A 111,828-nucleotide genomic window follows, 5' to 3' on the forward strand; every position below is an offset into this window, starting at 1 on the left:
TGCTGAAGTACAAAATACTTCCACCGACATTCTAGGTATAGACCTTGGAATCAAAGACACAATCACATTGAGCGATGGCAAGAAATATAAAATGCCAGACCTTTCAAAATACGAGAGACAGATCAAAAGACTTCACAGACGATTATCCAGGAAACAGAGAGGTTCAAAGAACTGGGAAAAAGCACGTTTGTGTCTTGCAAAGCTGTACGAGAAAATAGTCAACATAAAAAACGACTGGCTTCACAAGATCACACACGATCTTGTCAGCGAAAGCCAAGCTGGAAAGATCGTGGTGGAAGATCTCAACATCAAAGGTATGGTTCAAAACCACAGACTTGCCAGGCACATCCACATGCAGTCGTGGAGGAGATTCTTAGAACTTCTCGAGTACAAGGCAAAGCGCTGTGGAATCGAAGTGATAAAAGCGAACAGATACTATCCCTCAAGTCAGATGTGCAGTGAATGCGGATACATAAACAAAGAAGTCAAAGACCTGAGCGTTAGAGAATGGACGTGTCCTGTATGTGGAGCGCATCACGATAGAGACGTGAACGCTGCGAAGAATTTGGTCAGGTACGGCTTGATGCTTTCAATAGGGCGGGAACCGTCCGAATTTACGCCTGTGGACAGTGCTCTGGCGGCGGAACCCGAAAGGGGTCTACGAGCTATCACGGGTTGAAGCGGGAAGCCATGACTTCTATAAGTCATGGTAGTTCACTGGGGAGGTGGATTTCTTGGATTTCGAGAAGGTGTTTTCGTTCTACAGTAAAGCCACGAAAAAAGGATTCTCACCGTTCTTCGTCCCAACGCTCGAAAAGGCAGAAGAGCCGGCGGGGAATTTTTTCCTCGACAGAAAGGGCAATCTTTTCTCCATCAGAGAAGATTTCACAAAAACCGTCCTCAACCATCGTAAAAGATATTCCCCCGATTCTCAAATCAAGGTCTGGTACGCCGATTTCGTTTACAGATACTCGGGAAGCGATTTGGTGGCGGAGTATCAACTTGGACTCGAAAAGGTTCCAAGGAACTCCTTGGACGATTCGCTGGAAGTTCTTGAGATCATCGTCGAAAGTGCATCGGAATTTTTTGAAGGTCCGGTGATAGTGGAAATAGGACACACCGGTGTTTACGAGGATCTACTGAAAGAAATTCCGAAGGACCTCCACGAGAAGGTTCTGAATCTCATCGACACGAAAAACCTCGCGGAAATCGAGTTTCTCTCTCACATGAAGAAAATTGATCTTTCCAGGGTAGAGAAGATTATCGAAGACAGCATATACCGGAGATCACCGGAACATTTGAAGACGATGGATCTCCCGCTTTCAGTGAGGGAAGATCTGCTTTCGGCATCTTCCTTCCTTCAGGAGAAGTTCCCCACCGTTTCCGTTGAGATCGATCTCACCCTTGCGAGAACGATCGAAGAGTACTGTGGCCTGATATTCACCATCTACGACACATCTTCTTCCAGACTCGTAGCTGCCGGCGGAGAGTACACAGTGAACGGAGAAAAAGGTGTGGGTGGATCCATCTTTCTGGAGGGAAAAACATGCTGAAACTGGCAATCCCCAAAGGAAGGTTAGAAGAGAAGGTGATGACCTACCTGAAAAAAACGGGAGTTATTTTCGAAAGGGAGTCTTCTATTCTTCGGGAAGGGAAGGATATCGTCTGTTTCATGGTGAGACCGTTCGATGTACCAACGTATCTCGTTCACGGAGTGGCAGACATTGGATTCTGTGGAACCGATGTACTCCTCGAAAAAGAAACTAGTCTCATTCAGCCCTTCTTCATTCCCACAAACATTAGCAGAATGGTTCTTGCCGGTCCGAAGGGAAGGGGAATACCAGAGGGTGAAAAGAGAATCGCCACGAAGTTTCCGAACGTAACTCAGAGATACTGCGAATCCAAAGGATGGCACTGTCGCATAATACCACTGAAGGGTTCTGTCGAACTCGCTCCAATAGCCGGACTCTCAGATCTCATCGTGGACATCACCGAAACGGGAAGAACACTGAAAGAGAACAACCTGGAGATTCTCGATGAAATATTCGTCATAAGAACCCATGTTGTGGTGAATCCGGTGAGTTACAGAACGAAAAGAGAAGAGGTGGTTTCCTTCCTTGAAAAGCTCCAGGAGGTGATCGAACATGATTCTAATGAACAATCCCGGGGATAAAGAAGTGCTCAGACTATTGAAACAAAGGATGGAATCTGTATCGCAGGTGGAAGAGACCGTAAAAGAAATCATCAGGAGAGTGAAAGAAGAAGGAGACAGAGCCCTCGAGGAATTCCTCAAAAGGTTCGAGAAGCACCCGGTGGGCATCGAGAACCTTCGTGTCACAGAGAAGGAAATATCGGAAGCCCAAGTAGAGGAAGAATTCGTTGAAACGATAAAAATCGTGATAGAAGACCTGAAGGAATTCCATCGAAGACAGGAGGAAAGATCTTTCTTTTTCACGACGAAGGGTGGAAGCTTCCTTGGAGAGATGGTTGTTCCTCTCGAGAGTGTGGGAATCTACGTTCCTGGGGGAAAGGTTCCGTACTTTTCCACGCTCCTCATGTGCGCGGTTCCCGCTATCGTTGCTGGTGTGGAAAGGATCGCTGTCACAACACCACCGAATGAAAACGGAGGCATCTCTCCATACATCCTGAAAACCTGCGAAATCCTCGGTCTGAAGGAGATCTACCGGATGGGAGGGGCTCACGCGGTAGCCGCCCTCACATACGGCACGGAAACAGTGAAACCCGTTGACAAGATCGTGGGACCCGGTGGAGTCTTCGTCACGCTCGCAAAGAAACACGTTTACGGAGACGTTGGAATCGATTCCATAGCGGGTCCCAGCGAGATTGCGATCGTGACAGACGGCAGTGCCGACCTGGATCTCATAGCCGCGGATTTCCTCTCCCAGGCAGAGCACGACGAGAACGCGATGAGTGTGGTGATAACCACTTCGAAAGAAGTCTTCGAAAAATTACCTCAGGTCATTGAAAGACACCTGGAAGCTCTTCCAGAAGAGAGAAGAAAAACGGCCAGGATTTCAACGGAAAATTTCGGTACCATCATCTTGACGGACAGTCTGAAAAGGGCCTTTGAGATCTCCAACCTCATCGCCCCCGAACATCTGGAGGTCCTCGTGGAAAATCCGTTTGAGTCACTGGGACACATAAAGAACGCGGGATCTGTCTTTCTCGGAAAGTACACCTGTGAGTCTGTGGGAGACTACGGTGCGGGACCGAACCACGTTCTTCCCACCTTCAGATCCGCGAGGTTCTCCTCAGGACTCAGGGTTTCCGATTTCACGAAGAAGATATTCATCACACACCTCTCCGAAGAAGATTTCAGAAAAAAGGGCGAGCTTTACTCGAAGATGGCGCGCTGGGAAGGTTTTGAAGCCCACGCTCGGGCGATAGACGTCAGGAGGGAAAAGCTGTGAATCCTCTCGATTTGATTGCAAAGAGGGCGTATCCGTACGAAACCGAAAAGAGAGACAAAACCTACCTTGCGCTGAATGAAAATCCGTTTCCCTTTCCAGAGGACCTCGTGGATGAAGTGTTTCGACGATTGAACAGCGACGCCCTGAGGATCTACTACGACTCCCCCGATGAAGAATTAATAGAAAAGATACTCTCATACCTCGACACCGATTTTCTTTCGAAAAACAACGTCTCTGTGGGAAACGGAGCGGATGAGATCATCTACGTGATGATGCTCATGTTCGACCGTTCCGTTTTCTTTCCCCCGACCTACAGCTGCTACAGGATCTTTGCGAAGGCAGTTGGAGCGAAATTCCTGGAAGTGCCGCTCACGAAAGATCTGAGGATACCTGAGGTGAACGTGGGAGAAGGAGACGTTGTTTTCATTCCGAACCCGAACAATCCAACGGGCCATGTTTTCGAAAGAGAGGAAATAGAAAGAATCCTGAAAACGGGTGCCTTCGTCGCGCTGGACGAAGCCTACTACGAATTCCACGGAGAAAGTTATGTGGATCTTCTGAAAAAATACGAGAACCTCGCCGTGATCAGGACTTTCTCGAAAGCGTTTTCCCTGGCAGCGCAACGTGTCGGATACGTTGTGGCCTCGGAGAAGTTCATTGACGCTTACAACAGGGTGAGACTTCCTTTCAACGTGAGCTACGTTTCCCAGATGTTCGCGAAGGTAGCTCTCGATCACAGAGAGATCTTTGAGGAGAGAACGAAGTTCATCGTGGAAGAACGCGAGAGAATGAAGAGTATCCTCAGAAAAATGGGATACCGAATCACCGATTCCAGAGGAAACTTCGTGTTCATATTCATGGAAAAGGAAGAAAAAGAAAGACTTCTCGAACACCTCCGGGCAAAGAACATTGCTGTTCGTAGTTTCAGGGAAGGTGTTAGAATCACAATCGGAAAGCGCGAGGAGAACGATATGATCCTGAAAGAACTGGAGGTGTTCAAATGACGGTAGAAAGACTGGAAAACGGCGTGATCGTTCAGAGAAACACCAACGAGATCGAGATCTCTATAACACTCGACACGGTACACGGAAAACTCGAAGGGAGTACTGGTGTGAACTTCTTCGATCACCTTCTGAACACCTTCTGTCATTACTCCGGCCTGGGTCTCAGGGTGAGTACCTGCGAAAGCAAAGACGGTATCCTCCACCACCTGATAGAGGACTTTGGAATCTCACTGGGTCTCGCATTCAGGGAGCTCTTCGACTACACGAAAGTGAGAAGATTCGGGGAAGCCACCGTTCCCATGAACGAGGCGCTGGTGGGATGCTACGTGGATCTTTCCGGAAGACCCTTCTTCCAGAAGAACTTCGAGTTCTCCGTTGAAAAGATAGAAGACATGCCCGTCGAAGGATTCGAGGAGTTCATGTGCGGATTCGTAAACCATGCAAGGATCACGGTCCACTTCTTCAAATTCTTTGGAAAGAACGACCATCACATTTCTGAATCTGCCATGAAATCTTTTGGACTCGCGATCGCCCGGGCTCTGGAGGGGTCGGAAAAAAAGACCACTAAGGGTGTGATAGATTGAGGATCGGAATAATCTCTGTTGGTCCGGGAAACATAATGAACCTGTACCGTGGAGTGAAGAGGGCATCAGAAAATTTTGAGGATGTTTCGATAGAACTCGTGGAGTCACCTCAAGACGATCTGTACGATCTTCTGTTCATCCCGGGTGTAGGACACTTCGGCGAAGGAATGAGACGACTCAGAGAGAACGGTCTTGTTGAGTTCATAAAAAAACACGTCGAAGATGGAAAATACGTGGTCGGAGTCTGCCTTGGAATGCAGCTCCTTTTTGAAGAGAGCGAAGAGGCACCCGGCGTAAAGGGTCTTTCTCTCATAGAAGGAAACGTCGTGAAACTGAAGAGTAGAAGACTTCCACACATGGGCTGGAACGAGGTGATCTTCAAAGACACGTTTCCGAACGGGTATTACTACTTCGTCCACACCTACAGAGCCGTGTGCAAAGAGGAACACGTTCTGGGAACAACGGAATACGACGGTGAGATCTTTCCATCCGCGGTGAGGAAGGGGAGAATTCTGGGTTTTCAGTTCCATCCCGAAAAGAGTTCAAAAATCGGAAGAAAACTGCTTGAGAAGGTGATCGAATGCTCGTTGTCCCGGCGATAGATCTCTTCAGAGGAAAGGTAGCGAGAATGGTGAAAGGAAAAAAGGAGAACACCATATTCTACGAAAAAGATCCCGCAGAGCTGGTGAAAAAACTCATCGAAGAGGGATTCACACTGATCCACGTTGTGGATCTTTCGAAGGCGATAGAAAACAGCGTTGAGAACTTTCCTGTCCTCGAAAGACTTTCCGAATTTGCCGAACACATACAGATCGGAGGCGGGATCAGATCATTCGATTACGCAGAAAGACTCCGCAAGCTGGGATACAGAAGACAGATTGTGAGTTCAAAAGTTCTGGAAGATCCTTCTTTTCTGAAATTTCTGAAAGAAATCGACGTGGAGCCCGTGTTCAGTCTGGACACCCGAGGTGGGAAAGTCGCGTTCAAAGGATGGCTGGCGGAAGAGGAAATCGATCCGATATCTCTTCTGAAGAGACTGAAGGAATACGGTCTTGAAGAGATCGTACACACGGAGATCGAAAAAGATGGCACTCTTCAGGAGCACGATTTTTCTCTCACCAGGAAGATAGCGATCGAAGCTGAAGTGAACGTATTCGCAGCAGGGGGAATCTCTTCGGAGAACTCTTTGAAAACAGCGCAGAGGGTTCACAGAGAAACGAACGGGCTTCTCAAAGGTGTGATCGTGGGAAGGGCATTTCTGGAGGGAATTCTCACAGTTGAGGTGATGAAGAGATATGCTCGCTAAGAGAATAATCGCATGTCTCGACGTGAAAGACGGCCGTGTGGTGAAGGGAACGAACTTCGAAAATCTCAGGGACAGCGGTGATCCGGTCGAGTTGGGGAAGTTCTATTCCGAAATTGGAATAGACGAACTCGTTTTTCTGGATATCACCGCATCTGTTGAGAAGAGGAAAACCATGCTGGAACTGGTCGAAAAGGTGGCCGAGCAGATCGACATTCCGTTCACCGTTGGAGGAGGCATCCACGACTTCGAAACGGCCTCCGAACTCATTCTCCGGGGTGCGGACAAGGTGAGCATAAACACGGCGGCTGTGGAGGATCCTTCCCTGATCACGAAGATCGCCCGAACTTTCGGAAGCCAGGCCGTCGTCGTGGCGATAGATGCAAAAAGGGTGGATGGAGAGTTCGTGGTCTTCACCTACTCCGGAAAGAAGAACACGGGCATACTTCTGAGAGACTGGGTGGTTGAAGTAGAAAGGAGAGGGGCAGGAGAGATTCTACTCACCAGTATCGACAGAGACGGCACGAAAGCAGGTTACGACACGGAGATGATAAGGTTTGTGAGACCACTGACTACGCTTCCCATCATCGCTTCTGGTGGTGCGGGAAAAATGGAACATTTCCTTGAAGCGTTTCTGGCGGGTGCCGACGCTGCCCTTGCGGCTTCTGTTTTTCATTTCAGAGAGATCGATGTGAGAGAATTGAAAGAATATCTCAAAAAACACGGAGTGAACGTGAGACTGGAGGGGTTGCGATGACGCTCTATCCAGTGGTGGTTCAGGAGAAAACAACGGGTGAAGTGTTGATGTTGGCCTACGCGAACGAGGAGGCTTTGGAGCTCACCAAGAAAACGGGATACGCGCATTTCTTTTCGAGGGAGAGGCAGAAAATCTGGAAAAAGGGAGAGACCTCTGGAAACACGATGAGAGTGGTTGAAATAAGAAGAGACTGCGATGACGATGCTTACCTGTACATCGTCGATTTTCCAGAAGACAAGGTGGCGTGTCACACGGGAAACAGATCCTGTTTTTTCAAGGTGGAACACAGATTTGAAGAAACGGGCTCTCCCACCTTCTGGCTGGATCTCTACAGACTCGTTAAAAAAAGAAAAGAAGAGATGCCGGAAGGTTCCTACACGTCGAAGCTCTTCAGGGAAGGCAAGGGAAAAATTGCCAAAAAGTTCGGTGAAGAAGCGGTAGAGGTGATCACAGGGTATCTCCAGAATGACAAAGAAAACCTCGTCTGGGAAATAGCGGACATGATCTACCACCTCACCGTCCTCATGGTCGACGCTGGTGTCACTATCCAGGATGTCATGAAGGAGCTCGAAAAGAGAAGAAAGTGATCAGCCAAATTCCTCCGGTGGATCTGAAAGCCCGAATTCGTGGAGAATCGCCTTCACTATGCGCTCTGAAGCCCTGCCATCCCCGAATGGATTCACGGCTTTCGCCATTTTTTCGTATTCTTCTCTGTCCAAAAGAAGCTTTTTTGCGAGTTCGAATATTCTTTCTTCCTCCACTCCTCCCAAAACGGCAACACCCGCTTCGATCGCTTCGGGCCTTTCAGTTTCCCTTCTCAGAACGATCACCGGCTTTCCGAGGGCCGGTGCCTCTTCCTGTATTCCTCCAGAGTCCGTCATGATGAGATAGCTTCTTGCCATCAGATTGTGCATGTCTATCACATTCACGGGGTCGATCAAGAAGACTCTCTCCATGTTTTCGAGCATCGGGAAGACGATCTCTCTCACGGCGGGGTTCATGTGAACCGGGTAAATCACCCTCACATCTTCGAATTCTTCAACGATCCTTCTCACTGCTTTACAGATGTTTTCAAGGGGCTTTCCGATGTTCTCTCTTCTATGGGAAGTGAGAAGGATGTACCTTCCGTCGGAAAAATCCATATTCCTCAAAACCGGATTCTCAAAAACGTGGTTCTCCTTCACGGTGTACCTGAGGGCGTCTATCACCGTGTTTCCAGTCACGTAGATCTTTCCCATGACGTTTTCCCTAAGAAGGTTCTCTCTGTTCCTCTTTGTAGGTGCGAAATGCAGTGTAGAAAGAACACCCGTTAGTCTTCTGTTGATCTCCTCTGGGAAAGGGGAGTACCTGTCATTTGTTCTCAAGCCTGCTTCAACGTGGCCAACCGGGATCCTGTGATAGAAGGCCGCGAGTGCTCCTGCGAACGTAGTCGTTGTGTCTCCCTGAACCAGTACGATATCCGGTTTTAACTCTTCAATCAAATCGTAGAGACCCGACAGTGCGTTCACAGTTATATCGGCAAGACTCTGCCGCTCTTTCATTATGTTCAGGTCAAAATCCAGTTTTATATCGAAAACTTCCAGCACCTGGTCCAGCATCTGTCTGTGCTGAGCGGTGACACAGACCAAACTTTCCACGTTTCGTTCTTCTTCGAGTTTTTTCACGAGAGGTGCCATCTTTATTGCTTCGGGTCTTGTTCCGAAGACGCTGAGAACTCTGATCACGTCCTCCACCTCCTGTTAAAATTGTACACGAGGAGGTGAAGTAATGAAAGCTCTGATTCTCGCAGGAGGATCTGGAGAAAGATTCTGGCCCCTTTCCACTCCTGAGACTCCAAAACAGTTTTTGAAACTCTTTGGAAACAAGAGTCTCATAAGGTGGACCTTCGAACGTGTTATGGAGGAAATGGACCCAAAAGACGTGATCGTTGTAACTCACAAAGACTACGTTGAGAGAACGAAAAGAGAACTTCCAGAGATCCCTGATGAGAACATCATCGCAGAGCCAACGAAGAAAAACACCGCTCCAGCCTGTTTCATAGGAACAAAGCTGGCGGATGACGATGAGCCGGTGCTTGTTCTACCCGCGGACCACAGAATACCGGACACAAAAAAATTCTGGAAAACGGTGAAGAAATCACTCGATGCCCTGGATAAGTACGGCGGTCTTTTCACTTTCGGCATCGTTCCAACAAGGCCGGAAACCGGCTACGGCTACATAGAGATCGGAGAAGAACTGGAAGAAGGAGTTCACAAAGTTGCTCAGTTCAGGGAAAAGCCGGACTTTGAAACGGCTAAAAGATTCGTCGAAAGTGGAAGATTCCTCTGGAACAGCGGAATGTTCCTGTGGAAAGCGAAAGAATTCATCGAAGAAGCGAAGGTGTGTGAACCATCCATATACGAAAACCTGAAGGATGTCGATCCAAGAAATTTCGAAGAGCTCAAAAAAGCCTACGAAAAAGTACCTTCGATCAGCGTGGACTACGCTGTCATGGAGAGATCGGAAAAGGTGCGGGTTGTGAAGGCGGATTTCGAGTGGTCTGACGTGGGAAACTGGTCTTCCGTGAGAGAAATAGAGGGATACACAGAAGAATCGGACGAAGTGATACTCATCGACAGTGAACGCATCTTCGTGAAAACCCACAACAAACCCATAGCGGTTGTTGGGCTATCTGATCTGATCGTGGTCGACACACCGAACGGGATTCTGATCTGCAAAGAAGAGTATGCTCAAAAAGTGAGAGAGGTGGTCAAGAAGCTCTTTCGTACTTCCTGAGGAAAAGAAAGACAAAAAGAGAAACGATCATGGGAACCAAACCGAGAATCCTGTATGAATCGATAAGACCAAGATTTTCTGCGAGCACACCACCTACCGATGAGCCTATGAACGGCCCTATTCCCATAGCGACCCAGAAATACTTTTGTGCTCTGATCCTTGCGGGACCAAACGTTCGAATGAGAAACATCATGGAGTAATAGATCACTATGTAAGTCCATCCCTGCAAGAGCTGAACCATCAGCAGAGTAGCTGGAGAACTTGTCAGAGTTACCAGCAGGTTTCTGAGACCCACAACGAACACACCCGAAGCGAGCATGAAACCCACACCGAGTCTTTTCACTGTCTCATCGGCCCACAGGAGGAACGGCGTCTCTGTGATGGCCATGAGAGAAAGGGCTATACTCGCAAGAGACACGTCGTAGTTTCTTTCCTTCATCAAAACGGGTAGAAAGACAAAATTGAAATTGTTTGCCGCTATACCAAAGATCACTACAGGGAGAAGGAGCCAGAAGAAAGTGGGAAGAGGTTTTTTGCTTTTTCTTTTTTCTTCCTCACCGAGGTCTACTTCTTTCATCGGCTTCAGTATCCAAAAGGTCAAAAGCATCAAGGCAGTGAAAACGTAAAATATCGTGACGAAACCCAGTCTGATGAGTCCGCTCATCAAAAGCGCTGTGAAAGAGAACCCAAAGGTTCCAAACAACCTGATCCTGCCGTAGTTCATTTTCATCTGGTGTGTGATGTCCACGATAACGGACTCAGCAAGAGGAGTCACCGCAGAGAAGAAGAAAGCGAACACTGACATGAATATGAGTTTCAGGTAGAACTCCTCGAACAGAAACAGCCCCCAGAAGAGGATTCCAGCGAACAGAATCACTTTTTTCAGCCAGTTCACTCTTCCTATGGTAGAGGCGATTTCGAAATTTAGATGGTTCGCGTAGAGTGATGTGATCGGCAGGATAGACATCAGAATGCCTATCTGAGATTTCGAGAGTTCTTCGTTTGCCAGAAACTGACTCAACAGTGAATAAACGGCCATCGTGCCGTAGACAAAGAATTCTATCGACATGAGTCTGTACCGCACAAAGTTCCCTCCTTTGCATAGAAGGAATTGTAACATATTGATTCGCTTCCTGAACTTTTCAGTTCTGTGAGAATTAATTGAAATGATTCGTCAGCTGTGATAGAATAAATTTGGACTAAAAAAGTAGAAAATGGAGGTGAACCGATGCAGCACCTGAAAATCAAAATCTACACAACCCCCACCTGTCCGTACTGTAGAAAAGCAAAGGAATACTTCAGATCGCTGGGGCTCGAGTTCAAAGAAGTCGATGTAACAAAAAACCCAAGAGAAGCCGAGCTCATGGTGAAGAAGACAGGACAAATGGGAGTTCCCGTGATCGAGATCGGCAACAAGATAGTCATCGGATTCGACAAAGCAAAAATCGACAGAATCCTCGGAATATCGTGAAAAGCGGGGGATTCCCCCGCTTTATTTTGTCATACCTCTCTTCAAAATCCTGAGCATGACCTTCACTTCTTCAACGAGTACGTTCATGTCTTTTTTCAATAGTTCAGGCTTACCCTGATAGGTCCTCAGATAGACTTCTTCGAATCCGGAAAAGAACCACATCAGAAATTTCAATGCGATTTCCTCCGTTACATCTTCTGCGAGATCTAAGTCTTTCAACTTTTCCCTTACGAAGTCGAAAAAGACCCTCTGTGATTTTTCGAGGTCGAGAAGTATTCTTTTCCTGAGATCTTCACCCACACTCACAAGTGTTATCAGAAAATCCGCTTCTTCGGGATGAGAAGCAGAGTACTCCAGTTTCTTTTCTATCCATCGTTCCATGAAATCGAAGATGTCTCTATTTCTGTTCTCCCTGAGAAAATTCTTGAATTCCCTCTGCAGTTTCTCTACAACATACCTGTATGCCTGGTAGTACAGTTCTTCTTTGTTCTTGAAATAGTGAAAGATCAATCCCTTGGCTACTCCGGCCTTCTCCGCTATTTCGTCTGTTGTGGCTCGATCGTAACCTTTTTTTCCAAAAACCTCGATCGCCGCTTTCAATATCGCATCTTTCTTCGACAACACGATCCCTCCATTACACAAGAATGTCTTTCTTTGAAAACAGAACGATCGAACTGATCAGAAGAGCTATGTTCACAAGTACAAAGAAAAGACCGGAGAACGTCGGAAAACCGTGCCTTATGACAGTGGAGGGATCTGCGTAGGAAAACGGAGTGAAATACTTCAAAAACTCCGCTTTGTCCGTGATCTTCGATATCATGTTCAAAATGTACAGAACGAACACAGTACCGAGCCCAAGAGAGAGTGCTCCGTCTGATTTTGTGGTACCCACAAAGAAAGATATGTTCATCGATGTGAAGTGGAGACAAACCTGACTAAAAGCGAAGGCAACAAACTTTTCCACTTCAACCGGGCTTGAACTGTAGATATTTGCGAACACGAACAGACTGCTGAACAAGAGCGCATCGAACACGAGGACGTGTGTCAAAGATGAAAAAAACTTCGAGATCACAACTTCAAGCCTCGAAACAGGTTTCGACAAGAGAAACTCAACGGTCTTTTCGTTTTCTTCTCTCGAAATACTCCTCACACCTACCAAAGAAGCGAAAACTCCTCCAACGAGTGTTACGTAGATACTGGACACCATGGCGAGGTAGTTCATGATGTTGGAAAAGTCCATGTCTTCTAACCCAAAGAGTTTCACAAACGCTTTTGGCATTACCTTCATCCACTTTGTTATGAACTCTGTCTCCTTTACCATACTCGGATAGAACGCGGCGTACATGAGCTGAAGGAGAATGAGAACGACCGTCCAAGCGATCGTGCTCTTTATGTACCTCTTCATATCCCATTTGAATATGTTCATTTTTCTCCCTCCCGATAGTAGGACATGAATATCTCTTCAAGAGAAGGTTCCTCCACCCAGAAATCGGACAGTTTCAAGCTACGAAGAATTTCAATGAGTCTTTCAACACTTCCTGAGAAGAGGAACTCTGCTGTGCCGTTTTCAAACTTCAGTCGATTCACTTCAGCCAGATCTTTCAGCTTTTCCAGATTTTCTCCTTTGACCCGGACCACCTTGTACCTTTCCCCTTTGAGATTCTCCACCTTTTCTACCCTGATGATTCTTCCATCCTTTATCATCGCCACACGATCACACAGCTTTTCCACCTCGCTCAGTATGTGAGAAGAGAAAAACACGGTCGTTCCTTTTTCTTTCTCTTTTTTCAGAATTTCAAAGAAGGTGTTTTGAACGATAGGATCGAGTCCATTCGTGGGCTCATCCAGGATAAGAAGTTTTGGCCTGTGCATCAAAGACTGAACGATAGCCACTTTCTTTTTGTTTCCCATGGAGAGTTCCTTGATACGTTTTTTCATGTCGAGCGAGAAAACACCACAGAGCTCCTTCACATGATCCCAGTCTACCCTTTCGTAGAAACTGGCAGAGTACCTGAGAAATTCCTCCACCGTCACTTCCGGATAAAAGCTCACCTCTCCTGGAATGTAACCGATGTTCTTTCTTATTTCTTTTCCTTCTCTCAGAACGTCTCTTCCGAAAACCTCTGCCAGACCAGAATCCGGAAAGATCAAACCAAGAAGAAGCCTTATGGTGGTTGTCTTCCCGGCACCGTTCGGTCCGATGAAGCCGAATATCTCTCCTTCTTCAACTGAGAAAGTTACACCTTCTACTCCTCTGGACTTTCCGTAGTATTTAGTGAGATCTCTCACTTCGATCACCGACACGTTTACACCTCCTTGATTGACTGGTCAGTCAAATTCTAACAAAATAAAATCAGACATGTCAACATGCCTTTGTGGGATGAGATAAATCTCCTGAATTGAAAGCATTCATCATCGAAGAAACTCTAAAATTTTACTCTCGATCTTTTCTCTTTTCAGTTTTGCTATTCTCTCGAGTGAAAACTCATCCTCAAGCCAGCAAACGAATTTGTACCCGAGACAGTAACCCAGGAGCTGCTTCTCAAAAAGTTCATACCACGAACCAAAGAATGGATTCAAAGGTTCTTTTTCTTCTATTCTTCTCAAAAATTCCCGTTTGAGTAAATCTTCGTTCTCTTCACACCAATCGAACCATGCTGACATGTAACCACGAGCCCTGATCCATTCAGGAACGGGATATTTCGAAGAAAAGAGTAAGTCTGGCACCTGGGCAAAACACGAGACAAGAACGAAAGACATCATCAACACCACAATTTTTTTCATACTACCTCTCACCCCGATGGACGTTGTATGTGCGGGTGATCAACCTCCCAACGACCAGAATCAGAAGAGCAATCACCACTCCAAACAGAGCACCGTTCATGTCTATGAACACATCGTACAGCGAAGATCCTCTGTTGTGAAAAACCTGGTTGTACTCATCGAGAACGGCTATCAATGTAGGTAAAGACACTCCCAACAAAATAGAAAACACATACTTTCTAAGATAAGTATAACTAAACGTGAAAGAAAGAATGCCCATTATAAAATAAAGTCCAAAATGGGCAGATTTTCTGACAAGATCTTCCCCCGTTGGTTTTTTGTCAGGGAACCACCATTTTTCGAGTAGAGATCTCAGATTTTTGTACCAATTTGTCCGTGTGAAATCAAGAACACTATCTATCTTTTTGAGAAACTTATAAACGCTCCCGGACTGCCTTCCAGAAACATCAGGGGGCTGCGATGAAAAGTAAAAGACAAGACCGATCCATATCAATATCAGGATTAGAATCAAAAAAGATCTTTTCATCCTATCACCTCAACAGGAATTCTACCATCGTTTCGTACTTCCTATAACTAAATGTTAAAATATTGTTGCACCCAAAAACTCATCAGGGGGTGCTCCTATGAATTTTCCACGATGTAAAACTGTGGAGAAGTCGCTCCCGATCTTCCTCAAGGGTGAAAACGAAGGTGTTTTATTCATCCACGGTTACACGGGATCACCCCACGATTTCGAGTACATGGCAAAAGAGGTGAACAGAGTGGGTTTCACCGTTTCCGTTCCGAGACTTCCAGGACACGGAACCTGTGGTGAAGATTTTCTGATGACAACCGCTCGAGACTGGCTGAGACGCGTCTTCGATGCATATTACGATTTAAAAGCCATATGCGATAGAGTCCATGTGGTTGGACTTTCCATGGGTGGTGTGATCGCCCTGATACTCGCATCTCAGATGAATCCTCCAAAACTGGTCACACTTGCCGCGGCAACACATGTTTTCGACAAAAGGATAGTCCTCACGCCTCTTTTGAAGCTCTTTTCGAAGAAGATGCCCCGCAAAAGCACAGAAAAGTACGAAGATCCGGGCATCGAATACCTGAGAAAAGAGTACTGGTCTTACAACTGGCCCAAGCAGGCAGCGGAGCTCTACAAACTCATGAGACTGGCAAGAAAGAGTGTTTCGAAGATCACATCGGACACTCTCGTCGTTGCGGCAAAGAACGACAACATGGTTCCCATGAAGGCAACCGAGTTCATATACAACAACATCAGATCAGAAAACAAGAAGCTTCTTGTTTTTGAAAAATCCGGTCACGTTCTGAGCAACGACGTGGAGAAGGAAGATGTCACTAAGGCGGTCATAGAATGGCTGAAGGGGGAATGAAGATGGCAGTGATATTCATTCTGATTCTCATGGTCCTCCTGAACGCGGATCAGATGGTGATGTCTCCGAACATAGGAGCGATAGAACAGGAGTTCAACATCACTGATGCTCAGATAGGTCTCGTTGCGTCGTCTTTCACGGTGATAGGGGCTCTTGTGAGCCTTGTGTGGGGGTACCTTGCCGACAGATACAGCAGGAAGAACCTTCTCATCTACTCCATTCTCGTTGGTGAGATTCCCTGTCTCATGAGTGCGTTTTCTCACTCCTACGGAGAACTCTTTTTCTGGAGAGCCCTCACCGGAATAGGTGTGGGAGCGTCCTTTCCCATTGTTTACTCGATGATAGGAGACATGTTCGACGAGGTAAAGAGAGGAAAGGTCGTGGCTCTTATATCTTCTGCGATCTCCATAGGAAGCGTTCTTGGGATGATCGTTGGGGGTTTTTTGGGACCGAAATACGGTTGGAGAGTTCCCTTCATCGTGGTTTCTGTTCCAAACATCGCCCTTGCGATTTTATCCATCTTCGTTCTGAAAGAACCGAAAAGAGGTGCCTTTGAAAAAGGCATCGGTGAACTCGTTCAATCCGGGTACGAGTATCCGAAAGCGCCGAAACTCTCTGATTACGCAAAACTTGTGAAGGTGAAAACGAATCTTCTTTTGTTCTTTCAGGGTATAGCAGGGACTATTCCCTGGGGTGCCATTCCTTACTTTCTTGTGGAATTCTTCAGAAGAGAAAGAGGTCTTTCGGTGGAGACGGCTACCCTTGTTTTCCTCGTGTTCGGTCTTGGAAACATCGCTGGAATCATCCTCGGAGGACTGTGGGGAGCGAGCATCTACGCGAAATCCAGGCCATTTCTACCGCTGTTTTGCTCGATCACAACCGCTCTTGGAACTTTCTTCACCGTTATGACCCTGGACTACGTGGGAAGTCTTCTCGTTCTCATGTTACTTGGTTTCGTCGCTTCTTTCACCGCGAGTCTCACGGGTCCGAACGTGAAGTTCATGCTTCTGAACGTCAACGAACCACAGGAAAGAGGAAGGATATTCTCCATATTCAACCTCACCGATTCGCTCGGAACGGGATTTGGAAAATTCGCGGGAGGAGTGATGTCCGTTGCCCTCGGATCTCTCGGAGCTGCCTTGAAAGTCTCCGCTTATTTCTGGCTTATCTGTGCGGTGCTGCTCTTTGTTCTGGTTTTTTACTTCACAAGGGACGTGGAAAGACTTCAGAAAAGCATGATGAAGCTGGCCAAAGATATTTCTTCTTGAACTCCCAGAGAGTGGAGGTACAGCATGGATCTGAAGGTTCTCCTTTCGGGTTTCTCCTACTCCACGATATTCGGACTTTCTTTTCTTTTCACGAAGAACGCTCTCGATCATGTGACTCCCCTGACTTTTCTTTCTTTCAGATTCAGCGTTGCTTTTCTCACTTACCTTCTTCTTTTGATAACCGGCGTTGTGAAGCTTGGAAAGAAACCCTACTGGAAGCTCTGGAAACTCGTCCTGTTCCAGCCTGTGCTTTACTTTCTTTTCGAAACGTACGGCCTTCAGAGGGTGAACTCCTCGGAAGCGGGTATGATCATTGCCCTCATCCCGGTCGTTGTCAACCTTCTTGCTCCTTTCATACTCAAAGAGAAGGGAGATCTTCTTCACTACTTTCTTGTGGGAATGGGTTTTCTTGGAGTTTCGTTGATAGTTGGTTTCAACATCACGCCTGGGAACATCATTGGGAAAGCCTTCTTACTCTTAGCTGTTCTCTCCGGAGCGATGTACAGTGTGCTTTCGAGAAAGTTTTCAAAAGAGTTCACACCTGCTGAAATCACTTTCTTCATGATGATGACCGGAGCAGTTTTCTTCACACTTTTGAGTCTTTCAACAGGAGATTTCAGACCGGTGTTCAACGTCCATGTGGTAATCGGTACCCTGTATCTCGGTGTTCTTTCTTCCACCGTCGCGTTTTTCCTTCTCAACTACGCCATAGGGAAAATGTCTCCCATCTTCACCACCCTCTTTTCCAACTTCACAACGGTGATTTCTGTGATAGCTGGGGTTGTTTTCAGAAACGAAACGGTGGAAATTCAACAGATTGCAGGGATGGGATTGATAATCGTTTCTATAATCGCAATGGCGGTTCGTAAGGAGTAAATATAGTCTTGTAATAGAATACTTGCGAAGGAGGTGAATTGATGAGGAAAACTTACGAGGTAATACGCGCAATTCTTCGGAAGACAGGACCTATACTGAAGACAAAACTATTGAAATTACTTTTCCTTGTTGATTATTATGCGATCAAAAAAATTGGGAAACAAATAACCGATTTAGATTACAAGAAATATTTTTATGGTCCATATGATAAGAATTTTGAGCTTGTATTGAATAAAATGTATGTAGAAGGTCTTATCCACACGGAGGAACATATTATAGAACCTGGTCCCTTTGAAACAGGAAAAATTAACCTTTCAAATGAAGAAAAAGAAATATTAGATGAGGTACTGCAAAAGTATGGGGAGATGACTCTAAATGAAGTCTTAGAAGAAATTTACAAATTAGATGAAATAAAAAAATATTCCCTCCACTCAAGAATAGGAAGTGAAAAATTTGAGAAAAATAGAAATAGGCCCTTGGTTATGTGATACTCCTGCCAATGACAATCTTTCCGACGTCTTCACGAAATTTGAAAACGCTTCTAATCGACATTTAAGGGAGATCTTGAAACTATTTTTCATCTACATGTTTTTCTCTAGACTGAACAAATTGTATATTGTCTCTCTCGAGCGAGAACCCGATAGCTATGAATTGTGTGTTGCTCATCCCGATTTACTATTGTTCCCAACACTTAGAAAAGGTATAGTTGTCCCCGTTGAAGAAAAAGATATGTTCGAAGTTGAAGACTTGAATTTCCAGATGTGTAAGTTGATATCTTCTTTGAATCTCCTGAAAGTACACCAGGTTCAGAAAAATTTGGAGAAATTATCACGAAGAGTTCTGAAGATACCCAGTGGGAATCTTTATCTCCTCCCCAATCCCCTAAAGAGGGTGGGATTCTTCATGCGGTGTGCTCAGCTTACGAGCCTTAACCACTCCAGGCCGGTCAAAAGCCATACTCCTACCTTGCAATAGACGCGATTTAAAGTGCAAAGCAGTTGTCTGAGATTTAAAAACTGATTCACTTAGAGTTTCCAGAATAGAGAGTCAGAAGGAAACATTGGAAATGGAAAATAGATGATGGCACAGTAGTCGTACACCTGAATCCGCCAAGGAGGGTTTCTCTTGATCCCTGCGATTGTTCTGATAGTAGTTTTTGCTCTCATCAGTGTAAGAAAGTTTGGTAAAGTAAAAATTCAAATGTGGCAGATAATGCTTCTTGGGGCACTTTGTGTCGTATTAACAGGACAAATTTCTATCTCCAGTGCTTTGAAGTCGATAAACCTTGAAGTTATGTTGTTTTTGTTCAGCATGTTCATTATAGGGACCGCTCTTGAAGAAAGTGGATACCTGCATCATCTTTCTTACATCATCTTTAGAAGAACTCGCAACAAAACAGAACTGATCTTTTCAATCGTTTTTGTGTTCGGTATTTTGTCAGCGTTTCTTATGAACGATACTACGGCAATCATTGGTACTCCCGTTGTTCTTCACCTTGCGAGAAGAAACAACATAAAACCGTCGATTCTTTTGATCACTCTTGCTTTTTCCGTGACTGTTGGAAGTGTTATGAGCCCTCTCGGTAATCCACAGAATTTCATTATAGCCACGGCGGGAGTTATAAAGAATCCTTTCTTGGACTTCTTTAGATATCTCGCCTTACCAACTGTTCTTAATCTCCTGGTAGTGTTCTTCATGGTGAGAATTTTCTACAGGAAACATTTCGTAAATGAAACGATTAACCATATCAAAGATTCAATTGAAGATGTTGAACTCGCAAAAATTTCCAAGATTTCGATTGTTCTTCTTTTTTCCCTGATCATTCTCAAAATCATTCTTGCTTTTTTGAAGTCTTCTTTGAACATTGAACTGGTTCATATCACACTTCTCTCTGCCTTACCCATTCTTATTTTCAGCAAGAAGAGAAATGAAATCATCAAAAAGATCGATTGGCATACTCTTATCTTTTTTGCTTCTATGTTTGTTCTGATGCAAAGTGTCTGGGAAACTGGAATTTTCCAATCTATCTTCGAACGCCTGAATTTTGATGTTCTTTCCGTATCTGCGATCTTACTGGTGAGTGTTATCATGAGCCAATTCATCTCAAATGTACCCATGGTTACACTCTATCTTCCAATACTTCTTGAAGCTGGTGCTGGTGTAAAAGAACTCGTTACACTTGCTGCTGGTAGCACAGTGGCCGGAAATTTGTTCATACTTGGTGCTGCCAGCAACGTCATAATCATACAGAGCGCCGAAAAAAGAACGGGAGACACAATCACTTTCTGGGAATTCACAAAAATTGGCCTTCCACTAACGGTAGTAAATATTCTCATCTACTGGTTTTTTTTAAAAAACACTCCCTGAAAAAATCCGTTCCCGCTTAAAACTCCCCCCTTTCGAATGAAGCCAAGTTACATTCCACGAGCACAAAATGTTTCTGTATTATGGACAAAAATGATACAATAGGTAACGATATGGTTTATATCGCATATTCCTATTCGAGGGGGGAAATACATGTCGGAAAAAAGCCTCTATGAAATGGCAGTTGAACAGTTCAACCGTGCCGCATCGCTCATGGATCTGGAACCGGACCTTGCAGAGGTTCTGAGGAGGCCAAAGCGAGTTTTGATCGTTGAATTTCCAGTGAGAATGGATGACGGCCACGTCGAAGTCTTCACCGGATATCGCGTGCAACACAACGTCGCAAGGGGCCCAGCCAAAGGTGGCATCAGGTACCACCCGGATGTCACCCTCGATGAGGTGAAAGCCCTCGCATTCTGGATGACATGGAAGACGGCTGTGATGAATCTGCCCTTCGGTGGTGGGAAGGGAGGAGTCAAAGTAGATCCGAAAAAACTTTCAAGAAGCGAACTTGAAAGACTATCAAGAAGGTACTTTTCAGAGATTCAGGTGATAATAGGACCGTACAACGACATACCCGCACCGGATGTGAACACAAATGCAGATGTGATGGCGTGGTACATGGATACGTACAGTATGAACGTAGGTCACACCGTTCTGGGAATTGTCACGGGAAAACCTGTGGAACTGGGAGGATCCAAGGGACGTGAAGAAGCTACAGGACGTGGCGTTAAAGTGTGCGCAGGACTTGCAATGGACGTTCTTGGAATAGATCCCAGGAAGGCAACTGTTGCTGTTCAGGGATTTGGAAACGTTGGTCAGTTCGCCGCCCTTCTGATTTCTCAGGAACTCGGATCAAAGGTAGTTGCAGTGAGTGACAGTAAAGGAGGTATCTACAATCCCGAAGGATTCGACGTGGAAGAACTGATCAGATACAAAAAAGAACACGGAACGATCGTCACATATCCAAAGGGTGAAAGAATAACCAACGAAGAACTTTTAGAACTGGATGTTGATGTTCTCGTCCCTGCTGCTCTGGAAGGTGCTATCCATGCTGGAAACGCGGAAAGAATAAAGGCAAAAGCTGTGGTGGAAGGAGCAAACGGTCCCACAACACCTGAAGCTGATGAGATTCTGTCGAAAAGGGGTGTTCTTGTGGTACCAGACATACTCGCCAACGCTGGGGGAGTCACGGTTTCTTACTTCGAATGGGTTCAGGACCTTCAGGAGTTCTTTTGGGATCTTGACCAGATAAGAAGTGCTCTGGAAAAGATGATGAAAGGAGCATTTGAAGATGTTATGAAGGTAAAAAAGAAATACAACGTCGACATGCGAACTGCTGCTTACATTCTCGCGATCGATCGTGTTGCGTACGCCACAAAGAAGAGAGGTATCTATCCGTGAAAAAAGCCCCACCGGTCGGTGGGGCTTCGTATTTATCAAACTTCAACCCATGGATACTCTTTTCTTGCAAGCTCATCCACCGCCTGAAGGAGTGCCACTCCCGCTTCTGTCAGTGCGTTTTCTGCTATGAATTTGGATATCCTGGCGAGGTTGACAGTCTCATCGAAGGTTTCCGGATCAACACCGAGTTCTCTTTCTACAGCTTTCCAGCTCTCCGGGTTTATCCTGATCCTCTTCTCCCTCATATGAAGTCCACCGTGTGTTCTTATAGCCTGAAGAAGCCTGATCACAAGGGGTGTCACCGGTGCTTCCACGTCGTCGGAAACAGCAGAGAGAGCTCTCTTCATGAGTTGACCTGCTTCTGTGAGCGTGACAACGTTTGTGGGCAAAATCTCCACCAGATTCTTCGCTTCGAGACTGTCGAGTGCAATTCTTTCCTCCTCTGAAAGATTCATATCTTCGATAAAGACACCCGCTTTGTACGGAACCTTTCTGAGAACCTTCATTTCCACGTTCGTTATGAGTGGCCTTCTCTCAACTTCGACAGAAAGCCTCGCGTAGAGGCGACCAGAAGAAGTGGGAGCTGCATCGCTGACGAGACCTTCTTTTCTTGCCTGTTCGTACCACTCCACGTTTGGAGCTGCGAACTCTTTCTTTGTCATGGTGATTGATTTCACACCGACAGCTGTGATACTCCTGAGGTTCTTTCTCTGATCTTCGAGCACTTCTTCACCATAGCTGGTCAACTCGTACACAAGTGTTCTCCTTGCTCCGTGTCTGTGTTCTCTCGACTTCAAAAGGCCGAAACCTTCAAGATTGTAGAGTGCGAGTTTCACGGTGAGGTCCTTTCTCTTCCATTCCCAGTCTACTGCCTTTTCTATCTGCTTTGGTTCTGGGAAGACATCCTCTTCCTTTTCATGCCTCTTCCAGAGCTTGACGATCACTTCCAGGAGTCTTGCTTCGTCCTCCGAGATCTGGAAAGCGGGAGTTATGAGGTAAGGACCCTTTTTGTATATCTTCCACGCGAGGTAGAGATGCTCCGCCATTGGGTGAAGTTCTCCCGTCCAGTCGATGAGGCCCCTTTCAAGAAGTACGTTCCTTTCAAAGTCACTCAACCGGTTACCTTCGTAAGCCTTCGCAACGGTGTCCAGAACGAGTTCGTCGAGGATCAGTTCATCCGTCACAACAAGACCCTTTCTGAGCGCCGCTCTGATTTGCTGTCCGAGTCCTGTGAGAGCGTAAATGTCGGACTTCGGAACAGAGAAGGCTATCATCCTCATCGCTTCGAGCTGGAGAAGTTCATCTCCCTCTACTGGAAGCGTACTGGACTCCCCCGGGCCCTCCACCATCTTTCTCAGGTACTTCGCAACTTTCGAATTTACGATCAGTCTGGGATGTGAAGCGTGGTAAACCTCATCGAGAGTGTAAGCGTGAGGTGTGAGGTTTCCTTCCTTCGCAAAGCCTCTCTCTTCAAGCGCTTTAGCGACTTCTCCTCTTACCCTCGACTGAGCCAGCTTGGAGTATCTGATCATGGAAATGACTTCGGAACCGATCCACCTGAACGAGTCGTCCCATTCCTCAGGATTCTTCAAGACACCTTCTCTTATCATGTCCGTGAGGAGTTCTCCAAGGATGTTACCAGAAAAGGTCAGATCGTACATCTCAACACCGACGGGTTTGACCAGGCCAGCAAGTTCAAGGTGCCACAGCGTTTCTCTGTCGAAGTCCTCCCATTCCTTTACGCTGAACTCTTCTCCCTTCTCGTAGAGCTTCTTCAGCACGATCGCATGCCTTTTTGTTACAATCATTAATGCCACCTCCTTTTCTATGTGTCTTCTCGCATTAATATTTTACCACTCAGTTTCTTATGAAAAGTGAAATAGAAGGTAATCCATTCGGACTGGTACTTATTCCCACGTAGAAACTACCGGAGGAAATATCGTTCATGTTCAAAAATCCGCCAACTGTGATATAGAACTTGAGCCCTTCCATGTACACCTCTTGGAAAAGGTGATCATAGATAACGTGCTCCTCTTCTCCATTGGAAAATCTCAGTCGAGCGATTCCCAACGTGTTCCCCGTGTTTCTGAGAAGAATAAAACCATCGAAAAGCTCTGCACTGTTTTTGAAAAGCGTCTGGGCAAAAGACACGTCGTAGGAGAAATCCTCCGAGTTTAAAAGCTGAAACTTGATGTTTGCGGAGAAACTTCCGTCTTTTCCAAGCGCTGAAGTCAGGCCAGCGAAACAGAACAAACTGTTCAGATCGAAAAGGTGTGAGAGGTCGTCATTGAGAAGATTCAGGGACACCTTCAAAGAGGAAGGCATATCCAGCAGATACGTTCTGAGATCGACACCCACTCCAATGTTGTTAGCGGCTCCTGCTTCACTGTTCAGAGATGTTTGGGTCGAACTGAAGTTCATTTCAAAGGTAACGTCGAGTCGTGTGTTTGCGGAAACAGGAAAATCACCTAAAACCCCCGTCAAACCGAAACTGTAATCCCCAGAAGAGGAGTATTCACCGTACGCTGTGAAATTGTCCCTGGAAGCCACAAAGCCGGTGTATTGATTGAAATTTCCCTTCAAATCAACAGACGGCATCAAAAACAGGAAGGTGTTGTTTTCCACGTTCGAGAACATGAGGAAAAGAGAGAAAGCGTTGTCAAAATACACTGGAAACCACATCGCAGGCTGGAAAAACTTTCTCAGTCTGAAGCCGAACTCGTTTCCAGTGGAAAACTTTTTGCCTTCTATCACAAAAGGTTCACTCTTTTTCACTTCGACCACCACAGGTTCCATACTCAGATCTTTTCTGTAAACACCCGTTCCCCCTGTCTGGCCGTATGGGATGTAACTTATGTAGTAAATTTCACTTCCCTGGATCACAAAATCTTCCACGAGGCTCTTCGATGAAAGTCTGTGGAGTTCTTTCTTCTCAAGATCGTAGTAGCAGGGAACGGTGTGTTCTCCTTCCACCTGAACGAATATTATTCCATCTTTCCAGAACTTCACGTACGGTCCTTTCATTGTTTCGTTTTTCAGTTCAAGGATGACTTCTCCGTTTGTTTTCAGAACGATAATGTCGTTTTTCTCTGTGAAGAGCGCCACAAAACGATCTGATACGTCCATGTACCTTATGAATTCGTCGAGCGTGGTGTGAAACTCCGATCCTTCTATTGTTGCTTTTCCTGTCTTCGTATCGTAAAAGGCAAGGTAAACCTTTCCGTTTTCCACATCGAAAGCGCTTATGTTCCCCTTTGAAATCTGTCTTCCACCCTTCACATCCCACAGGACATTTTCGTAACGGTTGAAAGATTTTTCTTTGGTGAGCACGTAGATCTTCTCTCCATCGATCTTCACGTCCAGAACGTTTCTCACGGGAATCTTCTGAACTTCTTTCCCATCCAGGTCAAGGATCTTCAAAATCTGTTTTTTCATCCCCGTGTACGAAGTGGAGGGCCCGTACTCTTCCGAAAGGACAACCAGATGGTCCCCGTACAAATCGATCTTGTGAAGCCAGGTGTTTTTTGCGCTGTATACAAGATCTCCCTGAGGGTACTCGTGTTTTGTGAGAGAATAGATCCAGTCCGTGTAGATCTCTTCGCGCGTTTTTCCAAAGACCTTCTCGTATGGGTCCTTGAAACCCTCAAAGGCAAAAGTACTGAACGTTTTGGAAGTTTCCCTGAAAAACTCCTTCACTTTCTCAAGGCCGTACGTCTCCACAAGGTAGCTGTAAAACCCGGCTGTGAAGTTGTAGTACAGAAGCCCGTCTCTGTAGTCGTCATCGGGTGCTACTTTTATGTAACCAGGAGATGGAAAGTTGGGAAGTGAGTAGTAGAACAGACCATTCGAGAAAAAAGGATTGTTTAGTCTTCCAGATGAGATCGAGAAAGAGCTCTCGTTGAAAACGGTAACACCCTCCACCAGGTCGCTGAAGAGTTGGGGATAAAGAGGAATTCCCGTGAGTTTTGTTACCGTCTTTCCTATTTCGTCCTGATAGGTGAGATGGCACATGTGGGAGAATTCGTGAATGAGAACGTAAGCGTACCAGTCCTCGAGAGAAAGGCGAAAGGAAAGCCAGCTTTCAGGGGGCCACAGGTAGACCACAATCGTTTTATGAAAGAAAGGCATCGTGTAGCCATTCGAGATGGTGCCCCTGTCTTTGAGGACAATAGTTATCCGTCCCGGGTCGTTTCCAACGAGCTCTATCACCTTCGGCCTGATCGCCTCGAAGATGTTTCCAACAAGAACGGCGTTTTCAAAGTATCCTTCTGGATAAACAACATCCGCGTGCTCGAAGTGGAGAACACCGGAGAAGAGTTCTGCAACAAGTAAAAGAACGACGGCAAAAAACAACCTCTTGATCAATGTATCACCCCTTCCTTTCGTTTAACCACTTTCTCAACGTCTCGGCTTTCTCTACCCTGCCCAGTTTCAAATATGCCTGATATTCATACTCCAGGGATAAAACCGGTATTTTCATTCCATGTGTTTCTACAAACCTTTTGTATTTGTTCAAATCTACGGGATCTTCCCAGGTTCCATCTTCGAGCCGTTTTCGAATATCTCCCATAATTTCAACTTTTATTCCATCGATAATTAATTCACCGAAATGAGAACAGATTTTTTCCGTGGAAGAAAACCTGACCTTTTTGCTTACGAACTCAGAGAAAATGCGTTCGATTTCATAAGCTCCTTCTTCATCAGTTTGAATGTCGATATCGTGAACTTCAACAGGAACTCCCTGCAGCGCAAAACTGAGACTACCTGTAACTACCCAGTTCACTTTCTCATTTTTCAGTCGGTCGTATATTTTACGAAGAACGCGAAGATATTCGGGCCTTATCATCTTCTCATCTCCCCAGACAGCTTTTCATCTAAATCATACTTTTCACCATTATGTTATCACTCCAGAAAGTCAAAAAGAGAAACTTTTGTAACTTCCGCCCCCGAAAGCAACTTCCGACCCCGGAAGTGATATAATAAAGATGGAGGTGATCGACTTGCTCTTCTCCCTCACTCCCAAGACGAAAAAGGAAGATCTCTTCGACAGAGAAAAAGAACTGAAAGACCTCGAAAAACTGCTCCAAACCTACCCGATCGTTGTGATCACCGGTCTGAGACGGGTTGGAAAGTCCTCCCTCGTGAAAGTCTTTCTGAACGAAAGCGATCTCTTACACATAACCGTGGACGGAAGAAGACTCTACGAAACATCGGGAGGTAACATCTCATCCCATCATCTCACAAGATTTCTCGGAGAAGAGCTGTCCAGAATATCGAAATCTCAGAAACTTATGAACGTTCTCAAGAGGGTCCGTGGGATCACGGTGAGTGGAACATCGATAGAACTCAATCCAAAGGAGTTCAGTCTCTCTGATCTTCTCGAAAAGCTGAACGAAACGGCAAAGAGGCGAAAGAAAAAGATGGTCATCTTCTTCGATGAGGCGCAGTATCTAAGATACTACGGCTCTCGCGGCGGAAGCGATCTTCTGGCACTCCTTGCCTACTCCTACGACAACTTCGAAAACGTACGCTTCATCATCAGCGGTTCAGAAGTCGGCGTTCTCCACGATTTTTTGAAACTCGAAGACTACAGCTCACCCCTCCACGGCCGTGGAATAGGTTTTCTCACGGTGAGACCGTTCACCTTCGATCAATCCGTGGACTTCCTCATGGAAGGCTTTCGAGAGGTGGGAGAGAAGGTCAACTTCGACGTGGAAGAAATCGTGAGAGAAATAGACGGCATAGTGGGGTATCTCGTCCTGTTTGGAGTGAAGTACCTCGAAAAGAAGAACAAAGATGAAGCGCTGAAAGAGGTGTTCCATGCCGTGAAGGCCCTTTTTGAAAAGGAAATGGAAGAGCTCAGAAAAAGGAGCGAAAGGTATCCGTTCATATTGAGACAGATCTCAAGAGGTATAAACACCTGGTCTGCTCTGAAAAACATCTTTCGCGCAAAAGGCGACTTCATCGGTGACTCCCGATTGTACTCTCTCCTCGAAACTCTGGAAAAGATGTCCTTCATAGAAAAAACACAGAACGGATACAGAATAGTTGATCCGGTTTTTGAGAAGATTTTGAGCGAATGAAACGGAGAGATTCGCTACTTTCCTTCCGTGGTTTTCCGGTACTCTTCTTCTGTAACAGGTCCAAACCACTCTGCAGGACCGAGATGAACCTGTGTACTGATACCTATATGTACGAGTTCTTCATTGGGGGCCGCGCCATGCCAGTGAACCACGTTCGGTGGTATCTCCACCACATCACCTTTTTTCAAAACTCTTGCGGGTTTTCCTCTTTCCTGGTAAAAGCCTCTTCCCTGGGTCACGATCAGGATCTGCCCTCCTGGATGGCTGTGCTAGTGTGTTCTCGCTCCTGGCTCGAACACCACGTTGTATACCTGTGTGTTGAATACTCCGTTTTCGTCAGTAACCAGCATCTTCACCCAGACGTTCCCAGTGAAGAAGTCGCTCGAGCCTTTAGAACCCTTTTCAAAGATATCATCCACCATGGTTGTACCTCCTCTTAGTGGTTTTTCATGTTTTTCACCCAGAATTCTATTGCTTTGTCAATCCATCCTTCCGCAATGGTACCTTCTCCAAGCCCAAAACCATGTGAAAGCCCAGGAAAAACAATTATTTCTGCATCAGTTCCATTTGCCTTAATCCTTTTGATCCTGTCCATCATAACCCTGTAAGGTACGATTGGATCGCTTGTTCCTACAACTGCGAATGTTGGTGGTTCTTTCCCAGTAACATCTGTCAAAGCAGTATATTGCATTATTACAGCTGCCGGACGTGGATATCTCTTTTCTCCAAAACTCTCAGTACCATGGCTTCCGACCCACGCTACAACACGGGCTCCAGCAGAGCCTCCCCACAATGAATAATCCTGCATGTCTATTCCAAGTTCATCGGCGTTCTCATATAGAAACGCAATTGCTCTTGCAAGATCTTCACAAGCAGCTTGAGGATCTGGACGATAAATTAAAGCAAAAGCGTTGTATCCTCTTTTGCTGAGTTCAAGAGCATGTGGAAAACTGTCTTGCATTGCTCCGACATATACGAATCCTCCACCCGCAACAATAATAGCTGTCTTTGCACCTTCATTACCACGAAAGAAAAACAACCCTGTGTCTTTTTTGCTTGGATCCTTTAATTTTTCTTCATCGGAGTAGATATCATAGAAAATAGTTTCCCCTGCATCAGCCCGTTTTTTAAGATAATTAACAATTTCTACCGTTTTACTTGGGTTGATATTGCTATACCACATGAGAGAAAGTTCTCCAAGAGTATCTCCACTGTAGTAATTTTTGTTTGTTGGAAAAAGAAGTCTACCAAAATCCTTAAAAGCTGGATATTTAATTACCTCTTCAATTTTTGTATTTACAGTAAAATCCTCTTGAGATTGGCTCTTCTGCAAATTCGTCTCAGCCTCCGACAAACCTTTTTTGATATTATTTTGAACACCCCAAAATGCTTTCAACCCGTTGTAGATATACTCCATTGCAGCCTTCATATCATGAGAATACCCCTCCTTAACACGAAACGCAAAATTACCGTCATGTCTTTCATCGATATTGATAAAATAAGGGGACATTTCCATAAGCTCTACTCTGGCTTTATCGTAGCTGTACGCAAAGTCATTTGTTCCTGTAATAATGAAGACAAAATAATCATTCAGATCATGTCTACGAGCTGTGGCAAAGATCTCCTCATCATCCAGAGTGGTACCGCAGCTCATCGGCAGGAAATAGCGGAAGTAATCGAGGGCGTATTGGAATGTTCGCCAGGTTGCAACCGCACCCATGGAAAACCCTCCGAATCCACGATGGTCACGGGAAGCGATTAGGTACTCTCTTGACGTGCTTGCAGCATAGGTGCTGTAGGTCCCTTCCACCGCAGGGATCAAATCGTTCACCAATTCATTATGGTAGTTCCTTGTCAACTGCATTGCCAGGGAAAAGCTGGTAGAATCCAGTCCATTTTCATTCGTGTTGTTATAAGTCGGACATACTATGATCAGTGGCCTGATCTCTCCTGCAGCAATTGCATTATCAATGATATTCTTAAGCGGAGAGGGTCTATCTGGAGTGCCGAGCATGGTGGTTTCATCTCCCCAACCACCGTGCATCAGATAAAAGACATCGTATTTTCGGTTTTTATCATAGCCATAAGGAAGATATACGATTGCACGTTTTTTAATGATCTTTGATTTTTCAGAATAGGAGAAAGATTCATAAGTGTCATAATATAATTCCACCAATGTTCCTGGTTGAGATGATGGTCTGAAATATTCGTTTGGAATCTCTTTCAATTCCTGAGGAATCTTTATGTTTATTACTTCTGATGCCACATTATCACTTCCAAAGCCCAGAGTCCACACAAGAAGGGTCAGCACAATCATCGAAATATTTCTCATTTTTATCATCCCAGAAAACTATATTTTCCGTGAACAAATCCATTTGACGATCTCGGGATCCCTGTGGGAGAAGAACGCACTCTGCCCTTCATCGAGCGTTGCGATCTTTTCCATGTCTTCCTGCGTGAGTTCAAAATCGAAGATACTGATGTTTTCTATCATTCTCTCTCTTCTCACAGTTTTGGGAATGGCAACGATTCCTTTCTGGGTGAGCCATCTCAGAATGACCTGCGCAACCGTTTTGCCGTACTTTTCCGCGATCGATCTGAGCACTTCGTTCTGGAAAATGTTTTTTCTTCCCTCAGCGAAAGGACCCCAGGCTTCAGGCTGGATGTTGTAATTTCTCATGAATTCGATCTCCTCTTGCCTCTGATAAAACGGATGAATCTCGATCTGGTTCACCGCTGGGATCACCTCATGATGAACGATCAAGTCCATCAGTCGATCAGGATGGAAATTGCTCACACCTATGGCTCTTACCAAACCATCTCTGTACAGCTCTTCCATAGCCCTCCAGGCACAGTGTATATCTCCAAAGGGTTGGTGAATGAGATAAAGATCGATGTACTCAAGCTGAAGCTTCTTCAGAGACTTTTCAAAAGCCCTCTTTGCAGACTCATAACCTGCGTCCTGTATCCAGAGCTTGGTGGTGATGAAGAGTTCTTCCCTCGAGGTGAGTCCTTCTTCGATAGCCCGTTTGATGGCCATTCCCACAGCTTCCTCGTTCATGTAGGCTGCTGCAGTATCGATGAGTCTGTAACCCACCTTGATGGCCTCATAGACACATTCTTCAGTCTTTTCTGGTGGTATCTGGAAAACTCCGTATCCCAGAATAGGCATTTCTACACCGTTGTTCAAAGTGACTTTTGGAACCTGCATGGTAACACCTCCCATCGATGAATTCATGCTTCTGAAGTTCTCGTACCAACCTTTCCCGCTACCGTGAAAAAGATCGAAGAAGGTACAAAAATAACGGACACCAACAGCACAGAATGTTTCATAGATACGTCATCTTTTCCATATCCTCAGGATATCTTCCACCTTTTATTTCTATTCTTGAGAGAGCATCGTTTATTTCCTGGAGCTCTTCCGGTGTGAGTTCAACAAAAGCCCCTCCGATGTTTTCCAGAAGGTGTCTCAGTTTTGTTGTGCCGGGTATGGGAACGATCCAGGGTTTCTGTGCAAGAAGCCATGCGAGAGCTATCTGTGATGGTGTCGCACCCTTCCGCTCAGCGATCTTTTTGAGGAGTTCTACGAGTGCAAGATTTTCCTTCAAATTCTCTTTCTGAAAGCGTGGAATCCTGCTTCGAATATCTTCCTCATCGAACCTGGAGTTTTCGTTTATCGTTCCTGTAAAGAATCCTTTCCCCAGAGGACTGTAAGCCACAAAGCCTATTCCCAGTTCTTCACAGGTGGGAAGTATTTCCTCTTCAGGTTTTCTCCACCACATGGAGTACTCGTACTGCACCACATCAACAGGACAGACTTTATGAGCTCTCCTTATCGTTTCGGCGGAAGCTTCGCAAAGTCCAAAATGCTTCACCTTACCCTCTTCTATGAGTTCCTTTACAGTCCCAGCTACTTCTTCTATTGGAACGTTCGGATCCACCCTGTGCTGGTAAAGAATGTCTATGGCTTCCACCCTGAGCCTTCTTAGAGAACCTTCCACTGCTTTCTTAATGTGTTCCGGCCTACTGTTCAGACCTTTCCAGCCTGGCCTTCCATTTTCGTACAGCTCGAAACCAAACTTCGTTGCTATCACGACCTCACCTTTGAACGGCTCGAGTGCTTCGCCTACGAGTTCCTCGTTTGTGTAAGGACCGTAAACTTCCGCAGTATCGAAGAAGTTGATACCAAGCTCCACGGCTGTTCTGATGAGTTTGATCATCTCTTTTCTGTCTGGAAGATTCTTCTGGCCGAAGCTCATTCTCATACAGCCGAGTCCTACGGCAGAAACCTCAGGTCCTCTCTCTCCAAGTTTTCTCTTCGGAATGCCCATGTTTTCCCCTCCTTTCGCTCTAAAACATACCGCTATCTGCTCCGGAAACGTTAGAAAGATATTCTCGAATATTTGCCTGATTTTCCATCAAAGGGTAAAATCTTAACAGAAAGGAGATGAAAAAAATCATGGATGAATTCGATCACACTCGGAGAAAGCTGATTGAAAGGATTTTACATCTCACAGAAAAACAACCCGTGGTGAGACCACTTCCGGGTCTGACTGTGGGCAGGAGGGAGTCTCCTACAGAACCTTCCACTTACATTCTTCCGCCATCGATATGCATCGCAGTTCAGGGTGCAAAGCGCGTTCTCATTGGAGAAGAGTACTACATTTATGACGTGGAGAATTTTCTTCTCAACTCTTTCGACATTCCCGTGATTGCCCAGGTGATAGAAGCTTCTAAGGAAAAACCTTATATCGGAATAACCTGGGAGATAGACATGGAGATCCTCATGGAGATCGTTGTTGAGCAAAAGCTCAATACAAGACCCACCGCGTCATCCCGCGGTACATCGCTGGGGAAGGTCACTTACCAGCTCTTAGACGCTTTCAAAAGGATGCTGGATCTCCTCGATGAACCGGAACACATTTCCGCACTCCTTCCCGTGATAAAAAAAGAGATCATCTACAGGCTCCTTGTGAGCGAACAGGGATCAAAACTCATCCAGATTGCGCTCTCTGGAAAGAACGATGTGATAGCAGCATTGAATATTGAATTATCTGAAAGAACACTTCAGCGAACCCGTGAACATGAAAAAGCTTGCCGAGACCGTCGGAATGAGCGTGTCGACTTTTTATCAGAATTTCAAGATTCTCACCGGCATCACTCCTCTTCAGTACCAGAAAAAGCTTCGATTGTGCGAGGCAAGGAAGCTTCTCATGGCAGGAAACGATGTCACAACCGCAGCCTACCAGGTGGGATACGAGAGCCTCTCTCAGTTCAGCAGAGAGTACAAAAGATTCTTCGGTGTTTCTCCTTCACAGGATGCAAAGAATCTGAGGGAAGAACCTCACACGAGGATCCTTTATTGATTGCAGATGATGGTGCTTCTGTGCTATAATATGCTCGGAGTCGGTAATTAGGTGAGAATAATTAAAAAGGGGAGATTCCTATGGAAAGAGAAAAAGTGGAACTTTTTAAGGAAGTGCTGAAAAAACTCCACGAAGGTGAGAACGTGGAATCTTTGAAAAAACAATTCGGAGAACTGCTCTCGCAGATTCCACCGTTCGAGATACCCGTCATCGAGCAGGAATTGATAAAAAGCGGTGAGATAGACGTAAGAGACATCATCAAGATGTGCGATCTTCATGTTGAGTTCTTCAGGGGAGCCGTGTCAGAAGCCGGCAGAGAAATAGAAAAGCTCCCGAATGGACACCCGCTAAGGACGCTCTACGAGGAGAACAAACAGATACTAAAAGATGCGGAAGCTTTGAGTTTGCTTGCTTCCAGCACGTTCTCTCTTCCAAAAGACGATCCTCGCAGGAAACAGTTCTACGAAAAACTCGTGCAGCACGTCTCAGGGCTTCACAGAATAGGTCTCACCCATTACACGAGGGAAGAGATGCTGATATTCCCATACATCGAGAGAAGAGGTATCACAGCCGTTCCAACAGTCCTCTGGTCCAAACACGACGAGATCAGATTGAAGATAAGACTCCTTCTCAATCTTTTGAAGAAAGAAGAATCTGATGAACGGCTGAAAGAAGAAGCCCTGGAACTTTCAAGGATGCTCTCAGACATGGTCTTCAGAGAAAACAACATACTCTATCCGACACTGAAGGTTCTTTTCTCTGAAGGTGAGTGGAAAGCGATAAAGCTGCTGGAGAAAGACATAGGATACTACAAGATTGAAGTGACAGACGAGTGGGAAACTTCAGCGGAGCCTGTTCTTCCACACCAGATGGATCCAACCGTTTCCCCTGAAACTTACGAGAAACTTCCCGATGAGATCAAAAGGGTTGCCGGAATGCTCACTCCAGACACCGAATACTCGTTGGTTCGAGACAACGATATGGAAATAGAAAGTGGTTATCTGTCTTTGGAAGAACTGAACGCTATTTTCAAAACGTTGCCGTTCGATATAACCTTTGTGGATAAACACGGAAGAGTACGTTTCTTCTCTGGAGGTCACAGGATCTTCCACAGAGCTCCCACCGTTCTTGGAAGACCGGTCCAGTTCTGTCATCCCCCAAGGAGCGTTCATATCGTGAACAAAATTCTCAAGGCTTTCAAAGAGGGAAGAAAAGAACCTGCGGAGTTCTGGATCAACATGGGTGACAGAAAGATCCACATACGATACTTCCCGGTCCTGGACAAAGAGGGAAACTATTTGGGAACACTGGAAGTGGTGCAGGACATCACAAGGATAAAAGAACTCGAAGGAGAAAAAAGGCTCCTCGACTGGAAAGACTGAAAAAGCGCAGGTTCTCCTGCGCTTTTTTCAATCACTCGTTTTGTAACCCATAGGTCTTCTCTTTGTTGCCCAATTTAAACGATGAAATTTATGTTTTCTGATAGTATATAAGTGATAAATTATATAAGAAGGTGATTATATGAAGCTTCATGAGTTGTTCCATATCCTTTCAAACGAAACCAGGCTGAAGATTTTAACTCTTCTTCTGGAGGAAGAGATGTGCGTTTGTCAGATACTGGCAAATATAGGAACAACTCAGCCGAACATTTCACAGCATCTCCATGTTCTCAGAAACCACGGCATTGTCAAATCTCGCAGAGAAGATTCCTTCGTTTACTATTCGATCGATGAAAGATTCATCGAAGAATATCCGTTCCTTTTCACTATTCTCGAACGTGCGAGAAAGGAATATGATGTTAAGACCGTTAACTCCTGTTCTTTACCAAATCTATCAAATAAGGAGTGAGAAATTTGGCGACCTTCATCCTGATCGCACTGATCTTTGTGGCTTTCTATTTCGTTCCGTTCGGGCATCCAATTGTTGATCAGAGTATCCTGAACGGGTTCTATTTGCTCCACGAATACGCACGTGAACATGTTCTCCTGTGTCTTGTTCCCGCGTTCTTCATCGCGGGAACGATATCGGTGATGCTCAAAAAGGACGCCGTTTTGAAACTCCTTGGCCCAAACGCTAGAAGGATCATTTCTTATCCTGTTGCTGCGATTTCCGGTGGTATTTTGGCCGTCTGTTCCTGCACCATTCTTCCGCTCTTTGGAGGGATCTACAGAAAAGGTGCGGGTATAGGCCCTGCAACCACTTTCTTGTTTGCTGGGCCTGCCATAAACATCGCAGCGATATTTCTGACAGCACGAGTTCTCGGATGGGATTTGGGACTTGCCCGTCTCATCGCAACGATAACAGCGGCTGTCCTCATAGGTTTGATCATGGAAATGATCTATCAGGAAAGGGGAGAAGGTGGACTCGCGTTCACCTCCGATGACGATCAGTACGGTGTAAGAGGAATAATATTCTTCTTGATACAGCTTGGATTTCTGGTAACGAGTTCTCTTGGTATCAACCAGACCTTCAAATATTCCCTAATGACAGTACTTGGGCTTTCTGCACTCTTCATGGCTTTGTTTGGTTTCAAAAGGGACACCGTTCAAAACTGGCTGTACGAAACCTGGGATTTTGCAAAGAAGATACTGCCGTATCTCTTCATCGGTGTGTTTTTCGCGGGTGTTTTGACCAGGCTTTTGCCACAGCAGGTGGTAACGGCGCTTCTTGGAAGCAACGGCTTTTTATCCAATCTCGTAGCGTCCGTCATAGGTGCTCTCATGTACTTTGCCACTCTTACGGAGGTTCCAATAGTTCAAGCTCTGCGAGAACTTGGAATGGCAAAGGGACCGACTCTTGCGCTTCTCATGGCCGGTAATTCCCTCAGCCTTCCGAGCATGATCGTTATCACAAAACTCCTTGGAAGGAAAAAGGCCTTCACCTACTTTGGTCTTGTGGTCATCTTTTCGACTCTGTTTGGACTGATATACGGAGCGATTTAAAAGGAGGGATAGTATGGCAAAGAAAGTGGAGATACTTGGGAAAGGGTGTCCGAGGTGCAAACAGACAGAAAAAATCGTGAGAATGGCAATCGAAGAACTGGGAATCGATGCGGTCGTTGAAAAGGTTCAGGACATAGACGAGATCATCTCAAGAGGTGTCGTGGCAACTCCTGCGGTAGCGGTGGACGGAAAAGTTGTCATCTCTGGCAGAATTCCATCTTTGGATGAAGTCAAAAAGGTACTTCAGCAGGCTTAAAACAGAACTCTGTTTAAGATAAAGCCGCCTTCTCAGGCGGCTTTGTTTGTATCATCCCCTCCTCTTTGAAGAGTTTTTTCATGCTCTTTTTCGCTTCCCATACGGCGTAATCCCTGACGTCTTTTGAGATGGGTCTGTTCCACACAAAACTGAGAACTGCGGCATCGTCTGCTAATCCTATAACAGGATAATGAACACTATCGTTGTTATTACTCTCCACGGAGTTTTGTACTCTCCACTGTACCAATCTTTCAAAAGATTCGACAGAATTTTCGTCCATTTTTAGCCAAAATCGAGTTTGACCTTACTTTCTTCTCCAGTTTTTCTGAATTTTTCAAGGCCTTTCTACATACTCTTCACTTATTTCATCAATTAATTTCTGAGTCTTTTGTTTCATGTACATATCTCCCCCCACAGTTCAACGAAATTCGGAAAGAAAATCGTATCAGTCATATAATTTGACACCAACCGGTGTACTTGTGAAAAACTCAGGGGGAGTTATAGATTTGACAAGTTTTCAAGTGCTAAAATTCTAACAGATCGTGAGATATCCTCGAACTCGAAAAGTCAGGAATAAAGGCTTTGACCAGTTCAGGAATGAAGAATCTATCACTCTCAGGGGATTGGGGGAAAAATCGTGAACAATCTTTTGTTTAAGAAAGTAGATTACAGTGTGGGTGGACTGCTGGAGAGCATCGATAGCGGTGAAATAGGCCTTCCTGATATTCAACGGCCCTTTGTCTGGGATACAACCCGTGTGCGTGATCTGTTTGATTCTATGTACCGTGGTTATCCCATAGGAACTCTTCTTTTCTGGGAAAATGGTTTTCCAGGTGAACACCGTACTATTGGGATAGGTACCAAGCAAAAAGTGCCTCGCCTGCTCGTTGTGGATGGTCAACAGCGACTCACTGCCCTTTACTCCGTGATGAAGGGAGTTCCCATCGTAGATAAGAACTTTCAACAGCGGCGCTTGAGAATAGCCTTTAATCCGATGGAGGAAAAATTCGAGGTCACCAATACATCCATTGAGCGCGATCCTACCTGGATATCTGATATCAGCATCCTGTGGCAGAAAGGTTTCGCGCCGTACGATTTCATCTCCAGTTTCATGAAGAGATTGGAAGAACGGCGTGGTCTAACCGAAGAGGAACGACAGCGAATTCCTCAATCCATTCAAAAGCTGGTCAACCTCGTCAATTATCCGATGACCGCTCTGGAAATTTCCGCCAGCGCCACAGAAGAACAGGTTTCTGAGATATTTGTTCGTATAAACAGCAGAGGTCGTACACTCAATCAGGCCGATTTCATCTTGACGTTGATGTCAGTTTTCTGGGATGAAGGGCGCAAACAACTGGAAGAGTTCTGCCGGCAGGCCAAGCATCCTCCTTCGGATAATCGTCCTTCACCTTACAACCCATACTTCAAACCCCAGCCGGATCAACTATTGAGAATCGATGTGGTACTGGCTTTTCGTCGTGCCCGGCTGGAACACGTGTATTCCATTCTACGGGGCAAGGACCTTCAAACTGGTGAATTCTCACCGGAACGTCGCGATGCCCAGTTCGCTCTCCTGAAAAAGCACAGGATGATGTCCTCAGCTTACAAAACTGGCACGACTTTTTGAAAGTGATAAAGCGTGCCGGATATATCCATCCCAGTCTTATTACCTCTGAAATGGCGCTGGTTTACACTTACTCCCTCTGGCTCATTGGCAAGCAAGACTTTGGCCTGGACCAGCACACTCTCCGCAATCTGATGGCACGATGGTTCTTCATGAGTTCGCTCACCAGTCGCTACTCCTCTTCTCCTGAAACTCGTATGGAACAGGATCTCGCATTGATACGAAACTGTTCCAGTTCAGAAGAGTTCATTCGGACACTGGAACAGGAAATATCGGCGGTCCTGACAAATGATTACTGGACTGTCACGCTCCCTAACGAACTGGCCACAGCTTCCGCTCGCAATCCGGGACAATACGCTTTCTTTGCAGCTCTCTGTTTGCTCGACGCTCCGGTACTCTACTCTTCTATGAAGGTTCGTGACCTTCTCGATCCCACATCACAATCGCACAAATCAGCGCTGGAAAGGCACCATCTCTTTCCGCGCAAACACCTTGAAAAACTGGGCATCAAAGATAAACACGACATAAACCAGGTTGCCAATTTCGCTCTGGTAGAATGGCACGACAACGTTGATATAGGAGATCGCCCTCCTTCAGACTACGCACCTGAATACGAACGTCGTTTCCCACCCGACAAACTCAAAGAAATGTACTGGTACCATGCACTGCCCGAAGGCTGGTACAACATGGATTACTGGACATTTTTGGAGGAACGCCGACGTCGAATGGCAGAAATCATTCGAAAAGGGTTTGAGAGTTTGAAGTGAAAAAGTCAGTCTAATTGGAAGAAATCACCTCCTGCGGTATATTTTCTGTCCGAGTGAAATGACGTATCGTTGTTTTGTTTTTATTGTCGATCCAAATATTTCGGTGATATCAATGTCTTTATTCTCGTGAACCAGGTATATTCTTCTTTTTTCATCATCGAACGGGCTGAAGATCTTTAAAATTACGGGCTTTTTACCTCCAAGGTTGGAAACTATGTAGATCCAGTATCTATCCCGATTGTCATTTGCGAATCTGTGCTCAGCCGCGGTCAACTCAGCGGACAGCCACAAGGGTTTGTGTCCCTTGACTTCTATGTACTTCTCACCTTCTGGTTCAGAGACTTTTATATCGTAGTGTTCCTTCAAAGAAACATCCTCTACCTTCCAGTCAGAGCTTTCCCCATACTTTTCAATTAGACGCTTCTTTTCTATGTTCATAACAATTTCCATGGCTTTTCTTTCACTTTCAAGAATATCTTCGAGTGGAACGAAACCTCTTTCCATCCATCTTTCATAGTCGTTCGATGGAAGATCAAAGCTGTCTGGAGGAAGGCCGAGGATTTCAAGAATGGAAGGATGAAATAGTTTAAAAATGGAAAATTCCCTGTCGGATACACCCTCAACTCTCAAAATCTCAGATGACTTCGTGTCCAGATTTATGAACAGTGAGCCTGTTTTCATAAAAGATTCATTCAGTTCAGTGTCATAATCTGTGTGTTTATTCATGATGCTTTGTAAATCTTTGGCACTCCGATCTATCAATTTCGCGGTTTGAATATCCATCTTCTCTTTTGGATTTGCCCATTCAATAACGAACCATTCTTTTGAAAACACATCTGCCAGCTTTTCCAAAAGAGAAGTACCACGGTAGAGCTGAGGTGAAACGTTTCCACCGATTTCAATTAGTACAGGATACTCGTATATCTTTCTTCCTCGATCGATGACTTCCACCTGGAAAAGTCTGTATTCTTTTGACTCATTTTTAACGGCTATTTTTAAACACTTCTCGTTCAGAAGTGGTTCATGTATTCTATCTGTCAGAATTTTAAAAAGGTATGAACCTATACTATTGATAAAACTATTTTCAAAAACTGATATGTACTTTTTAAGTTTCTCGAAAACGATCTCCGATTCCATATCGTCAGGTAAAAGAACACTGTTCAGTTCTTCTTGAATTTCATTACAGGTGTTCAAAGGAACGACTTCTTCGATCTTCGTTCTGAGAGATTTCAAAGTGCTGATTATACGTTTTGTCTGTTCATCTAAATTCCTCCTTTTGATGGCAGAGAGCATCAGTTCGAACTCGGACACAGGAGAATCCGAAGTTTCCTCGTCCTGAACGTTCTCCAGCCGATACTCGAAATTTCCACTGAGCGTTCTCGTTCCAAAAACTGGCTTACCAACGTTCGGCCCAGTTCCAACAGCATCAGTTATGTTCAGGATCTTCTGATAAAGGCTTTCCAGTATCTGAAGATCTGCCTCGTGGTTGAGAAGAAGGGTGTAAGCGATCGTTTCTTTTGTCTGATTCAGTCTCCAGATTCTTCCCACCCTCTGTTCGAGCTTTATCGGACTCCAAGGGATTTCGTAATTGATCAGGATGTTTGCCACCTGCAGGTTCAATCCCTCGGATGCCACATCGGTTGAGATCAGTAGTTTTCCATCGTTTGCAAATTTCTCCACCTGTTTTTCTATTTCTTCGCTTTTCATTCCGCCATGAAGTACAGATATATCCTTTTCCTCAGAAAGGTGAATACCTTCTTGTTCGAGGAGTGTTGGAAGATTGTTCCTAAGGTATTCCAGTGTGTCCTTGAATTCTGTAAATACGATCACCTTTTCGTTTTTCTTCAGGTGATATGCGAGAACTTCGGCAAGAGTTTTCAACTTGCTGTCGTTTTTTCCGATGGTCTTTCCAATCTTCAGGATCTTTTCTAACGCGTTAATCTGTCCTTTATCAAGAGGGTATCTTTTGGCCACGCTGTTTATTATGCTACTGATCAGATCGTCTATTTCTGAATTTTCTTCCAGTTCCATCTCATCGTACCCGAGGCCGAATATCTGCTTGATCTGATCTTCCAGCACGTCTTCACCTGAAGCCCCGGAATACTGATTTTTGATGATGTTGTTTATAGTTTTCAAAGCGGATTCGTAACTCGAAGCCGCTCTTTTTCTCAAAAGTACAGCAAGAAGAGCAACAGGAGAGTTCATATGAACATCCTTGACCATTTCAAAGAGCACTTCATCCAGTTCCTCAAAGAAACGTTTTTCTTCTTCGGTAATATCAACTATCACAGCGTTGAAATCGCACTTTTTGAAGATCTCTCTCTTCTCCAGATCGTTGACAACCTTTTTTGTTCGACGAAAAACCAGAACCCCGTGAGTTCTTCTGTAGAACTTCTCGCTGTCCAGAGCGTTCCAATCGGCTGTCAGTGTTGGATCAAGGAGTCTGAGCCTTTCTATATAGTCTTTCGGATTACCTCTGTGCGGTGTTGCGGAGAGAAATACGATGTTGAGGTCCTCTTTTGATTTTTCGATCAGACTCTTCAAAAAGTTGTATCTCTGTGTGTTGTAAGTTACATTATGAACCTCGTCAACGATTAGAAGATCCCAATCTATCGCCGAGAACTTTTCTGAATGGTTTTGACTCTTTGCCAGATCGATTGACACCACAAAATACTCGGCAGCATTATTAAAAGTAGCCTTTCTGAGAAGTTTTCTTTCCACTTCGCTTCCATTCGTTATGACAACCGGTTTTCCTCCCAATCTTCTTATCTCCTGTTTCCACTGCTCTCTGAGGATCTTGGGAACGAGGATCAGAATCTTTTTTGCTTCACCTTGAAGCTCTAAATATCTCGCTATTGCAAGAGCCTGGATGGTTTTTCCGAGGCCTATCTCATCGGCTATTAGAATTCTCACAGGCCTTGAAAGCATGGCATGACAGAGCGTCTGAAACTGATGCTTGAAAGCTTCTATTCTCCTTCTGTTCGAGGGAGAAGTCAGCGAGGAATAAAAGAGAGCGGGATTGCTCAGTGTAACTTTTCTGAGTATGACCTCAGGTAACCTTTCCAAGCCTTTCTACCTCCAGGATACGCCTTGCAAGATAATTCAGCACTCTCCGATTCTTGGCTTTCCAGAAAGTGTATTTTATCTTCGAGCCCCAGAACCGTAGAGTTAAAGGTTCCATTGAAAGAACGAGATCCTCGAGATACCCCCACTCCACAGGATTCTTCAAAACAGACATCAAAACACCGTAGATCATCAATCTCAAGTACGCGTAGTCATCCGAGACCTTCAGTACAAGCTTTCTGGATCGATCATTTTCCATCTGAAAAAGGCTGATCTGTTCATCGTGTATCGCTCCTACTTTTTTCGCAAAGTTCAAAAACTCTGGCAAAAACACCTTCGCACGTGCCTCTGCTTTCCCGGGTATCTGCTCTTCTTTACCGTTTTTTCCAGCGATAAAAACCGGAACGAACTCCGCCAGCTTCTGAGTTCTCTTCACAGGAAGAGTGGACTTTTTGACGTACTTCAAAGATATGCGGTATTCGATCGCACTGTTCATTTCTGATCTCCTTTCTTTAGAATGAATGATACTTTTCCATTCAGAGGTTTCAGTTTCTCAAAGATAAGGTCATTGATCATCTGTGGTTCCGACAAACGGAAGTTCACATCGAGCAAAGCCTTTGTTCCCAGAAAATCTTCGAGCTCACCGGCAATGTATTCAAAAGTTTTTCTGTCGGTTTCACTGAACTGAACTTTCCACTCAGGCTTTTCCGTTTCGAGACGACCACTCACCACTCCTTCGAAGTCCTCTGGTAGAGATTTCAGTGTATCGAGATCTCTGATGGATTTCACGGAAACAAGAAACATTCCTTTGTGAGTTTCGTCCAAGGTATTTGTCTCAAGAACACTCGATTCAACTTTCGGTACAAGAACGATCTCCTTGGGAATCATTTTCTCTTCACTTTTTGCCTCTATCTTCACAACTTTCTTCTCAGACGGTATGGTCATATTCCATAGAATTTCAAGAGATTCACCCTCTCTGAGAAAAACGTTCTGATAGGAAAGTTCCCCGTATTCGGATGAGAGTTCGATCTCGGCATCACCAAAAGCGGTTATCCTAACGGGGATCTCTACTTTCTCGCCCGGTTTTCCTTCAACGCTTCGTCGGGCTACCTCAAGGTCGAATTCTCCTTTTTTAATCTCCACTTCTTCCTTTTTTTCCAGGATTAAACCGTACATAACGGCTTCTTCGTCCCCTATCTGACATTCCTCGTTCTCCACAGTAACCAGGTTCTTCAAAAGCTCTGAAAATTCCGAACTCGGAAGATAAATTTCGTACCACACGCGATATCTTTTTCCATCCCTAATCTCATCCTTTTCCTGTTTCAAAAGCTCGCAGACTTGTCTTCTGAGAGCTTCATTAGCTGGCAGAATTATGTCATCGGGCTCAACTTTGGAGATCTCCACGCCGCTTTCTTGTGCAAAGTCGGGAATCTCCGAATAGACCTTTTTGAATAGTATCTTTCCTTTTCTTTCAAGGCCGATCTTGAGCTTTCGAACAGCCTCCTTTATCGACTTCTTGAGATTCTCAAAGTCCACCATGGGTGCAGAGGGATTCGAACAGATGATTTTTCTCAGTTCTGACACGTAGTATCCTTCTGGTTTCAGAATATTGAGGCCGATGTTTTCTTTCAACCAGTTAGCGAATTCGATGAAATCGAATTCCTCTACGATCTTTCCTCTGCCTTTCAGAGCAGAATACACGTTTTCGACAACAGATTTCGAGCTGGCAGGAGCGTCAGCGGTGTCTATACCATCTTTAACCGGGTAAGCTACTTTTCTGAAAGAGCCCACAATTTGATTCTCAAGGTCTTCAAGGGCCCTGTTTCTTATATCTCTGAGCTGGTTCAGCTGTATTTTCACCACGTCTTCTCCATACTTTCCATACATCTCTTTTACCGTGTCCATCACCCTCTGGCATGCCATATCTCTTGCCGTCGTCATTATCAGATGTTTCATCGTTCCCGGAATGGGATAACAGACAACCACAGTGTTCTTGTAAGTTCTGCTTCCAGAACCGATCTGGAACATAATGCCTTTCAGTAATTTCTCATCGACATCCTCACTCACCAGTACGAAGAGCTTGTACATTTCATTGTCCATAAGTTCCTGTGGTTCTTTGCTAACGATCACCTGTTCGAAGAACCTCACGTGTTCTTCTACAGTGGATCCCTTACCTCTTGCTGCGATACTCCTTTTTTCCCTCACTAACTGGTCCACATATCGGACAAGCTGGTTCCAGATCTCACCATAGCTGCTTTCGATGAGCTCCTCAGTTTTGCTGTCAACCATCTTTGTCACGTTGGCAACTCTCCAGAACCAGAAAACACCGTCTTTTCTGTTCAGAAAGACGAAGTGTGGATGGGATTCTATCTCTTCGACGGTGTCTTTTATATCAGCGGGAATCCACTGTTTTTTGGAGAAAGTTTCTGGGTCGTAGATCGCTCTCGATATGGTGGTCAGCGTTGGGAAATCATTTAGAGGAGTCGGTGCATCGAATGGATATGTTCTCAAAAAGATGTAAGTGAGAATCATCCTTGCAAGCTCTGGATGTCTGAAAGCTCTGTACTTCTCATCGTTGACCAGTTCAGCATCTATAATCGAAGCGTAATCAGCGAACTTCGACTTTTCTCCAAAGAGCATTCCCCTTATTCTGTCATTTGTAAGATCGATGTGAATAGGAAGTATGATAGCAGGTGCAAATCCCTCTTTCTCGTAGCGATCGATCAGGTTTCTCACAACGATTCTGGTTATTCTGATCATGTCCCTCGTTCTCTGAAGATCCGTCTTTTCTATGATCGTTCTCAGAATCTGTATGTATTCGGGATGGAACGGATAGGTTCTGGGTATTTCATGAGTGAATCCTCCGTGACCGAAGATTTCCACATCGTTATTTTCAGATCTTATTCTTTCCAGTGTTCTTCTTCGGATATCGGGATCCACACGCTTGAATATCCTCTTTTTCAAGACCTCGACGAGTTCGTCGTTTATGCCAACGGTTCTCACAGGTGTGTAAGAATCAGCCCCACCAACTCTTCTGACAGCATCCCACAGAGCCCTTACAACACTGTGGTTGTATTCTTCCTGAGTCCTCAGATTGCCTCCTTCCTCTGTCATGGGAAGTGTGATCACCATAGAACTCGTAGAGCTTGAAAGAGCCGTGGAGAGCCTGTCGATGAAGTTGTCCACGTTTTTTGCGTAACGGCGGTCCTCTTCCGCTCCAGAGTTGTAAAGGTTGTCAACGTAATCCGCAATTTCGTCGATCAAAAGCAGTACTTTTTCGCCTCTGAATAAATCCCTCAGAGTTTCAATGTCCGGCACCGTGAGATTTTTATCGTTTTTCTCGACGATGGAGTACTTTCCAAGGGAATGTGCTATGTACCCCCAGATCGTCTTCACACTGTAGGGGCCCACGTCCAGAGGAATACTTGGCTGACCTACCCTTCCCTTACCATACACGGGAACGACCTTTACGCTTTCTCCAAGGAGCTTTATCCTCTCTGCCAGTTCTCTTATGGTTTCTCTTTTTTCGGGAATGTATCCCTCGAGGACCTCTGGGTCTTCCAGAGCTTCAGGTGTTTTGAAGGCGTGATACAGGGTGAGGAGCAGATGCGTCTTTCCACCACCGAAGAGAGAGTAGATCAGAAATATGTTTCTTCTCTCTTTTCCCTCGAATGTATCAAGGATTCTTTTCAATATCTCCACCGTTGCATCGGTGAAATACGTCCTTTTGAAAAACTCCTTCGGATCTCTGTATATCTCCGGCGCTTCACCGGTGTACACATCCCCTAATTCCGGCGCAACTTGAGAATCAAAACTCTCATCCAGAACGTCCTCCCAAACTTCGTAAGGACCGAATTTCATCACACAGCACCCCCTACATAACCCAGGAGTCTTCTCATCAAAACGACTTCGAGGAATCCGTCCTTTTCCAGCTCCCTGTCTATCTCTGAAGCGAACTCTTCTTTCATCCTCCTGACAGGATCTATTTTCCTGATGTAGATCTCCGCGTAGTACTCAGACACGAGCCTCGCGATAAAAAGGGCCTCTTCTACCTCACCAGCCCACATTTTTCTGAGTTTTTCTATCTCCTCTTTCACTCTGGAGCGTCCAAGCAGTGAGTAGTACTCGAGAAGCTGAAGCACATCCACACTGTTTTTTGGTTTTGGCTCTACCGGATCGAGTTTCTTTTCATGAAGGAACTTCTGGAACTCCTTCGTGTCCAAAGCTTTCTTGCCGAGAAGATCCGGTGTGTAGAGCGTGTATTCTTTACTGCTTGAAGATCTCTTCTCTTTGAGAACTCCACTGCTGATCAACTCACTCGGATCTGTTGATGTTGCGAGCCTGAGGAGGACGATATCGTTCGCGCTCAAAGATGCGTTTCCAAATAGTATCTTGTAAGCGGTGTAGAACATGGCAGTGCCAGAATGGAGTGTTCCAGTTCCTTCGATCTCCGCAATCGCGTTCACAATTCCTCTTATAGTAGCGGGATATACGTATTCGTTCAAAATTTCTTCTGTCGTAAGAGGACCTTTCAGGGAGGAAATTTCTCTGTACTTTGTGACTTCCTCGAGGGCAGCCGCCATCACACCGTACAGCAGATCGAGTCCTTCATAACCATACTCTATGAATTCACGAGCCGAAGACTTTGCTTTTCTCTCGATCTCTTCCTTCAGAGTCGATATTTGAACGGTTTTTTCCTCTTTCTGTTTTCTCCAGACAGCAACGATCGAGGTGTCGAGACTCATTTTACCCCTGCTCACGATGCTCGTTTCCGATTCGGTTGTCAGAGGGATTGCCCTCGTTATTTGAAGTCTTGCTCGCCTCCAGCCGGCTTCAATGAGGTTTATCCAGCTTCCCGGATCTGTGTGAGCGTAGTAGGTGACAAGAACCCCATCGTCCTTGAGGTGCTCCCTCATGGCCACGAAGGCCTGACTGAAGAGGTTTTCGAAGTGTTGGACGGCTTTCTCCTTTTTGTTTTCGTCTTCCATGAAACGACCCGGATTCGTCGAAACTTCTTTCTTCGCAAATTCCTGCCACTGGGTCTTGATTTCCACCCATTTGGGGCCGATTCTTTTGAAAAACGCTTCCTTGTGGAACCTTGGAATGAGTTTTCCGTTCTCAACGTCGCTCAGAGCCCTTTTGAGCCAGACGTAGTAGAAGTCAGAAAGTTCTGTGTATGGGACATCATCTGCATAGGGTGGATCAGTTACGATGACGTCGAACTTCTCTCCAAGGTTGAGCGAGGTCGCGTCGCCCTGGAGAACTTTAACGGAGTTTTCTGTGAAATCCGCAAGGGTTCTCTGGGAGGAGGAGAGAGCGGAGGTGAGGTATTTAACACCCCTTAATATTGCAAGGAGTGTTTTGATCATCCCACCAAAACTACTAAACCAAGGACTTTCTGTCCAGTTCCAATTCATTGCGATTCCACGGGTGGACATTGTTTCCCCAATTTTCCACCAAGTAGAATCCCACCGGGTAACGATTGAATTGTAGTACGCATACTTCAACATCGCCGTGCTCAAATACGTTGCCACTGCCTCCGCATACTCAAATGCCCTTTCTTTATTCCAGCCCTCGGCAATCTTTTCCTCCTCGACCTTTCTGCCAACTTCCCTTATCAGCCTCACGATCTTTATGAGGGTGAGAAGCTGACGGGGGTTGAAGAACTGATACCATTTTTCTGCACTGAGTATTGGAGTAATACGGCGGTTCTCGTAAAGAGGTATTGCTTCACTCGGCACGTCCAGATCTCCCTTCTCAAGCATCTCCCTGACCTTCTCCTTCGCTTTCCAGAGTTTTTCGCTGTCTTCCTTTGTCGCTGGTTCAAAGATCAGATCTCCATCCTTGACTTTCACCTTCACGAGCAGTCTCTGCCTTGCGAAGCGCTCATCACCTTCGTGGTACTTTCTCAGCGCGAACTTCACATAAAAATCCCCGTTTTTCAGCTTCATGTGGTGATTTCCATTTTCATCCGCGTACTTTATGACATTTCCACACATAAGACAGGTGAGCTGGCTCCGTCTTAATTCGATATTCGCCGAAGGAACTTCGAAGATAACCGTGTTTCCATCTATCTTCACATCACTCTGTTTCAGCTTTCCATCTCTTACAGCTTCTTCTACTGTTTTCACGTAGTTTTCTCCTTCGAAGATGATCTCATTGCCGTCAACATTCGCTTTAGAAATATCGTCCAGGATTTCGTTGAGGTCAATCACCCTTATTTCAATCTCATCGCCCTTCCTCTCAGGCTTCATGTAGGCGAGCCTCTTGTAGCCCTTGCCGTCCTTAACTCTTGCCAGCCAGAAATTTCCTATCGCAGGAGTCCACCGCCCACAGTGAGGGCACCTGATTTCCCACGTTCCGATGTAAACGGCCACGTCATCGTCGTAAAGCTCCCTGATTTCAGGGTCATTCTTGAGTTGCTCGGTTATCCACTCACCCCACCTTTCAACGTCTTTCACGAGGGATTTCCCGAACTTCTTTGGATATTCGAGAACGGCCTTGAGAAAAATGTAGGTTGTTGGTAGAAGTTCAACAGCCGTGACATCAAGGCCGAGTCTCAGCCCTTCGAGGGGAATCGAACCGAACCCAGCGAAGGGATCGAGCAACTTTTTCCCTTCAAAGTACTTCGCAAATTCCGCGGGAATTTGAGGGTTCTCTCTGTGGGGTGTGGGCGAAGAAAGTCTTACAGCCGCTTTGAATAGATTTTCATCCACGTTTTCGGGAAGCAGTGCCCCCGCTATTACAGACCTTGCACCTACGAGAGGTTTCCTCGTCCAGTAAAACACCATCTCCCAGTACGGAGGCCTTCCAGGTCCTTTCTCGCCGGAACTTTTTTTATTTACTTCCTGGACCGGGAATTTGAGACTTTCAAGGAATGTTTTCATTGTACATCCCCCTTTGGATTTGCTGTATCCAACTTAAATTGTACACAAAATCACTTCAAAAACCTGAACCTGTAAAATCCAAGAAAGTACGGATTTATCTCAAGGGGTGCCCAGGAGGGGTCGTAGTTCACAAGTTCGGAGTATCTGACGAACCTGAGCTCTCCCGGATTTTCTCCGATCGGCCCCGTGTGGTACACGAACCACCCTTCGTGATCAGCAAGATTAAGATTTCCGACGAATATCATGAGATGGTACGGCATCTCGACGTCTTCAGGATGGAAGAAAACCGCTATGTCACCCGGAAGCGCTTTTGAAACGCTCTTTGTGACAAATTCCATACTGCACTCCACAAGGATCCTCGCAACCGCAAAGCTTGAAAAGTCCTCCACTCCCCTGTAAGCTCCTTTCTCTATCCTGAACATCTTCGTTCCAACCAGTGGAAGATTCGGGTAGTTGTACTTCTCCACGTCTTCCCAGACGGGCCCGTCGTAACCTGAGAGAGAAAGCCAGCTTCCTGTGTGTTTCTTCAGTGCCTCTCTTGCGCAGTACCTGACGAAACCAGAGCAGTCCCTTTCCTCTTTCGGCCAGAGAGGAGGATCGTTCTTGAACGCCGACAGGGCTATCCAGACGAACCAGTTTCTGAACCTCTCGCTGTCTTCACTGTCGAGCTCCAGAGAGTCCGGGTATCCGTCGCCGTCGCTGTCTTCCTCGCTGGCTCTGGCTTCGATCTTCAGTTCCTTCTCCACCCTGAAGATACCACCGCTCTCAAAACGCAGGGTCACGATCTCACCGGGTTTCACCTGTTTGATCAGAATACCGTTTTCTTCGAGCACGAAGTCTTTAGAACACTCCACCTTCGCTCCCCTGACTTCAAGAGGAACGAAAACGTCCTGGACGTCTTTCAAAACGAAAGTGCCCTCAGAAAACTCCACTCTGAACCTCAAAACCTCAACGACGTTCCACAGAAGAACGCCTGTAACGATCAACAAGATCAGGTATCTCTTCATAACGCACCTTCTCCATGAATCTCAAAAGACAGTCCCTGTGATAGCCATAGACCTCTTCCGGTTTCACGCCGAGCACGGCAAGGATCACACCCTCTTCCATCCACCGCGGTAGATCAAAATACGTCTCCAACACATGGTGTAGAAGCTCGTGGAGAATCGTCCCTTCGAGAGAGTTTTTCCTTCGAAGCACATCGAACGGCTGGGTGTAGATGACACCTTCGTGGTAAACTCCACCCGTGTGATACGGCATACCCGTAATTTTGCGGAACTCTTCAAGACTTCCGCACTCGAAGACCACCACGTCCAGGTTCGGTTCGACCCTCAAGAATTCGCATACCTTCGCAAAGCGATCCAGAAAGTCTCTTCCCAGCTCAAGGTTGATCATCTCTTCCATCGACAAGATTCGTCCCGATGAAAAGCACATCTGGATCTGTATGAGCGTAGAGACCACGAGAATACATCGGATAAACCCGCGCCGGAAGAAGATGAAACACCCCCTCTGCGGTCGCTCTCCAGACGTAGTCGAAACTATCACCGTAAAGGTATCGGGCAAAGAGCGCCACCCTGTCAGTGCGAATCTCCCTTCCAGAGTACCACGCGTCCCATGAAAAGTACCAGCTGTACGAGAACTTGTTCTCTTCGATACCTTTTTCTCTGTAGTTCGAGAGCACCTGCGCGCAGGACGGAATGAAATCCTCCACTATGAGGTAGTTCCCGTCTCCTTCAACCCTCACCACCGTTTTGATTATGTCTCCCAACTCTATCTTCACGTCTTCAACGTCGAAGACCACCTCGAAAACTCTGTCCCAGAGCGTCTTCGAAGAGCCAGCGAAACGTATGCTCTCCGCCACCAGCCTCTTCCCATCCCAGAAAAAGACCCTTCTGGCAACGAACGGAAGTTCCACGAACTCTCCGTTCTTGTACCAGTAGGTTTTGTTTTCTCCCCTCAGCAGGATCTCATCCATCGTGCAGGACAGCCCCGTGACGTCTTCGGGAACGGGTATCTTTTCATCACCGATCAGCACGAATCCTTTCATGAGAAAGACAAGACCACTCTTCATGAAACCTGCGTCCATCACGTCCAGATACCTGGTGATGGTGTTCTTCTCCGTATCGTAGACGAGCACTTCATCTTTGAGAACAACGAGAATCAGGCCGTTGAACGTTTCGATCCTGGAGAACGTGTAAGTCTCATCACCTATTTTCACCTTTGCACCGTCTATCTCGAGGGGAACTCCCTTGTATTCAATTCTCTTCTTCCAGTACTCGTACGGCAGGATGTAGAGTTCCTCTTCCTGGTCTCTTTCGACAGAATGCATTGAGATCGGCACGTATCCTCTCCCGATCGGCACGAAGGCATCCACAATCATTCTTTTCTCCTCTATCAGAAGTTCGTACCTTTTGTAGAATTCTCTTTTTATCTCCAGGCCTTCACTCACAGACTCTTTCGGAACTTCGACGTAGGTTATCTCCACCTCCACGATGCCTTTTCCAGAAACGATCAGTGAACCGGGAACGAGAGATCTTTCTTCACCTGGCTTCAGTTCGAAGGTGTTTTCGGAGTTGACTACCTTCAGTGTGGTTGAAGTGTACTCCGGCATCGACTCGAGGAGAGCCAGGATGGCAAAAGATGTGTCTTTTGTGGAAGTCCAGAAAGCGCTGTCTTTTTTCAGAAGAAGGTAATTTGTCAGTTTTCTTTCCAGTTCCGGGAATTCCTTCCACTTCGCAAGAGCCCTGAGGAAGACACTGTTGAGCTGGATATCACTGATGAGTGGGTTATCAGAAGATACATTCAGATAGGCTTTCTGCTCGTCCTGGACAACGTGGTTCATCAGCTGTTTCAGAGCCTCTTTTGAGCTCAAACTCAGAAACACCAGATCCGCTTCGCTTTCTGGCTTGAACGGCTCGTGGTCCACTCCGTACAGATCGAGAACGTACGATCCGTAGGCCGACGGATGCTTCTTGAGATACTCTATTCCCCTCTGAATAACGCTTTCTGCGACATCGTATCCCGCCTTCATGGTGAAATACAATCCTTCCATCACGTAGCAGGTCATGAAATCATTGGATTCGTCGAATCTGAACCATCCCCAGCCACCATCGCTGTGCTGGTAGTAGTAGAGTCTGAACAGCCCACTCTGGATGATCTCCTCCAGGTTCTCCACCTCTATTCCTACGCTTGCTGCAACCACGGCCGGGAAGAACCGGCTTATGGTCTGTTCAACACATCCGTACGGGAAGTCTATCAGTCTCTTCAAGCTATCCTCGATGAGCGGAACGATGCTTTCCAGAAACCTTATCCTCGAGGAAACAAATCGCCCCTTCGGAATTTCCAGCGTCTCTTTCCCGTCCAAAAGCAAAATCCTGTAGAATTCCCTTTCGAAAGCGAATCTTTCAACGGGCAGCCTCATGGAAACCGCGTCGTTCAAATCCCCTCCGATCGCAACGAACTTCACGAAACTTCCTTCAGAAGCAGAGACAGCCCTTACTGTCCAGGTCTCTGTGTGTGATGAGTTCGCCTCCATCAAAAAGTGTCTTGAGGAACTCCCCTCGAGGAGTTCTATGTTTTCGGGAAGTTCTATCATGAGGTCAACAGGCAGGGCTTTCGAAGTCCTGTTGAAAACGGTCGCGGATATTCTTATCACATCTCCATCTCTCAGGAAAGACGGAAGGTGCGGCATCAGATAGAACTTTTTGGAAACAACAATTCCACTTTCTGCCTGGGAGAATCGATCCTTTGAGAAACCGTAGGCCGTTGCCCTGAAGGAGGTGATGCTGTCCGGGACCTTGAAGCTCACCTTTGCCGTTCCGTTGTGGAGCTCCAGCGAAGGGATCCAGAGGGCCGTGTCGGGGAAGTACTCCCTGACGTTCAGCCTGGATGGGAAAGCGTTCTGTTTGAAGTCGGCGAAGGTCTTCTCCTCTGGAAGGGAAGCGAGTTTGTTTCGGAACGAATCCCTTGAAACGTAGAGTTTCCAGTAATGTGGAAATCCTCCTTCTGTTTGAGGATAGTTCATGTAAGGGTAGAGGAAATTTTCGAGCACTGGTGGTTCTGTTCCAACCATGGCGTATATCGCTTCATCAACCAGGAAAAGACAGACTCTGTCCACGTTCGATTCGATCGTGATCTGTGCTATTTTCCCCGGTTCGTACTGATCTTTGTCGAACAGTATCTTCATGGTGGTGAAGTTCGTGTCGAGCAGAACGTTCAGCCTTTCCAGTCTGTAGATCCGACCCGTGTCGTCGCGTCCGACAAAGCTGAGAAAGAGATTCTTCTCGGGGATATCTTCCGGTATTCCGACGCGCAAGTTGACAGAGCCGGTGAAAGAAACGGGAATGGTGTCGTAAACCCTGCTTGAGACAATTCCCAGAACTCCCATCACCTTACCAGGTGCAAGGATCTGAACCGAAAGTTCATCTCCGGGTTTCACCGTGTTCGTTGCCGGGTTGATGACGAACTCGTTACTCATTCTTGCACTGTAGTAAGCGTACACGTAGAGACGAGTTTTCGCCTTTCCAAAGGAGAGTTCGATTCTGTAACTTTCTGGTTCTTTTGGAGTGAAAGTAACGATCGCTTCGCCGTTTTCCACGACCACCGTACTCGTTGAATCTTTGGAAGAGACGGTGAGCAAACCATCTAAGGGATTACCTGAAAGATCCGTCACTTTCACCTTCACTCTCACCAGTCTGCCCGGCGAGGTAAAAACGTACCGAGTCAGCGGAGATATCAGAACGTTGTCGGCGTACACATCCACGGTTTTGACTTCCTCGATCTGACGCTGGCTCTCATCCGTTACGATCACTTCCAGCCGGTAAAAGCCCTGAAATCCTTCTTCTGTCTTCACACCGAACCTGAGGTTTCCCTCTTCGTCCGTGAAGTCCGTTCCCCTGTAGACAAGATAGCCACTTCCCTCTTCGGGAAAGGCTCGAACGTAGTAGGCAACCTGCGCTTTCGCGACGGGCTGGCCGTTGAAGTACCTCACCCTGACGAGGTAGTTCACAACTTCACCCGATATGTACACGTCTTTGTCCGTTTCGATTTCGACTTTGTACTCCGGTTTTCTGTACTCTTCCACCAGAAAGTTTTCGTAGTAGTATCTTCCTCCATGTTCGATCTTCACTCTGTAGAGTCCAACCGGGGCTGTGTCTGGAAGTTCCACGGAACCGTTGAATCCACCGAGTTCGTCGGTTTCAAGCTCCGATTTGTAAACTTCGTTGTTCTTCGTGTCGAAGATGGAAACGGTGACCTTCGTCTTTTCAAAGGCCCTGTAGAGACCCTCTTCAAAAGAGAAGATCTGCCCTCTGAAATGGACCGTGTCTGACGGTTTGTAGATCGGTCTGTCCGTGACGAAGAAGAGCTTCTCTTTTTCAAGTCCTCCACCAGAAAAGTACACTTCTCCAAAAAATCGAGAATCCCCGTACCTGATGTAGAACGTGTCGAAGTGTTTCGTGATAGAAACAACACCATCTTTGCCGGTGAAAACTCTGTCGATCAGTTTCGAATCTTCAAAGAGAAAAACCTCCGCTCCTTCTACAAAATCACCATTTGAGTCGAACACGTGGAGTCTCAATTTTTCACTGTCGGAGAAGTAGATCACCTCCAGATCGGTGACGATGAAAAGACCCTTGTCCATCACTCTTCTGAGAACTGTTCCTTCGTTGGAAACCAGTGTCGCAAAGTAGAATCCTTTGTTTTTCAGTGGAAATGAGAATTCCTTCCACTCCTCTGAGGAGAACTTTTTACTGTAGGTGGGGCGTGTTATCTCTAACAGCGAAAAATTGAAGTTTTCTGGGTCAAAGACTGCCTTCAAAAAGTCTTCTTCATTTATCTTCCACACGTTCAGGGTGACATCCTCCAGATCTGAGATCACAAAAGAGAGCCCCTCATCTGGATGTAGAGTGGGATATCTGGAGAAATAGGCGTATCCTCCAAAAAGACTGAAACCGGCCAGAAGAAAAACTAAGAAAATCAATCTCTTCATACCCATCATCCCCCCACTTCCACATTTTTAGAATGTTAATACTATGATACCACTTAACGAAAGAAAATCAGAAGATCAATTTTTGAATATGATTGTTTGGTAAATTTACCATATTGTAATATTGATTGATGTCTATGTAACATTAGAATGTTATCATTTTCACGAGGATCGGGATTTTTTTCACAAAAACTCAAGGGGAGGTGTGCAGTATGGCGAAGTATCAGGTTACCAAGACTCTGGATGTGAGAGGAGAGGTTTGTCCAGTGCCCGATGTCGAAACCAAAAGGGCTCTACAGAACATGAAACCAGGGGAAATCCTCGAGGTATGGATTGACTATCCAATGTCGAAAGAAAGAATCCCGGAAACTGTCAAAAAACTCGGCCACGAAGTCTTAGAAATCGAAGAAGTGGGCCCAAGCGAATGGAAAATCTACATCAAAGTGAAATGAGGAGGTGCAGACATCATGATCTGGACCGGTCTACTGATCGGAGTATTGTTCGGTGTAATCCTTCAGCGTGGCAGGATCTGCTTTAACTCTGCTTTCAGGGACGTTCTGATCTTCAAGGACAACTATCTGATGAGGCTCGCTGCGTTGACACTTGGACTCGAATCCATCACGCTCCTTATCTTCGCTCAGGCCGGCCTCATAACTCTCAACCCTAAACCCCTCAACTGGATTGGAAACATCGTTGGTGGCTTCATCTTTGGAATTGGAATGGTCCTCGCTGGCGGATGTGCTTCGGGAGTGACTTACAGAACTGGTGAAGGAATGACAACAGCGTGGTTCGCAGCTCTGGCCTACGCTTTGACGGCTCATGCTACAAGTAAGGGATTGTTCTCGGGATGGATCAAATGGCTGAACAACTACACGGTGACAGTTTCGAACACGAGTCCCGTTTACGCTCCAAAGACTGGGCCAACTATCGCAACGGTGCTCGGTATCAGTCCATGGATCGCCTCAATTATCTTCCTTGCGCTCATGCTCTGGTATGCCTTCGGAGTGAAGAATAAGTCTCAGAGGCCTTCCAAATTGAACTGGATCGCTGCTTCTGTTCTCATAGCGATACTCGCACCCATAGCCTGGTGGGCAAGTGCGAGCACAGGAAGAAACTACGGTCTTGGTATCACAGGGGGCTGGATAAATCTGGTTTCTGTTTACGCAAACAATGCTTCTCTGAACTGGGAAGGCGCTGAAATTCTCGGAATAATAATAGGAGCCGCTATATCTGCCATTGCAGGAAAAGAGTTCAAACTGAGAATGCCAAAGAATCCCAAAACCTACGCTCAGGTTCTTCTGGGAGGATTCCTCATGGGATTCGGTGCGGTAACAGCCGGAGGATGTAATATAGGTCACTTCCTCACCGGTGTCCCGACACTGGCCATTTCATCGATAGTAGCATCTATCTTCTTTATTCTCGGAAACTGGACGATGGCCTGGTTCCTGTTTGGAAGACAGAAATGACAAGGGGGAAAAATCATGAAGATAGGAATACAGGTGATGGTTCCGCCCTATACTTATGAAGACCTGGACACCGCGATAAAGATTGCCGAAGCCGCAATGGAAAAAGGTCACGAAGTAACACTCTTTCTCTTTGCAGATTCCGTCATATGTACCAACAAGAACATAAAACCGATCAGAATCGACAGAAACATTCCACAGAAACTTGTAGAATTGATGCAGAAAGGAAACTTCGAGGTTCATATATGTGGAATATGTATGGACTACAGAGGAATAACCACAGACATGATAATAGATGGCTCAAAACCCAGCGGTCTACCGGAACTTGCGAATCTGTTCGCTACCTGCGACAGATTCATAAATTTGATGGCTTGAGGTGGGATCATGAAAAAACTTCTGTTTGTAGCCTATCAATCACCGGTTGGAAGTGTCTGGGTCAACGAAGCGTTCAGAACGGCCTTTGGAATGTACGGAGAGGATCTAGAACCAAGTGTTCTCTTAATCGAAGAGGCTTCTGTTGCGTTATCGAAAAATACGAAGCCGGAGATGCTGGGACTGCTTCCTCTTTCGATCTGTCATAAATACATCAAAAGATACGGTACCAAAGTTTACGCAGTCAAACAGCACCTTGAGAAATACAGAGTAAAGGAACTGGACGAGAACTTCGGAGCTGAAGTGATCGATGAAGCGGATCTTCCAGAGTTCTTACACAGTTTCGACTACGTCATATTCATGTGAGGTGATAGGAGATGGCTCTCGTGCTCGTTAAGTACGGAAAGGATCATCCCGTGGAGAAACTCAAAATAAGATCTGCCAGGGCAGAAGATAAAATAGTTCTCATACAAAACGGTGTCTTCTGGGCTCTGGAAGAACTCGAAACACCAGCAAAAGTCTACGCAATCAAAGATGACTTTCTCGCTAGGGGATATTCCGAAGAGGATTCGAAGGTTCCACTGATCACTTACAGCGGATTCATAGATCTTCTGGAGGGTGAAGAGAAATTCATCGGCTGAGGAGATTTAGATGTGTTAAAATAAGAATACACTAAGTCAACAACAGGCCGCGGCTCGTCCGCGGCTTTTGTAGAAGGTGGTACCTGTGGGTCGGCATGGAAGCGTTTCGATACTTTTCAAAACCTTATCGAATCAGACACGACTCGACATCTTAATGCTTTTGAGAGACAGTTGTCTCACCGCTTCGGAAGTGGCAGGGAAGTTGAATATCAACCTCTCGACCGCTTACAGGCATTTGAACCAGATGGTTAAAGTGGGAATTCTCAAAGTCGTAAAGGCACCGGAGGGTGACAGGTACGATTTTTCTTCTGTTCAGGTGTTCAGGATGTTAGAGGCAGCGGTGGAATTGCTCAACGAGAACGAAAGGGAAAGGAAAAAGAAGATTTCCAGTATCACCTCGATAGAAGAATCGTCTGGATCGAAAAAACTTCTCGATATGAGGGGACAAATATGCCCTGTTCCAGAGATCACGACTAGAAAGGAACTGGAGAAACTCCAGCCCGGAGAAACCTTGATCATAGTATGTGATTATCCCCTTTCAGGAGAGAGGATCACAAGTTTTTCTCTGAGAGAAGGCTATGAAGTGGCCACTGAACAGATCGGATCTGTGATGAAAATCTACATAAAGAAACCGTAATCTCCTTAAAAATTGAAAAGGATCGGAAATAGAAGGATAAACTAAGGAAACGAGCACTGAGAATATGAACGCAACGAGCCCAAAATTCAGAAGGGCGAATTCGTACAGTCTCTCTACTCCAAAAGTAGCCGCGTAGAGTGCGTATCCTATCATCCCCGCTTCAAAAAATATTCAGAATCAAACTTCAAAGGCTTTTTCAGGAACTTTCCCAGGAAAAGCAGCAGAATACAAATTCCAAAGCTTGAAGCAAAGAGTGAAAAGTACTCCAGGTTGAAATTCGCAGTCGAAAAGGCTGTGAACAGAAACGAAGGTAGTCCTATGTTCAGGACAAGTTTTTTCAAAGAGACTATTACTGTCTCTTTCTCCTTGAAAAAATTTAATCTCCTTAAAATATATCCCATCATAACCAAAACGAGGATTGGAAATACTTTCAGTAAAACAGTGAGATATTTTTCAAACATAAAAAGCCTATTCTTTGTTCTATTTTTGACTGATGTTGATGAATTTGTTAAAATTAGCGTTAGAAGGTGTCGTTAGTGAAATCATCCACGTTTCTGTATATGATTGTACCAGTAATTGTTTTAACAGTTGCAGAAATACTTTTTGTTGTAACCCAGGCGGATCAGAAAAATCTTAGTTTGATATCTCCTGTGTCAGGAGGATAAAAAATGAATCTAACAATGAGGGTTCCTCTTGAATCCTTCGTTAAGCTTTTTCGAGAAATGGGAGTTCTGGAATACAGATACTTTGTGAAACATTCGATCCAGGTTGCCAACATTGCTACGGAGGTAGCTGATCGCTTGAAGTTACCATTCGAAAAAGATGAAGTTTACCTTTCGAGTCTTTTGCACGATGTTGGACTGATCCTGAAAGTTTCCATCGGTAACTACGAACTCTTCGTTGAAATGTTTGGAAAAATACCCGATATGGAAAGGATCGTTCTGACGCTTGACAAAAACGATCATCACTCTGTGATTTCGTGGATGGTAGTGTCTCAGATACCGCTCTGTTCTGATTGTTCAAAATCGATCCTTTATCATCACACCCCTTATCAGAAAATAAATGAAAAGGACTCAATCGTGACCCTTTCCAATTGTGTAAAAACGGCGGATGTTATCTCACTCAAACTTCTAAAATACACAGGATCGGATAAAGAGCTGGACGCAGAATCCATTGATGAAATAATATCTTCTATTCAGAAAGATCAAGGGATAATTGATGAGGTGAAAAAAGCAGCTGTATATCTGTTAAAAGATTTCACAAAGCATCATCTGTTTCTGGAAGAAGAACCGCAATTTCACTCGGAAAAAATGTTGAGCCTCGAAGAATACAATCACTACGCGATGATACTTTCCGCATTGTTAGACTTTCGAAGTCCATACACGAGAAGTCATTCTTTTGCTGTTGCGAGGGTTTCGAAGCTGCTGGCAGAGGAAATTTTAGGAGAAGCAGATGCCGCGCTGGCCTTCACCGCTTCTCTTTTACACGATATAGGAAAGATAAAAACACCGCTGAGCATCTTGCACAAGAAAGGCAGGCTTCAAGCCAGCGAAATGATAATAATGAAGAGACACGTGGTGGATACCTACTACATGCTTGAACGCGCTGGTTTGAGGCTTTTCTCTTTGATCAGTGCTGCGCACCACGAAAGGCTCGATGGCAGCGGTTACCCGACTGGCTTGATAAGGTGATCAAATGCCGTTCCTTCAGAAATTGATACAAATATGTGATGTTTTCTCCGCACTGACCGAAAAGAGACCATATCGAGATCCTGTGGAAATTCACGAGGCACTGGATATAATTGAACAGGAAGCCATCAATGGTAAACTGGACGGTTTCATCGTCCAGAAATTGAAGGAGATAGCAAACAACCTGGACCTTCGAGAAGAGATATCCTTCAAGCACGTGTTCGAAGAACTGTTCAAGGATCGTGTCGATGAAGTAATTCAAATGATAAGTTTGATGTCAAAAATGATTTAAACTTTATTTTCGGGAGGGTGGAACATGAAGGGTTTTGTTGTCAACATCTGGCTTCAAACCTGGTCACGTATTTTTGGAGCTGACGTTGTAAAAGAAATGAAGAATAAGTACAATGTTCCCGATACTTTTTACAATCCCCTCGAGGATGTCCCCGATGAACTCCCCGTGAATATGTCCCGGGAACTGGCATCAAGAAAAGGGATCACTTACGAAGAACTCTGGTACAAGACAGGTAAAGAAAACCTGAAAACCTTCTTCGAACATTACCCGGAATACTTCAAAAAGACGAGTTTTCTTTCTTTCATGGCTGCTATGGACATGGTACACAGAGTTCTTACCAGAAGGATCAAAGGAGCGAAACCTCCGAGAATCTTCTTCAAACTCCTTTCATCACGTAAAGCGCTGATAAGGTATGAATCGAAACGAAATTTCAAAAATTATTTCCTTGGACTCATGGAAGCGGCTTCTGAGTTTTTTAATGACCCGATCAAATATAAAGTGGTGGGAGAAGGTAGCATCGACGGTAGAAACTACCTCGAAGTCGAAGTGGAAGCCACAAAAGAGTACGGAAAATTCGAAAAACTAAGGAGTTTGATCGTTCTTGGGGCAGGATTCGTGAAATCTCTGGTTCCGATAAATGTTTTCATGATACCACTGTTCAGTTTCGTTTTTATCTTTATCATCTTCACATTTTTGCCATTCGGAAACCTGATCAGGTCTATTTTAAGTGCCCTTCTCATTTCTCTTGTAATGGTGATTGACACGAAAGACCTCAAAAAGGGATTGAATGTTCTGAAAGAAGCTTTAAAACTCGTTTCTCGAAAGAACTTTGACAATCCAGTTACAGTAAGTGGGCTAAAAGAGTTCTCTGATCTTTCCGCTGAACTGAACAGTGCCGTAGAAAAGATCAAAGAAATCATAGTGGGTATACTGGGAGACGTTCAAGAAATAGACGCCTACTCGTCGAGAGTAGTAGATGCAGTAAATTCCATGAAGGAACAGCTTGAAACCATGAGTTCTCTTTCGAGTGAAATAGCCACCACAGCTGTACAGATAAGTAACGATACGGAAAGGATATCGAGTGCAGTTACAGCAAACGTGGAAACCATCACATCGATCATTTCCGAACAAACACAAATCATAAAATCTCTCAATGAGGCCGTGTCACTCATTGTTCAATCAGCAAATAACGTTGAGCAATCAGCGGACGGTATAGTGAAGATGAGTCAGAGGTTCTCCAAACTTGTTGAAGAGGCCAAAAATCTCCAGGAACAGGCTGGTATGATCATGCAAGTTGCCGCAACCGTATCTAATATAGCTGAACAAACGAATCTTCTTGCACTCAATGCCGCCATAGAAGCTGCAAGGAGTGGAGAAGCCGGAAGAGGTTTTGCGGTGGTTGCCGATGAAATCAGAAAGCTTGCCGAAGAGAGTCGCAGCTCCTCTTCAAAGATAGCAGAGTATCTATCGACCATAAACACAGGTATCGACAAACTCGTTCAAACCATACAAGCTGAATTTGAAGAGATGAAGGAACAATCGAATCAGCTCCTCGAGAGTTCGGAGAGGAACAAAGAATCCAGCGAAGTTATATCTTCCATATCGCAAAAACTCAGCGATCTCATAGATGTCCTGAATCAACAGGTTGACAACCTCAACGGTATAACAAACAGCATCCAGAATCTGCTTGCAATTTCTGAAGAGAGCTCAGCAACAGCAGAAGAAATAAGTTCCTCGATACAGAATTTCTTCTCCCAGTTGAAAGTTGTTCTTGATAGCGTGAACGAAACTATAAATCTGCTTTCGGTGATAAAGGAAAACTTCAAAGACATGGTGCTGTGAATCTGCAGAAAAACACACAATGCGGGGAGCCTTTGGCTCCTCTTTTTTTAATCACAACAGGACGTTTTTCCTTCATTTCTTCGTCCGATTTTTGAAAGGCTTTCAGAATACTAGCTGCTTTTTCACCCCAGAACCCAAGTGGTGGATACTTTTCAAATCGTAGTGTCGTAAAATTGACATTTTACGACATTGAAGCCCGTTTTCCAAAAATATAAATCTGAATTTACTAAATTCACATTTAGCAAATCATCATTTATAATTTTTATTGTGAGGAATCTCAAGGGGGAAGGAATATGCTGATTGACAGAGAAAGAGAATGCGAGTTTTTAAGAAGAAAGATTTCAAGCAGCAAAGCAGAACTTTTGATCATCTATGGAAGGAGACGAGTGGGGAAGACGTTTCTTCTTCAGAATTGCCTTGAAAAAGCTCTGTTCTTCACGGCAGATCTTTCAAGTAGTATCCAGCTGATGAATCGATTTCTGGACGAGATAAAGCCTATTTTGAATCTCCCGGCTACTTTGAAGATCTCTACATGGGACGAGTTTTTCTCCCTTCTAAAAAACGTCCTTGAAACACGAGAGGATTCGAAAGTAGTGGTTTTCGATGAATTTCAATACATTCCCATGAAAGACGAAAGTTTCATGAGTATCCTTCAGAGATGGTGGGATGAAGTGTTCTCTAAGATTGGAGTTAAAATGATCCTTTGCGGTTCTCAAATTGGTATGATCGAAAAGATCGCTCTTGCTCAAAACAGCCCTCTCTATGGAAGAAGAACGGGACAGTACCAGATCCTTCCTCTCGATTTCTTCGATTCTATAAAGTTTCTGAATTTTGAAAATAAAGAAGATTATGTGAAAACATACAGCGTCACAGACGGTGTTCCTCTGTATCTTCGTGAATTTTCGGGATATAAAGACTTTAAAACAGCGCTCATTGAAAAAGTCCTGACTCCAGGAGAGTATCTTGTGGAAGAAGGACGGTTCCTGACACTGGAAGAATTTCATGATCCATCGAGCTATTACTCGATTCTTCAAGCGATAGCATTGGGCAAGACCTCGCCATCAGAAATAGCGGATGTTTCTGGAATAGATATCAGAAGCATCAACGTTTATCTTTCGAGACTGGTGGAGTTGAAATTCGTTGAAAAGGAAGTTCCATTTTCTCTGAGCAGAAAACCAAAGAGAAAACCAAGATATCATTTGTCCGATGAATATCTCAGGTTTTATTTTAGATACATTCATCCTCACAAAGAACTCATATACCGTGGTCTGATCAATGAGGCTCTGGAAAAAATAAGTGCCACTTTTGATCAGCACGTTTCGTTCACCTTTGAGAAAATAGCGCGACAGTATATGATCCGAAAAGTAGGAGTGGAAAAAATTGGTAGGTGGTGGAGTAAGGATGTAGAGATAGACATCGTAGGAGTGAAAGGGAACACCCTCTACGTTGGCGAATGTAAGTGGTCAAACAAGAAAATAGATGTTCGTGTTTTGAACCGATTGAAAAGCAAAGTTTCGTACCTTCTAAAGGATCTTCAAGTAGATAATCTCTCCGTTGTTTACTGTCTCTTTTCCAGAAGCGGTTTCGAAGGACTCAAAGAGACCGAAGAAGTGAAACTGGTTGAACTCAAAGATCTGCTTCGGTGAGATCCTTCCATTCGCTTTTCAGCAAACCCATCACGATGACGTCGTGATACTTTCCTTCTCTGAAAAGTTCTTGCCTTAAGATACCCTCCACTCTGAAGCCTATTTTCTCGTAGACTCTCTTTGCCCTTTCGTTGAAACTGAACACATGGAGTTTGATCTTGTTTATATTCATTTCGTTGAAAATGAACCGCACCAGTACCCTCATGGCGTCTGTTCCGTATCCCTGGTTCCAGTAAGGCCTTCCCAGAAGTATGCCGACCTCTGCCACGGAATTTTTCCAGTCGATTTTTTTGATACCACACCCTCCTATGTACTCTCCATCACTCAACTTCTCGATGGCGAATGAATAGGAATCCGTGCTGAAGGGATTCAAACTTTGGTACCATTTTTCCTCGTCCTCTTTCCTCCATGGAAAAGGAATTCCCGGAACAAGGTACTTCTTCACTTCAGGATCGTTGGCGAATTCCAGGGCTTTCTCTATGTCTTCTTTTCTGTAGGCCCTGAGCCTCACCAGCTTTCCCTCAAACATCGAACCCCTCCGCTTGTTTTTTGATTTATAGTATAAATTATTGGGAAGGTGATCTTCGGTGGACGAATACCTGGAGTACCTCAAAGTGGTGAAGAAAAGAAATGAAAAGACGCTGTATCAGTACAGATCCATCCTGAAAGAATTCACCAGGTTCGAACCCGTCACTCCAGAAACCTGGAAAGAGTATCTCAACACAATATCGAAGAACGCTCCTGCTACCCAGAGGAACAAACTCGTCGTTGTGAAGAACTATCTGAATTGGAAAGCGGATAGAGGGCTGCTGAACACGGAAGAACGTTTCTGGAACGAAGCAGAGCCTCCTCGCCACACAGTGTTACCAAAAGCCATTGAACTCGATGAAGTCCGTCGTATTATCGAAGCGTGTGACAATCCTCTGTACAGGGCTATATTCAAAGTGCTTGCCAACACCGGGATGCGAGTATCGGAGATTGTGAATCTGTCAGTTCACGACATTTCTGTGAACGAAACAGCCAGGATAAGAATAAAGGGAAAAGGAAACAAGGAAAGAATCATCAACGTCTCAAAAGAACTGGTAGAAGAACTCATGAATTCTGGCTTTTTCGAGAAAAAACCTTCCGTTCGATCGATACAGAGAGCCGTCAAAAGATACGCAAAAAAAGCGGGTATAAAGAAAAAAGTGACTCCTCACATATTCAGACACTCTTTCGCTGTGGCGCTGATCGAACGAGGTGTGCCCCTGAACAAGATTCAGGCCCTTCTGGGTCACGCAAACATCTCCACCACTTCTATATACCTGAAGATAGCGAGTGAAGGAATTGAGATTCCAAAAATTATTTAATGAAATAAATGACGATAGTGATTTTGAAACAAAGAAGATGTTAATATTTGATAAACAAAGCTAATATTAAACAATATGTTCTTTGTTCTTTAATTTACTCTAAATTTCATTTTTCAATATTTTTGATTATGTGCAATATGATTTTGTGAACTAATATTACCTCCACATTACCAAAACATTACTTTGACACACCCTCTATTGTCCTGTTCAATTTTCCGCTGGTGAAGCCTTCCAGATCCAGCGTCACAAAGGAGAAACCGATCTTTTGAAGTGCCAGTGCAATTTCTGTTCTTTTGCCCATGAGGAGCTCCATCTCGTCTTTTCCCACTTCGATGACAGCGGTTTTGTACGGGAAGAATCTCACCCTCACTTCTCTGAATCCCAGATCTCTGAGAAAATTCTCTGCTTCTTCCACCATTCGAACACGCTCTTCGTTCAATCCAAATCCGTAAGGAAATCTCGAACACAGACAGGCCATGGCGGGTTTGTCCCAGGTTGGAAGTCCCAGTTTCCTGGAGTACTCCCTTATCTCTTCCTTTGTCACTTCAAAATCTATGAAGGGATGCCAGATGCCGTCTTCTGTGGATGCCCTCACACCCGGCCTGTAGTCCTGAAGGTCTGAAAAATTCAACCCATCGGCTATCACATCGAAACCGTGCTCTCTTGCCCAGTTCTTTACGATGTTGTCTCTCAGTTTTCTGCACAGGTAACACCTGTCTGGAGGATTTTCCATGAGGTGTCTGCTTTTGAGCTCGTTCAGTTCGATGAATTCGTGTCTTATTCCAATGAGATTTGCCAGGTTCTTTGCTTCCTCTATTTCTTTTCTTGGAATCACCGGAGAATCTATCGTGAGTGCCACGGCATCATTTCCAAGCACTTCATATGCCAGTTTCACCAGAAGGGTGCTGTCGACCCCACCGGAGAACATGACAACGAGTTTTTTCTTGTTTTTAATAGCTTCACTTATCCTCTGAAGCTTGTCCATTTTTCCTTATCCTCCTTAAAATCCTCACGGCGGCCGCTGCGGCTCCAACGGTGTTTCCTATGTTCACCACGACAAGACCTGGAACACACGTTTGAAGCATCGTGGAGAGTGCGCCCAATCCCTCTCCACCGAATCCATAACCAACAGGTGTTGGAACGGCTATCACCGGAAGATCTGTGAGAGAAGCTATGAGAGAAGGAAGAATCCCTTCCATTCCGGCGAAGACTATGAGAAGATCCGAATCTTTTGTCTTGCTGAGCGCGTAGAAAGATCTGTGTATCCCCGCAACTCCCGCGTCGTAAACTTTCTGAACGTTGACACCGAGTTCTTCGAGTATGAGAGAAGTCTCCTCGGCGAAAGGAACATCAGAAGTTCCAGCTGTTATCACTCCAACTTTTCCGTTCAACTTTTCCAGAGTAGCATCTTCTCTTTTTAAAACCATGAGTCTTCCAGCTTCTTTCATCATGTAGCCGGAAAATCTATCTTTCAACTCCTGCTTCTTCTCTTCGTCCAGACCGGAGACAAAGGCGATTCTTTTCCTCTCCAAAAACTTCTCCACAGCAGCTATCGTCTGCTCCTTGGTTTTTCCCTGGGCGAAGACAATTTCGGGAAATCCCTGTCTTTTGTCTCTTTCCATGTCAAGCATCAACTCGTCTGTTCTTTCAAAGAATTTACTCAAAATTTTCTCTTCAGCTTCTTGAATAGTTATCTCACCACTTGCAAGAGATCTCAGTACATCCTCAAACATCGTTTCGAACCTCCGAAACACTCTTGTAGACCGCTTTGTATACTTCTTTGAGAGGAATTCCTTTCTCCTGTGCAACCTTCTTGCAAGCCTCGTACTCTGGTGAAATGTTCACGATCTCCGAATCGAAGCTCGCTATCTTGACTGGAATCTCTCCATATTCGGTCTTCACCGTTTTCACCGTGCGGATCGCCTCTACCTTTTCTGGGTAGAAAACCCTCGCACCTATGCTGGTGCTTTCTTTGAAAAGCAGTTTCAGGATCTCATCTTTTTTCGACTCGTGACAGAGAACAGAGACCTTGACGGCCGGCCGGTTCTTCTTCATGTATATGGGTGTGAAAAAGACATCCTTTGCCCCCGCTTCAAACAGTCTCTCCATGAGATGGCTGAACAGTTGTGGATTCATATCGTCCACGTTCGTTTCTATGAGAACATCTCCGGTTCTTTCGAAGGGTTCGATGTAACCGAGATACCCCCTCAGAACGTTCGGTATTTCAAGATCCATCGTCCCAGCTCCGTATCCCACTTTTTCTACTCTCAAGATCGGTGTCCTGAACTCGTCAACTAAGCTCTTCAGGATCAAAGCTCCCGTCGGCGTGACCAATTCTGCACGTATTTTCTGATCCATATAGATTGGTATTCCTTTCAGCAGTTCGGCGGTGGCGGGAGCGGGAACCGGGTATCTGCCGTGCTCTGTCATTACAAAACCGCTCCCCGTGTTGACAGTACCGCAGAAAACCTTCTCCACTCCGAGAAGCTCCAGTCCGGCTACAGCTCCCGCGATCTCTATCACAGCATCCATGGCTCCAACTTCGTGGAAATGAACCTTTTCTTTTGAGAGTCCGTGGATCTTGCTCTCCGCTTCTGCGAGAGTTTCGAACATCCTAATCGCTTTCTCCTTCAAAGGATCTTCGAGTCTGCTGAGTACTTCAACGATCTCGGAGAGATGTCTTCCATGGTGGTGATCGTGATCCGACACAATGTGATCCTCGTGGTGCTCTTTTCCGGGGAAAACAACGTCAACTTTTGTGGCAGTTACTCCCTTCTTGTTCACCTTTTTCACCACAAAATCGAACTCGACGTTGAGCTTCTCAAGACGGGATTTTATCTTTTCTGGATCCACTCCAAGATCGACCAGAAGGCCAAGGAACATGTCTCCGGATATCCCCGAGAAAGGATCGAGATAGAGGATCCTCATCGTATTCGCACCTCCGTGTCTTTTTTAAGTAAGTATACACTAATTCCTGATGCGAACTAAGTAACGGTTGATTTAAATTGGGAAGATTCGAAGCATCCTTGCCGCAAAATAATAATGGATAACCCAGCAAGGAGGTCATGTGCAATGAGATGGGAAGAAGTTGAGCCGATTGTTCGAGAACTTTTGGATTTCCAGATCAGTTCCTCCGAAGAGTTCAGAACTTTCATCAACAAAGTGACGGACTTCTTCGATTGGATAAGAGAAGAACACGGATGGCTCTACATCAAAATGACTGTGAACGCAGACAAGGAAGAGCACGCAAAAGCTTACGAGGAGTTTCAAAAAGAAATCGTGGCAAAACTCAAGCCTTACGAACAGAAAATAAAAGAGAAAATCGTAGAAAACGAACACTTCGCTCCACAAGGTTACGAACACATGATGAAGGTGATCAAAAACGATGTGGAACTGTTCAGGGAGAAAAACGTTCCTCTTCAGGTGAAAGAGAGCATCATCTCCAGAAATTACGGCACGATCGTGGGAAACATCGAAGTCGATTTCAAAGGAGAGAAAAAGACGCTCCAGCAGCTTTCTGTATACCTGAGAGATCCCGACAGATCTACAAGGGAACTCGCCTGGAGGAAAAGGTACGAAGGAATCTGGAGAGTCAGAGACAAACTCAACGAACTCTTCGACGAACTCAAAGAGATCAGGCACCAGCAAGCTTTGAACGCGGGTTTCTCCAACTACAGAGACTACACGCACAGGTTGAAGGGCAGGTTCGAATACACCCCAGAAGACCTGTATCGCTTCCATGAGGCAGTGGAAAAGGAAGTTGTTCCCTATCTGGTGGAGAGAACAAAGGTCAGGCAGAAAAAGCTGAGAATCGAAAGTGTCAGACCCTGGGACACAGCGGTAGATGTGGATGGAAAGGTCTTGAAACCTTTCTCCTCGGTAGAAGAATTCATGGAGAAAACCGAGAAAGCGCTCAAAAGACTGAACCCCATCTTTGCAGAAAGATTCCGTCTCATGAGAGAAAAGAACCTCCTCGATCTTGAAAACAGAAAAGGAAAAGCTCCAGGTGGATACAACCACACGCTTCCAAAAACGGGAGCTCCTTTCATTTTCATGAACGCGGTGGGACAGCCCGGGGATGTGAGAACGATCTTTCACGAACTGGGACACTCGATGCACTCGTTTGAAACGCTGAGTCTTCCAGTCTTTTACAGACCGCACAGAATGGAAGTTGCAGAACTTGCCTCCATGTCCATGGAACTCATCTCCATGGAATACTGGGACGAGTTCTACACCGATCCTGATGATCTGAAAAAGGCAAAGATCGAAGAGCTTGAAGGCACACTCTACTTTTTGCCGTGGTGCATGATCGTTGACGCATTCCAGCACTGGATCTACACCAATCCAGATCACACACCACAGGAAAGGAACGAATACTTTGCTTACTTGATGGACAGATTCAATCCTGGAGTGGATTGGAACAATCTGGACGAAGAAAAGAAGACGAGGTGGCTCTTTCAACTTCACATCTTCGAGGTACCGTTCTACTACATCGAGTACGGTATAGCACAGATAGGAGCCCTGGCAATTTACAGAAACTACATAGAAGATCCAGAAAAAGCACTGAACGACTACCAAAGATTTTTATCCGTGGGTTGTTCGATGCCAGTAGACGAAGTCTATAAAACAGCGGGAATAGAGCTCAACTTCTCGAGGGATTACATAAGAGAGATCGTGGACTTTGTGGCAAAACAGATCGAAGAAATAGAAAAATGAAGCCCTGGCACTGCCAGGGCTTTTTACCATCCCCTCGAAGCACCTCCACCACCGGAAGATCCTCCGCCGAATCCCCCAAAACCTCCTGATCCTCCTCTTGAACTACCGAACCCACCAGGAAACCTGGGTCCTCTGTACCAGTGTCTCCCTCTTCCCATGATGGAAGAGAAGATGATAAACGCAATGACAATGACTATGATCGAAATGCCACTGATGTCTGTCCCTCTTTCAGGAAGATCAGAAGTTCCAGTGAGTTCCACTCCGTACTCTTTCGCCACCTCGTTTGCGACGGCTAGGTAACCGTAATAAATCCCTTTTGAGTATTCTCCGTTTTTGAAATAAGGGATCACGTACTCGTCAAGGATCCTTCCCGCTTTTCCATCTGGAATGGCACCTTCCAGACCGTAACCGACCTCTATTCTCACCTTCCTGTCGTTCATAGCAACAAGAAGAAGGACTCCGTTGTTTTTCTCTTTCTGTCCTATTCCCCATTCTCTGAAGAGCCGGTTCGCGTACTCTTCGATCGTGAGGCCGGAGAGGGAAGGCACGACGACAACCACCACCTGAGCCGTTGTTTTGTCTTCCAGTTCCTTTCCAACGGAGATGATCTTTTCCACAGTGGTTTTATCGAGAACACCCACGTAGTCGTTCACGTACTTGTACGGGGTCGGCTTTGGAAACTCAACTGAAAGCAAAAGAACAGATGCAACAGCAAAAATCAACAGAAAAATCTTTCTCATCAGAACTTCACCTCGGGAACTTCCTCGGCTCCCGGTTTCGCTTCAAAATACTGCTTTTCTTCAAATCCAAACATCCTCGCAAAGATCACACCGGGGAATTTCTTTATGGCGGTGTTGTATCTCTTCACCGCTTCGTTGTAGTCTCTTCTTGCAACTGCGATCCTGTTCTCCGTCCCGGCGAGTTCATCCATGAGCTGACGGAAATTGGCATCCGCTTTCAGATTGGGATAGTTCTCGGCTATGGCAAGAAGCCTCGAAAGGGCCGAAGAAAGCTCCGCATCGGCCTGGGCGCTTTCCTGAGGAGTTTTCGCACCTATTAGCTTTGCTCTGGCGTTCGCTATTTCCTCGAGTATCTCTCTTTCGTGTGCAGCGTAGCCTTTTACAGTTTCAACGAGATTTGGAATGAGATCTGCCCTTCTTTGAAGCTGATTCTGTATCTGGCTGTACTTTTCCTGAACTTCCTGCTCGAGGGAAACAAGGTAGTTGTAGTATCCCACAGTTGTTCCAATAATGACAACTACCAATATGAGTATCACTATCAGTACGATCAGACCTTTTTTCACGGAGATCCCTCCTTTCGCTTATCTATGTTACCATGGAATCTGTTTTATGAAAATTTTTGTTCGCAGATATTGTACAAGAAATTCATTTATCACCAACTAATAAGAACTATTGGATTTTATGATCGAAATTCTTTGTTTTTCTTCTGTTGACTTTTTATTTTCTTTCGTGTTACCATTCTGGTGAAAACGATTTCGAAAACGATTTCATCAAGACATAAAGGAGGATGTTTCAAGTGATTTCCGTCGTGGGGAGTTCAAACATAGATATCGTTCTAAAGGTTGATCACTTCACAAAACCTGGTGAAACCCAGAAAGCGTTAGAGATGAACGTTTTCCCGGGCGGAAAAGGAGCGAATCAGGCTGTAACAGTTGCAAAGATCGGAAGGAAAGGATGTCACTTTGTAACGTGTGTTGGAAACGACGGTTATTCCGATTTGATCATAAAAAATTTTGAAAAACTCGGAATAACTGGATATATAAGAGTCGATACTCCCACAGGAAGAGCATTTATAGAGGTGGATAAAACAGGACAAAACAGAATCATCATCTTTCCTGGAGCGAACGCCGAACTGAAAAGAGAGTTGATCGACTGGAAAACACTTTCTGAAAGTGATATCCTTCTCCTTCAAAATGAAATTCCATTTGAAACTACTCTGGAGTGTGCAAAGAAATTCGGAGGAATTGTGATCTTCGATCCTGCACCAGCACAGGGAATAAACGGAGAGATCTTCCAGTACGTGGACTATCTCACACCGAATGAAAAAGAGATCGAAGCCCTGTCGAAAGAATTCTTCGGTGAATTTCTGTCGATCGAAAAAGCCGCTGAGAATTTTCTAAAACTTGGTGTCAGGAATGTGATAGTTAAACTCGGTGACAAAGGAGCACTTCTGGTGAACAAAAATGGAGAAAAACACTTTCCAGCCTTCAAAGTAAAAGCTGTGGACACAACGGCAGCGGGGGACGTGTTCAACGGAGCCTTCGCTGTTGTCCTCTCTGAAGGGAAACCACCAGAAGAGGCTGTGATCTTTGGAATGGCAGCAGCGGCTATATCTGTAACAAAAGTGGGGGCTCAAAGTTCTATTCCAGCGAGAGAAGAAGTAGAGGCGTTTTTGAAGAATTTATGAGGGGGCAGAATCATGAAAAAGGTTGGTATTTTGAATTCGGAAATTTCTAAGATTGTAGCGGATATGGGACACATGGATACATTAGCCGTTGTGGACTTAGGATTTCCTATCCCGCAGGGAGTAAAAAAAGTAGATCTGGTGGTTGATAGAGGAAAGCCTGGCTTGATGGAAGTTATAGAAATTCTTCTTCGGGAGTTAAAGGTGGAGAGAATAATCCTTGCAAAGGAGATGGATGAGAAGAGTATACAAACTAAACAGGAACTTCTGAAACTTATAGAGAAAATGAATGGACCAGTTGAAGTCGTTACAGTTCCTCATAAGGAGTTTAAGGAAATGTCGAAAAACGTGAAGGGGATTATCAGAACAGGAGCGGACATTCCTTATTCCAATGTAATACTTGTGGGAGGGGTTATCTTCTAAATTTGAAAAGAAGAAAATACTGTTTTTACCTCAAATTTCCTTAGGGAGGTGGGTTTTATGAAGAAGAGCTTGTTTGTGGTGTTGGTATTGGTTGGATTGTTACTGGTTTCCTTCACAGGTTTGGCACAGGAACAGCAGAAACCAAAAGGAAAGATGGCTATTGTGATCTCCACACTTAACAATCCATGGTTTGTTGTCCTCGCTGAAACAGCGAAGCAAAGAGCAGAACAACTCGGCTATGAAGCTACTATCTTTGATTCTCAGAATGACACAGCTAAGGAGTCGGCTCACTTCGATGCGATCATAGCTGCCGGATATGATGCCATCATCTTCAATCCCACCGATGCGGATGGATCGATAGCAAACGTGAAGAGAGCGAAAGAAGCAGGCATACCTGTCTTCTGTGTAGACAGGGGAATTAACGCAAGAGGACTGGCGGTAGCACAAATTTATTCAGATAACTACTATGGTGGTGTGCTTATGGGTGAATACTTTGTAAAGTTCCTCAAAGAGAAATATCCAGATGCAAAAGAAATCCCATATGCGGAGCTTCTCGGAATACTCAGTGCACAACCCACCTGGGATAGATCAAATGGATTCCACAGCGTTGTAGATCAATATCCCGAGTTCAAGATGGTGGCACAGCAATCCGCAGAATTTGACAGAGACACAGCTTACAAAGTCACAGAACAGATTCTCCAGGCACATCCTGAAATTAAAGCCATATGGTGCGGAAACGATGCTATGGCACTCGGTGCTATGAAAGCATGTGAAGCTGCAGGAAGAACCGATATCTACATTTTTGGATTCGATGGAGCAGAAGACGTGATAAATGCCATCAAAGAAGGAAAGCAGATCGTAGCAACTATCATGCAATTCCCGAAACTTATGGCAAGATTGGCAGTTGAATGGGCTGACCAGTACCTCAGAGGTGAAAGAAGCTTCCCGGAGATTGTACCTGTCACTGTTGAGCTGGTGACAAGAGAAAACATCGATAAGTACACTGCTTACGGCAGAAAAGAAGAATAATCACTGAGCTAATCTAGACAGGGGGACCCGCGACCTATGAGCGGGTGCCCCCTTTTAGAAAGGAGGATGGAATTTGAAATCGAAGTTAACTAAAAGAAAAGTTATTTCCATGATTGTTGTCTTCTTTATCTTACTTCTGATCTATCTTTCGTGTGATGTCATTCCTATAGAAGAAATGGAGAAAGGCTTCGATCCCAAAAGATACGCCAGAGAATTATGGTTCAAGCTCCAAGACATGATGAACGAGGGACTTGGTTATGATGCGGTGGAAGTTTTAAATACATTGGACGAAAATCCTGAACTTGCTCATCAAAAGTTTGCTAAGGTAGTTGGCGTTTCAAATTACAGATATTACATCATACAGGGTGTAGGAGAAATTGTTGAAATAAAAGACGATGGAATACTCGTTAAAGTCAGAGAAAACCGCAAAGTTCCAGATTTGTTTCTAAGTAATCACATTTTTGGCAATGGAATAGTCAACGCTACTGGTATTGCAAAAATGGAAGATTTTGATAGAATCATTGATTTCAACCTCACTGCCACGGAGCTGAACAAAATAGTGAAAGAAGAGGTGGTCAATTCTTTCTTAAAACAACTCTCGAAAGGAGCAGGCAGCGTGGGTTCTCTTGTTAGATTCATAGCCGTTTTTACTCTACTCAAAGATGAAGAAATTAAGTATCCAATAGAAGCGATTCCGCTTTATCTGGAAATTCAGGGAGGTTTTTGATATGATGCTCAACACAGAAAAAGAAAGGGAAGTATTGCTGGAAGCCAGAAATATTACCAAAACTTTTCCGGGAGTAATCGCTGTCAATAATGTAACTCTTCAAATATATAAAGGGGAAGTTTGCGCTCTGGTTGGAGAAAACGGAGCTGGCAAATCCACTCTCATGAAGATTTTGGCCGGGGTATATCCGGATTACGAGGGACAGATCTTTCTGGAAGGAAAAGAGGTTCGATTCAGGAATCCAAGAGAAGCCCAGGAGAATGGAATCGCCTTAATTCCTCAAGAACTAGATCTTGTACCTAATCTTAGTTCAGCTGAAAATATCTTTCTCTCCAGAGAACCGGTCAACGAGTTTGGTGTGATTGAATACCAGAAAATGTTTGAACAAGCTTCAAAATTATTTTCAAAGCTAGGAGTTAATATCGATCCAAAAACAAAAGTGGAAGATCTGAGCACTAGTCAACAACAAATGGTAGCTATTGCTAAAGCACTTTCACTTGACGCCAAAATAATCATCATGGACGAACCAACCTCTGCCATAGGTAAACGTGAAACTGAACAACTGTTCAATATTATAAGATCTTTAAAAAATGAAGGAAAATCTGTGATTTACATTTCTCATCGATTAGAGGAAATATTCGAAATAGCTGACAGGGTTGTTGTGATGAGAGATGGTAGAAAGGTAGGAGAGGGTCCCATAGAAGAATTTGATCATGATAAACTTGTTAGATTAATGGTAGGAAGAAGTATAGATCAGTTTTTTATAAAAGAACGTGCGACAATAACAGACGAAATTTTCAGAGTGGAAGGTATTAAACTGTGGAGTTTGGACAGAAAGAAACTTTTAGTTGATGATGTGAGTTTTTACGTCAGGAAGGGAGAAGTATTGGGAATATATGGATTAGTCGGCGCTGGAAGAACAGAACTTTTGGAGGCTATATTCGGCGCCCATCCAGGTCGTACAGAAGGAAAGGTATTCATTGGAGGAAAAGAAATAAAAATTCACTCTCCTAGGGACGCTGTAAAGAATGGGATAGGATTAGTCCCAGAGGATAGAAAAACTGCAGGACTGATTCTTCAAATGTCTGTTTTGCATAATATAACCCTCCCTTCAGTGGTAATGAAACTTATCGTTAGAAAATTTGGATTAATAGATAGTCAACTCGAAAAAGAAATCGTTCGTTCGTTTATAGAAAAATTAAACATTAAAACTCCTTCACCCTATCAAATCGTGGAGAACCTCAGTGGAGGAAACCAGCAAAAAGTAGTTCTGGCAAAATGGCTTGCAATAAAACCAAAGGTACTTCTCTTAGATGAACCTACCAGAGGAATTGATGTAAACGCAAAGAGTGAGATTTACAAACTCATAAGTGAAATGGCTGTTTCAGGAATGGGTGTAGTTATGGTTTCCTCTGAACTTCCAGAGATACTTGCCATGTCCGACAGAATTCTTGTTATGTCTGAGGGGCGGAAAACAGCTGAGTTTCTCAGAGAAGAAGTCACCGAGGAAGATCTTCTGAAAGCAGCAATCCCCAGAAGTGTGAAGGTAGAAACAACACAAAGGGAGGAGTGAGTAAAAGATGCAGGTCGAGAGATCCAGAGCGAAGATTTCGTGGTATCAAAGGATATCTCGCTATCAGTCGATTTTCATACTTCTTGGTCTTATCGTCTTGTTCAGTTTTCTGTCCAATCGATTTCTCACTCTTGAAAATTTCTGGATCATTCTCAGACAAACAGCTGTTAACCTCTGTATAGCTGTGGGTATGACGTTTGTCATTCTCACGGGAGGAATAGATCTATCTGTTGGTTCTATCCTTGGATTCTCGGGGGCTGTAACCGCAAAACTTTTGAAGTATGGTCTGATACTAAGTGCGTTTGGTGTCGTGCTCAAGTTCAATCCTCTTGGTGCATCAATAATTGGAGTCTTGGCTGGTTTTGCAATAGGATTGTTCAATGGGTTTATTATCACAAGATTCAATATTCCCCCATTTGTGGCCACACTGGGAACAATGACAGCAGTTAGAGGATTCATCATGCTTCTGACTAAAGGACATCCTATAACGCGATTGGGTGATAGTTTTGACTTCATAGGTTCTGGGTGGTTTTTAGGGATTCCAATGCCAGTCTGGATAGCCGCTATAGCCACAGGAGTAGGCATTTTTATTCTCAGAAAAACTCAGTTTGGAAGATATGTATATGCTGTTGGAGGTAATGAAAAAGCAGCAGTTCTCTCTGGTGTGAATTCAAAACTGACGAAACTCTGGGTGTACGCGATATCGGGTATCCTCTCGGCTGTTGCAGGTCTAATAGTTACCGCCCGTTTAGATTCAGCCCAGCCAAATGCTGGTTTGATGTACGAGCTAGATGCAATAGCCGCAACAGTTATTGGAGGAGCCTCTCTTTCAGGTGGAAAAGGAACTCTCATAGGAACTGTTGTAGGTGCATTGATAATTGGTGTTTTGAACGATGGGTTGGTACTCGTTGGTGTTTCTCCTTTCTGGCAACAGGTTGCAAAGGGATTCATAATAATAGCTGCTGTGATAGCAGAAAAACTCGGTAGAGGGGAAAAGGAGTGATCAAAGAGTGGGTGCATTGACCAGACACGAGGTTCTTGAACTGAAAAGAAAAGCTATCGAAATAAGAAAGATGATTCTCGATATGATCTACAAGGCAAAGTCAGGGCATACCGGCGGTTCCTTATCGAGCGTGGAAATCCTGGTAACACTCTTTTACAAAATTCTCAGAGTGAAACCGGAAGATCCGAACTGGGAAGACAGAGACAGGTTTATTCTGAGCAAGGGTCACAGCGTTGAAGCATATTACGCAGTCTTAGCTGATAAAGGATTTTTCCCGAAAGAAGAACTCGAGACGTACTGCAAGTACGGTTCTAGGCTCACAGGACATCCCACCAGAAAAGTCCCAGGGGTTGAGGTGAACACCGGTGCGCTTGGTCATGGTCTTGCCATCGGGGTTGGTATGGCTTTAGCAGGAAAAATGGATGGTAAAGACTACAAGGTTTACGTTTTGATGGGAGACGGGGAGCTGGATGAAGGAAGCGTCTGGGAAGCAGCACAGGTGGCGTCCCACTATAGTCTTGATAATTTGATAGGCATAGTTGATAGGAATCGTCTTCAGATATCTGGCCACACAGAAGAAGTCTTGAAACTGGAACCACTCTCAAAAAGATGGGAAGCATTTGGCTGGAACGTGCTGGAAGTTGATGGTCACGATTTTGAGTCACTTTACAAAACGTTTGTCTCCATACCTAGAGAAACTGGGAAACCACATTTGATAATCGCAAACACGATAAAAGGAAAAGGAATCTCCTTCATTGAAGGAAGAGTAGAATGGCACCACAAGGTTCCAAGTGATGAAGAATACAGGAAAGCCATCGAAGAGTTAGAAGAACAGCTGAAAACGCTAGAAGAAGGTGATATGGTATGAAAGTTGCTCTCAGAAAGACAATAGGTGAAAGATTGCTAGAACTTGCGAAGCAGGATGAAAAGATCGTGGTTGTAACCTCTGATGCACGGGGATCCGCGGCCATTGCGGACTTTTTCAAAGTATTTCCAGAAAGATCAATAGAAGTCGGAATAGCTGAGCAGACAGCAGCTGGAGTAGCCGCCGGTCTTGCCCTCTGCGGAAAGAAGGCCTGGGTCTTTGGACCTGCATGCTTCTATTCCGCAAGAAATTTAGAGCAGATAAAAAACGACATTGCCTACTCGGATGCCAATGTGAAAATCGTGGCAGTCAGTGGAGGGGTCAGCTATGGCCCTCTGGGAAGTACACACCATGCTCTCCACGACGTAGCTGTTATGAGAGCCATTCCCAACCTGAAAGTATTGCTTCCCAGTGATGCTGTTCTTGCAGCTGCCATCTTGGAACAGTTACTGAAAGATGAGAAACCCGTATACATGAGAACGGGAAGGAATCCGGTACCTGTGATCTATTCACGAGACGAAAAATTCGAGGTAGGAAGAGCAATAACATTGAAAGAGGGCAATGATATCACAATAATAGCAACAGGAGAAGTCGTGTGGAGAGCTTTGGAAGCGGCAAAGATTCTTGAAAAGGAAGGAATAAGTGCAAGGGTGATTGATATGTTTACCGTTAAACCCCTGGATGAAGAAGCAGTTTTCAGAGCTGCTCGAGAAACAGGAAGAATAGTAACCGTTGAGGAACATAGCATTTTTGGAGGTCTCGGTGGAGCGGTTGCAGAATTCCTTTCTCAAAATTTACCTACTCCTATGAAAATCCTTGGGATACCCGATGAGTATCCGGTTACAGGAACGCAGGATGAAGTTTTAAAACACTACGGCCTTGCGCCAGAGGGGATTGCAAAAACTGTCTTAGAGTGGTTCAAGGAGGGAAATTAGAATGTACGTTCTCGCAATAGATCAGAGTACCTCTGGTACGAAAGCTATTATATTCGATGAGAAAGGAGGAATTGTTCACAGGGTAACGGTGTACCACAAACAGTACTATCCAAAACCAGGCTGGGTAGAACACGATCCTGAGGAGATCTTTCGAAACACCTTAGATGCATGCAGAAAAGTCATTGAAGAATCGGGTATAAAACCGCTCGAGATAGAAGCTCTAGCTATTACGAACCAAAGAGAAACAACCATCTTGTGGGAGAAGAAATCAGGGAAACCAGTCTACAACGCTGTGGTCTGGCAGTGTCAGAGAGGGGCTTCTCTCTGTGAAGAGATAAAGAAAAGGGGATTGGAAGGGAAGATAAAAGAAAAAACAGGACTCGTAGTTGATCCTTATTTCTCTGCCAGTAAAATCAGGTGGATTCTGGACAATGTGGAAGGCGTAAAAAACAAGGCAAAGCAAGGAGAAATTGCTTTTGGAACAGTGGACAGCTGGCTGATCTGGAAATTGACTAAAGGGGAAGTTCATGCAACAGACTTTTCAAATGCGAGCCGCACACTTCTTCTCAACATTCATGAACTGAGATGGGATGAAGAAGTACTGGAGATCTTTGAAATTCCACCTGAAATCCTCCCTGAACTGAAAAGTTCAGATTCTGTCTTCGGTTACACCGATTTGGGATTTTTACCGAAAAAAATTCCCATAGTCGGTGTCATGGGAGATTCTTCTGCCGCTCTCTTTGGACAGGGAGGATTCTATTCAGGGGATATAAAGGTTACCTACGGTACAGGGAGTTCCACCATGTTGAACATAGGGGAAAAACCAAATGTATCAGATTCGCCCATTGTGTGCTCTGTTGGATGGGTCGTAAAAGAGACTTCCAGTTATGTACTCGAGGGTAACATTCATTCAGCAGGTGACACAATTGTTTGGTTAAAGGAAAAACTCGGAATCATAAGCGATCCCTCTGAAACAGAAAAAATAGCACTCTCTCTTGAAAACAACGGAGGGGTTTATTTGGTTCCTGCCTTCGTTGGGCTTGGGGCCCCGTACTGGCGAAGTGATGTGAAAGCGGCTATTCTGGGGCTTCAAAGGAATCATGGAAAAGAACATGTTGTTCGAGCGGCTTTGGAGTCCATAGCCTATCAAGTGAGAGATATCTTCGAGGAGATGGTCAGAATATCCAGTAAGGAACCCACCGAGGTCAGGGCAGATGGAGGAATCACAAGAAACAGATTTCTTATGCAGTTTCAGGCGGATATTCTGAACATACCAGTTTTAGTAAGCAACATAGAGGAAGTATCAGCGAGAGGAGTAGCTTTTGTTGCTTTGCTTCATCTCGGAGCGTTCAGCGATCTTGAAGAGATAAGGCAAAAGATAACTTACAGGGAAAAATACGAACCCCGGATGGGTGATGAATTACGGGAAATGTACTATGAAGGGTGGAAAACTGCTATCAGAAAACTACTCACCGAGTGAAGGAGGGAAAATGAAATGGAAAAGATGACCTTTGGTTTGATCGTCGGAAACAGGGAATTTTTCCCCGACAGACTGGTAGAAGAAGGAAGAGAAAGGGTAATAAAAGTTTTAGAAGGCATGGGATACAGGGTGGTAACCCTTTCACCCTCTGATACGAAACTCGGAGCTGTGGAAACAGCTAAAGACGCTAAAAAGTGTGCGGAACTTTTTAAGGAAAAAGCCGGGGAAATAGACGGGATTATTGTTACTCTTCCAAATTTTGGTGATGAGAAAGGAGTAGCTCAGGCAATCAGATTGAGTGGTTTGAATGTTCCTGTGCTGGTCCATGCGTTTCCAGATGATCCGGAGAAGCTCGACCTTCAGAATAGAAGGGATTCTTTCTGTGGAAAAATATCTGTAAGCAACAACCTGAAGCAATATGGGATAGAGTTCTCCTTGACGACACTTCATACAGAGGATCCAGAAAGTGAAGTATTTAAACGGGACATAGAGAAGTTTGCTGCCGTGTGCAGAATCGTTAAGGGAATGAGAAACATAAAAGTTGGAGCAATAGGAGCGAGACCCAGTGCCTTCAACACGGTGAGATTCTCTGAGAAGATCCTTGAAAGAATGAGCATTTCTGTTGAAACGGTAGACCTCTCGGAGATTCTTCACAGAGTTTCTAATCTCAAAGATGACGACGAGAGAGTAAGGAGAAAACTTGAGGAGATAAAGAAAAATTACAGGTTACAGATTGTACCGGAAGAGAAAATTCTCTTGATGGCAAAGTTTGGATCCGTCATTGACGAATGGATTGAGGAAAACGATATAAAAGCTCTTGCAATTCAATGTTGGACCTCTCTTGAATGGAATTTGGGAATAACTCCGTGTACCATCATGAGCCTTCTCAACGAAAAAGGAAAACCTGCCGCCTGCGAGGTTGATATCACCGGTGCTCTCTCTATGTATGTACTCCAGTTAGCTTCTGGACAGCCATCTGCAATAGTTGACTGGAACAATAACTACAGAGATGAAAACGAAACAATTCTCTTCCACTGTGGAAATTTCCCGGCTTCTATCTATGAAGAAAAACCTGAAATCAAATATGCAGATGTAATAGGAACAACTGTGGGTAAAGAAAGGGCCTATGGAGCTTGTGCAGGGAAGATAAAGACCTCACCGTTCACTTTTCTGAGGCTCACTACAGATGATAACGAAGGAAAAGTGAAAGCATATGTGGGAGAAGGGCAGATACTGGATGAAAATCCAAAGACCTTTGGAAGCAGGGGCGTGGCAAGAATTGAGAAGCTCCAGGAACTCATGAAATACATCTGTGAAAACGGATTTGAACACCATGTAGCGATAAATCTCTCGAGAGTGGCAGATGCTGTGAAAGAAGCTTTGGAAAAATATCTTGGGATAGTAGTTCATAAACATAACGCTGAAGTTTAGAGATTAAACCAGTTCTGGATGCTCTATGAATAAGAAGGGTGATCTCGATGACTCAAAACAATGTTGAAAAATGGGGAACATACGAAATAACACTCAAAGGGAAAGCGGAGGGGAATCCTTTTACAGACGTAGAAATCAAAGCAGTGTTTACAAGCGAAGCTGGTGACAGTTTTGAAGTGGAAGGCTTTTATGATGGGGAAGATACCTTCAAGATCAGGTTCATGCCGAACAGGACTGGTTTGTGGAAGTACGAGGTAAGAAGCGACATCAAAGATCTTGACGGTATGAAAGGAGAGTTTCTGTGTGTTGACCCTTCTGAAGGGAATCATGGACCTGTTCGAGTGTGCAACACTTATCATTTCTGCTATGAAGATGGGACACCTTACCATCCGTTTGGGACAACACTCTATGCGTGGGTACACCAGAGAGAAGAACTCATTCAGCAGACACTCGAATCACTCAGGAACTCTCCATTCAACAAAGTCAGGATGTGTGTGTTTCCGAAGTACTACGCTTACAATAGAGAAGAACCTCCTATGCTTCCTATGAGCTGGAGAGAGGAAGACGGGAGATATCAGGTAGAGTTCAATGTGAAGTTTTTCCAGCACTTTGAGAGGTTAGTGAAGGAACTTATGGACATGGGGATAGAAGCGGACGTGATACTGTTCCATCCGTATGACAAATGGGGATTTTGCAGCATGCCGGAAGAAGTGGACAAAGCGTACTTGAGGTATCTGATAGCGAGAATTTCTTCTTACAGAAATGTGTGGTGGTCAATGGCGAACGAATACGACCTTATCAAACCACAAAAAGACTGGGATGGATACTTTCATTTCATAGTGGAGAAAGACCCTTATAACCATCTAAGATCAGTGCATCAGTGTTTCAAGTTTTATGATCACACAAAACCCTGGATAACACACGCCAGCATTCAGTGGCAGGGGTCACTGAGATCGTGGAGCGGAGAACCTGAGATAGATATAGGCATAAATTTAATACCAAAATGGCGCGAGATGTACAAAAAACCAGTTATCATCGATGAATGTGGCTACGAAGGGAACATTGAGTACGGATGGGGTAATCTGCCACCACAGGAGATGATGAATCGCTTTTGGGAAGGTGTTACCTCTGGAGGTTATGTGACACATGGAGAAACTTATTACTCTGAAGACGAAGTCCTCTGGTGGTCAAAAGGCGGAAGATTGAAAGGTGAAAGTCCAAAAAGAATCGCATTCCTGAGAACGATTATAGAAGAAGCTCCACCGTTTCTTAAACCTATCAAGCTTGATCCTATGATGGACTGGGACGTTCATTGCATTGGTAAAGAAGGAGAATATTACCTGATCTACTTTGATATCAACAGACCAGTGAAAAGAACCTTAAAGCTTCCAGAAGGTAAGTACAGAGTAGATTTAGTTGACTGCTGGGAAACAGAGATACATAGTCTGGGGATCTTCCAGGGACAAGTTGTGATAAGGTTGCCGGGGAAATCGTATGTCGCTTTAAGAATTCAAAAAATGGAGAATAACGACGATTGGATAATTCTCCGAGAAGATGCTAAATTATAAATGAAATCATTATTAATAGCTAAGTTTTTGTTTTGAATAGATAAAACAGGGTATGAGCGTACCACCATTGACGAGTGTTGCTGTTGACTCTTTATATTTACGTTTTTCAGCAAGAAAATCATTGAAGGAGTAGCAGCAATGGGAGGTTAAAAGAATAAGGCTTCTCATCAGTGATAAAATTTCATTGAAGATACTCGACAGGAAGGAGAAATTAGCATGAAAAGGCGCCCTACAATAAATGATGTGGCGAAATTAGCTGGTGTTTCGATTTCAACTGTTTCCAGATATTTGAAAGATCCCTCGCAGGTCAGTGAAAAGTTAGGAGAGAGAATAAGAGAAGCCATAAAGAAACTGGGATACAAACCCAACAAGATAGCCCAGGGGTTGAGAACTGGTGATTCCAAAATGATAGGCTTCATCGTACCTGATATAACGAATCCCGCTTTTCTTACTATAGTTAAGGGAGCAGAGGATTTTCTGAGAAAAAAAGGTTATTCATTTATCATAGGAGGAACCGATCATAAATCGAAAGATGAAGTAGTGATTCTCGAATCTTTCATATTCCACAACGTAGACGGTGTTATAGTAACATGTACAGGCTACGAAAACAAAGCTCTAAAAGAACTTATAGAGAGATATCACCTCAAGTTGGTTTTCGTGGATAGAAGGTATCCCGGCATCGATGCTCCCTATATTGGTGTTGATAATTTTGGAGGAGTTGCCAGGATGGTTGATTATTTGGTCGAAACAGGTCATAGGTCATTTGCCTACCTTTGTGGAGATATGACCTCAACTGCGAAAGAACGTCTGGAAGGTTTTCTCGATCGTATGAAAAAGTACAAGATAAAGGATTACCAGGTTCTGTACGGAGAATTCACGTTTGAGAGTGGTTATAAACTCACCAAAAGATTGTCAAAAATACCGGACGCAATAATAGCTGGAAACGATCTTATGGCCTTTGGTGTGATAGAAGCTCTGAAAGAGAGAGGATTGGTAGTTCCAGAGGACGTCAGTGTAACAGGCTTCGACGATATGTTTTTCAGCAAATACTATAAACCTTCTCTAACTACTGTTCGTCAGGATCTTTATGAAATGGGAAAACAAGCCGGGAAAGTTCTGTTTGCACTTATTTCTGGAAAGAAGATAAGAAAAAAAGAGTACATACTTCCAACGGAAATCGTTATAAGAGATTCTGTGAAAGAAAGAAGAGCATAATATTTCTACGGATACATTTCCAGATACTCCTTCTCTATCCTGCACGGAATGGGGAGTCTTTTTTCAAGCTCTTTCAGTCCTTTTTCTCTGAAAAGATCGTAGACAACAGCGACCCAGAAATGGACCTTTCCGTGGAGATGCTCCAGTGCTTTCAGCTGGTAGCGGAAGTACTCACCGCTTGCTCCTGTGATTTTCTCAAAACTTTCTTCATCCCAGCCTTTCACACTCACTCTGATTAAAACGTTGAGGCCCACGAAAAGATCCACAAGAGAAGGATCGATTCCAAACATCAGACCGTTTGTCTCCAGAATGAAGGTGCCATTCACAAGTTCTATAACTTTTCTCACGTGTTCGGCGGATCTTCTCCCAAGGATCGGTTCTGCCCCGCTGATCCTGAAAAGATCACACTTTCTTTTCTTTGAGATCTCAAGAAGCCTTTCTGCTACTTCCTCTGGTGAGAGAAAATCCCCTGCACGCTTGGGCCTGAGGTTTCTGAAGTAGTTCCAGCAGTAGGCACAGAGAAACTTACATCCTACAGTATCCGCTGTAACGATTCCCCCGTAGTAAAGAGAGTATCTGAATCTATAGTATTTTCGCCTTTCACCCTTCATGACAAGCGATTCCATCTCCATGGCTCTTTGTACCGGATTGAAGGCCATATTACCCCCTCCTTGTGTATAATGTACACGATGATCACAGCCGGTGTGGATGGTACGAGGAGAGGATGGGTGTATTCGATAGTGGAGGGAGACAGGGTTCTCGAGATAGGATTCATGGAACACTTCATGTTCCTGGACTTTCCCACACTCGTTGATATTCCCATCGGTCTCCCGAAAAAAGGCGAGAGAGAGTGCGACAGACTTGCCAGAAGAATCCTTTCAAAGAGAGCTGCGAGTGTTTTTACGGTCCCGTGTAGAGCGGCCGTCTATCAGAAAAGTTACAAGGATGCACTGAGAGTCAACAGAATATGCCAGGGGAAAGGATTTCCTATTCAGTTCTGTCATATAGCGAAAAAAGTGAGAGAGGTCGACGCTTTTCTCAGAAGCTACCCAGATCTTTCCGATCTGATCAGAGAATCCCACCCTGAGTTGTGCTTTCTGAGGATATCAAACAGGATGATGGAATCGAAGCACACCAGAGAAGGTTTGAACCAGAGAATCGAGGTCTTGAAAGAACATCTGGTCTTCGATGTGGAAAATCTGCAGAAAATTTGCAGAGAGCACAGAATACATCTTCACGATGTGCTCGATTCACTCGTTCTTGCACTGGCTCAGCAATTTCCTCTTGAGAGGATACCGGAAGATCCCCCACTGGATGAACACGGCCTTCCCATGCAGATCATTGCACCAGCAAGGACACAGCGTTCGCCGAACCCTGAGTGAGGACGTTGAAAACCTCATTCATGTGAGAAGGATCACTCACATCCACCACAGTCAGGTATCCGTTGAAGTCTGCAATGTAAAGAAATCCTTCATAAAGCCACAGACTCTGAGCCTTTCCTCCACTCGTTGGTATGTGATCGAGAACGAACGGGTTTCCAGGATCTGAAACGTCAATCGTTTGAACACCGAACGCGTAGTCTGCAAGATACAGCACACTATCTGAAACGATCACATCGTAGGGTGTCTGCGATTCGTAGGTCCCCAGAATTTGAGAGAGATCGTTCGCATCGATGATCGATACCCCTTCACCGTAGACAACGGCGTAGATCCTCTCATCTGACACGAAGACACTTCTCACCGTTCCAAAATTCACTCTTTCGAGAAATACAGGATTTGCCGGATTTGAAACGTCCACCACCTTCAAACCCACATTGTAGCAGGCCACGTAAGCGTAGTTCCCCGAAACATGCACCTTTTCCGCCCAGTCCGCTTCTTCGAGTCTTGCAAGCAATGCAGGAGAAAAGGGATCGGAGACGTCGTAGACCAGAAGACCGTTCGTCCAGTCTGCCACGTAGAGATGATCATTGGACAGAGCTACTCCGTAGGCTTAGTGGGTGTTCAGCTGATTCAACTGAACGGGATTTTCGGGATCGCTCACATCGAGAACGTGGATTCCGCTCTGACCATCTGCGAGGAACGCATACTGTCCCGAAACTTCAACATCGAGAGCGCTGTTTGCGAGAGAAACAAAAGAAATACTAACGGGGGTAGCTGTGACGTCGAACACTTCCAGACCTTCCCCGGTTGCCACCAGGGCATAGACCTTTTCTTGAGGCAGAGCCGGTATCATCTGGAAGCATCCAGAAAGGAATAGAAGAGCGAGAATAACAGGAAAGATCGCCTTCATTCTATCACCTCCCTGTGCATTCTACGTCCAGTAGTAAAAGAAAAATGAAAAAACAGTGTAAGATTTATAACTGGAGGGGGGAGATAACATGAAAAGATTTCTGGCAATTCTTTTGATTCTTCCGGTCATGGTGCTTGCGATACATCCTCTGGATCTTCTTGTTCGTGCGAGGGGAAATCCTGTCTACGAGACGATCATTGCAACCACAACCCAGGACGGCGACGAGATATACATACTGAAATCCTTCGGCATGAACTGGCAGAACATCCAGTGGTTCCACAGAGTGGGCATAATCCTTCCGTCGAACTTGAATTACAAAGATAGGGCGTTTTTCTTCATAACAGGAGGAAGCAGAAAAGAAGAAAACGAACGCTATTATGATTCGTTTCTGGAAGAGGTGAAAGAGAATCTGTGGGTGGCGAAGGAATTCGAAGCACCTTTCGTAGTTGTGGGGGACGTTCCGAATCAGCCAATTTTCGGGCTCAGAGAAGATGCCCTGATCGCAGAAACGTTCAAAATGTTCCTTGAGAATCCAGATCCGTTTCTTCCCCTCCTTGTTCCCATGACGTACGGTGTGATAAAGGCCATGGACACAGCGCAGGATTTCCTTGAGAAAAAAGGCGTGGAAATCAAAGGCTTCATGGTATCGGGGGCCTCCAAAAGAGGGTGGACCACGTATCTTACGGCGATCTTCGATCCGCGTGTTTTCGCCATCGCTCCTATGGTGTACGACAATCTGAACATAGAAGCCCAGCTTTTGCATCAAAAGGAGTACTACAGCACTTACAGCGAAAAACTCAAAGATTATCAGGAAAAAGGGCTTTTCGAAACTCTCGAAAATGATCTGGGAAAAAGGCTCCTTGAAATTGTCGATCCTTACGCTATGAGATTGAGACTCTCTCTTCCAAAGATCCTTGTACTCGGCACCAACGACGAATACTGGACCGTGGATTCGGCGAACCTCTATGTGGATGACCTTCCGGGTGAAACCTTTCTATTCTATTCTCCAAACGATCCCCATAACCTGAAGAATGTGAAAGAGATAATAGAGACTCTTTCTTCGTTCTTCAAGATGTACCCCAAACTGCCGAAGGTGGAATTTTCTTACGAGGGCGGTAAAATACTCGTTGAAAAGATCCCGGAAATTGTGGACGCGGAACTGTGGTTTGCAAGATCGAAGAGCAAAGATTTCAGAAAGACGGTGTGGCTCAGATGTGGCGTGGAAGAAACCGATGATTCGCTGATCGGGGTACCTCCTGAAAAGCCTGAAGGTTTTTATCAAGCGTACTTCTTGAGGGTAACTCTCGAAACCAATGGTTTGAGGATTAAGCTTTGCAGTAAGATGATGGTGGAATAGCGGGGTGAAACCTTGGGAAAATGTAAATATTGTGGGAAGCCCGCAGGTTTCTTGAAGACCAAGCATAAGGCGTGTGAGGTTATCTACCAGGAAGGATGGAAAAAGATGCTGGATTTCGTCGAAAAGTCTTTCGAAAATGGAAACTTTCAATCTCTTAGGGGTCAGCTTCTCGAAATAGCTCGGAACCATTTCAGAACAGAGAATGATGTGGAAGATGTACTTGCAACAGTCTGGGAAAGGATGGTGGATCACTTTTTGAATGACGGCAATCTCGATGAATCTGAGGAAAGGATCCTCGCCAGTTTCATATGGGAAACGGGACTTTCTGAGGAAAAATTGAACAGGAAGGGTGCCTATGAGAAGTTCAAGAAGGGAAGATTGTTGAGAAAAGTGGTTCATGGAGAAATAGAACAGTTCGAAGGACCTGTCCCCGTCATCCTTGGAAAATCGGAAGTACCTGTGTGGGTCTTTCGAAGCGTAGAAAACTACGAAATGAGAAAACGAAAAGAGTACGCGGGAGGATATTCTGGTCTCAGTATAAGGATCGCACGTGGCGTTTACTACAGGGTGGGAGGCTTTAAAGGAACTCCCGTTGAAAAGACTGAACTGACGCATGTCGATAAAGGAACACTTGTTTTAACGAGCAAAAATCTGTATTTCGTCGGACAAACAAGAAGTTATAAGATTCCTTACGAAAAAATCATTTCGGTCATTCCATACAAAGAGGGAATCATGGTGTACCAAGATGCAAAGACGAAAAAGCCTCAGTTTTTTGAACTGGATGACGTTTGGTTTTCTTACAACCTTCTGGTGAATCTGATAACACTGGCGAAAACTCAGTAAACTGTGTAGAAGATGAGTTCTCCAGAATCGGTGCAGAGAACAGCAAATTCTTTTTCTGAGATCTTGAAAATCTTCAGAGGATACTTTCCCGTTTTAACCGTTTGAACGACTCTATCGTTTTTTATCAGATACAACTCTTCTGCTTCCACAGAAAGTGCCACCAGATAGTTTCCTATCTCCTCGAGGTAGAGCACAGGGTGCGGCACGTTGATTTGTCTTACATTGCCGTCTCTGTCAACCACAGAGATAACGGGAGAAACAAGGCTGGCAACTGCGATGTCGGGTCCATAGAAGGAAATACCGTAAGCAAAATCGGGAAGGTTTTTCTTCCACACCACCTTTCCGTTCACCAGTTTCACGAGCCAACCGTTTCGATAGTCAAGGACATAATCACCGCTCGAACCCTCCACGTAGCGTAAAGGCCGGGAAAGCCCCAGACGGACAGAAGTCATGTTACCGCGCTTGAGATAAATTACATCGGGATCGTCTTCATCTCTCCAGTAGCAAAGGTAGGCGATTCCTTTCGAAGTTGGAACGAAATAAGTGCTCGGAACACCTGTTCTGTACCTTTCCACTACTCTGAAAGAGTTCCGATCTACTCCCACTAGTGTCCCCTGGGAAAACAACGAAATGTAAAAAACACCGTTGTGGTAAAGAAAGACCGTGGGATCCCCACCAAGAAGAATTTCTCTCTTTCTCTTTCCCGAAGGAGTGAGTTCAACGAATTTTCCCTCGAACATATCAGTAACGTAGAAGTTTCCTTTGAGGTACATACCCCAGACAGGGTAGGAAAAACCTGTGAAACGCGCTGTTACTCTCTTTGAAAGCGCATTCACCGCGACGACTTCTCTTTTCAAAGAATCAACGAGGGTGATGACACCCTCGTTGATCGTTCCTCTCAAAGGATTCACATTGAGATCTATCCTCTCTGTTTCGAGGATTCCCGCGAAAACACTTACGATCAGAGATACAAGTAGCGCTGCAGTTCCCAGTTTGTAACGTAAGTGCTGTATTCCATCCACTCTTTCTCCGCTGCCTCCACAAATTTTTCGAATATGTGCTCTCCCAGCGCATCTATTATAACATCATCTTTCTTGAGTTCTTCAACGGCCTCTTTCAAGCTGCCGGGAAGAGATCCTATACCCATTTCTTCCCTTCTTTCCGGAGTCATGTGGTAAATGTTCTCCTCGACAGGCTTTGGAGGTTCAATTTTGTTCACTATGCCATCCAGACCTGCTGCAAGGATGGCGGCGAATGCCAAATAGATGTTACAGGATGGATCGGGAGACCTGTACTCCAACCTTGTAGCCTTTCCTCTTGCTTTCGGTATTCTGATGAGGGCGCTTCTGTTTCCAACTGACCAGGTGATGTAAACGGGGGCTTCGTATCCTGGAACGAGCCTCTTGTAACTGTTAACTGTTGGATTTGTGACAGCAGCGAGTGCCCTTGCGTGTTTCAGAATACCACCGACGAAGTACCTGAGATCATCGGAAAGTTCGAGCGGTTTACTTGGATCATAGAAGGCGTTCTGGTCACCTTTGAAGAGGCTCATGTGAACGTGCATACCGGAACCGTTCACACCGAAGAAGGGTTTCGGCATGAAGGTCGCGTAGTAACCATGGAAGATCGCCATGGTTTTGATCACAAGTTTCACGGTCTGGGCGTTGTCGGCTGTTCTCAGGAAGGTATCGTACTTGAAGTCCACTTCGTGCTGGGAGGGAGCTACTTCGTGGTGTGTGGCTTCAACGATTATTCCCATTTTCTCGAGGGCAATGGCGACATCTCTTCTTATCTCTTCGGCTTTGCTCAACGGGAGAAGGTCGAAATACCCACCATGATCGAGGAATTCTGGAACGGGTTCTCCTTTTTCGTTGGTGGGAAGGATGAAAAATTCCATCTCGGGACCCGCGTACGGCGTGTAGCCCAGCTGTGCCGCTTTTTCCATCATTCTTCTGAGTCTGTACCTTGGATCACCTTCGAAAGGCTTACCATCGGGAGTGTAAACGTCGCAGATGACCCTTGCGCTCTTTGCACCGTCGACTGTCCATGGAAGAACAGCAAAGGTGTCGAGGACGGGTTTGAGGTACATGTCGGATTCTTCGATTCTCACAAAACCTTCAATGGAGGAACCGTCGAACATGATACCGTCTTCCCATGAATCAAGGAAAATCTCGGGAGTTATTTCCACGTTTTTCAAGATCCCATTGATGTCAGTGAATTGCAATCTGATGAATCGAACGTTCTCCTCTTCAATGATTTTCTTGATAGTTTCAATTGTCATAACAGCACCTCCTCTTGAACATAAAAAATTATTGTGGTATAATTAATGTCCCAAGACACGAAACAAAGTCGGTGAAGCTTGCAAAAAGCAAAAACAACAATCCTTTCTGTCCCCGGGGACAGAGGGGGTTTTTCTTTTGCATCTTTATGCGTAGAATATAGCAGTTATTTGTGAATTGTAAATTATTTGGAAGTTAAAAAGCGGTTTAGAAATACCTTCAAAAACAAGAACACAGCATATCCTATAGCGAGGCCAAGAGCGCTCCTGTAGATAGAAACAACCAGGGGCGTTTTAACATGACAGAACGTGTTGAACATTGAAACGAGGGCAATGCTGCCAAAACTTTCTCTGAGAAAATCGTATTCTTTGAATCCCTCCAACCAGAAGAACGGGTAGCACGCAATCTCTTTGAAACGGGGCCGAACCATCAAAATGCTTTCCAGCCAGTCTCTGAGCTTTCTTTCAACTTCCAGTACCCACCCCGAATTTCCCGAACGCATAAGATAATAGAAACCTACAGGAATAGTAAGAAAGAGGAGTGGCAAGTACTTTTTCCAGTTCTTTCTGTTCTCCCAGAGCCCCACAAAAAAGAGAAACCCAGGAAGAAGAACGAGCGAGAGTTTCACCCCGCGGAAATCCAGGATACCGTTGAGATGATAAAGATCACTGAGACTCAGAGACAGAGAGATCGACAGAAGAATAAAACTCAGTACTTTCAACCATTTCTTCTTCGGTACAAAATACGCTGCCAATGTGCCGGAAACAAACAAAAGGGAAACGAACCACTCTTTTGAAAAAGGCAGAACGAGGACTACTAAAAGAAGCAGAGGATTCAGAGAGATTATAAGAAGGATTGGGGGTATCAAAAGGATCCATTTCGGAAAAGAAGGTTCGGATTCTGGAGGTGCCGGAAACGGTACAACTTTTCCTCTGAAATAATTGGAAAGTCCCTGAACGAGGAACTCTTTCTCGTCTATGTCCCTTATCCAGAGTACCTCTACGCTTCGTTCAAGAACGGCTCTTTTGTACCTGTGAAACAGCGCTTCTTCGTCCAAGTTCAGCTTTTCTATCTCTTCGGGTTTCACCGTGTGGACACGAAAGAAAAGACCGTCCTTCTTCAGGAGAACGACTTTTCTGGCGAAATCATAAGAGGGATCGAACTCTACGATTCCAAGCCATTTTCCCTTCAACTTTTCTGCCAGTTCTTGAGGTTCCCAGAAGAGGGGTTCACCTTTGAGAATCACGATCTCGGCTTCCGGTGGCAGGTCTTTTTTACTTGAAAGGTCAAAGAGAATCACCCGCTTTCCATCGATCATGTCATCGAACAGAAAAGAAAACGCCATTCCTTTCCTGTCGTAAGACACTCTTTCTGGAAGAAAGAACACGATGAACACAACAGAGCTCATCAGAAAAATGAGAAAAAGACTATTTCTCAAGTTTGTAAACTTCTTCACCCACTATCACCTCGAGTTCTTCCTTGGTCCAGCCGAAGACCAAGTTCCCTTTCAGGGAAAGTCCACCGATCTGGATTTTCTTTTTTGGTCCTAGATACACGGGAACGGGCCTTTCTTCCACGGTCATCCTGTGTGGCTTGTTCACCACAAAGAAGGCGGTGTTCGTGTTACCGAAGGTATCCGTGGCTTTGACAAAAACAACGTGATGCCCGTCGGGCACCTTCTGGACTTCTCTTCCATCACAGATGTATTCAACTTGAAAAGAGGAAACGTCTTCTATCCTCTCCGGAGAAAGAAGGAGCGGAGGAGTGGTGTCTCTCACCTCGACTTTCATTCTCAAAAAATTTCCAGATTCATCGTAACCGATGAGGTGATAGACACCCGGAAACTCTGGAGAAAACACAGTGAGCTTTTCTCCGGTTGATGGAAGATACCAGTTCACAAGAGACGGTAGAATGAGGCTTCGACCGAACTCAACAGAAGATTGGTACGATCTTTCCGCGAAAGAAACAGGGAGAGTTTCGAGTGAGAGACTGGTGGATTGTCCTATAGAGTCCACCACTTCTATCTCGAGTTTTGTGGCTTCCAAAGTGTGGTACCACAATTTGCCTTTCTTTCCATCCCAGAGTGTGACAAAGGTGGAATCGTCAGTCACATTCAGAAAGACCACCGTTCCGATAAGAGGGTGCCACACCTTTGAGTATCTCACCTCAGGAGGCTCTGGGGTGACGTCTATGGTGCCTTCTATTCTCTTTGGAATCTCAAATTCCTTGAAAAAAAAGGAGAGATAATACTCGAGTTTCTCTTTTGTAATGGGCTCTTTAACAACGACCATGTTGCGTGAAAAGACTTCAACGGGGAACGTGTCGTAAACGAACGTGAGATCTGTGCTGTCGAGAAGCTCGGTGAAAACATCCTTGGGAATTCGGATATCCCCCACATCGACTCCGATCGTCACACCGTTGTTCAGGACAAGAGCCGTGCTGTCTGGAAGATCGAGAGTGATGCCTCGAACCTCTGGAGGAGTGTATATTGTTTCAAGAGAAGCTTTGAAGGGCTCCAGGTCGCGCGAAGTTGTAAAAGGAAAAGTTCTGTTCGTCAACGAAACAATGCCGGTGTTGTTGTAAGTGTTGAAGAGCACTTCCTTAGAAAACAGAAGAAGAGACGAAAGGATGAGAATCAGGAGAGAAATTCTTCTAACCATTCATCACTCCTCTCTTCTAAAAAATTCAAAACGCTGAGAAGATCATCTGGAAGGGGTGCTCTGAAATCCTTCTCCTCTTCAGTCCACGGATCGATGAACTTCATTCTGTAGCTGTGGAGGAACAGTCTTTTCAAACCGTATCTCTTTCGAAATTCCCTGTTGAAATGTCTGTCACCGTAGGTATCGTCTCCCACAACGGGAAAACCTATCTGTGAAAGGTGTCTTCTTATCTGGTGCTTTCTGCCTGTGTGTATTTTCACCCTGAGGAGTGAAACATCTCTCAGAGATTTCACTGAGACGATCTCAGAGATCGCTTCCTGTCCATCGAGAGGAATGGTGATTTTCATGTTGTTCTCAGGAGTTCCTCTCACGAGCGTAACGTATTCTTTCTCTATGTTTCTGTCCTTGAACAACTCTGTGAGAATCCTCGCGGCCTCTCTATCTTTGGCGACAACGAGAAGCCCGGAGGTGTCTTTGTCGAGTCTGTGAACGAGGAACGGTGAAAATCCCTTTTCCTGACCGTAGTGAAGGAGTCCTTCGATCAATGTCGCGACATGAACCCCTTTCCCAGGATGTATGGCTATGTTTGGCGGCTTGTTCAACACAAGATAGTGCTTGCCTTCGTAGAGTACATCGAGTTTCATGGGAACTGGAGTGAGATCTTTCCTCTCGGATCTCTTCGGAAGATTTTCCAGATTCACATACCGGAATTCCACCACATCTCCTTCTTCCAAATCGAAGGAAGGATCCTTCACACGTTTTCCGTTGACATACACTTTTCCCTTTCTGATGAGCTTGTATATCACCGAAAGGGGTACGTCTTTCAACTGGTTCCTCAGAAATTTGTCCAGTCTTCTGTAGAAATTCTCCTTGGTGACTTCTATTCTCATGACTTTCATTTCTCCTGAATGATTTCGTTTTTCTCGTTGAGAACGATCGTTTTCGCTTTCACGGGTTTGTCACTGAAGGTGAAAGCCATGATGATCACTCTGTCACCCTCTTCACCGAGTCTTGCGGCCGCACCGTATAGGTTTATCTCACGGCTTCCCCTCTTTCCCTTTATAACGTATGTTACGAACCTCGCGGCGTTGTTGACGTTCACCACCAGTACGACCTCTCCCTCGCTGATGCCCGCTTTCTCCATCAGCTCTTCGTCTATTTCTATACTTCCTTCGTAGTAAACCTCTTTCCTCGTGATCTTAGCCATGTGAATTTTGGACTTCAGATATATGTTCAGCATCGTTTCACCCTCCCGAAAGATTTTATCATGTGAAGATATGTTATGATTTTACAGAAACACAGGAGGTGGGAATTATTTACAAGCGATTCGCCCGAGTTTTTCACGAAGGGCCGTACACATCGTTTTCAAGGAGAATAGCGAAAAATTTCACCAAAATTCTGGAAAACTTTCATGTTCGAGGAAAAAAAGTATTGGATGTGGCCTGTGGAGAAGGAACGTTTGCTGTGGAAATCGCTAAGCAGGGCTTTGAAGTGGTGGGGATAGACCTTTCACCTGAGATGCTGGAGTTTGCCAGAAAAAGGGCAAAAGAAGAAAGCGTACCTGTGGTTTTTTTGAAAAAAGACATGAGAGAACTCGATTTCCACGAAGAATTCGATATCGTCACCTGCTGGTTCGACAGTCTCAACTATCTTTTGGATTACAGCGATTTGAAAAAAACTTTTGAGAAAGTTCATGAAGCTTTGAAAGCAGGCGGAGCGTTGCTTTTCGACATGAACACCGTTTATGGGCTTTTGATGGCCAATCAGGAAGGCCCCGTGTACATTCAGCAGGATGGAAAGGACATCTTCGAGGTTCAAACCATAGAGTTCGAACTGGAGGAATCCATTGCCACCTTCTATGTGACCGTTTTCGAGAGAAAGCAAGGGAACCTGTGGGAGAGATTCGATGAGATACATAGAGAAAGAGGCTACAGAGTGAAAGAAATCGCGTATGCACTGAGTGACGCGGGGTTTGTGTTTTCTTTTTATGAAGATCTTCTCAGCAAGTCCCCTCTGACCAGCTACAGTAGAAGACTGTGGTGCGTTGCGAGGAAGGTGAGCGCAGGATGAGACACAGAGGCGGGAGAGGATTCCGGGGCTGGTGGCTTGCCAGTACCATTCTTTTACTCGTAGCGGAGAAGCCTTCTCACGGATACGAGCTCGCAGAGAGGCTCTCAGAGTTTGGTATTGAGATACCCGGAATCGGTCACATGGGCAACATTTACCGTGTACTCTCCGATCTTGAAGAGAGCGGGCTTCTCAGCACCGAGTGGGATACAACGGTCAGCCCTCCCAGAAAGATCTACAGGATCACCCCGCAGGGGAAACTCTATCTCAAAGAGATATTGAGGTCTCTGGAGGATATGAAGAGAAGAATAGAAACACTCGAAGAAAGAATAAAGAGAGTGCTTCAGGAAGAATAGAGTTCTTTTTCTATACGGGCCAGTTCTCTTTTCACTTCTTCTGAATCTATGGTCGGGTACTCTCCATCGAAGTAGATCCATTTTCCAGCGACCATCGTGGCGAAAACTTCACCGCTGAAAGCGTGAACGAGGTGGTTTTTTATGTTCTGAACTGGAAACATTTCGGGGAGGTCGAGATCTATTACCACAAGATCGGCGTTCCAGCCTTCTTCAATCTTTCCACTTTTGAATCCCATCGCTTGTGCTCCATCGTACGTTGCCATTTTCAAACATGTGTTCACATCCAAATTGTGCGGATTCTCTGCCTTCTGAAGGAGACTCGCGAGTCTCATTTCGAAGAACAGATTCAGAGAGTTGTTGCTCGCCGCTCCATCCGTGCCGAGGGTAACTTTCATCCCGTGCTCTGCCATTCTCTGAACGGGTGCTATCCCGTTTCCGAGTTTCAGGTTGCTCGTGGGATTGTGAGAAACGAAAAATGGAACATCTTTCAGGACATCGAAATATCTCTCGGGAAGATGAACACAATGGGCCGCAATGGTCTTCACTTCTTTCAAGCCAATGTTCAAAATATCCTCTAGGTCGTAATTTTCTCTGGAAGTCTCATAAAGATGAATCGTTACGGGGGCGTTCAGAGACTTCGCAGTGTCGAAGACTCTCTTCAGATATTTTTCAGAACAAAGGTAAGGTGAGTGAGGACCGAATCCAACGAGGATCCTCTCTTCAAAGCCGTTCCACTCGTTGTAGAGCTTCAAATTCTCTTCAAGACGTCCGCCATCGTCTCCATTGTTGTCCACAAGTCCTCGTGTCAAAAGGGCCCTCATTCCAAAATCCCTGACCGCTTTCGCAATCCATTCTTCGTGGAAATACATATCGACAAAGCCGGCGATACCATGTCTTGCCATTTCCATCTGGGCAAGGATCGTACCGTAGTAGGCCATCTTCTCCGTCAATCTGTCTTCTATTGGAAGCACCTTAGAGAAGAGCCACTCTTCGAAACTGAGATCTTCTGCAACTCCTCTCAGAAGAGTCATCGGAGCGTGAGTGTGCGTGTTGAAAAGAGCCGGCATGACAAGTTTGCCGGAGAGATCCAGATCGACCTTCAGTTCTCCCTGGACCACTCGTTTTATCGTGCCGTTTTCGATCTCCACAGCTCCCCAGAAAGGTTCAGAAGAAAAATCCTTCAGTATCAGACAATTTCCTATGATCATTTTTCCCACCCTTTTCATAAAGCAAGGAGAATTTCGAGAGAGTTGAGATCTCCAGCTATCCCCCTTTTCATCAAAAACCGGCATCTCCTGTATGTTGTTGATCATCAACTTCAGAGCTTTTTCCAACGGTGTATCCACGTAAGTGTACACAGGATCCAATTACAGACGTCTTTCACCTTCACGATCCCATCTCAATATCTGATCAGCAGGTAGATTCCTGACACAAGAAGACTGAGTATGAGCACAGGAAAACCTATCTTGAAATACTCCCAAAAAGTTATATGCTTTCTGTCTGCTATGAGAGAAGTTCCTACCACGTTCGCGGACGCACCGATCAGGGTTCCGTTTCCTCCGAAACATGCTCCCAGAGAGAGAGCCCACCAAAGGGGTCTTAGATCAGAAAACGTCTCCGGAGCCAAAACTGCGAGTTTCCTTATCACTGGAATCATGGTGGCAGTGAACGGTATGTTGTCAACGAAAGCGGAGCTCAACCCGGATATTCCCAGGACAGATATCAAGGTACTTTCCATCTTTCCTTTTGAAAGCCTGATAACGAATTCTGATATTCTTTCGAGAACACCGGCATCTTCAAGGGCACCAACAACGAGGAAAAGACCTATGAAGAAAAAGATAACACCCCATTCGATCTCTTTGAACACATCCTCTATATCTTTTTTCTTTAAGAAGGCAAGCGAGAGGAAACCAGCGAGCAAAGCAACCTCGAAACTCTCAAGTCCAAGCGGTTTCTGAAAAGAGAAGAGAACAAGAACGATCAGAGTCAGTATTATGGAGAGATAAAACAGCTTTTTGTCAACGATGGCCCTACGGGGATCGAAGCCTTTGACCACTTCTACCGGTATTTTTCTGAATATAACTCTTCTGTAAACAGCGGAAAGAAAGATCAGGGTAACGATGAGAGTCAGAACAGCAGCGGGCGCCACGTTGATCACAAAATCGAGGAAATGAAGTTTTGCCGCGGAAGCGATCATGATGTTTGGAGGGTCTCCTATCATCGTAGCGGTACCACCTATGTTCGAAGATATGATCTCCGATATCACAAAGGGAACGGGATCCAAATCCACCGTATCGCAAACTACCAGAGTTACAGGGACGAACACCAGAATCGTTGTTACGTTGTCCAAAAAAGAGGAGAGAAGAGCCACAAGGAAATTTATTGAAACAAAGAAGAAAAACACGCTTCCTCTGGAAAGTTTTATAGAGTACAGTCCCAAAAAATGAAACAGGCCACTTCTTTTTGTAACGGACACGAAGATCATCATTCCAATCAAGAGAAATATCGTGTTGAAATCCACATACCTTACCAGCGCTTCTATGGGATCTTTGAACACAAGAAAGAGGGCAGCACTTCCTCCGAGCATGGTGATGACCGCTCTGTGGTGTTTTTCCAGAATGATGAAGAGGTATACTATTATAAAGATCAGAAGTGAAACAACGGCATCTTCGAACAAAATATCTCCTCCGGAGGTAAGAGATCAATGAAAAAGATGTTTTTGTTTATCTTTGCTATTATACCCCTGTTTTCTTTCTCTGTTGTAACCCTCAATTTAAGTATGTTCAGCACCGAAGAGGCTTCTTCCGTTCTCGCAGATGTTCAGAAGAAGATTCTGGAGCTTCTGCCGAAAGAGGCAACGATCACAACCTCTTCGACTGCAACGTTTTCGATGACGTTTTTCCTTTCTTACGACGCAACGGGCAACCTCTATGTGGGAGAGTGGAAACACGGGGGTGAAGTTGCAAGGTACGAGTACAATCCCAGAGGCTACAAATACTACAGGGATTTCTTGATGGAATGTGCTTCCTTTCCTCTGGAGAAAGTCTCTTTCTACCTCTTTTCCAAAAACGAATTTCCAGACGTATTCAGGCTCACCTATCATCCCGCACTCGATGAGTACTGCGATTTTTCAAGCAGATACTTGGTTTTCTCTTCTGAAAGACTCTCCGGCAACAGGAATTTGTTCTTGATCGACAGGCAAAACGGAGAACTCATTCCGATGCCCATTTACGACAGCAGTGAGTACTTTCCGAGAATATCACCGGGCGAAAGATACCTGCTTTTTCAGGGCTCACTCCATGGAAACTGGAACATTTACCACATGCCGCTCTCACCTGATTACTCAAAGAAGATACAACTCATCTCACGCGGCAGGTACGCTTCGTACAATCCGAACTGGATCGACAACAGCATGGTGGTTTACGTTCAGGAAGATGCAACTTCGAATCATTTGGTTGTAAAAGACCTGACAGCAATGAAGGAAAAGACGTACTATCTTCCGTTCGACTGGGTTTTCACGCCGGTCAAGGGGAAGCAGGGTATCGTGTTCGTGGGACTCAAAGAGTCAAACTTCGGAATATACGAATTGCTTCCCGATGGAACGGTGACGGTTCTCGAGGACAGTCCTTACAACGAATTCGATCCGGACGTGTTTGAAAACTATCTGATCTTTTCCTCTAACAGAGACGGGGTTTTCAGAATCTATGCGAAGGATCTGGTTTCTGGAAAGGTGTGGTGCCTCACCGAAAACATCCCTTACGACACATTCTATCCCGCTTTCTCTGAAGATGGAAAACTCGTAGCCTTTTCCGTGTACAGTAAAGGAAGCGAACCGGATATATGGATCGTTCGTTTCAGAACTCCTCAGGATTGATGTTTTTTATAACATGAACCTTCTTTATGAATCCGCCTGATCTTTTCAGTCCATCTAGTTCTTCTTTCAAGCTATTGGAAAGCTCGTTGTTCGTGAAGATGCCAACCTCTGTGGCACCGTAGATATAGGCCGCTGCTACGAGTTCCTTCACGACCTCCTTCTCCACGGTGGAATTTCTCTTTTTCACCTGGAAAATCACCGTGCTTCCTTTCCTTTTCGCAACGATATCCGCTCCGAAATCCTTGCTCTTTCGCGTCGTTCTCACCGATCTGAAACCGTGCTCTTTCAGATATTCCTTAGCGAATTCTTCAAACTGATACGGATTCTTAAGACCCACCTCAAGAAGGTCTCTGAGGTCTTTTTTTCTCCTCCTTCTCCATAGCACGAGGAAAACAAGAAGGCTAAAAGACAACAGACTCAAAATGACGTAAATCATTCACTTTCACCTTCGTTTTGTGTATTTTCGAATTTCTCCTCATTCTTTCGAACGCTTCCAGAGATTCCTTCGTGATGGAAGAATAGACCACTCTGATGTCACGTGCTCTGTTCATGTACGCCATGTAGAGGATTTCTTTTACCACATCGAAGTTCACGCCTCCTACACAGATGATGATCTTTCTGAGGCCTTTTTTGATCAGAAACACTTCACAACCGTTCACCGTTTTATGGAAGATCTGATATCTTCTGCTTTCGTAGTATCTTTTTACAGTTCGGCAAACGGTTTCCACATCGACCTTTTTCCTTTTCTCAACCAGATCCAAGATGAAAACAATAAAAATAACGATCGCCGTAAGTACGATTCCAAGTATCTTCACCTTACCACCCCATCCAGAAATACATGATATCATTTGAAAATGGAGAAAGGAAGGTGAAACGGTGCGTGTAGAAGAGGCAAAGTACCTTGCAAAAAAGATCATGATGGCCGGTGAGATACCGCTTCTGGTAGGGCATTTCGGTGTGGGGAAGACGGATATCGCCAGAGACATAGCCAAGGAGACCGGAAGAGAATTGATCATCCTGGTTCTTTCTCAGATGGAACCAGGTGATTTGATAGGGCTTCCTGCTCGCTCGGAAGAGAAAACCGTTTTTTTAAAACCAGACTGGTGGCCAGAGGGCGGTGATACGATTCTTTTCCTTGATGAGATAAACAGGGCCCATCGTTCTGTCAGAAATGCTATCATGCAGCTTCTCGTGGATAGAAGAATTCACAACCATATATTGCCTGAAGGAACGTGGGTCATGGCGGCTATGAATCCCCCAGAGGAAGAGTACGACCAGGCCGATCTCATCACAGATCCCGCGTTCATATCTCGCTTCTTCATTCTGGAAGTGAACCCGGACGTTTCCGAGTGGTTGGAATGGGCTGAGAAGAACAGCTTATCGAAAGAAGTGAGAGACTTCATAAGGAACTACCCTGAGTTTCTCTTCTCCGAAAGAAGTCTCTCTCTGAAAACCTCTCTGAAACCTTCTCCAAGAAGCTGGCATAAACTCTCAAATGTGTTGAAAACCTTGACAGATGAGGAAAAGGAGAGGTACGGCTACATTGTTGCGGCGGGAATCGTGGGTCCAGAGGCTGCAAAGGCCTTTTATGATTCGTTCTTTCAAAGAGCGAAAGTTCCTTCTGTGGAAAGTGTTCTCTTTGATGGAAGGATGGAAAATCTGGAAGATATACACGCTTCGAACACCCTTGTTCTCAGGATAGTCGATTTCTTCAGCAAAGCGGACGTGAGAACTCTTGAAAGACACCTGGACGACGTATCGAAGAATCTGGTCAGACTTTCTGAAACCATGCCCAGGGAATCCTTTTACGGTGTTTTAAGGTTTCTGGTCGATGAAGCCCAGAAAGAAGGAGAAAGGTCCTGGATTTTCGATAAAATACTTGAAAAGATGCTGGAAAGAGAAGACATGAGAAAAATGGTGAACGAACTATGAAGGGTGAAGATATCCTCAAAAAGGCTTTGCTGAACATAGGAAAAGAGTCACCGTTCTATTATTACGTTCTTCTCGGTGTCAGGCTGGCGCCATCGAAGAACATAAGAAATCTGAAGCTCTCTTTCTCTACAACCGGAGACGTGATGTTGCTTTACAATCCGGAGGCAATAGAAAAAAAGCCTCTGAGAATGGTTCAAGCCCTTCTGATACACGAGGTCATGCACATCGTTCTCCAGCACTTTCGAATAAAGCCTAAGGACGAAAGAGACAGAAAGATATGGGATCTTTCCATGGATGCCGCTATAAACCAATACATCCCGGAGCTTGCAGCCTTTGGGATACCGCTCGACGTACTCGTGAAAGAGGGTCACGCAACGGACAACGATACTCTCTTCGTAATACCACCGGAGTGGATGATGTTTGAAAACACTGAAGCTTATCACAAATGGATCCTGGAGGAGATGGAAAGACTCGGAAGGTACGATGTGGAAGTGGTGGCAGAGTTTCGGGATAACGTCGACGACCACTCGGGACTGTTCGAGGAAGACGTTCCAGTTGAGATGATCCTCGATCTCACAAAAGACAGAACCAAAAAAGCTTTCAACCTCTTTGGAGATACTCTTCCCTCCGGAGTAAAAAGAGAAGTTTCGCTCTCTCTTGAAAATCCAGAACTGGACTGGAAGACGCTCCTCAGGAGGTTCTTTGGTGTTTCGATAAAAGCGGATCGCTACACAACTCCGTTGAAGCCAAACAGAAGGTACGATCACCTTCCCGGCTGGAGAAGCGAGTACCTTCCAAGAATAGCTGCTGTGGTGGACACCAGCGGAAGTATTGTGGAGAATGAGTTAAACCAGTTCATTTCCGAGCTCGAGAAGATCTCGAATATAGCAGGAGAAGAACTCTGGCTCGTTCAGGTTGACAGAAGCGTCACATCGGCTATGAAGTACAGATCCGGAAAGTGGAAGGATCTGGAGATCGTGGGAGGAGGAAGCACCGATCTTCAACCAGCGATCGATTACTCAGAAAGGGTCCTCAGGTCGGAAGGAACAGTTGTCTTCACGGATGGTCACACCGACGTTCCGATCGCAAGGAGAAGAATCCTTTTCGTGCTTTCAAGGTATCACAACGAAGAATTTCTCAAGGAAGCGAGAAAGATGTACGGAAAAGATGCGGTGGTGGTCCTCTCATGAAAAAAGAACTGGAACTTCTTCTTAAGGAAACATCGGTACACAACCCTCTTAAAGACTACGAGAGTAAGCTTGACAACGTGCATCTCCATGCTTTTGTGCTCAGAATAAAGAGACATCGGTTTCCATCGCTGTTTCTCATGGTTGATTCGTCCGACAGAAGACTGCTGAATCTCTCCGTTGAAGATCCCTTCGATAGAGAACCGTGCATATACAGGGTGGAGACAAATGTACCAGAATCCATGGTCACTTTCTACACAAAGCTGTTCGAAAAGGTGGATTCGATTTCCGCGGGAATATTCAGGATGCCACTGAAGGTGAAGGTTTTGAGATCTACCGGAAATGAAAGCTGGCTTCAGAAGATATTCCTTCAGGAAAAAGTGAAGAACATGGAGTTCTTTCTCTTTCAAAACAGGGTATCTGACGAAAATCTGGAAAAGATGATGAAACTTTTAAAATCGCGGCTGAAGATCATCCTGAGAAACGAGGGAATTGATGTGTTTCTTGAAGATCCAGAGTGGGTAGATAAAGAACACATCTCGCTGCTCCATGAAATGGGAGTGGTTTTGAGGAAGAAAAAGGGAATTCAACCTGCGCAGAATCCTATGGAACAGGCCTTTCTCACATTGAGAATAGGATACGATCAGTTCTTCGGAGAAGACTTTGACATGGAATCTTTTGTGAAAGACTTTATGGAAAAATTGAAAAGGATGTATGAGGTACTCGTTTCGATGTTATAATAAATATCGTGCAAAAACCTTTTAAGGAGGGACGAAACATGAAGGTAAGAGTTGACGCAGATGCCTGCATTGGATGTGGAGTTTGTGAGAACCTCTGTCCTGACGTTTTCCAGCTCAGTGACGATGGAAAGGCAAAGGTCCTTCAGCCTGAAACAGATCTTCCCTGCGCAAAGGACGCCGCTGACAGCTGTCCAACCGGAGCTATCAGCGTGGAAGAGTGAAGTAAGGGGTGGGGTTCCACCCCTTTAGAAATTTTTCAGATCTGTTTCTTTTTCTCCGTTGATTTTTCGAGTGTATCTGTTGGATAATTAATCCAGTCACTCCTCGTTTGGGGGTCCTCCATTATGAAAGAGAGAATACTCCAGGAAATAAAGACCAGGGTAAACAGAAAAAGCTGGGAACTCTGGTTCAGTTCTTTTGATGTGAGATCGATAGAGGGTAACAAGGTTGTCTTCTCGGTCGGTAATCTTTTCATAAAAGAATGGCTGGAGAAGAAGTATCATTCTGTTCTCTCAAAAGCCGTGAAAGTTGTGCTCGGAAACGACGCCACTTTTGAAATCACTTACGAAGCCTTTGAACCTCACTCCTCTTACAGCGAACCTCTTGTGAAGAAAAGAGCGGTGCTTCTCACACCACTGAATCCTGATTACACCTTCGAAAATTTCGTCGTTGGTCCGGGAAATTCGTTTGCTTATCACGCCGCTCTCGAAGTGGCAAAACATCCAGGAAGATACAATCCACTCTTCATATACGGTGGTGTCGGACTTGGGAAGACGCACCTTCTTCAGTCGATAGGGAACTACGTTGTCCAGAACGAACCAGATCTGAGGGTGATGTACATCACCAGTGAGAAATTCTTGAACGACCTTGTTGACAGTATGAAGGAAGGAAAGCTGAATGAATTCAGGGAGAAATACAGAAAAAAGGTTGATATTCTTCTCATAGACGATGTCCAGTTTCTCATAGGAAAGACAGGGGTTCAGACGGAACTGTTCCACACCTTCAACGAACTGCACGATTCCGGAAAACAAATCGTCATTTGTTCAGACAGAGAACCTCAAAAATTGAGTGAGTTTCAGGATAGGCTGGTTTCCAGATTTCAAATGGGGCTCGTGGCGAAGTTAGAGCCCCCCGACGAGGAAACGAGGAAGAGCATTGCGAAAAAGATGCTTGAAATCGAGCATGGTGAACTTCCTGAAGAAGTTCTGAATTTTGTCGCAGAGAACGTGGACGATAACCTGCGAAGACTCAGAGGAGCCATTATAAAGCTTCTGGTTTACAAGGAAACGACGGGAAAAGAGGTCGATCTGAGAGAAGCCATCTTGCTCCTGAAAGACTTCATAAAGCCAAACAGAGTAAAAGCCATGGATCCAATAGATGAACTCATAGAGATCGTTGCAAAAGTAACTGGTGTTTCACGTGAAGAGATCCTTTCCAACAACAGAAACGTTAAGGCTCTCACAGCCAGACGAATTGGTATGTACGTGGCCAAGAACCATCTGAATAGTTCTCTGAGAACGATAGCGGAGAAATTCAACAGGTCACACCCTGTTGTTTTAGACAGTGTCAAAAGAGTCAAAGATTCCCTCCTCAAAGGGAACAAACAACTGAAGAGCCTGATCGATGAAGTGATAGGAGAGATTTCAAAAAGAGCCCTGAGCGGTTAACTCCTCGATGATTCTCCTGAGGGACCATTTCAGGGCAGGTGTTCTGTAGGGATCAGAACCTTCGTCCAACTTCAAAACCCATTTGCCGTCTCTTCCGGAAAGATTGAGATAGTACATTTGCTGGAAACCTCCTTCGTCAGTGGAGATCACCTTCAGAAGATAATCGTTGTCTCTGTACACCTTTTTCACGACGAAGATCTTGTTTTCATCTTTGAACACCTTTCCTTCCAGTTCTTTCAGCTTTTCCCAGGTGACATTGCCTTCGAACACACTGTGAGCCATGTTGTTTTCACCCTCCATCAGTCTTTTTACAATTCCACTCTTCACTTTTCTTGCGACGATCAGATAGGTCTTCTTCCCTTGAGACTTCCACTTTCTTTCGTAGCGGGTTTCTACATCTCTTCTGAAGTTCTCTTCGAACACATCTACGACAAAATACTCTGAACTCTCGAAAGTGTCTAAAACTTCCCGTGCGTACCATTCTTCATCGGTTGCAAACTCCACCGTGCCATCCATCTCCAGGACAGCAGAGAGCGTTTGGAGAAAGTCATAGCTGGTGATTCTTCGATCTTCGTGTCTTTTCTTTGGCCATGGACATGGAAAGTTGATGTAGACCTTTTCCACACTGCTGTCGGGAAACAGTTCTCTCAGACCAAACCTGGCATCTACCTTCACAAGTCGAACATTTTTCAGATTGTACCTTTTGAACTTTTTCTGTGCTTTTACGAAGGAAGTGATGGATAGCTCAAAACCAACGAAGTCTTTTTCCGGATGCCTTCTTGCAAGTTCTGTCAGGAATTCCCCGTTTCCAAAACCAACCTCAACCACTATCTTCGCTTTCCTGCCGAATATTTCAGACCAGTCGAGAGGGAATCTGGGAAAGTTTTGAGGTTTCAGTTCGTATTCTGTTACAACCACATCAGCCACCTCTCTACTTCTATGAGATTGAGCTTTTTCTTTTTCGCATATTCCACGACTTTCAGATATTCGCTTCTGGTGATGAATCTATTGAGTCCATATTCTTTCGCTCTGTACGACGGGTGAAACTGCGCCATGATGTTCACAAGTGGTTTTGGCTCCAGTGTTGAAAGCAGGTCGATCACACCAAAGCTGTTTTCAAGGAAACCGGGAAGAACAAGGTGTCTCACAAGAACTCCCTTTTTCATAACACCGTTTCTCATCACGTGTTCTCCCACCTGATCGATCATAACCTTCAGGGCTTCCAGAGCGAATCTTGGATAGTCTTTCACACCAGAGAGTTTTTCTCCAAGTTCAGGATCACTGTACTTGAAATCCGGCATGTAGATATCGACGAACCCTTCAAGAGAAGCTATGGTATCGACGGATTCGTACCCCCCGCAGTTGTAAACAACGGGAATTTTTCTGTCCATTCTCTCGAGGGCATCGATTATGAAAGGTACCTGGTGAGTGGGAGTCACCAGGTTGAGATTTTCCACACCCATATCCTGAAGTTTCATGAATATCTTCAAAAGATCTTCAACTGTTATTTCTTCTCCTATACCCAGCTGACTGATTTCATAGTTCTGACAGTAGACACATTTGAGATTGCAGTAGGTGAAAAAGACGGTTCCACTTCCATTACGGCCAACGAGTATTCTTTCCTCTCCAAAATGAGGCCCCCAGGAAGAAACAACGGGAGAGCTTGTTACTCCACAGGCTCCTTTTTCTCCCTTGAGTCTGTTCACTCCACAATTTCTGGGACAGAGATCACACTTTTCAAGTTTCCTGTAGAAAAGTTCACTCTTCACAGCCTCTTCAAAAAGTACTCCGCGTCGTCCGCGTACTCGCTATCTGGGAAAAGCTTTATGAATTCCTCAAAGAGCGAACGAGCGGTCGATGTATCGCCTTTGTAGTAGTAACTCAAAGCCCTGTAATAGTAAACATCATCTTTGAAATAGACGTCGTCTTCCCCAACTTCCTTTATGGCAACTTCAAACCTGTTAATGGCTTCATCGTAGTCTCTTCTCAGATAGAACATGTAACCCAGAAACCACAGACCCTTCGCTCTTTCTATTCGATCTTCCCGTGCGGTAACGTAAACAACAGATACTGAAGGTTCTTCGCTCGAAGTTTTTGCTACAGCGGATTCGATCCTGGAGAGTCTGGATTCCAGATTCGTCAGAGCCTCTCTAAGAGATTCTATGTTCTCAGAGATGGAGCTCATGTTTTCTTGCAAGACGCTGAAATTCTCTTCAAGGGAATCGTTTATCTTTCCCAGATTTTCTGTGAGAACAACGATGTTCGCTAAGATATCTTCGATACGCTGTTCGACAGGTTTAATATTTACCTCACTCTCAGAGGATGGCACATTCACTTCTATGCGTGAGGGAAGGATGTAAAAAGCGAGTATCGTTGTGACAAGTAGTGCAACCAAAAGAGAAAGTGTGAACACTTCGAAAACACCTATCCTCCGAGAGGAAACTTTGGTTTCGATCAGAGCGGGGTGCGTTCTGTCAAGGCTCAAAAGAAGCTTTCGATACTTTTCAATCGCCCTCTTTTCGTTTCTCTGAAGAGCAAGCTTGTATCTCAGAGCTATTACTTCCACGAGTTCAGGATAGTCTTTGACGATCGATTCGAGTATGGAGGCAGCTCCCTGAAAATTCTTTCGCTCCATCTCCTTGAGGGCTTCTTCTGTTTCTTTCGAATAGTCTATATTCAGTTGGTTCATTGCGTACTCGTAGTACTCTTTGTATTTCTCTCTGAATTCATCCGGCAAGTTTTCATAGAGCCTTTTCACAGCCTTCCAGTTCCTGGCAGCATACTCTACTTCCAGTTCAAGATGGGGAAACTCTTCTGGAAAGAGGGAGAGCAAATTTCTTGCTTCGGTGATTCTTTTCTCACTGATGAGATCCCTCACGATTTTTTCCAGAACATTCATTCTCTCAACCTCCTTATAGCCTCGGGTATGAGGTGTAACAGTTCAGAAGCGGTGAGACCTCTCTCATCCTGCTCAAAAAGCTCTGCGGCAAAACCGTGGAGATACACAGAAACCGCGGAAGCTTCGAGAGGAGAAAGTCCCTGTGCCATAAAGCCGGCTATCATCCCTGTTAGAACGTCTCCACTTCCCCCCTTTGAGAGGCCCGTGTTTCCCGTTATATTGAACAGAGTTCTCACACCGTCCGTTACAATGGTGGTAGCAGATTTCAAAACCAACACGCAACCGTTCTCCTTTGAGAACTCCTCGGCCAGTTCGTAATTGTACTTAACGTCCCCAATGGTTTTTCTCACGAGTCTTGCCATTTCCCCAGGATGCGGAGTTAACACCGCCGAGGATTTTCTCTCTTTCAAAACTGAGGAATCCAAAACGTTAATGGCATCGGCATCGATGACAACCGGTTTTTCGAGTGTCTTCAGAAACTCGTTGACAAATTCTCTCACGTGCTCGTTGTTTCCAAGACCCGGTCCGATGGCTACCACATCCACATCTTTTGATAGATCCAGACATTCCTGAATATTCCGTGGACCGAAGAAACCTTTTTCTGTATCCACAGGAATGGAAATGAGTTCTGGAAATCTCGAAATAGCGATCAGATTCTGTGGAAAAGGAACTGCGAGTTTCACAAGACCTGTTCCCACTTTCAAGGCCCCCATTCCAGAAAGCACGGGAGCTCCGGAGTACAATCTGGACCCTGCTATTATCAGCACTTTTCCGTAGGTTCCCTTGTGGGAATCTCTGGGACGCTCTGGCAGAAGAGAGCGAACCATTTCCCGCGTTATCACATATCGATTGATCGAATCCATCAGGTAAACAGGATGACCTATGTTGGCGACTTTGAGTTTTCCCGTGTGATCTCTTCCCGGAAAGAGAATGTGACCTATCTTTGGAACTCCAAAGGTAACCGTGAGATCCGCTTTCACCGCTACTCCAAGAACCTTACCTGTGTTCGAATCTACTCCCGATGGGATGTCAACAGAAACAACTATTTTTCCCGATTTATTTACGAGATCTATCATCTCAGCGTACTCTCCTGTGATTTCCCCTCTCAGGCCCGTTCCAAAAATGGCGTCAACCACCACATCGAATTCGTTCAGAAGGAAGGGTTCGAATTTATCTACTACTTTTCCTCCGAATTTTTTGTAAAGACCGTAATTGTATTCACAATCGGGAGTTTTTTTCTTTCCAAGAGAGACAACCAGAACATCTTTCGCCGTACCGAGGAGATTTCTGGCTACGACAAAGCCGTCTCCTCCATTGTTTCCTCCCCCGCAAAGAACCAGGAATCTGTAATCAGAAAGATTCCCAAGTTCTTCTTCCATCGCGAGAACAACAGAAATCCCTGCTCGTTCCATGAGGATTCTCGAATCCACGCCGTATTCTTTTATCGTTAATTCGTCGATCTCTTTCATCTCTTGAGCGGTTGCCACTCTCACTTTCTCACCTCTCATTGTAGAGGAAACGGTATATGAGATAGGTCCTCTTCACTTTTTTCAAGTATCTTCTCGCACTGTCCAGATTTCTTCCTTCGTCCAGAGCAGTTGGCCCTATGTTGTAAGCCATGATAGCTTTGTCGAGATCCCCGTACAGATCTTTCAAAAATCTCAGATAAACGATTCCGTAGATTATGTTTCCCTCTGGATCCTTGAAATCCTCCTCCAGAGAAAATTTCTTTTTCAACCAGACGGCCGTTGAAGGCATGATCTGCATGAGACCAAAGGCCCCAAGCGAAGAAACCGCGTTTTTATCAAAACTACTCTCCACCCATATGATACTTTGAATGAGAAGAGGATCGAGATCGTTGGAATTTTTGGATATGAAATCGTAATAATCATCCGGGAACAATCTGTAGAGATTCGCTATAAACACAAGAACAAACAAAAAACACAGAAAGAAACTCCTCACACCCCGAGGGCCTCCCTGTATATGTTTCTGATCTTCTCGGGAGTGAAAGTACCAGGTGTGTTGGTCAAGTGTTTCGCTTTGGAACCCTTTTCGACCCACTTCTCCAGTTCTTCAGAGGAGACTGTTACTTTTTCATAAAGCCCAAGCTCTTTCAGAAATCTCAAAAGACTGCCACCGAATATGTGGTTCACCGTGGTCACTTTTTCTGGAATTTCTTCTTTCATTACTTCCATGACAAACGGGAGCACCATACCTGTCGCCTTTCCGTGTTTTATTCCCTTCTCCACTGTCAGAGGATAACCCAGAGCGTGCGCCAATGTGGTTCCAGTTTGCGCAATCACCATTCCAGCAAGGCAGGAGGCCACGAACATCTTCTTTCTGGCTTCTCTGTTTCCTTCAATGGCCTTCGGTAAATTCCTGTGTATTATCTTCATGGCTTCGATCGCGAGGGCATCAGAGGGCGGTGTGCTCTTTCTGGAGAGGAATCCCTCGACCGCGTGGGAAAGCGCATCAACTCCAGTTGACAGAGCCAGTTTATCAGACATGAAATAGGTGTATCCGGGATCGAGAAACGCGTACACCGGGAACATGAGTGTACAACCTCTTTTGTTTCCTTCTGGATCGGTGAGAATGGAATACGGCGTGACCTCACTACCCGTTCCGGCGGTGGTCGGTATCTCCACAACTGGAAGCCAGTGCTTCACTTTTTCTCTATCGTACAGATCTTCAACGGAAAGATCTTTTTCTTTCAAAAGCACGGCCACCGCTTTGGCGAAATCCATTGGACTTCCTCCACCGAGTCCCACGACAAAATCGAAAGAATCGTTTCTGTACCTCTCAACAGCTTTCATGACGTTATCGAAAGACGGATTCTCCTCGACTTCATCGAAAATCTCGTAGGATATTCCTGTTTCGTTGAGAAGCTTTCTCAGATCATCAAGGGATCCATTCTTCTTCGAAGAAGATTTACCGGTCACCACCAGGGCCCTTTTTCCAAGAATATCTATTATGCTTCCTTTTTTTTCGAGGATCTTTTCTCCAAAAAAGACATCTGTGGGCATGTAGAATTCCCACATGAATACCACCTCAATTCTCGTAAACGATCTCGTAAGTTACCTTCGAAGAGCACTTCAAAATGGCAGAGACACTGCAATATTTCTCCTGGGAGAGCTGAACGGCTTTCTCAACCTTGTCCTTCGGGGGCTCTCCATCGAACTTGAAGATGTACTTCAGGTGCACTCTGGTGAATATGCGAGGATGTTCTTCCGCGCGTTCGTACTCAATTTCTATCCTGAAATCTTTCATCTGATCAATCACTTTCATTTTTTTCAAAATTGAAACCACGTCCATGCCAGTACATCCCATGAGTCCGGTGAGAACGAGCTCAAGAGGTCGGGGAGCAGCGTCCTTTCCCCCGACCTCTTCTTTTGCATCCATGAGAACATCATGATTCGAGTCCGTTCTTACATGAAACATCATATTCCCTATCCATCGTGCTTGCATTTTTTCACCTCACACCTTGAACTTTTGAACGAGCGTTGAGAGCTGTTCAGAGAGGGAAGAGAGTTTTTCGGCAGCCTCTGAGACTCTGGCAGCAGACTCGGTCTGGTTTTCTATGAGAGACTCCATCCTGTTCAGGCTTTCCACAACCCCTTCAACGATCTTTGTGACGTTGTCCATGGCACTTGCCATCTCTTCTGCAGCTGCCCCCTGCTCCTGCGCTGTCGCTGCCGTGTTCTCTATCATGCTGTTGATCTCTTCTATCCTTCCAAGGATCTCCCTGAATCTCTTCGTCACTTCTTCTCCCATCACCGCTATCTCGTCCACTCCTTCGAACATCTCTTTCGAGCCGTTCTCCACGTGTTCTATCGTTGCCCTCAAACTGCTCAACATCTTCGCTATGTCTTCTGTCGCCCTCTGGCTCTCTTCTGCAAGTTTCCTTATCTCGTCTGCCACAACCGCAAAGCCCCTTCCCGCTTCCCCAGCTCGAGCTGCTTCTATCGCTGCGTTCAACGCGAGC

Annotated in this window: 112 protein-coding genes and 1 pseudogene; 62 read left to right on the forward strand and 51 right to left on the reverse strand. The window is 45.1% G+C overall.

Annotated elements, in window-relative coordinates:
* The 10 genes from MC24_RS06290 to hisIE all read left to right on the forward strand — a co-directional run.
* Positions 1–679: RNA-guided endonuclease TnpB family protein (locus MC24_RS06290; RefSeq protein ID WP_038053621.1), on the forward strand; the 679-nt coding region annotated here is incomplete at its 5' end.
* Between the two features lie 46 nt (positions 680–725).
* A complete protein-coding gene (locus MC24_RS06295; protein WP_148202962.1) occupies positions 726–1,553 on the forward strand; it encodes an ATP phosphoribosyltransferase regulatory subunit in 828 nt (275 codons plus the stop codon).
* The gene (gene hisG, locus MC24_RS06300; protein ID WP_004080478.1) at positions 1,547–2,173 is read left to right on the forward strand and encodes an ATP phosphoribosyltransferase; all 627 of its coding nucleotides are present in this window, start codon (positions 1,547–1,549) and stop codon (positions 2,171–2,173) included. The genes MC24_RS06295 and hisG overlap by 7 nt, the downstream gene beginning before the upstream one ends.
* Entirely contained in the window at positions 2,145–3,431 is a 1,287-nt protein-coding gene (gene hisD / locus MC24_RS06305) for a histidinol dehydrogenase (RefSeq protein ID WP_038053623.1), read from the forward strand. The genes hisG and hisD overlap by 29 nt, the downstream gene beginning before the upstream one ends.
* On the forward strand, positions 3,428–4,435 hold the full coding sequence (gene hisC / locus MC24_RS06310) for a histidinol-phosphate transaminase (RefSeq protein WP_038053626.1): 1,008 nt from the start codon (positions 3,428–3,430) through the stop codon (positions 4,433–4,435). Before hisD ends, hisC begins: the two co-directional genes overlap by 4 nt.
* Complete coding sequence (gene hisB / locus MC24_RS06315) at positions 4,432–5,019, forward strand: imidazoleglycerol-phosphate dehydratase (protein ID WP_011944122.1); 588 nt, start codon at positions 4,432–4,434, stop codon at positions 5,017–5,019. Before hisC ends, hisB begins: the two co-directional genes overlap by 4 nt.
* Entirely contained in the window at positions 5,016–5,621 is a 606-nt protein-coding gene (hisH, locus tag MC24_RS06320) for an imidazole glycerol phosphate synthase subunit HisH (RefSeq protein WP_038053628.1), read from the forward strand. The genes hisB and hisH overlap by 4 nt, the downstream gene beginning before the upstream one ends.
* Entirely contained in the window at positions 5,600–6,325 is a 726-nt protein-coding gene (gene hisA / locus MC24_RS06325) for a 1-(5-phosphoribosyl)-5-((5-phosphoribosylamino)methylideneamino)imidazole-4-carboxamide isomerase (RefSeq protein WP_012896636.1), read from the forward strand. The genes hisH and hisA overlap by 22 nt, the downstream gene beginning before the upstream one ends.
* Entirely contained in the window at positions 6,315–7,079 is a 765-nt protein-coding gene (hisF, locus tag MC24_RS06330) for an imidazole glycerol phosphate synthase subunit HisF (RefSeq protein ID WP_038053631.1), read from the forward strand. The genes hisA and hisF overlap by 11 nt, the downstream gene beginning before the upstream one ends.
* On the forward strand, positions 7,076–7,666 hold the full coding sequence (hisIE, locus tag MC24_RS06335; RefSeq protein ID WP_038053634.1) for a bifunctional phosphoribosyl-AMP cyclohydrolase/phosphoribosyl-ATP diphosphatase HisIE: 591 nt from the start codon (positions 7,076–7,078) through the stop codon (positions 7,664–7,666). Before hisF ends, hisIE begins: the two co-directional genes overlap by 4 nt.
* On the opposite strand, the gene wecB is transcribed toward hisIE, so the two are convergent.
* The gene (wecB, locus tag MC24_RS06340; protein WP_038053635.1) at positions 7,667–8,803 is read right to left on the reverse strand and encodes a non-hydrolyzing UDP-N-acetylglucosamine 2-epimerase; all 1,137 of its coding nucleotides are present in this window, start codon (positions 8,801–8,803) and stop codon (positions 7,667–7,669) included. It abuts the gene before it with no gap.
* Between the two features lie 43 nt (positions 8,804–8,846).
* Here wecB and MC24_RS06345 point away from each other — a divergent pair, with 43 nt between their 5' ends.
* On the forward strand, positions 8,847–9,854 hold the full coding sequence (locus MC24_RS06345) for a mannose-1-phosphate guanylyltransferase (protein WP_038053638.1): 1,008 nt from the start codon (positions 8,847–8,849) through the stop codon (positions 9,852–9,854).
* On the opposite strand, the gene MC24_RS06350 is transcribed toward MC24_RS06345, so the two are convergent.
* Positions 9,829–10,938, reverse strand: a complete 1,110-nt coding sequence (locus MC24_RS06350) for an MFS transporter (protein WP_011944129.1) — start codon at positions 10,936–10,938, stop codon at positions 9,829–9,831. The two genes, MC24_RS06345 and MC24_RS06350, sit on opposite strands and share 26 nt — an antisense overlap.
* A 144-nt stretch (positions 10,939–11,082) precedes the next feature.
* Between MC24_RS06350 and MC24_RS06355 the strand changes: the two genes are divergently transcribed.
* On the forward strand, positions 11,083–11,325 hold the full coding sequence (locus MC24_RS06355) for a glutaredoxin family protein (RefSeq protein ID WP_011944130.1): 243 nt from the start codon (positions 11,083–11,085) through the stop codon (positions 11,323–11,325).
* 21 nt (positions 11,326–11,346) lie between these two features.
* Here MC24_RS06355 and MC24_RS06360 read toward each other — a convergent pair whose 3' ends face one another.
* From MC24_RS06360 to MC24_RS06380, 5 genes are all read right to left on the reverse strand, one after another.
* Complete coding sequence (locus MC24_RS06360) at positions 11,347–11,949, reverse strand: TetR/AcrR family transcriptional regulator (protein WP_156105083.1); 603 nt, start codon at positions 11,947–11,949, stop codon at positions 11,347–11,349.
* A gap of 10 nt (positions 11,950–11,959) precedes the next feature.
* Positions 11,960–12,751: an ABC transporter permease subunit gene (locus MC24_RS06365; protein ID WP_038053643.1), complete on the reverse strand. Its 792-nt coding sequence runs from the start codon at positions 12,749–12,751 to the stop codon at positions 11,960–11,962.
* Positions 12,748–13,629 (reverse strand): ABC transporter ATP-binding protein, encoded by an 882-nt coding sequence (locus MC24_RS06370; protein WP_011944133.1) that lies wholly within the window; start codon positions 13,627–13,629, stop codon positions 12,748–12,750. The genes MC24_RS06365 and MC24_RS06370 overlap by 4 nt, the downstream gene beginning before the upstream one ends.
* Before the next feature lie 108 nt (positions 13,630–13,737).
* Positions 13,738–14,109, reverse strand: coding sequence for a hypothetical protein (locus MC24_RS06375; protein ID WP_011944134.1), 372 nt, complete (start codon positions 14,107–14,109; stop codon positions 13,738–13,740).
* A 1-nt stretch (position 14,110) separates the two neighbouring features.
* The gene (locus tag MC24_RS06380) at positions 14,111–14,635 is read right to left on the reverse strand and encodes a VanZ family protein (RefSeq protein WP_011944135.1); all 525 of its coding nucleotides are present in this window, start codon (positions 14,633–14,635) and stop codon (positions 14,111–14,113) included.
* Positions 14,636–14,732: 97 nt separating this feature from the next.
* Here MC24_RS06380 and MC24_RS06385 point away from each other — a divergent pair, with 97 nt between their 5' ends.
* From MC24_RS06385 to gdhA, 7 genes are all read left to right on the forward strand, one after another.
* Positions 14,733–15,494, forward strand: coding sequence for an alpha/beta hydrolase (locus MC24_RS06385; protein ID WP_011944136.1), 762 nt, complete (start codon positions 14,733–14,735; stop codon positions 15,492–15,494).
* 2 nt (positions 15,495–15,496) lie between these two features.
* A complete protein-coding gene (locus MC24_RS06390) occupies positions 15,497–16,762 on the forward strand; it encodes an MFS transporter (RefSeq protein ID WP_011944137.1) in 1,266 nt (421 codons plus the stop codon).
* 24 nt (positions 16,763–16,786) lie between these two features.
* Entirely contained in the window at positions 16,787–17,638 is an 852-nt protein-coding gene (locus MC24_RS06395) for a DMT family transporter (RefSeq protein WP_011944138.1), read from the forward strand.
* A gap of 41 nt (positions 17,639–17,679) precedes the next feature.
* Positions 17,680–18,126: a type II toxin-antitoxin system antitoxin SocA domain-containing protein gene (locus MC24_RS06400; RefSeq protein ID WP_011944139.1), complete on the forward strand. Its 447-nt coding sequence runs from the start codon at positions 17,680–17,682 to the stop codon at positions 18,124–18,126.
* Positions 18,092–18,613, forward strand: coding sequence for a hypothetical protein (locus MC24_RS09880; protein WP_235280331.1), 522 nt, complete (start codon positions 18,092–18,094; stop codon positions 18,611–18,613). Before MC24_RS06400 ends, MC24_RS09880 begins: the two co-directional genes overlap by 35 nt.
* 150 nt (positions 18,614–18,763) lie before the next feature.
* A complete protein-coding gene (locus MC24_RS06410; RefSeq protein ID WP_235280332.1) occupies positions 18,764–20,005 on the forward strand; it encodes an SLC13 family permease in 1,242 nt (413 codons plus the stop codon).
* Positions 20,006–20,155: 150 nt separating this feature from the next.
* On the forward strand, positions 20,156–21,406 hold the full coding sequence (gene gdhA / locus MC24_RS06415) for a glutamate dehydrogenase (protein WP_011944141.1): 1,251 nt from the start codon (positions 20,156–20,158) through the stop codon (positions 21,404–21,406).
* 35 nt (positions 21,407–21,441) lie between these two features.
* On the opposite strand, the gene MC24_RS06420 is transcribed toward gdhA, so the two are convergent.
* The 3 genes from MC24_RS06420 to MC24_RS06430 are packed head-to-tail and all read right to left on the reverse strand — an operon-like array spanning position 21,442 to position 26,252.
* Positions 21,442–23,214, reverse strand: a complete 1,773-nt coding sequence (locus tag MC24_RS06420) for a DUF505 domain-containing protein (protein ID WP_038053650.1) — start codon at positions 23,212–23,214, stop codon at positions 21,442–21,444.
* Between the two features lie 49 nt (positions 23,215–23,263).
* Positions 23,264–25,771 carry a hypothetical protein gene (locus tag MC24_RS06425; RefSeq protein ID WP_004080523.1) on the reverse strand — a complete coding sequence of 836 codons (2,508 nt, stop codon included), beginning with the start codon at positions 25,769–25,771 and terminating at the stop codon, positions 23,264–23,266.
* Positions 25,772–25,775: 4 nt separating this feature from the next.
* The gene (locus tag MC24_RS06430) at positions 25,776–26,252 is read right to left on the reverse strand and encodes a nucleotidyltransferase domain-containing protein (protein ID WP_004080525.1); all 477 of its coding nucleotides are present in this window, start codon (positions 26,250–26,252) and stop codon (positions 25,776–25,778) included.
* Between the two features lie 139 nt (positions 26,253–26,391).
* On the opposite strand from MC24_RS06430, the gene MC24_RS06435 reads away from it, so the two are divergent.
* Positions 26,392–27,489 (forward strand): AAA family ATPase, encoded by a 1,098-nt coding sequence (locus MC24_RS06435; RefSeq protein ID WP_156105084.1) that lies wholly within the window; start codon positions 26,392–26,394, stop codon positions 27,487–27,489.
* A 14-nt stretch (positions 27,490–27,503) separates the two neighbouring features.
* Here MC24_RS06435 and MC24_RS09885 read toward each other — a convergent pair.
* The 5 genes and pseudogenes from MC24_RS09885 to MC24_RS06455 form a co-directional block, all read right to left on the reverse strand.
* Positions 27,504–27,746: pseudogene (locus MC24_RS09885) on the reverse strand (cupin domain-containing protein); the annotation flags it as partial.
* Positions 27,747–27,758: 12 nt separating this feature from the next.
* Entirely contained in the window at positions 27,759–27,911 is a 153-nt protein-coding gene (locus tag MC24_RS09890) for a hypothetical protein (RefSeq protein ID WP_235280334.1), read from the reverse strand.
* 14 nt (positions 27,912–27,925) lie between these two features.
* Positions 27,926–29,830, reverse strand: coding sequence for a prolyl oligopeptidase family serine peptidase (locus MC24_RS09530; RefSeq protein WP_235280335.1), 1,905 nt, complete (start codon positions 29,828–29,830; stop codon positions 27,926–27,928).
* Positions 29,831–29,839: 9 nt separating this feature from the next.
* Positions 29,840–30,700: an aldo/keto reductase gene (locus tag MC24_RS06450; RefSeq protein WP_038053658.1), complete on the reverse strand. Its 861-nt coding sequence runs from the start codon at positions 30,698–30,700 to the stop codon at positions 29,840–29,842.
* A 118-nt stretch (positions 30,701–30,818) separates the two neighbouring features.
* Complete coding sequence (locus tag MC24_RS06455; RefSeq protein WP_038053661.1) at positions 30,819–31,820, reverse strand: aldo/keto reductase; 1,002 nt, start codon at positions 31,818–31,820, stop codon at positions 30,819–30,821.
* Between the two features lie 116 nt (positions 31,821–31,936).
* Between MC24_RS06455 and MC24_RS10040 the strand changes: the two genes are divergently transcribed.
* The 5 genes from MC24_RS10040 (at position 31,937) to MC24_RS06480 (ending at position 36,053) form a co-directional block, all read left to right on the forward strand.
* Positions 31,937–32,884: an AraC family transcriptional regulator gene (locus MC24_RS10040; protein WP_443080238.1), complete on the forward strand. Its 948-nt coding sequence runs from the start codon at positions 31,937–31,939 to the stop codon at positions 32,882–32,884.
* Between the two features lie 51 nt (positions 32,885–32,935).
* On the forward strand, positions 32,936–34,237 hold the full coding sequence (locus MC24_RS06465; protein WP_038053664.1) for a DUF438 domain-containing protein: 1,302 nt from the start codon (positions 32,936–32,938) through the stop codon (positions 34,235–34,237).
* Between the two features lie 139 nt (positions 34,238–34,376).
* Positions 34,377–34,703, forward strand: a complete 327-nt coding sequence (locus MC24_RS06470; RefSeq protein ID WP_011944154.1) for an ArsR/SmtB family transcription factor — start codon at positions 34,377–34,379, stop codon at positions 34,701–34,703.
* Between the two features lie 5 nt (positions 34,704–34,708).
* Positions 34,709–35,797, forward strand: coding sequence for a permease (locus tag MC24_RS06475; protein WP_011944155.1), 1,089 nt, complete (start codon positions 34,709–34,711; stop codon positions 35,795–35,797).
* A gap of 13 nt (positions 35,798–35,810) precedes the next feature.
* Positions 35,811–36,053 (forward strand): thioredoxin family protein, encoded by a 243-nt coding sequence (locus MC24_RS06480; protein WP_011944156.1) that lies wholly within the window; start codon positions 35,811–35,813, stop codon positions 36,051–36,053.
* Between the two features lie 13 nt (positions 36,054–36,066).
* Here the strand turns inward: MC24_RS06480 and MC24_RS06485 are convergent, their stop codons facing one another.
* Positions 36,067–36,333: a hypothetical protein gene (locus MC24_RS06485; protein WP_038053668.1), complete on the reverse strand. Its 267-nt coding sequence runs from the start codon at positions 36,331–36,333 to the stop codon at positions 36,067–36,069.
* A 357-nt stretch (positions 36,334–36,690) separates the two neighbouring features.
* Here MC24_RS06485 and MC24_RS09905 point away from each other — a divergent pair, with 357 nt between their 5' ends.
* Together MC24_RS09905 and MC24_RS09910 are read left to right on the forward strand one after the other, a co-directional pair.
* Positions 36,691–37,680, forward strand: a complete 990-nt coding sequence (locus tag MC24_RS09905; protein WP_235280336.1) for a DUF262 domain-containing protein — start codon at positions 36,691–36,693, stop codon at positions 37,678–37,680.
* A gap of 50 nt (positions 37,681–37,730) precedes the next feature.
* Positions 37,731–38,444 carry a hypothetical protein gene (locus MC24_RS09910; RefSeq protein WP_235280337.1) on the forward strand — a complete coding sequence of 238 codons (714 nt, stop codon included), beginning with the start codon at positions 37,731–37,733 and terminating at the stop codon, positions 38,442–38,444.
* A 24-nt stretch (positions 38,445–38,468) separates the two neighbouring features.
* Here the strand turns inward: MC24_RS09910 and MC24_RS06495 are convergent, their stop codons facing one another.
* From MC24_RS06495 to MC24_RS06525, 7 genes are read right to left on the reverse strand one after another with little or no spacing between them, the layout of a single operon-like run.
* The gene (locus MC24_RS06495; protein WP_038053670.1) at positions 38,469–41,510 is read right to left on the reverse strand and encodes a helicase-related protein; all 3,042 of its coding nucleotides are present in this window, start codon (positions 41,508–41,510) and stop codon (positions 38,469–38,471) included.
* Positions 41,494–42,003 (reverse strand): hypothetical protein, encoded by a 510-nt coding sequence (locus tag MC24_RS06500; protein WP_004080570.1) that lies wholly within the window; start codon positions 42,001–42,003, stop codon positions 41,494–41,496. Before MC24_RS06500 ends, MC24_RS06495 begins: the two co-directional genes overlap by 17 nt.
* Positions 42,000–45,368, reverse strand: a complete 3,369-nt coding sequence (locus MC24_RS06505) for an ATP-binding protein (protein ID WP_012311354.1) — start codon at positions 45,366–45,368, stop codon at positions 42,000–42,002. Before MC24_RS06505 ends, MC24_RS06500 begins: the two co-directional genes overlap by 4 nt.
* Positions 45,368–48,394, reverse strand: coding sequence for a DUF1156 domain-containing protein (locus tag MC24_RS06510; protein ID WP_012311355.1), 3,027 nt, complete (start codon positions 48,392–48,394; stop codon positions 45,368–45,370). Before MC24_RS06510 ends, MC24_RS06505 begins: the two co-directional genes overlap by 1 nt.
* Positions 48,395–48,444: 50 nt before the next feature.
* Positions 48,445–49,401: a DUF1175 domain-containing protein gene (locus MC24_RS06515; RefSeq protein ID WP_038053673.1), complete on the reverse strand. Its 957-nt coding sequence runs from the start codon at positions 49,399–49,401 to the stop codon at positions 48,445–48,447.
* The gene (locus MC24_RS06520; RefSeq protein ID WP_038053677.1) at positions 49,343–49,795 is read right to left on the reverse strand and encodes a hypothetical protein; all 453 of its coding nucleotides are present in this window, start codon (positions 49,793–49,795) and stop codon (positions 49,343–49,345) included. The genes MC24_RS06515 and MC24_RS06520 overlap by 59 nt, the downstream gene beginning before the upstream one ends.
* Positions 49,773–54,386: an alpha-2-macroglobulin family protein gene (locus MC24_RS06525; RefSeq protein ID WP_156105089.1), complete on the reverse strand. Its 4,614-nt coding sequence runs from the start codon at positions 54,384–54,386 to the stop codon at positions 49,773–49,775. Before MC24_RS06525 ends, MC24_RS06520 begins: the two co-directional genes overlap by 23 nt.
* Before the next feature lie 203 nt (positions 54,387–54,589).
* Between MC24_RS06525 and MC24_RS06530 the strand changes: the two genes are divergently transcribed.
* From MC24_RS06530 to MC24_RS06555, 6 genes are all read left to right on the forward strand, one after another.
* Positions 54,590–54,829, forward strand: coding sequence for a sulfurtransferase TusA family protein (locus MC24_RS06530; RefSeq protein WP_004080581.1), 240 nt, complete (start codon positions 54,590–54,592; stop codon positions 54,827–54,829).
* Positions 54,830–54,844: 15 nt separating this feature from the next.
* Positions 54,845–55,843, forward strand: coding sequence for a YeeE/YedE family protein (locus tag MC24_RS06535; RefSeq protein WP_008193303.1), 999 nt, complete (start codon positions 54,845–54,847; stop codon positions 55,841–55,843).
* Between the two features lie 15 nt (positions 55,844–55,858).
* Positions 55,859–56,215, forward strand: a complete 357-nt coding sequence (locus MC24_RS06540) for a DsrE/DsrF/TusD sulfur relay family protein (protein WP_038053680.1) — start codon at positions 55,859–55,861, stop codon at positions 56,213–56,215.
* 9 nt (positions 56,216–56,224) lie between these two features.
* The gene (locus tag MC24_RS06545; protein WP_012896669.1) at positions 56,225–56,578 is read left to right on the forward strand and encodes a hypothetical protein; all 354 of its coding nucleotides are present in this window, start codon (positions 56,225–56,227) and stop codon (positions 56,576–56,578) included.
* A gap of 11 nt (positions 56,579–56,589) precedes the next feature.
* Positions 56,590–56,853, forward strand: a complete 264-nt coding sequence (locus tag MC24_RS06550; protein WP_012896670.1) for a DsrH/TusB family sulfur relay protein — start codon at positions 56,590–56,592, stop codon at positions 56,851–56,853.
* An 85-nt stretch (positions 56,854–56,938) separates the two neighbouring features.
* Positions 56,939–57,490, forward strand: coding sequence for a sulfurtransferase TusA family protein (locus tag MC24_RS06555; protein ID WP_038053683.1), 552 nt, complete (start codon positions 56,939–56,941; stop codon positions 57,488–57,490).
* A 149-nt stretch (positions 57,491–57,639) separates the two neighbouring features.
* Here the strand turns inward: MC24_RS06555 and MC24_RS09535 are convergent, their stop codons facing one another.
* Positions 57,640–57,831 (reverse strand): hypothetical protein, encoded by a 192-nt coding sequence (locus MC24_RS09535; protein WP_156105085.1) that lies wholly within the window; start codon positions 57,829–57,831, stop codon positions 57,640–57,642.
* A 339-nt stretch (positions 57,832–58,170) separates the two neighbouring features.
* Here MC24_RS09535 and MC24_RS06565 point away from each other — a divergent pair, with 339 nt between their 5' ends.
* The 4 genes from MC24_RS06565 (at position 58,171) to MC24_RS06575 (ending at position 62,958) form a co-directional block, all read left to right on the forward strand.
* The gene (locus tag MC24_RS06565; protein WP_235280338.1) at positions 58,171–59,181 is read left to right on the forward strand and encodes an HD domain-containing protein; all 1,011 of its coding nucleotides are present in this window, start codon (positions 58,171–58,173) and stop codon (positions 59,179–59,181) included.
* A gap of 22 nt (positions 59,182–59,203) precedes the next feature.
* The gene (locus tag MC24_RS09915; RefSeq protein ID WP_235280339.1) at positions 59,204–59,470 is read left to right on the forward strand and encodes a hypothetical protein; all 267 of its coding nucleotides are present in this window, start codon (positions 59,204–59,206) and stop codon (positions 59,468–59,470) included.
* A 24-nt stretch (positions 59,471–59,494) separates the two neighbouring features.
* The gene (locus MC24_RS06570) at positions 59,495–61,312 is read left to right on the forward strand and encodes a heme NO-binding domain-containing protein (protein ID WP_011944170.1); all 1,818 of its coding nucleotides are present in this window, start codon (positions 59,495–59,497) and stop codon (positions 61,310–61,312) included.
* A 293-nt stretch (positions 61,313–61,605) separates the two neighbouring features.
* Positions 61,606–62,958 (forward strand): ATP-binding protein, encoded by a 1,353-nt coding sequence (locus MC24_RS06575; protein ID WP_038053688.1) that lies wholly within the window; start codon positions 61,606–61,608, stop codon positions 62,956–62,958.
* Here the strand turns inward: MC24_RS06575 and MC24_RS06580 are convergent.
* A complete protein-coding gene (locus tag MC24_RS06580) occupies positions 62,939–63,487 on the reverse strand; it encodes a GNAT family N-acetyltransferase (protein WP_038053690.1) in 549 nt (182 codons plus the stop codon). The genes MC24_RS06575 and MC24_RS06580 overlap by 20 nt on opposite strands.
* Positions 63,488–63,545: 58 nt before the next feature.
* Between MC24_RS06580 and MC24_RS06585 the strand changes: the two genes are divergently transcribed.
* On the forward strand, positions 63,546–64,307 hold the full coding sequence (locus MC24_RS06585) for a tyrosine-type recombinase/integrase (protein WP_038053692.1): 762 nt from the start codon (positions 63,546–63,548) through the stop codon (positions 64,305–64,307).
* Between the two features lie 178 nt (positions 64,308–64,485).
* Here the strand turns inward: MC24_RS06585 and larE are convergent, their stop codons facing one another.
* From larE to larC, 3 genes are read right to left on the reverse strand one after another with little or no spacing between them, the layout of a single operon-like run.
* Positions 64,486–65,292, reverse strand: a complete 807-nt coding sequence (gene larE, locus MC24_RS06590; RefSeq protein WP_038053694.1) for an ATP-dependent sacrificial sulfur transferase LarE — start codon at positions 65,290–65,292, stop codon at positions 64,486–64,488.
* Positions 65,267–66,040 (reverse strand): nickel pincer cofactor biosynthesis protein LarB, encoded by a 774-nt coding sequence (gene larB / locus MC24_RS06595; protein ID WP_038053696.1) that lies wholly within the window; start codon positions 66,038–66,040, stop codon positions 65,267–65,269. The genes larE and larB overlap by 26 nt, the downstream gene beginning before the upstream one ends.
* The gene (larC, locus tag MC24_RS06600) at positions 66,033–67,235 is read right to left on the reverse strand and encodes a nickel pincer cofactor biosynthesis protein LarC (RefSeq protein ID WP_038053699.1); all 1,203 of its coding nucleotides are present in this window, start codon (positions 67,233–67,235) and stop codon (positions 66,033–66,035) included. The genes larB and larC overlap by 8 nt, the downstream gene beginning before the upstream one ends.
* 144 nt (positions 67,236–67,379) lie before the next feature.
* On the opposite strand from larC, the gene MC24_RS06605 reads away from it, so the two are divergent.
* Positions 67,380–69,023 (forward strand): M3 family oligoendopeptidase, encoded by a 1,644-nt coding sequence (locus MC24_RS06605; protein ID WP_038053702.1) that lies wholly within the window; start codon positions 67,380–67,382, stop codon positions 69,021–69,023.
* Positions 69,024–69,046: 23 nt separating this feature from the next.
* Here MC24_RS06605 and MC24_RS06610 read toward each other — a convergent pair whose 3' ends face one another.
* Positions 69,047–69,763, reverse strand: coding sequence for a TPM domain-containing protein (locus tag MC24_RS06610; RefSeq protein ID WP_038053705.1), 717 nt, complete (start codon positions 69,761–69,763; stop codon positions 69,047–69,049).
* Positions 69,763–70,326, reverse strand: coding sequence for a LemA family protein (locus tag MC24_RS06615; RefSeq protein ID WP_038053708.1), 564 nt, complete (start codon positions 70,324–70,326; stop codon positions 69,763–69,765). Before MC24_RS06615 ends, MC24_RS06610 begins: the two co-directional genes overlap by 1 nt.
* A 233-nt stretch (positions 70,327–70,559) precedes the next feature.
* On the opposite strand from MC24_RS06615, the gene rbsK reads away from it, so the two are divergent.
* From rbsK to MC24_RS06675, 12 genes are all read left to right on the forward strand, one after another.
* Positions 70,560–71,450: a ribokinase gene (gene rbsK / locus MC24_RS06620; RefSeq protein WP_038053711.1), complete on the forward strand. Its 891-nt coding sequence runs from the start codon at positions 70,560–70,562 to the stop codon at positions 71,448–71,450.
* A 12-nt stretch (positions 71,451–71,462) separates the two neighbouring features.
* On the forward strand, positions 71,463–71,870 hold the full coding sequence (rbsD, locus tag MC24_RS06625) for a D-ribose pyranase (RefSeq protein ID WP_004080603.1): 408 nt from the start codon (positions 71,463–71,465) through the stop codon (positions 71,868–71,870).
* A gap of 57 nt (positions 71,871–71,927) precedes the next feature.
* Positions 71,928–72,899, forward strand: coding sequence for a D-ribose ABC transporter substrate-binding protein (locus MC24_RS06630; RefSeq protein WP_004080604.1), 972 nt, complete (start codon positions 71,928–71,930; stop codon positions 72,897–72,899).
* A 73-nt stretch (positions 72,900–72,972) separates the two neighbouring features.
* The gene (locus MC24_RS06635) at positions 72,973–73,626 is read left to right on the forward strand and encodes a DUF2291 domain-containing protein (RefSeq protein WP_004080605.1); all 654 of its coding nucleotides are present in this window, start codon (positions 72,973–72,975) and stop codon (positions 73,624–73,626) included.
* A gap of 1 nt (position 73,627) precedes the next feature.
* Positions 73,628–75,199 (forward strand): sugar ABC transporter ATP-binding protein, encoded by a 1,572-nt coding sequence (locus MC24_RS06640; RefSeq protein WP_004080606.1) that lies wholly within the window; start codon positions 73,628–73,630, stop codon positions 75,197–75,199.
* Positions 75,200–75,206: 7 nt separating this feature from the next.
* Complete coding sequence (locus MC24_RS06645; RefSeq protein WP_004080607.1) at positions 75,207–76,202, forward strand: ABC transporter permease; 996 nt, start codon at positions 75,207–75,209, stop codon at positions 76,200–76,202.
* Between the two features lie 7 nt (positions 76,203–76,209).
* Entirely contained in the window at positions 76,210–77,070 is an 861-nt protein-coding gene (locus MC24_RS06650) for a transketolase (protein WP_004080608.1), read from the forward strand.
* Complete coding sequence (locus MC24_RS06655; RefSeq protein WP_004080609.1) at positions 77,067–78,002, forward strand: transketolase family protein; 936 nt, start codon at positions 77,067–77,069, stop codon at positions 78,000–78,002. The genes MC24_RS06650 and MC24_RS06655 overlap by 4 nt, the downstream gene beginning before the upstream one ends.
* Position 78,003: 1 nt before the next feature.
* Complete coding sequence (glpK, locus tag MC24_RS06660; RefSeq protein ID WP_004080610.1) at positions 78,004–79,482, forward strand: glycerol kinase GlpK; 1,479 nt, start codon at positions 78,004–78,006, stop codon at positions 79,480–79,482.
* A gap of 15 nt (positions 79,483–79,497) precedes the next feature.
* Complete coding sequence (locus MC24_RS06665) at positions 79,498–80,913, forward strand: L-fucose/L-arabinose isomerase family protein (protein WP_004080611.1); 1,416 nt, start codon at positions 79,498–79,500, stop codon at positions 80,911–80,913.
* Positions 80,914–80,960: 47 nt separating this feature from the next.
* Complete coding sequence (locus MC24_RS06670) at positions 80,961–82,481, forward strand: DUF5605 domain-containing protein (protein ID WP_004080612.1); 1,521 nt, start codon at positions 80,961–80,963, stop codon at positions 82,479–82,481.
* 216 nt (positions 82,482–82,697) lie between these two features.
* The gene (locus MC24_RS06675) at positions 82,698–83,696 is read left to right on the forward strand and encodes a LacI family DNA-binding transcriptional regulator (RefSeq protein WP_004080613.1); all 999 of its coding nucleotides are present in this window, start codon (positions 82,698–82,700) and stop codon (positions 83,694–83,696) included.
* Positions 83,697–83,701: 5 nt separating this feature from the next.
* Here MC24_RS06675 and MC24_RS06680 read toward each other — a convergent pair whose 3' ends face one another.
* Entirely contained in the window at positions 83,702–84,355 is a 654-nt protein-coding gene (locus MC24_RS06680) for a radical SAM protein (RefSeq protein ID WP_038053715.1), read from the reverse strand.
* 21 nt (positions 84,356–84,376) lie between these two features.
* On the opposite strand from MC24_RS06680, the gene MC24_RS06685 reads away from it, so the two are divergent.
* Complete coding sequence (locus tag MC24_RS06685) at positions 84,377–85,078, forward strand: DUF429 domain-containing protein (RefSeq protein WP_038053718.1); 702 nt, start codon at positions 84,377–84,379, stop codon at positions 85,076–85,078.
* On the opposite strand, the gene MC24_RS09920 is transcribed toward MC24_RS06685, so the two are convergent.
* Positions 85,035–85,670, reverse strand: coding sequence for an LVIVD repeat-containing protein (locus MC24_RS09920; protein WP_268745478.1), 636 nt, complete (start codon positions 85,668–85,670; stop codon positions 85,035–85,037). The two genes, MC24_RS06685 and MC24_RS09920, sit on opposite strands and share 44 nt — an antisense overlap.
* A 15-nt stretch (positions 85,671–85,685) precedes the next feature.
* Positions 85,686–85,985, reverse strand: a complete 300-nt coding sequence (locus MC24_RS09925) for a hypothetical protein (RefSeq protein WP_235280341.1) — start codon at positions 85,983–85,985, stop codon at positions 85,686–85,688.
* 88 nt (positions 85,986–86,073) lie between these two features.
* Between MC24_RS09925 and MC24_RS06695 the strand changes: the two genes are divergently transcribed.
* Positions 86,074–87,342 (forward strand): PhoPQ-activated pathogenicity-related family protein, encoded by a 1,269-nt coding sequence (locus MC24_RS06695; RefSeq protein WP_038053721.1) that lies wholly within the window; start codon positions 86,074–86,076, stop codon positions 87,340–87,342.
* A gap of 51 nt (positions 87,343–87,393) precedes the next feature.
* Positions 87,394–88,185: a hypothetical protein gene (locus MC24_RS06700; protein ID WP_235280342.1), complete on the forward strand. Its 792-nt coding sequence runs from the start codon at positions 87,394–87,396 to the stop codon at positions 88,183–88,185.
* Here MC24_RS06700 and MC24_RS06705 read toward each other — a convergent pair.
* The 6 genes from MC24_RS06705 to panD form a co-directional block, all read right to left on the reverse strand.
* Positions 88,179–89,207 (reverse strand): hypothetical protein, encoded by a 1,029-nt coding sequence (locus tag MC24_RS06705; protein WP_038053723.1) that lies wholly within the window; start codon positions 89,205–89,207, stop codon positions 88,179–88,181. The two genes, MC24_RS06700 and MC24_RS06705, sit on opposite strands and share 7 nt — an antisense overlap.
* Entirely contained in the window at positions 89,147–90,466 is a 1,320-nt protein-coding gene (gene glnA / locus MC24_RS06710; protein WP_038053726.1) for a type I glutamate--ammonia ligase, read from the reverse strand. The genes MC24_RS06705 and glnA overlap by 61 nt, the downstream gene beginning before the upstream one ends.
* Positions 90,467–90,648: 182 nt before the next feature.
* Positions 90,649–91,920: a DUF5693 family protein gene (locus tag MC24_RS06715; protein WP_038053729.1), complete on the reverse strand. Its 1,272-nt coding sequence runs from the start codon at positions 91,918–91,920 to the stop codon at positions 90,649–90,651.
* On the reverse strand, positions 91,892–93,124 hold the full coding sequence (locus MC24_RS06720) for a hypothetical protein (protein WP_038053732.1): 1,233 nt from the start codon (positions 93,122–93,124) through the stop codon (positions 91,892–91,894). Before MC24_RS06720 ends, MC24_RS06715 begins: the two co-directional genes overlap by 29 nt.
* A complete protein-coding gene (locus MC24_RS06725; RefSeq protein ID WP_038053783.1) occupies positions 93,100–94,014 on the reverse strand; it encodes an RluA family pseudouridine synthase in 915 nt (304 codons plus the stop codon). The genes MC24_RS06720 and MC24_RS06725 overlap by 25 nt, the downstream gene beginning before the upstream one ends.
* 5 nt (positions 94,015–94,019) lie before the next feature.
* Positions 94,020–94,364 carry an aspartate 1-decarboxylase gene (gene panD, locus MC24_RS06730; RefSeq protein WP_038053735.1) on the reverse strand — a complete coding sequence of 115 codons (345 nt, stop codon included), beginning with the start codon at positions 94,362–94,364 and terminating at the stop codon, positions 94,020–94,022.
* Between the two features lie 65 nt (positions 94,365–94,429).
* On the opposite strand from panD, the gene MC24_RS06735 reads away from it, so the two are divergent.
* A complete protein-coding gene (locus MC24_RS06735; protein ID WP_038053785.1) occupies positions 94,430–95,194 on the forward strand; it encodes a class I SAM-dependent methyltransferase in 765 nt (254 codons plus the stop codon).
* Complete coding sequence (locus MC24_RS06740; protein WP_038053737.1) at positions 95,191–95,547, forward strand: PadR family transcriptional regulator; 357 nt, start codon at positions 95,191–95,193, stop codon at positions 95,545–95,547. The genes MC24_RS06735 and MC24_RS06740 overlap by 4 nt, the downstream gene beginning before the upstream one ends.
* On the opposite strand, the gene mtaD is transcribed toward MC24_RS06740, so the two are convergent.
* Complete coding sequence (mtaD, locus tag MC24_RS06745; protein ID WP_038053787.1) at positions 95,535–96,755, reverse strand: 5-methylthioadenosine/S-adenosylhomocysteine deaminase; 1,221 nt, start codon at positions 96,753–96,755, stop codon at positions 95,535–95,537. The genes MC24_RS06740 and mtaD overlap by 13 nt on opposite strands.
* Positions 96,756–96,946: 191 nt before the next feature.
* Positions 96,947–98,224 carry an ArsB/NhaD family transporter gene (locus MC24_RS06750; protein ID WP_038053740.1) on the reverse strand — a complete coding sequence of 426 codons (1,278 nt, stop codon included), beginning with the start codon at positions 98,222–98,224 and terminating at the stop codon, positions 96,947–96,949.
* Between the two features lie 27 nt (positions 98,225–98,251).
* Between MC24_RS06750 and MC24_RS06755 the strand changes: the two genes are divergently transcribed.
* Positions 98,252–99,421 carry a TolB family protein gene (locus MC24_RS06755; RefSeq protein WP_038053743.1) on the forward strand — a complete coding sequence of 390 codons (1,170 nt, stop codon included), beginning with the start codon at positions 98,252–98,254 and terminating at the stop codon, positions 99,419–99,421.
* On the opposite strand, the gene MC24_RS06760 is transcribed toward MC24_RS06755, so the two are convergent.
* A complete protein-coding gene (locus tag MC24_RS06760) occupies positions 99,402–99,833 on the reverse strand; it encodes a restriction endonuclease (RefSeq protein ID WP_235280343.1) in 432 nt (143 codons plus the stop codon). The genes MC24_RS06755 and MC24_RS06760 overlap by 20 nt on opposite strands.
* The gene (locus MC24_RS06765) at positions 99,823–100,230 is read right to left on the reverse strand and encodes a hypothetical protein (protein WP_038053789.1); all 408 of its coding nucleotides are present in this window, start codon (positions 100,228–100,230) and stop codon (positions 99,823–99,825) included. Before MC24_RS06765 ends, MC24_RS06760 begins: the two co-directional genes overlap by 11 nt.
* Positions 100,231–100,297: 67 nt before the next feature.
* Here MC24_RS06765 and MC24_RS06770 point away from each other — a divergent pair, with 67 nt between their 5' ends.
* The 5 genes from MC24_RS06770 to dnaA all read left to right on the forward strand — a co-directional run bounded on the left by MC24_RS06770 (position 100,298) and on the right by dnaA (position 104,947).
* Positions 100,298–101,353, forward strand: coding sequence for an AAA family ATPase (locus MC24_RS06770; RefSeq protein WP_038053747.1), 1,056 nt, complete (start codon positions 100,298–100,300; stop codon positions 101,351–101,353).
* Positions 101,350–102,543 carry a vWA domain-containing protein gene (locus tag MC24_RS06775; RefSeq protein ID WP_038053750.1) on the forward strand — a complete coding sequence of 398 codons (1,194 nt, stop codon included), beginning with the start codon at positions 101,350–101,352 and terminating at the stop codon, positions 102,541–102,543. Before MC24_RS06770 ends, MC24_RS06775 begins: the two co-directional genes overlap by 4 nt.
* The gene (locus MC24_RS06780) at positions 102,540–103,280 is read left to right on the forward strand and encodes a DUF4895 domain-containing protein (protein WP_038053751.1); all 741 of its coding nucleotides are present in this window, start codon (positions 102,540–102,542) and stop codon (positions 103,278–103,280) included. The genes MC24_RS06775 and MC24_RS06780 overlap by 4 nt, the downstream gene beginning before the upstream one ends.
* A 38-nt stretch (positions 103,281–103,318) precedes the next feature.
* Positions 103,319–103,501 (forward strand): ferredoxin, encoded by a 183-nt coding sequence (locus MC24_RS06785; RefSeq protein WP_038053753.1) that lies wholly within the window; start codon positions 103,319–103,321, stop codon positions 103,499–103,501.
* 123 nt (positions 103,502–103,624) lie between these two features.
* Positions 103,625–104,947 (forward strand): chromosomal replication initiator protein DnaA, encoded by a 1,323-nt coding sequence (dnaA, locus tag MC24_RS06790; protein WP_011942708.1) that lies wholly within the window; start codon positions 103,625–103,627, stop codon positions 104,945–104,947.
* Here dnaA and trmB read toward each other — a convergent pair.
* The 8 genes from trmB to MC24_RS06830 form a co-directional block, all read right to left on the reverse strand.
* The gene (gene trmB, locus MC24_RS06795) at positions 104,924–105,865 is read right to left on the reverse strand and encodes a tRNA (guanosine(46)-N7)-methyltransferase TrmB (RefSeq protein WP_038053757.1); all 942 of its coding nucleotides are present in this window, start codon (positions 105,863–105,865) and stop codon (positions 104,924–104,926) included. The two genes, dnaA and trmB, sit on opposite strands and share 24 nt — an antisense overlap.
* Positions 105,856–106,716, reverse strand: a complete 861-nt coding sequence (locus MC24_RS06800; RefSeq protein WP_038053760.1) for a radical SAM protein — start codon at positions 106,714–106,716, stop codon at positions 105,856–105,858. Before MC24_RS06800 ends, trmB begins: the two co-directional genes overlap by 10 nt.
* Positions 106,713–107,846, reverse strand: coding sequence for a tetratricopeptide repeat protein (locus MC24_RS06805; protein WP_038053762.1), 1,134 nt, complete (start codon positions 107,844–107,846; stop codon positions 106,713–106,715). Before MC24_RS06805 ends, MC24_RS06800 begins: the two co-directional genes overlap by 4 nt.
* A complete protein-coding gene (locus MC24_RS06810; RefSeq protein ID WP_038053765.1) occupies positions 107,843–109,339 on the reverse strand; it encodes a bifunctional ADP-dependent NAD(P)H-hydrate dehydratase/NAD(P)H-hydrate epimerase in 1,497 nt (498 codons plus the stop codon). The genes MC24_RS06805 and MC24_RS06810 overlap by 4 nt, the downstream gene beginning before the upstream one ends.
* Positions 109,340–109,343: 4 nt before the next feature.
* A complete protein-coding gene (locus MC24_RS06815; RefSeq protein WP_038053768.1) occupies positions 109,344–109,808 on the reverse strand; it encodes a lytic transglycosylase domain-containing protein in 465 nt (154 codons plus the stop codon).
* Complete coding sequence (locus MC24_RS06820; protein ID WP_011942714.1) at positions 109,805–110,884, reverse strand: iron-containing alcohol dehydrogenase family protein; 1,080 nt, start codon at positions 110,882–110,884, stop codon at positions 109,805–109,807. The genes MC24_RS06815 and MC24_RS06820 overlap by 4 nt, the downstream gene beginning before the upstream one ends.
* A 10-nt stretch (positions 110,885–110,894) precedes the next feature.
* The gene (locus MC24_RS06825) at positions 110,895–111,311 is read right to left on the reverse strand and encodes an OsmC family protein (protein WP_011942715.1); all 417 of its coding nucleotides are present in this window, start codon (positions 111,309–111,311) and stop codon (positions 110,895–110,897) included.
* Between the two features lie 9 nt (positions 111,312–111,320).
* Positions 111,321–111,828, reverse strand: a 508-nt coding sequence (locus MC24_RS06830; RefSeq protein WP_235280346.1) for a methyl-accepting chemotaxis protein, incomplete at its 5' end; no start/stop codon positions are given.

The organism is Thermotoga sp. Mc24 (genome assembly GCF_000784835.1).
In the GTDB taxonomy this organism is placed as follows: Bacteria; Thermotogota; Thermotogae; order Thermotogales; family Thermotogaceae; genus Thermotoga.

What these genes read in the sequence shown, in the direction of transcription:
- MC24_RS06365 (WP_038053643.1), bottom strand. Translation starts at nt 12,751, where the DNA reads ATGAACATATTCAAATGGGATATGAAGAGGTACATAAAGAGCACGATC.
- MC24_RS06510 (WP_012311355.1), bottom strand. Translation starts at nt 48,394, where the DNA reads ATGAAAACATTCCTTGAAAGTCTCAAATTCCCGGTCCAGGAAGTAAAT.
- MC24_RS06695 (WP_038053721.1), top strand. Translation starts at nt 86,074, where the DNA reads ATGAAAAGATTTCTGGCAATTCTTTTGATTCTTCCGGTCATGGTGCTT.
- MC24_RS06685 (WP_038053718.1), top strand. Translation starts at nt 84,377, where the DNA reads ATGTACACGATGATCACAGCCGGTGTGGATGGTACGAGGAGAGGATGG.
- MC24_RS06545 (WP_012896669.1), top strand. Translation starts at nt 56,225, where the DNA reads ATGAAAAAACTTCTGTTTGTAGCCTATCAATCACCGGTTGGAAGTGTC.
- MC24_RS06470 (WP_011944154.1), top strand. Translation starts at nt 34,377, where the DNA reads ATGAAGCTTCATGAGTTGTTCCATATCCTTTCAAACGAAACCAGGCTG.
- larE (WP_038053694.1), bottom strand. Translation starts at nt 65,292, where the DNA reads ATGGACAAGCTTCAGAGGATAAGTGAAGCTATTAAAAACAAGAAAAAA.
- mtaD (WP_038053787.1), bottom strand. Translation starts at nt 96,755, where the DNA reads ATGATCATAGGAAATTGTCTGATACTGAAGGATTTTTCTTCTGAACCT.
- MC24_RS06455 (WP_038053661.1), bottom strand. Translation starts at nt 31,820, where the DNA reads ATGGGCATTCCGAAGAGAAAACTTGGAGAGAGAGGACCTGAGGTTTCT.
- larB (WP_038053696.1), bottom strand. Translation starts at nt 66,040, where the DNA reads ATGTTTGAGGATGTACTGAGATCTCTTGCAAGTGGTGAGATAACTATT.
- MC24_RS06400 (WP_011944139.1), top strand. Translation starts at nt 17,680, where the DNA reads ATGAGGAAAACTTACGAGGTAATACGCGCAATTCTTCGGAAGACAGGA.
- rbsD (WP_004080603.1), top strand. Translation starts at nt 71,463, where the DNA reads ATGAAAAAGGTTGGTATTTTGAATTCGGAAATTTCTAAGATTGTAGCG.
- MC24_RS06450 (WP_038053658.1), bottom strand. Translation starts at nt 30,700, where the DNA reads ATGCAGGTTCCAAAAGTCACTTTGAACAACGGTGTAGAAATGCCTATT.
- MC24_RS06645 (WP_004080607.1), top strand. Translation starts at nt 75,207, where the DNA reads ATGCAGGTCGAGAGATCCAGAGCGAAGATTTCGTGGTATCAAAGGATA.
- hisB (WP_011944122.1), top strand. Translation starts at nt 4,432, where the DNA reads ATGACGGTAGAAAGACTGGAAAACGGCGTGATCGTTCAGAGAAACACC.
- MC24_RS06680 (WP_038053715.1), bottom strand. Translation starts at nt 84,355, where the DNA reads ATGGCCTTCAATCCGGTACAAAGAGCCATGGAGATGGAATCGCTTGTC.
- MC24_RS06570 (WP_011944170.1), top strand. Translation starts at nt 59,495, where the DNA reads ATGAAGGGTTTTGTTGTCAACATCTGGCTTCAAACCTGGTCACGTATT.
- MC24_RS06780 (WP_038053751.1), top strand. Translation starts at nt 102,540, where the DNA reads ATGAAAAAAGAACTGGAACTTCTTCTTAAGGAAACATCGGTACACAAC.
- MC24_RS06375 (WP_011944134.1), bottom strand. Translation starts at nt 14,109, where the DNA reads ATGAAAAAAATTGTGGTGTTGATGATGTCTTTCGTTCTTGTCTCGTGT.
- MC24_RS06565 (WP_235280338.1), top strand. Translation starts at nt 58,171, where the DNA reads ATGAGGGTTCCTCTTGAATCCTTCGTTAAGCTTTTTCGAGAAATGGGA.
- MC24_RS06825 (WP_011942715.1), bottom strand. Translation starts at nt 111,311, where the DNA reads ATGCAAGCACGATGGATAGGGAATATGATGTTTCATGTAAGAACGGAC.
- MC24_RS06820 (WP_011942714.1), bottom strand. Translation starts at nt 110,884, where the DNA reads ATGTGGGAATTCTACATGCCCACAGATGTCTTTTTTGGAGAAAAGATC.
- MC24_RS06720 (WP_038053732.1), bottom strand. Translation starts at nt 93,124, where the DNA reads ATGGTTAGAAGAATTTCTCTCCTGATTCTCATCCTTTCGTCTCTTCTT.
- MC24_RS06805 (WP_038053762.1), bottom strand. Translation starts at nt 107,846, where the DNA reads ATGAATGTTCTGGAAAAAATCGTGAGGGATCTCATCAGTGAGAAAAGA.
- MC24_RS06610 (WP_038053705.1), bottom strand. Translation starts at nt 69,763, where the DNA reads ATGAGAAAGATTTTTCTGTTGATTTTTGCTGTTGCATCTGTTCTTTTG.
- MC24_RS06640 (WP_004080606.1), top strand. Translation starts at nt 73,628, where the DNA reads ATGATGCTCAACACAGAAAAAGAAAGGGAAGTATTGCTGGAAGCCAGA.
- MC24_RS06575 (WP_038053688.1), top strand. Translation starts at nt 61,606, where the DNA reads ATGCTGATTGACAGAGAAAGAGAATGCGAGTTTTTAAGAAGAAAGATT.
- MC24_RS06675 (WP_004080613.1), top strand. Translation starts at nt 82,698, where the DNA reads ATGAAAAGGCGCCCTACAATAAATGATGTGGCGAAATTAGCTGGTGTT.
- MC24_RS06430 (WP_004080525.1), bottom strand. Translation starts at nt 26,252, where the DNA reads ATGATAAGGCCCGAATATCTTCGCGTTCTTCGTAAAATATACGACCGA.
- MC24_RS06670 (WP_004080612.1), top strand. Translation starts at nt 80,961, where the DNA reads ATGACTCAAAACAATGTTGAAAAATGGGGAACATACGAAATAACACTC.
- MC24_RS06485 (WP_038053668.1), bottom strand. Translation starts at nt 36,333, where the DNA reads ATGGACGAAAATTCTGTCGAATCTTTTGAAAGATTGGTACAGTGGAGA.
- MC24_RS06535 (WP_008193303.1), top strand. Translation starts at nt 54,845, where the DNA reads ATGATCTGGACCGGTCTACTGATCGGAGTATTGTTCGGTGTAATCCTT.
- MC24_RS06520 (WP_038053677.1), bottom strand. Translation starts at nt 49,795, where the DNA reads ATGGAAGAGATGATCAACCTTGAGCTGGGAAGAGACTTTCTGGATCGC.
- MC24_RS06755 (WP_038053743.1), top strand. Translation starts at nt 98,252, where the DNA reads ATGAAAAAGATGTTTTTGTTTATCTTTGCTATTATACCCCTGTTTTCT.
- MC24_RS06465 (WP_038053664.1), top strand. Translation starts at nt 32,936, where the DNA reads ATGGAAAGAGAAAAAGTGGAACTTTTTAAGGAAGTGCTGAAAAAACTC.
- MC24_RS06480 (WP_011944156.1), top strand. Translation starts at nt 35,811, where the DNA reads ATGGCAAAGAAAGTGGAGATACTTGGGAAAGGGTGTCCGAGGTGCAAA.
- MC24_RS06385 (WP_011944136.1), top strand. Translation starts at nt 14,733, where the DNA reads ATGAATTTTCCACGATGTAAAACTGTGGAGAAGTCGCTCCCGATCTTC.
- MC24_RS09925 (WP_235280341.1), bottom strand. Translation starts at nt 85,985, where the DNA reads ATGAAGGCGATCTTTCCTGTTATTCTCGCTCTTCTATTCCTTTCTGGA.
- MC24_RS09530 (WP_235280335.1), bottom strand. Translation starts at nt 29,830, where the DNA reads ATGATAAAAATGAGAAATATTTCGATGATTGTGCTGACCCTTCTTGTG.
- MC24_RS06725 (WP_038053783.1), bottom strand. Translation starts at nt 94,014, where the DNA reads ATGAGAATAGAAGTCACCAAGGAGAATTTCTACAGAAGACTGGACAAA.
- MC24_RS06630 (WP_004080604.1), top strand. Translation starts at nt 71,928, where the DNA reads ATGAAGAAGAGCTTGTTTGTGGTGTTGGTATTGGTTGGATTGTTACTG.
- MC24_RS06530 (WP_004080581.1), top strand. Translation starts at nt 54,590, where the DNA reads ATGGCGAAGTATCAGGTTACCAAGACTCTGGATGTGAGAGGAGAGGTT.
- MC24_RS06390 (WP_011944137.1), top strand. Translation starts at nt 15,497, where the DNA reads ATGGCAGTGATATTCATTCTGATTCTCATGGTCCTCCTGAACGCGGAT.
- MC24_RS06655 (WP_004080609.1), top strand. Translation starts at nt 77,067, where the DNA reads ATGAAAGTTGCTCTCAGAAAGACAATAGGTGAAAGATTGCTAGAACTT.
- MC24_RS06395 (WP_011944138.1), top strand. Translation starts at nt 16,787, where the DNA reads ATGGATCTGAAGGTTCTCCTTTCGGGTTTCTCCTACTCCACGATATTC.
- larC (WP_038053699.1), bottom strand. Translation starts at nt 67,235, where the DNA reads ATGAGGATCCTCTATCTCGATCCTTTCTCGGGGATATCCGGAGACATG.
- MC24_RS06605 (WP_038053702.1), top strand. Translation starts at nt 67,380, where the DNA reads ATGAGATGGGAAGAAGTTGAGCCGATTGTTCGAGAACTTTTGGATTTC.
- MC24_RS09910 (WP_235280337.1), top strand. Translation starts at nt 37,731, where the DNA reads ATGGCGCTGGTTTACACTTACTCCCTCTGGCTCATTGGCAAGCAAGAC.
- panD (WP_038053735.1), bottom strand. Translation starts at nt 94,364, where the DNA reads ATGCTGAACATATATCTGAAGTCCAAAATTCACATGGCTAAGATCACG.
- MC24_RS06665 (WP_004080611.1), top strand. Translation starts at nt 79,498, where the DNA reads ATGGAAAAGATGACCTTTGGTTTGATCGTCGGAAACAGGGAATTTTTC.
- hisG (WP_004080478.1), top strand. Translation starts at nt 1,547, where the DNA reads ATGCTGAAACTGGCAATCCCCAAAGGAAGGTTAGAAGAGAAGGTGATG.
- glpK (WP_004080610.1), top strand. Translation starts at nt 78,004, where the DNA reads ATGTACGTTCTCGCAATAGATCAGAGTACCTCTGGTACGAAAGCTATT.
- MC24_RS06540 (WP_038053680.1), top strand. Translation starts at nt 55,859, where the DNA reads ATGAAGATAGGAATACAGGTGATGGTTCCGCCCTATACTTATGAAGAC.
- dnaA (WP_011942708.1), top strand. Translation starts at nt 103,625, where the DNA reads ATGAAAGAGAGAATACTCCAGGAAATAAAGACCAGGGTAAACAGAAAA.
- MC24_RS10040 (WP_443080238.1), top strand. Translation starts at nt 31,937, where the DNA reads ATGAAAAAAATCATGGATGAATTCGATCACACTCGGAGAAAGCTGATT.
- MC24_RS09890 (WP_235280334.1), bottom strand. Translation starts at nt 27,911, where the DNA reads ATGGTGGATGATATCTTTGAAAAGGGTTCTAAAGGCTCGAGCGACTTC.
- MC24_RS06380 (WP_011944135.1), bottom strand. Translation starts at nt 14,635, where the DNA reads ATGAAAAGATCTTTTTTGATTCTAATCCTGATATTGATATGGATCGGT.
- MC24_RS06345 (WP_038053638.1), top strand. Translation starts at nt 8,847, where the DNA reads ATGAAAGCTCTGATTCTCGCAGGAGGATCTGGAGAAAGATTCTGGCCC.
- MC24_RS06550 (WP_012896670.1), top strand. Translation starts at nt 56,590, where the DNA reads ATGGCTCTCGTGCTCGTTAAGTACGGAAAGGATCATCCCGTGGAGAAA.
- MC24_RS06435 (WP_156105084.1), top strand. Translation starts at nt 26,392, where the DNA reads ATGGAGGTGATCGACTTGCTCTTCTCCCTCACTCCCAAGACGAAAAAG.
- MC24_RS06580 (WP_038053690.1), bottom strand. Translation starts at nt 63,487, where the DNA reads ATGTTTGAGGGAAAGCTGGTGAGGCTCAGGGCCTACAGAAAAGAAGAC.
- gdhA (WP_011944141.1), top strand. Translation starts at nt 20,156, where the DNA reads ATGTCGGAAAAAAGCCTCTATGAAATGGCAGTTGAACAGTTCAACCGT.
- hisF (WP_038053631.1), top strand. Translation starts at nt 6,315, where the DNA reads ATGCTCGCTAAGAGAATAATCGCATGTCTCGACGTGAAAGACGGCCGT.
- MC24_RS06740 (WP_038053737.1), top strand. Translation starts at nt 95,191, where the DNA reads ATGAGACACAGAGGCGGGAGAGGATTCCGGGGCTGGTGGCTTGCCAGT.
- MC24_RS06515 (WP_038053673.1), bottom strand. Translation starts at nt 49,401, where the DNA reads ATGAAGAGATACCTGATCTTGTTGATCGTTACAGGCGTTCTTCTGTGG.
- MC24_RS06420 (WP_038053650.1), bottom strand. Translation starts at nt 23,214, where the DNA reads ATGATTGTAACAAAAAGGCATGCGATCGTGCTGAAGAAGCTCTACGAG.
- hisD (WP_038053623.1), top strand. Translation starts at nt 2,145, where the DNA reads ATGATTCTAATGAACAATCCCGGGGATAAAGAAGTGCTCAGACTATTG.
- MC24_RS06785 (WP_038053753.1), top strand. Translation starts at nt 103,319, where the DNA reads ATGAAGGTAAGAGTTGACGCAGATGCCTGCATTGGATGTGGAGTTTGT.
- hisIE (WP_038053634.1), top strand. Translation starts at nt 7,076, where the DNA reads ATGACGCTCTATCCAGTGGTGGTTCAGGAGAAAACAACGGGTGAAGTG.
- MC24_RS06505 (WP_012311354.1), bottom strand. Translation starts at nt 45,368, where the DNA reads ATGAAATTCGGTCCTTACGAAGTTTGGGAGGACGTTCTGGATGAGAGT.
- hisA (WP_012896636.1), top strand. Translation starts at nt 5,600, where the DNA reads ATGCTCGTTGTCCCGGCGATAGATCTCTTCAGAGGAAAGGTAGCGAGA.
- MC24_RS06355 (WP_011944130.1), top strand. Translation starts at nt 11,083, where the DNA reads ATGCAGCACCTGAAAATCAAAATCTACACAACCCCCACCTGTCCGTAC.
- MC24_RS06525 (WP_156105089.1), bottom strand. Translation starts at nt 54,386, where the DNA reads ATGGGTATGAAGAGATTGATTTTCTTAGTTTTTCTTCTGGCCGGTTTC.
- MC24_RS06500 (WP_004080570.1), bottom strand. Translation starts at nt 42,003, where the DNA reads ATGAACAGTGCGATCGAATACCGCATATCTTTGAAGTACGTCAAAAAG.
- MC24_RS06775 (WP_038053750.1), top strand. Translation starts at nt 101,350, where the DNA reads ATGAAGGGTGAAGATATCCTCAAAAAGGCTTTGCTGAACATAGGAAAA.
- glnA (WP_038053726.1), bottom strand. Translation starts at nt 90,466, where the DNA reads ATGACAATTGAAACTATCAAGAAAATCATTGAAGAGGAGAACGTTCGA.